This window comes from Bradyrhizobium sp. UFLA05-89 (assembly GCF_059803475.1).
Genome location: NZ_JBANBA010000017.1, coordinates 1 through 108,557 on the forward strand (window position 1 = coordinate 1; position 108,557 = coordinate 108,557).

103 protein-coding genes and 2 pseudogenes are annotated in these 108,557 nt (G+C 64.2%); 41 read left to right on the top strand and 64 right to left on the bottom strand.

All coding sequences use genetic code 11. The annotated features are described in order from the left end of the window. From SO139_RS11655 to SO139_RS11690, 8 genes and pseudogenes are all read left to right on the top strand, one after another. A pseudogene (locus tag SO139_RS11655) lies at positions 1–150 on the top strand (amidohydrolase family protein); the annotation flags it as partial. A gap of 20 nt (positions 151–170) precedes the next feature. After that, complete coding sequence (locus SO139_RS11660; RefSeq protein ID WP_449378803.1) at positions 171–1,073, top strand: NAD(P)-dependent oxidoreductase; 903 nt, start codon at positions 171–173, stop codon at positions 1,071–1,073. 15 nt (positions 1,074–1,088) lie between these two features. Beyond that, entirely contained in the window at positions 1,089–1,973 is an 885-nt protein-coding gene (locus SO139_RS11665; protein ID WP_449378804.1) for an intradiol ring-cleavage dioxygenase, read from the top strand. A gap of 65 nt (positions 1,974–2,038) precedes the next feature. Further along, on the top strand, positions 2,039–3,541 hold the full coding sequence (locus SO139_RS11670; protein ID WP_449378805.1) for a sugar ABC transporter ATP-binding protein: 1,503 nt from the start codon (positions 2,039–2,041) through the stop codon (positions 3,539–3,541). Next, the gene (locus tag SO139_RS11675; protein ID WP_449378806.1) at positions 3,534–4,484 is read left to right on the top strand and encodes an ABC transporter permease; all 951 of its coding nucleotides are present in this window, start codon (positions 3,534–3,536) and stop codon (positions 4,482–4,484) included. Before SO139_RS11670 ends, SO139_RS11675 begins: the two co-directional genes overlap by 8 nt. After that, a pseudogene (locus SO139_RS11680) lies at positions 4,481–5,457 on the top strand (ABC transporter permease). Before SO139_RS11675 ends, SO139_RS11680 begins: the two are co-directional and overlap by 4 nt. Positions 5,458–5,504: 47 nt before the next feature. Then, the gene (locus SO139_RS11685; protein ID WP_449378808.1) at positions 5,505–6,476 is read left to right on the top strand and encodes a sugar ABC transporter substrate-binding protein; all 972 of its coding nucleotides are present in this window, start codon (positions 5,505–5,507) and stop codon (positions 6,474–6,476) included. A 67-nt stretch (positions 6,477–6,543) separates the two neighbouring features. Further along, the gene (locus SO139_RS11690; RefSeq protein WP_449378809.1) at positions 6,544–6,831 is read left to right on the top strand and encodes a YciI family protein; all 288 of its coding nucleotides are present in this window, start codon (positions 6,544–6,546) and stop codon (positions 6,829–6,831) included. Between the two features lie 13 nt (positions 6,832–6,844). Here the strand turns inward: SO139_RS11690 and SO139_RS11695 are convergent, their stop codons facing one another. Next, complete coding sequence (locus SO139_RS11695; protein ID WP_449378810.1) at positions 6,845–7,264, bottom strand: nuclear transport factor 2 family protein; 420 nt, start codon at positions 7,262–7,264, stop codon at positions 6,845–6,847. A gap of 147 nt (positions 7,265–7,411) precedes the next feature. On the opposite strand from SO139_RS11695, the gene SO139_RS11700 reads away from it, so the two are divergent. Then, positions 7,412–8,653: an amidohydrolase family protein gene (locus tag SO139_RS11700; RefSeq protein WP_449378811.1), complete on the top strand. Its 1,242-nt coding sequence runs from the start codon at positions 7,412–7,414 to the stop codon at positions 8,651–8,653. Here SO139_RS11700 and SO139_RS11705 read toward each other — a convergent pair. From SO139_RS11705 to SO139_RS11740, 8 genes are all read right to left on the bottom strand, one after another. After that, positions 8,637–9,557, bottom strand: coding sequence for a DUF1932 domain-containing protein (locus tag SO139_RS11705; protein WP_449378812.1), 921 nt, complete (start codon positions 9,555–9,557; stop codon positions 8,637–8,639). The two genes, SO139_RS11700 and SO139_RS11705, sit on opposite strands and share 17 nt — an antisense overlap. After that, complete coding sequence (locus tag SO139_RS11710; protein WP_449378813.1) at positions 9,557–10,426, bottom strand: substrate-binding domain-containing protein; 870 nt, start codon at positions 10,424–10,426, stop codon at positions 9,557–9,559. Before SO139_RS11710 ends, SO139_RS11705 begins: the two co-directional genes overlap by 1 nt. Positions 10,427–10,450: 24 nt before the next feature. Then, positions 10,451–11,134, bottom strand: a complete 684-nt coding sequence (locus SO139_RS11715) for a 4-carboxy-4-hydroxy-2-oxoadipate aldolase/oxaloacetate decarboxylase (protein ID WP_449378814.1) — start codon at positions 11,132–11,134, stop codon at positions 10,451–10,453. Then, entirely contained in the window at positions 11,131–11,844 is a 714-nt protein-coding gene (locus SO139_RS11720; RefSeq protein ID WP_449378815.1) for a PIG-L deacetylase family protein, read from the bottom strand. Before SO139_RS11720 ends, SO139_RS11715 begins: the two co-directional genes overlap by 4 nt. A 68-nt stretch (positions 11,845–11,912) precedes the next feature. Next, positions 11,913–13,214: a C4-dicarboxylate transporter DctA gene (gene dctA, locus SO139_RS11725; protein WP_449378816.1), complete on the bottom strand. Its 1,302-nt coding sequence runs from the start codon at positions 13,212–13,214 to the stop codon at positions 11,913–11,915. Then, positions 13,214–14,086 (bottom strand): amidohydrolase family protein, encoded by an 873-nt coding sequence (locus SO139_RS11730; RefSeq protein WP_449378817.1) that lies wholly within the window; start codon positions 14,084–14,086, stop codon positions 13,214–13,216. The genes dctA and SO139_RS11730 overlap by 1 nt, the downstream gene beginning before the upstream one ends. A gap of 9 nt (positions 14,087–14,095) precedes the next feature. Beyond that, the gene (locus SO139_RS11735; protein WP_449378818.1) at positions 14,096–14,239 is read right to left on the bottom strand and encodes a hypothetical protein; all 144 of its coding nucleotides are present in this window, start codon (positions 14,237–14,239) and stop codon (positions 14,096–14,098) included. Positions 14,240–14,311: 72 nt separating this feature from the next. Beyond that, on the bottom strand, positions 14,312–15,022 hold the full coding sequence (locus SO139_RS11740) for a TetR/AcrR family transcriptional regulator (RefSeq protein WP_449378819.1): 711 nt from the start codon (positions 15,020–15,022) through the stop codon (positions 14,312–14,314). Positions 15,023–15,137: 115 nt separating this feature from the next. Between SO139_RS11740 and SO139_RS11745 the strand changes: the two genes are divergently transcribed. Continuing rightward, positions 15,138–16,115, top strand: a complete 978-nt coding sequence (locus SO139_RS11745; protein WP_498540075.1) for a tripartite tricarboxylate transporter substrate binding protein — start codon at positions 15,138–15,140, stop codon at positions 16,113–16,115. A 24-nt stretch (positions 16,116–16,139) separates the two neighbouring features. Here SO139_RS11745 and SO139_RS11750 read toward each other — a convergent pair whose 3' ends face one another. After that, positions 16,140–17,282: a mechanosensitive ion channel family protein gene (locus tag SO139_RS11750; protein WP_449378821.1), complete on the bottom strand. Its 1,143-nt coding sequence runs from the start codon at positions 17,280–17,282 to the stop codon at positions 16,140–16,142. A gap of 122 nt (positions 17,283–17,404) precedes the next feature. Here SO139_RS11750 and SO139_RS11755 point away from each other — a divergent pair, with 122 nt between their 5' ends. Then, complete coding sequence (locus SO139_RS11755; RefSeq protein ID WP_449378901.1) at positions 17,405–18,652, top strand: DUF763 domain-containing protein; 1,248 nt, start codon at positions 17,405–17,407, stop codon at positions 18,650–18,652. A 5-nt stretch (positions 18,653–18,657) separates the two neighbouring features. On the opposite strand, the gene SO139_RS11760 is transcribed toward SO139_RS11755, so the two are convergent. The 4 genes from SO139_RS11760 to SO139_RS11775 form a co-directional block, all read right to left on the bottom strand. Next, on the bottom strand, positions 18,658–18,888 hold the full coding sequence (locus SO139_RS11760; RefSeq protein WP_449378822.1) for a hypothetical protein: 231 nt from the start codon (positions 18,886–18,888) through the stop codon (positions 18,658–18,660). Between the two features lie 113 nt (positions 18,889–19,001). After that, the gene (locus SO139_RS11765; protein ID WP_449378823.1) at positions 19,002–20,267 is read right to left on the bottom strand and encodes a cytochrome P450; all 1,266 of its coding nucleotides are present in this window, start codon (positions 20,265–20,267) and stop codon (positions 19,002–19,004) included. Positions 20,268–20,354: 87 nt separating this feature from the next. Continuing rightward, positions 20,355–20,675 carry a hypothetical protein gene (locus tag SO139_RS11770; RefSeq protein WP_449378824.1) on the bottom strand — a complete coding sequence of 107 codons (321 nt, stop codon included), beginning with the start codon at positions 20,673–20,675 and terminating at the stop codon, positions 20,355–20,357. A gap of 108 nt (positions 20,676–20,783) precedes the next feature. Beyond that, positions 20,784–21,557, bottom strand: a complete 774-nt coding sequence (locus SO139_RS11775; protein WP_449378825.1) for a ferredoxin--NADP reductase — start codon at positions 21,555–21,557, stop codon at positions 20,784–20,786. A gap of 149 nt (positions 21,558–21,706) precedes the next feature. On the opposite strand from SO139_RS11775, the gene SO139_RS11780 reads away from it, so the two are divergent. Then, the gene (locus tag SO139_RS11780; protein WP_449378826.1) at positions 21,707–22,903 is read left to right on the top strand and encodes an amidohydrolase family protein; all 1,197 of its coding nucleotides are present in this window, start codon (positions 21,707–21,709) and stop codon (positions 22,901–22,903) included. A gap of 138 nt (positions 22,904–23,041) precedes the next feature. Here SO139_RS11780 and SO139_RS11785 read toward each other — a convergent pair whose 3' ends face one another. From SO139_RS11785 to SO139_RS11820, 8 genes are all read right to left on the bottom strand, one after another. Beyond that, complete coding sequence (locus SO139_RS11785; protein WP_449378827.1) at positions 23,042–23,497, bottom strand: MarR family winged helix-turn-helix transcriptional regulator; 456 nt, start codon at positions 23,495–23,497, stop codon at positions 23,042–23,044. 10 nt (positions 23,498–23,507) lie between these two features. Further along, positions 23,508–24,212 carry an ABC transporter ATP-binding protein gene (locus SO139_RS11790; protein WP_449378828.1) on the bottom strand — a complete coding sequence of 235 codons (705 nt, stop codon included), beginning with the start codon at positions 24,210–24,212 and terminating at the stop codon, positions 23,508–23,510. After that, positions 24,209–25,000 (bottom strand): ABC transporter ATP-binding protein, encoded by a 792-nt coding sequence (locus SO139_RS11795; RefSeq protein WP_449378829.1) that lies wholly within the window; start codon positions 24,998–25,000, stop codon positions 24,209–24,211. The genes SO139_RS11790 and SO139_RS11795 overlap by 4 nt, the downstream gene beginning before the upstream one ends. Then, the gene (locus tag SO139_RS11800) at positions 24,997–26,886 is read right to left on the bottom strand and encodes an ABC transporter permease (protein WP_449378830.1); all 1,890 of its coding nucleotides are present in this window, start codon (positions 26,884–26,886) and stop codon (positions 24,997–24,999) included. Before SO139_RS11800 ends, SO139_RS11795 begins: the two co-directional genes overlap by 4 nt. A 156-nt stretch (positions 26,887–27,042) precedes the next feature. Beyond that, positions 27,043–28,245, bottom strand: a complete 1,203-nt coding sequence (locus tag SO139_RS11805) for an ABC transporter substrate-binding protein (protein ID WP_449378831.1) — start codon at positions 28,243–28,245, stop codon at positions 27,043–27,045. A 103-nt stretch (positions 28,246–28,348) separates the two neighbouring features. Further along, entirely contained in the window at positions 28,349–28,933 is a 585-nt protein-coding gene (locus tag SO139_RS11810; RefSeq protein WP_449378832.1) for an amino acid synthesis family protein, read from the bottom strand. A 27-nt stretch (positions 28,934–28,960) separates the two neighbouring features. After that, the gene (locus SO139_RS11815) at positions 28,961–29,860 is read right to left on the bottom strand and encodes a UPF0280 family protein (protein ID WP_449378833.1); all 900 of its coding nucleotides are present in this window, start codon (positions 29,858–29,860) and stop codon (positions 28,961–28,963) included. After that, the gene (locus tag SO139_RS11820; protein ID WP_449378834.1) at positions 29,857–31,314 is read right to left on the bottom strand and encodes a 6-hydroxynicotinate reductase; all 1,458 of its coding nucleotides are present in this window, start codon (positions 31,312–31,314) and stop codon (positions 29,857–29,859) included. The genes SO139_RS11815 and SO139_RS11820 overlap by 4 nt, the downstream gene beginning before the upstream one ends. Before the next feature lie 247 nt (positions 31,315–31,561). Here SO139_RS11820 and SO139_RS11825 point away from each other — a divergent pair, with 247 nt between their 5' ends. Together SO139_RS11825 and SO139_RS11830 are read left to right on the top strand one after the other, a co-directional pair. Next, the gene (locus tag SO139_RS11825; protein WP_449378835.1) at positions 31,562–32,044 is read left to right on the top strand and encodes a (2Fe-2S)-binding protein; all 483 of its coding nucleotides are present in this window, start codon (positions 31,562–31,564) and stop codon (positions 32,042–32,044) included. Then, the gene (locus SO139_RS11830) at positions 32,044–35,568 is read left to right on the top strand and encodes a molybdopterin cofactor-binding domain-containing protein (RefSeq protein WP_498540076.1); all 3,525 of its coding nucleotides are present in this window, start codon (positions 32,044–32,046) and stop codon (positions 35,566–35,568) included. The genes SO139_RS11825 and SO139_RS11830 overlap by 1 nt, the downstream gene beginning before the upstream one ends. On the opposite strand, the gene SO139_RS11835 is transcribed toward SO139_RS11830, so the two are convergent. Beyond that, complete coding sequence (locus SO139_RS11835) at positions 35,565–36,533, bottom strand: catechol 2,3-dioxygenase (RefSeq protein ID WP_449378837.1); 969 nt, start codon at positions 36,531–36,533, stop codon at positions 35,565–35,567. The two genes, SO139_RS11830 and SO139_RS11835, sit on opposite strands and share 4 nt — an antisense overlap. Positions 36,534–36,971: 438 nt before the next feature. On the opposite strand from SO139_RS11835, the gene SO139_RS11840 reads away from it, so the two are divergent. Next, positions 36,972–38,711 carry an ATP-binding protein gene (locus tag SO139_RS11840; protein ID WP_449378838.1) on the top strand — a complete coding sequence of 580 codons (1,740 nt, stop codon included), beginning with the start codon at positions 36,972–36,974 and terminating at the stop codon, positions 38,709–38,711. Positions 38,712–38,792: 81 nt separating this feature from the next. Here the strand turns inward: SO139_RS11840 and SO139_RS11845 are convergent, their stop codons facing one another. The 6 genes from SO139_RS11845 to SO139_RS11870 are packed head-to-tail and all read right to left on the bottom strand — an operon-like array spanning position 38,793 to position 44,178. Next, positions 38,793–40,211: an MmgE/PrpD family protein gene (locus tag SO139_RS11845; RefSeq protein WP_449378839.1), complete on the bottom strand. Its 1,419-nt coding sequence runs from the start codon at positions 40,209–40,211 to the stop codon at positions 38,793–38,795. Beyond that, the gene (locus SO139_RS11850) at positions 40,208–41,125 is read right to left on the bottom strand and encodes an aminotransferase class IV (protein ID WP_449378840.1); all 918 of its coding nucleotides are present in this window, start codon (positions 41,123–41,125) and stop codon (positions 40,208–40,210) included. The genes SO139_RS11845 and SO139_RS11850 overlap by 4 nt, the downstream gene beginning before the upstream one ends. Positions 41,126–41,135: 10 nt before the next feature. Continuing rightward, on the bottom strand, positions 41,136–41,918 hold the full coding sequence (locus SO139_RS11855) for an amino acid ABC transporter ATP-binding protein (protein WP_449378841.1): 783 nt from the start codon (positions 41,916–41,918) through the stop codon (positions 41,136–41,138). Positions 41,919–41,922: 4 nt separating this feature from the next. Next, positions 41,923–42,591, bottom strand: a complete 669-nt coding sequence (locus SO139_RS11860; RefSeq protein WP_449378842.1) for an amino acid ABC transporter permease — start codon at positions 42,589–42,591, stop codon at positions 41,923–41,925. A gap of 1 nt (position 42,592) precedes the next feature. Next, positions 42,593–43,261, bottom strand: coding sequence for an amino acid ABC transporter permease (locus tag SO139_RS11865; RefSeq protein WP_449378843.1), 669 nt, complete (start codon positions 43,259–43,261; stop codon positions 42,593–42,595). Positions 43,262–43,317: 56 nt separating this feature from the next. Further along, entirely contained in the window at positions 43,318–44,178 is an 861-nt protein-coding gene (locus SO139_RS11870) for a transporter substrate-binding domain-containing protein (RefSeq protein ID WP_449378844.1), read from the bottom strand. Positions 44,179–44,544: 366 nt separating this feature from the next. On the opposite strand from SO139_RS11870, the gene SO139_RS11875 reads away from it, so the two are divergent. Genes SO139_RS11875 through SO139_RS11885 form a run of 3 tightly spaced genes read left to right on the top strand, consistent with a single transcriptional unit; the run spans position 44,545 to position 46,557 of the window. Next, entirely contained in the window at positions 44,545–45,126 is a 582-nt protein-coding gene (locus tag SO139_RS11875) for a peroxidase-related enzyme (protein ID WP_449378845.1), read from the top strand. Then, the gene (locus SO139_RS11880) at positions 45,126–45,626 is read left to right on the top strand and encodes an MgtC/SapB family protein (RefSeq protein ID WP_449378902.1); all 501 of its coding nucleotides are present in this window, start codon (positions 45,126–45,128) and stop codon (positions 45,624–45,626) included. Before SO139_RS11875 ends, SO139_RS11880 begins: the two co-directional genes overlap by 1 nt. Before the next feature lie 43 nt (positions 45,627–45,669). Further along, entirely contained in the window at positions 45,670–46,557 is an 888-nt protein-coding gene (locus tag SO139_RS11885; RefSeq protein ID WP_498540077.1) for an alpha/beta fold hydrolase, read from the top strand. Between the two features lie 24 nt (positions 46,558–46,581). Here SO139_RS11885 and SO139_RS11890 read toward each other — a convergent pair whose 3' ends face one another. Further along, on the bottom strand, positions 46,582–46,737 hold the full coding sequence (locus SO139_RS11890) for a hypothetical protein (RefSeq protein ID WP_449378847.1): 156 nt from the start codon (positions 46,735–46,737) through the stop codon (positions 46,582–46,584). Between the two features lie 414 nt (positions 46,738–47,151). On the opposite strand from SO139_RS11890, the gene SO139_RS11895 reads away from it, so the two are divergent. After that, positions 47,152–47,307 (top strand): hypothetical protein, encoded by a 156-nt coding sequence (locus tag SO139_RS11895; protein WP_449378848.1) that lies wholly within the window; start codon positions 47,152–47,154, stop codon positions 47,305–47,307. 15 nt (positions 47,308–47,322) lie between these two features. On the opposite strand, the gene SO139_RS11900 is transcribed toward SO139_RS11895, so the two are convergent. After that, positions 47,323–47,946 carry a ParB-like protein gene (locus tag SO139_RS11900; protein WP_449378849.1) on the bottom strand — a complete coding sequence of 208 codons (624 nt, stop codon included), beginning with the start codon at positions 47,944–47,946 and terminating at the stop codon, positions 47,323–47,325. A gap of 230 nt (positions 47,947–48,176) precedes the next feature. Between SO139_RS11900 and SO139_RS11905 the strand changes: the two genes are divergently transcribed. From SO139_RS11905 to SO139_RS11930, 6 genes are all read left to right on the top strand, one after another. After that, positions 48,177–48,524 (top strand): hypothetical protein, encoded by a 348-nt coding sequence (locus SO139_RS11905; protein WP_449378850.1) that lies wholly within the window; start codon positions 48,177–48,179, stop codon positions 48,522–48,524. 221 nt (positions 48,525–48,745) lie between these two features. Continuing rightward, positions 48,746–49,033 carry an acyl carrier protein gene (locus SO139_RS11910; protein WP_254094404.1) on the top strand — a complete coding sequence of 96 codons (288 nt, stop codon included), beginning with the start codon at positions 48,746–48,748 and terminating at the stop codon, positions 49,031–49,033. A 10-nt stretch (positions 49,034–49,043) separates the two neighbouring features. Beyond that, on the top strand, positions 49,044–49,514 hold the full coding sequence (locus tag SO139_RS11915; protein WP_027523670.1) for a 3-hydroxyacyl-ACP dehydratase FabZ family protein: 471 nt from the start codon (positions 49,044–49,046) through the stop codon (positions 49,512–49,514). After that, positions 49,511–50,719 carry a beta-ketoacyl-ACP synthase gene (locus SO139_RS11920; protein ID WP_449378851.1) on the top strand — a complete coding sequence of 403 codons (1,209 nt, stop codon included), beginning with the start codon at positions 49,511–49,513 and terminating at the stop codon, positions 50,717–50,719. Before SO139_RS11915 ends, SO139_RS11920 begins: the two co-directional genes overlap by 4 nt. A 48-nt stretch (positions 50,720–50,767) precedes the next feature. Then, a complete protein-coding gene (locus tag SO139_RS11925) occupies positions 50,768–52,045 on the top strand; it encodes a beta-ketoacyl-ACP synthase (protein ID WP_449378852.1) in 1,278 nt (425 codons plus the stop codon). An 8-nt stretch (positions 52,046–52,053) separates the two neighbouring features. Continuing rightward, entirely contained in the window at positions 52,054–52,986 is a 933-nt protein-coding gene (locus SO139_RS11930; RefSeq protein WP_498540078.1) for a lipid A biosynthesis lauroyl acyltransferase, read from the top strand. Between the two features lie 131 nt (positions 52,987–53,117). Here the strand turns inward: SO139_RS11930 and SO139_RS11935 are convergent, their stop codons facing one another. Continuing rightward, the gene (locus SO139_RS11935; protein ID WP_498540079.1) at positions 53,118–54,866 is read right to left on the bottom strand and encodes a winged helix-turn-helix domain-containing protein; all 1,749 of its coding nucleotides are present in this window, start codon (positions 54,864–54,866) and stop codon (positions 53,118–53,120) included. A 178-nt stretch (positions 54,867–55,044) separates the two neighbouring features. Between SO139_RS11935 and SO139_RS11940 the strand changes: the two genes are divergently transcribed. Continuing rightward, the gene (locus SO139_RS11940; RefSeq protein ID WP_498540080.1) at positions 55,045–58,740 is read left to right on the top strand and encodes an autotransporter outer membrane beta-barrel domain-containing protein; all 3,696 of its coding nucleotides are present in this window, start codon (positions 55,045–55,047) and stop codon (positions 58,738–58,740) included. 391 nt (positions 58,741–59,131) lie between these two features. Here the strand turns inward: SO139_RS11940 and SO139_RS11945 are convergent, their stop codons facing one another. The 12 genes from SO139_RS11945 to SO139_RS12000 all read right to left on the bottom strand — a co-directional run bounded on the left by SO139_RS11945 (position 59,132) and on the right by SO139_RS12000 (position 73,327). After that, positions 59,132–60,244, bottom strand: a complete 1,113-nt coding sequence (locus SO139_RS11945) for a polyamine ABC transporter substrate-binding protein (RefSeq protein ID WP_449378856.1) — start codon at positions 60,242–60,244, stop codon at positions 59,132–59,134. 7 nt (positions 60,245–60,251) lie between these two features. Further along, positions 60,252–61,433: an aminotransferase gene (locus SO139_RS11950; protein WP_449378857.1), complete on the bottom strand. Its 1,182-nt coding sequence runs from the start codon at positions 61,431–61,433 to the stop codon at positions 60,252–60,254. Positions 61,434–61,441: 8 nt separating this feature from the next. Beyond that, on the bottom strand, positions 61,442–61,768 hold the full coding sequence (locus SO139_RS11955; protein ID WP_449378858.1) for a rhodanese-like domain-containing protein: 327 nt from the start codon (positions 61,766–61,768) through the stop codon (positions 61,442–61,444). A gap of 340 nt (positions 61,769–62,108) precedes the next feature. Then, positions 62,109–64,037, bottom strand: a complete 1,929-nt coding sequence (locus SO139_RS11960) for a potassium transporter Kup (RefSeq protein ID WP_449378859.1) — start codon at positions 64,035–64,037, stop codon at positions 62,109–62,111. A gap of 143 nt (positions 64,038–64,180) precedes the next feature. After that, entirely contained in the window at positions 64,181–66,079 is a 1,899-nt protein-coding gene (locus SO139_RS11965) for a potassium transporter Kup (protein ID WP_449378860.1), read from the bottom strand. Positions 66,080–66,248: 169 nt separating this feature from the next. Then, positions 66,249–67,079 carry a flagellar motor protein MotB gene (locus tag SO139_RS11970; RefSeq protein ID WP_449378861.1) on the bottom strand — a complete coding sequence of 277 codons (831 nt, stop codon included), beginning with the start codon at positions 67,077–67,079 and terminating at the stop codon, positions 66,249–66,251. A 22-nt stretch (positions 67,080–67,101) separates the two neighbouring features. Further along, on the bottom strand, positions 67,102–67,875 hold the full coding sequence (locus SO139_RS11975; protein WP_449378862.1) for a motility protein A: 774 nt from the start codon (positions 67,873–67,875) through the stop codon (positions 67,102–67,104). Positions 67,876–68,157: 282 nt separating this feature from the next. Next, positions 68,158–68,451, bottom strand: a complete 294-nt coding sequence (locus SO139_RS11980; RefSeq protein WP_449378863.1) for a DUF1330 domain-containing protein — start codon at positions 68,449–68,451, stop codon at positions 68,158–68,160. Between the two features lie 42 nt (positions 68,452–68,493). Continuing rightward, positions 68,494–69,213: an RraA family protein gene (locus tag SO139_RS11985; RefSeq protein WP_449378864.1), complete on the bottom strand. Its 720-nt coding sequence runs from the start codon at positions 69,211–69,213 to the stop codon at positions 68,494–68,496. Positions 69,214–69,465: 252 nt separating this feature from the next. After that, positions 69,466–70,347, bottom strand: a complete 882-nt coding sequence (locus SO139_RS11990) for a CDP-alcohol phosphatidyltransferase family protein (protein WP_449378865.1) — start codon at positions 70,345–70,347, stop codon at positions 69,466–69,468. A gap of 238 nt (positions 70,348–70,585) precedes the next feature. Beyond that, the gene (locus SO139_RS11995; RefSeq protein WP_449378903.1) at positions 70,586–71,290 is read right to left on the bottom strand and encodes a phosphatidylserine decarboxylase; all 705 of its coding nucleotides are present in this window, start codon (positions 71,288–71,290) and stop codon (positions 70,586–70,588) included. Between the two features lie 78 nt (positions 71,291–71,368). Next, on the bottom strand, positions 71,369–73,327 hold the full coding sequence (locus tag SO139_RS12000; RefSeq protein WP_449378866.1) for an ABCB family ABC transporter ATP-binding protein/permease: 1,959 nt from the start codon (positions 73,325–73,327) through the stop codon (positions 71,369–71,371). A gap of 201 nt (positions 73,328–73,528) precedes the next feature. On the opposite strand from SO139_RS12000, the gene SO139_RS12005 reads away from it, so the two are divergent. Continuing rightward, positions 73,529–74,134 carry an LOG family protein gene (locus tag SO139_RS12005; protein ID WP_449378867.1) on the top strand — a complete coding sequence of 202 codons (606 nt, stop codon included), beginning with the start codon at positions 73,529–73,531 and terminating at the stop codon, positions 74,132–74,134. 7 nt (positions 74,135–74,141) lie between these two features. Here SO139_RS12005 and SO139_RS12010 read toward each other — a convergent pair whose 3' ends face one another. From SO139_RS12010 to cysS, 4 genes are all read right to left on the bottom strand, one after another. Next, positions 74,142–74,519 carry a VOC family protein gene (locus SO139_RS12010; protein WP_449378868.1) on the bottom strand — a complete coding sequence of 126 codons (378 nt, stop codon included), beginning with the start codon at positions 74,517–74,519 and terminating at the stop codon, positions 74,142–74,144. Positions 74,520–74,636: 117 nt separating this feature from the next. Beyond that, on the bottom strand, positions 74,637–76,235 hold the full coding sequence (cimA, locus tag SO139_RS12015; protein WP_449378869.1) for a citramalate synthase: 1,599 nt from the start codon (positions 76,233–76,235) through the stop codon (positions 74,637–74,639). Next, positions 76,232–76,723 carry a GNAT family N-acetyltransferase gene (locus SO139_RS12020; protein WP_449378870.1) on the bottom strand — a complete coding sequence of 164 codons (492 nt, stop codon included), beginning with the start codon at positions 76,721–76,723 and terminating at the stop codon, positions 76,232–76,234. The genes cimA and SO139_RS12020 overlap by 4 nt, the downstream gene beginning before the upstream one ends. Then, positions 76,723–78,120, bottom strand: a complete 1,398-nt coding sequence (gene cysS, locus SO139_RS12025) for a cysteine--tRNA ligase (protein ID WP_449378871.1) — start codon at positions 78,118–78,120, stop codon at positions 76,723–76,725. The genes SO139_RS12020 and cysS overlap by 1 nt, the downstream gene beginning before the upstream one ends. Before the next feature lie 291 nt (positions 78,121–78,411). On the opposite strand from cysS, the gene SO139_RS12030 reads away from it, so the two are divergent. Continuing rightward, complete coding sequence (locus SO139_RS12030) at positions 78,412–78,717, top strand: hypothetical protein (RefSeq protein ID WP_449378872.1); 306 nt, start codon at positions 78,412–78,414, stop codon at positions 78,715–78,717. 124 nt (positions 78,718–78,841) lie between these two features. Next, positions 78,842–80,029, top strand: a complete 1,188-nt coding sequence (locus SO139_RS12035) for a DUF2865 domain-containing protein (RefSeq protein ID WP_449378873.1) — start codon at positions 78,842–78,844, stop codon at positions 80,027–80,029. 254 nt (positions 80,030–80,283) lie between these two features. Here SO139_RS12035 and SO139_RS12040 read toward each other — a convergent pair whose 3' ends face one another. The 3 genes from SO139_RS12040 to SO139_RS12050 are packed head-to-tail and all read right to left on the bottom strand — an operon-like array spanning position 80,284 to position 83,813. Next, a complete protein-coding gene (locus SO139_RS12040) occupies positions 80,284–82,041 on the bottom strand; it encodes an NAD+ synthase (RefSeq protein WP_498540081.1) in 1,758 nt (585 codons plus the stop codon). 25 nt (positions 82,042–82,066) lie between these two features. Next, entirely contained in the window at positions 82,067–82,420 is a 354-nt protein-coding gene (locus SO139_RS12045; protein WP_449378875.1) for a diacylglycerol kinase, read from the bottom strand. Between the two features lie 4 nt (positions 82,421–82,424). Continuing rightward, a complete protein-coding gene (locus tag SO139_RS12050; RefSeq protein WP_449378876.1) occupies positions 82,425–83,813 on the bottom strand; it encodes a class II 3-deoxy-7-phosphoheptulonate synthase in 1,389 nt (462 codons plus the stop codon). Positions 83,814–83,996: 183 nt separating this feature from the next. On the opposite strand from SO139_RS12050, the gene SO139_RS12055 reads away from it, so the two are divergent. Further along, on the top strand, positions 83,997–84,893 hold the full coding sequence (locus SO139_RS12055) for an alpha/beta hydrolase family protein (RefSeq protein ID WP_449378904.1): 897 nt from the start codon (positions 83,997–83,999) through the stop codon (positions 84,891–84,893). 3 nt (positions 84,894–84,896) lie between these two features. Here SO139_RS12055 and SO139_RS12060 read toward each other — a convergent pair whose 3' ends face one another. Both SO139_RS12060 and SO139_RS12065 read right to left on the bottom strand, forming a co-directional pair. After that, positions 84,897–85,160, bottom strand: a complete 264-nt coding sequence (locus SO139_RS12060; protein ID WP_449378877.1) for a hypothetical protein — start codon at positions 85,158–85,160, stop codon at positions 84,897–84,899. Positions 85,161–85,350: 190 nt separating this feature from the next. Then, entirely contained in the window at positions 85,351–86,352 is a 1,002-nt protein-coding gene (locus tag SO139_RS12065) for an AraC family transcriptional regulator (RefSeq protein ID WP_449378878.1), read from the bottom strand. 399 nt (positions 86,353–86,751) lie between these two features. On the opposite strand from SO139_RS12065, the gene SO139_RS12070 reads away from it, so the two are divergent. After that, positions 86,752–87,699: a helix-turn-helix domain-containing protein gene (locus SO139_RS12070; protein ID WP_498540082.1), complete on the top strand. Its 948-nt coding sequence runs from the start codon at positions 86,752–86,754 to the stop codon at positions 87,697–87,699. 19 nt (positions 87,700–87,718) lie between these two features. Here the strand turns inward: SO139_RS12070 and SO139_RS12075 are convergent, their stop codons facing one another. From SO139_RS12075 to SO139_RS12090, 4 genes are read right to left on the bottom strand one after another with little or no spacing between them, the layout of a single operon-like run. Continuing rightward, complete coding sequence (locus tag SO139_RS12075) at positions 87,719–88,315, bottom strand: TIGR00645 family protein (RefSeq protein ID WP_449378880.1); 597 nt, start codon at positions 88,313–88,315, stop codon at positions 87,719–87,721. Positions 88,316–88,355: 40 nt separating this feature from the next. After that, entirely contained in the window at positions 88,356–89,000 is a 645-nt protein-coding gene (locus SO139_RS12080; protein WP_449378881.1) for a YjbE family putative metal transport protein, read from the bottom strand. Then, entirely contained in the window at positions 88,997–89,359 is a 363-nt protein-coding gene (locus tag SO139_RS12085) for a hypothetical protein (protein ID WP_449378882.1), read from the bottom strand. Before SO139_RS12085 ends, SO139_RS12080 begins: the two co-directional genes overlap by 4 nt. Positions 89,360–89,361: 2 nt before the next feature. Continuing rightward, on the bottom strand, positions 89,362–89,835 hold the full coding sequence (locus SO139_RS12090; protein ID WP_498540083.1) for a TerB family tellurite resistance protein: 474 nt from the start codon (positions 89,833–89,835) through the stop codon (positions 89,362–89,364). Between the two features lie 364 nt (positions 89,836–90,199). Here SO139_RS12090 and SO139_RS12095 point away from each other — a divergent pair, with 364 nt between their 5' ends. Continuing rightward, positions 90,200–90,574 carry a winged helix-turn-helix domain-containing protein gene (locus tag SO139_RS12095; RefSeq protein WP_449378884.1) on the top strand — a complete coding sequence of 125 codons (375 nt, stop codon included), beginning with the start codon at positions 90,200–90,202 and terminating at the stop codon, positions 90,572–90,574. Positions 90,575–91,156: 582 nt separating this feature from the next. Here the strand turns inward: SO139_RS12095 and SO139_RS12100 are convergent. After that, positions 91,157–93,064: an AI-2E family transporter gene (locus tag SO139_RS12100; RefSeq protein ID WP_449378885.1), complete on the bottom strand. Its 1,908-nt coding sequence runs from the start codon at positions 93,062–93,064 to the stop codon at positions 91,157–91,159. A 296-nt stretch (positions 93,065–93,360) separates the two neighbouring features. Further along, entirely contained in the window at positions 93,361–93,738 is a 378-nt protein-coding gene (locus SO139_RS12105; RefSeq protein WP_449378886.1) for a hypothetical protein, read from the bottom strand. A gap of 181 nt (positions 93,739–93,919) precedes the next feature. On the opposite strand from SO139_RS12105, the gene SO139_RS12110 reads away from it, so the two are divergent. Next, positions 93,920–95,329 (top strand): aldehyde dehydrogenase family protein, encoded by a 1,410-nt coding sequence (locus SO139_RS12110; protein WP_449378887.1) that lies wholly within the window; start codon positions 93,920–93,922, stop codon positions 95,327–95,329. A gap of 64 nt (positions 95,330–95,393) precedes the next feature. After that, positions 95,394–95,954, top strand: a complete 561-nt coding sequence (locus SO139_RS12115) for a DUF2478 domain-containing protein (protein WP_449378888.1) — start codon at positions 95,394–95,396, stop codon at positions 95,952–95,954. 21 nt (positions 95,955–95,975) lie between these two features. Here the strand turns inward: SO139_RS12115 and SO139_RS12120 are convergent, their stop codons facing one another. After that, a complete protein-coding gene (locus SO139_RS12120) occupies positions 95,976–96,704 on the bottom strand; it encodes a helix-turn-helix domain-containing protein (RefSeq protein WP_449378889.1) in 729 nt (242 codons plus the stop codon). A gap of 406 nt (positions 96,705–97,110) precedes the next feature. Between SO139_RS12120 and SO139_RS12125 the strand changes: the two genes are divergently transcribed. From SO139_RS12125 to SO139_RS12145, 5 genes are all read left to right on the top strand, one after another. Further along, positions 97,111–98,331 carry an amino acid ABC transporter substrate-binding protein gene (locus tag SO139_RS12125; protein WP_449378890.1) on the top strand — a complete coding sequence of 407 codons (1,221 nt, stop codon included), beginning with the start codon at positions 97,111–97,113 and terminating at the stop codon, positions 98,329–98,331. Between the two features lie 66 nt (positions 98,332–98,397). Continuing rightward, complete coding sequence (locus SO139_RS12130; protein WP_449378891.1) at positions 98,398–99,273, top strand: branched-chain amino acid ABC transporter permease; 876 nt, start codon at positions 98,398–98,400, stop codon at positions 99,271–99,273. Next, a complete protein-coding gene (locus tag SO139_RS12135; RefSeq protein WP_498540084.1) occupies positions 99,270–100,955 on the top strand; it encodes a branched-chain amino acid ABC transporter ATP-binding protein/permease in 1,686 nt (561 codons plus the stop codon). Before SO139_RS12130 ends, SO139_RS12135 begins: the two co-directional genes overlap by 4 nt. Next, positions 100,948–101,676, top strand: coding sequence for an ABC transporter ATP-binding protein (locus SO139_RS12140; RefSeq protein WP_449378893.1), 729 nt, complete (start codon positions 100,948–100,950; stop codon positions 101,674–101,676). Before SO139_RS12135 ends, SO139_RS12140 begins: the two co-directional genes overlap by 8 nt. A 26-nt stretch (positions 101,677–101,702) precedes the next feature. After that, a complete protein-coding gene (locus tag SO139_RS12145; protein WP_449378894.1) occupies positions 101,703–103,154 on the top strand; it encodes an aldehyde dehydrogenase in 1,452 nt (483 codons plus the stop codon). A 44-nt stretch (positions 103,155–103,198) separates the two neighbouring features. On the opposite strand, the gene SO139_RS12150 is transcribed toward SO139_RS12145, so the two are convergent. Beyond that, positions 103,199–103,753: a hypothetical protein gene (locus SO139_RS12150; RefSeq protein ID WP_449378895.1), complete on the bottom strand. Its 555-nt coding sequence runs from the start codon at positions 103,751–103,753 to the stop codon at positions 103,199–103,201. Between the two features lie 124 nt (positions 103,754–103,877). Here SO139_RS12150 and SO139_RS12155 point away from each other — a divergent pair, with 124 nt between their 5' ends. After that, positions 103,878–104,819, top strand: coding sequence for a LysR substrate-binding domain-containing protein (locus SO139_RS12155; protein WP_449378896.1), 942 nt, complete (start codon positions 103,878–103,880; stop codon positions 104,817–104,819). Positions 104,820–104,889: 70 nt separating this feature from the next. On the opposite strand, the gene gor is transcribed toward SO139_RS12155, so the two are convergent. The 3 genes from gor to rpiA are packed head-to-tail and all read right to left on the bottom strand — an operon-like array spanning position 104,890 to position 107,576. Further along, the gene (gor, locus tag SO139_RS12160) at positions 104,890–106,278 is read right to left on the bottom strand and encodes a glutathione-disulfide reductase (protein WP_498540085.1); all 1,389 of its coding nucleotides are present in this window, start codon (positions 106,276–106,278) and stop codon (positions 104,890–104,892) included. Positions 106,279–106,311: 33 nt separating this feature from the next. After that, a complete protein-coding gene (locus SO139_RS12165) occupies positions 106,312–106,860 on the bottom strand; it encodes a DUF2059 domain-containing protein (protein ID WP_449378898.1) in 549 nt (182 codons plus the stop codon). Positions 106,861–106,862: 2 nt separating this feature from the next. Continuing rightward, a complete protein-coding gene (gene rpiA / locus SO139_RS12170; RefSeq protein ID WP_449378899.1) occupies positions 106,863–107,576 on the bottom strand; it encodes a ribose-5-phosphate isomerase RpiA in 714 nt (237 codons plus the stop codon). A gap of 192 nt (positions 107,577–107,768) precedes the next feature. Between rpiA and gph the strand changes: the two genes are divergently transcribed. Then, a complete protein-coding gene (gene gph, locus SO139_RS12175; RefSeq protein ID WP_449378905.1) occupies positions 107,769–108,464 on the top strand; it encodes a phosphoglycolate phosphatase in 696 nt (231 codons plus the stop codon). Positions 108,465–108,557: the final 93 nt, after the last annotated feature.

Here is a 108,557-nt window from a genome sequence, read left to right on the forward strand (position 1 = left end):
GCCAATATCGAGGCCGTGATGATCGACGGCGTCTGGAAGAAGCGGAACAGCAGGCTTCTGGTCGACGGGCTGGAGCCGAAGAAGGAGCTGCTCGCGCAATCCGGGCGGCGGCTGGTGCAGGACATCGAACGACAGGGACGCGCCGCCTGAGGCGCCAATGGACAACAAGAATGACAGACTCTTCGAGAAACATCGCTTTCATCGGCATCGGCAAGATGGGCCTGCCGATGTCGACGCTCGTCGCCAAGGCCGGCTGTGCCGTGACCGCCTTCGACCCAAGTGCGGCTCGTATCGCTGCCGCACGTGAACAGGGCATCGCTGTTGCGGCGTCACCGACTGACGCAGTCAGCGGCCGGGCCGCTGTGATCACTTCCCTGCCCGACGATGCTGCGCTGCGCGCCGTGATGCTCGGCCCAACCGGCCTGATCGGCTCGATGGCGCCGGGAGCCGTGCTGATCGAGACCAGCACAGTCAGCGCGGAGGCCTCCGCTGAGGTTGGTGCCGCGGCACAGGCGCGCGGTGTCGCCTATCTGCGTGCACCGGTCTCGGGCAATGCCAGCATCGTCCACACGGGCGCGCTGACCTGCTTCGTCTCGGGCCCGAAGGACACTTTCGAGGCCGCAAAGCCGCTGTTCGCAACTTTCACCCGTGCGCAGTCATATCTCGGGCCCGGCGAAGAGGCGCGCTACGCAAAACTCGCTGTCAACCTGATGATTGCGGTGTCGGCCGCCATGATGGCCGAGAGCCTCGCGCTCGCGCGCAAGGGCGGAATCGCCTGGCAGGACATTCTGAAGGTGCTCGATGACAGCGCGGTTGCCTCGCCCATGGTGAAGTACAAGACCGCGCCGCTCAGGACCCGCGATTTCGAGTCGACATTCTCCTGCAAGCAGATGGCCAAGGATCTCGATCTGATCCTTGGTGCCGGCCATGCCGTCGGCGTCCCGCTGCAACTCGCAGCGCAGGTGCGCGAGACCTACGGCTCGCTGGTCGCGCAGGGCGACGGCGAGACCGACTTCATCGCGACCGTCAAGCACCTGGAACGGCTGTCCGGGCTTGGCGAGCCAAAACTCTGATCAACGGAGGCAACGTTGCGTAACTTCAACGAGAACACGATCACCGACGCCGTGCTGGAGCGGATCACGGGCGCGACCGATCCGCGCGTCAAGCAAGTGAGCGAGGCGCTGGTGCGCCACCTTCATGCCTTCGTGCGCGAGGTCCGGCCCACCCAGAAGGAATGGGAGTACGGCATCGACTTCCTCACCCGCACCGGCCACATGTGCGACGACAAGCGCCAGGAGTTCATCCTGCTGTCGGACACGCTCGGCGTCTCCATGCTGGTCGACGCCATCAACCATCCAGTGCCGGAAGGCGCGACCGAGACCACGGTGCTGGGCCCCTTCTTCGTGCAAGCCGCTCCGGAGAAGACCCGCGGCGAGAACATCTCGGGCAAGATGGAAGGTGATCCGATGCTGGTCACCGGTTCGGTCTCGGCCGTCGACGGCCGGCCGCTCGCGGGCGCCGTGGTCGATGTCTGGCACTCCGACGACGATGGCTATTACGACGTGCAGCAGCTCGACAAGATCGGCGATCTCGCGATGCGCGCGCGCTTCCACACCGACCAGAACGGCCGCTTCCATTTCTGGTCGATCAAGCCCGCCGCCTACCCGATCCCACATGACGGGCCAGTCGGCGAAATGCTGGAGGCGCAGGGCCGACATCCCTGGCGTCCCGCGCATGTGCATTTCATGATCTCCGCGCCCGGCTTCGAACAGCTCGTGACGCATGTGTTCGTCGCCGGCGACCAGTACCTCGACAGCGACGTGGTGTTCGGCGTCAAGGATAGCCTGATCCGCGAGTTCGTCCGTCATCCGGCCGGCCGTGCGCCGGATGGTCGCATGGTGGACAGCGAATATTTCCATCTCAACTATGATTTCGGCCTGAAGCAGGTTGCGAGCGGCGCAAGAGCTGCTTAAGCCGGATCACGGCTGAAAGGACCGACAAGAGTCCGGCAAGCCGAGCTTTTTGGAGAGGACGGACGATGGAGGAGGCTGACACACCGCTGCTCGAGCTGCGCGGCATCAGCAAGGAGTTTCCGGGCGTCAAGGCGCTGGACGACGTGTCCTTTGCCGTGTTTCCCGGCGAGGTCCATATGCTGCTGGGCGAGAACGGTGCCGGCAAGTCGAGCCTGATGAAGGTGCTGTGCGGAGCCTACCGAGCCGACGCCGGCGAATTCTACTACAAGGGCCAAAAGGCCGCGATCGCCTCGACCACGGATGCGCAGATGCTCGGCATCGCCGTCATCTTCCAGGAATTCTCGCTCGTCCCCCATCTCGACATCGCTCAAAACATCTTCCTCGGCCGCGAGCCGAAGGGTCGCATTCCCGGCACCATCGACCGCCGCAGGATTTTAGCCGACGCCAAGCGCGTGCTCGACACCATCGGCTTCGAGATCGACCCCTCTGTCACCGTCGACAAGCTCGGCGTCGCGCAGCAGCAGATGGTCGAAATCGCCAAGGCGATCAGCCAGAATGCGCGCATCCTGGTCATGGACGAGCCGACTGCGGCGCTGTCAGACCGCGAAACCGAGCTCCTGTTCGCGCTGATCGCACGGCTAAAGGCCGATGGGGTTGCCATCGTGTATATCTCGCACCGCATGGCCGAGGTGTTCGCGCTTGGCGACCGCATCACCATCCTGCGCGACGGCCGGCGTATCGACGGCGTCAGGCCGGCCGACGTCACGCCCGACCAGCTCGTGCGCATGATGGTCGGCCGCACCGTCGACATGACCTATCCGCGCAACTTCGCCGACAAGCCCGGCGAGGTGCTGCTCAGCGTCAAGGGCCTGACCTCACCGACCGGTATTTCCGAGATCGACATCGAGGTACGCCAGGGCGAGATCGTCGGTCTCTGCGGCCTCGTCGGCTCGGGCCGCAGCGAAGTCGCGCGCGCGATCTTCGGCGCCGATCCCGTGACCTCCGGCGAGATCATCTTTGACGGCAAGACCATCTCCGGCGAACCCGACGTCGCGGCACGCCGCGGCATCGCCCTGATCCCGGAAAGCCGGAAGAGCGAGGGCCTCGCACTGCTCCGCTCGGTCGGCGACAATCTCGTGGTCTCGGCGCTGCGAAAGTTGTTTCCAAGCGGCCTGTTCGATCAGCGTAGCGCGCAACGCACGTCCGACAACCTGATCCGGCAGCTCAGGATCGCGACGCCGAGCGCCCGCCAGACCGTCGGCCTGCTCTCTGGCGGCAACCAGCAGAAAGTCGTGATCGGCAAGTGGCTGGCTGCCGGCGCGAAGCTCTTCATTTTCGACGAGCCGACACGCGGCATCGACATCGGCGCCAAGTCCGAAATCTTTGCCCTGATCGACCGGCTGGTCGCCGAGGGCGCGGCTGCGCTGATGATCTCGTCCGAGCAGGTCGAGATCTGCCATGTCTGCGACCGCGCCTACGTGATGCGCGAGGGCCGCATCGCCGGGCATCTGGCGCGCAATGAACTGACCGAGGAGAACATCGTGCGACTGGGGATGCACCATGCATGAGGCCGCGGTCATTTCGCAACCAAATCCGCTCCAGCGCATTCCCGGCGTCGCCATCGTGCTCGTGCTCCTGGTCGCGCTGTTCGGGGCGATCGCCCCCGGCTTCCTGTCGGTCGCCAACCTCTCCAACGTGCTGGTGCAGTCGACGATCCTGACCATGCTCGCGCTGCCGATGACGCTGATCATCATGACCGAAGGCCTGGACCTCTCGATGGGCGCGGTGCTGACGCTGACCTCACTCTGCGTCGCCATCGTGTCGCTCGCGACCAAGTCGATGCTGCTGGGTCTTGGTGCCGGCGTGCTGGTCGGTGCGGCCTTCGGCACGATCAATGGCTGGCTGGTCGCGATCCTCGGAATACCGCCCTTCGTCGCGACGCTCGGCACACTCGGCATGGCGCAGGGCCTGTCGCTGATCGTCTCTGACGGCCAGAGCGTGGTCGGCATCCCGCACAGTGTGCGTGACATCTACTCATCCACGCTTCTTGGCGTGCCCTTGCCGATCGTGATGGCGCTCGCGACCTACGCGTTCTTCCATGCCCTGCTCTATCACACCCGCTTCGGCACCTACATCTTCGCGCTCGGCGGAAACCGAGAGGCGCTGAGATATGCCGGCCTCTCGCCGAACCGGCTGCTGATCGCCGTCTACGCGCTCGGCGGCACCATGGCCGGGGTCGCAGGCCTCTTGATGACCGCGCGCATGAATTCCGGCCACCCGACTGCCGGTCTCGGCCTCGAATTCGATGCGATCGCGGCGGTTGCGGTTGGCGGCACCTCCTTCGAGCGCGGCAATGGCTGGCTGCTCGGCACCGTGCTCGGCGTCATCGCCGTCGGCGTCCTGCGTAACGGCCTCAATCTGATCTCGCTGCCGTCCTCGGTGCAGGTCGCGAGCGTCGGCGTTCTCGTCATCGTCGCGCTGTTCCTGGACGGCATCAGGAACCGCGCATGACCGACATCACCAAGGAGGCCCTCTCGACGCCCCGCTCCTTCCTGTCGCAGGACGCGATCCAGGTTTCTACCGCTTGCTCGCGGCACTGCTGATCTGCGCGGTGCTCGCTGTCCTCAGTGACTCCTTCCTGAGCCTCGGAAACATCCTCAACGTGCTGCGGCAGGCAAGCCTGACCTTCTTCATTGCCTCAGGCCTGACGCTGGTGGTCCTGACCGCCGGCCTCGACCTCTCCGTTGGCGCCAATGTCGCTCTCTCAGCCTGTCTCGCCGGCACCGTGATCCATCAGACCGGCTCTCCCGTGCTGGGCGTTCTCACCGCGCTGGTGGTCGGGGGCGTCGTTGGTCTCCTTAACGGCGTCATGGTGACGGCGCTGCGCATCCCCTCCTTCATCGCCACCTACGGCATGCTCTGGGTGCTGAACGGCCTCACTTATTGGTACATGGCCGGCGACACCATTCACGGCTTCCCCGCGGGCTTCCGGCAGATCGGCAGCGGCTATCTCCTCGGCCTGCCAATCCCGCTCTACCTTCTGCTGATCTTCCTTGCGATCGGCACGCTGTTCGCGCAGCGGACCATCTGGGGCCAGGAGATCTATGCGATCGGTGCCAACCCGGTTGCTGCGCGGCTCTCCGGAATTCCGGTCGCGCGCCGGCTGCTGCTGGTCTATGCCGTCTCCGGCACCATGGCGGGGCTTGCGTCGATCATCTTCCTGTCACGGCTCAATTCGGCCGAGGCCGACATCGGCGAAAGCCTGACGCTGCCCGCGATCGCGGCCGTGCTGATCGGCGGCACCTCGCTGTTCGGCGGCATCGGCACGGTATTCGGCACCTTCGTCGGCGCGCTGATCCTGACGCTGGTGCTGAACGGCATGAATCTCTTGTCGGTCAGCGCCAACTGGCAGCCGCTCGTTACCGGCATCATCGTCATTCTCGCTGTCTGGCTCGACATGAAGACCCGTCGCCGCACGCAATGAGTTCGTCGCAACCGATCCAACAAACCAAAATGAGGGATGGAGACAATATGAAACAGAGACTGGGCTATCTTGCACTGCCGCTTCTTGCGGTCACATTCGCGGCACCGGCTTATGCCGACGGCGAAACCATCGCCGTGTTTACAAAGAACCAGACCAACCCCTATTTCCAGACGGTGCGCGTCGGTGCCGAAGTAGCGGCCAAGGCGCTGAATGCCAAGACGTTGCAATATATTCCGACCAAGCCGGACTCCATCCCCGAGCAACTCAGCCAGATCGAGGACGTCGTCGTGAAGAAGCCCAGTGCGATCGTCTTCATTCCCGTCGACTACAAGGCGATGGTGCCTGGTGTCGAGAAGATCAACGACGCCAAAATTCCGGTGGTCAACATCACCGATCGCTCCGCCGGAGGCAAGTTCGTCTCCTTCGTCGGCGCCGACGACTACAGCCTCGGGCTCGAGACCGCGCGCTATCTGCTGAAGACGCTCGGTGGCAAGGGCAACATCGTCATCATCGAGGGCGTCAAGGGCTCGCTGACCAATGTCGACCGCGTCCGCGGCTTTAACGATGCGCTGAAGGAAACCCCGGGCGCGAAACTTCTGGCCTCGCAGCCCGGCAATTATCAGCGGCTCCAGGCGCTCCAGGTGATGGAAAACCTGATGCAATCGAACTCGCAGATCGACGGGGTGCTCGCCGCCAACGACGCCATGGCGGTCGGCGCAATCGAGGCGCTGGATGGCGCCAACCGGAAAGCGCAGGTGATCGGTATCAACGGCACCAAGGAAGCCATCGATGCCATCAAGTCCGGCAAGCTGCTCGCAAGCGGCGACTATAACGGGTTTGCGCAGGGCTGTCTCGGCACCATGATGGCGATCCGCAACTTGCGCGAACAGCCCGTCGTCGCCGAGATCGTGCTGAAGCCCACCGTCATCACGAAGGACAATTTCGGGCCGTTCGACGTGCCACTCGAGCAGCGCACCTGCCCGACCTGGGAAGAGGCGCAAAAGCTCGGCACGAAATAGGCTCGCTCTGTCGAAAACCGGGACGGCCGTTCAATGCGGCCGTCCCAAAAACATCTGCGGAGACATCATGCTGTTTGCCATCCACGCCCTTGACCATGCCAACGCATTGCCGACCCGGCTCGCCAATTACGACGCGCACAAGGCGTTCCTGAGCGACACCTCGCGCTTCGGGGTCAAAATCGTGATGTCCGGCCCGCTGGTCTCCGACGACGGCGAGAAGATGATCGGCAGCCTGTTCCTGATCGAGGCGCCCGGACGGGCCGAGGTCGAGGCCTTCAACCGCGCCGATCCCTTCGCCGCGGCCGGCATCTGGGAGAAAGTCACGATCACCGGCTTTTTGCGCCGCCAGGGTTGAACGGCCGCAACCGCTACGCGTCGATGCCGCGCTGAACCAGGATACGCTCCGCGCTGTCGTTCCAGACGTCCATCTTGGTGATCTTGCCGCCCTTCACCACGAAGCGATCGACATAGCGATTGCCTTCGAAAGGTGTGCCGTCGTGCCATTCGCCGTAGAGCGTGCCGACACTGTAGACCACGGTCTCGCCCTCGCCCGGGCAGACGTCGAACCGGTCCATCTTCTTCTTGACCCAGCGATAGCGCCTGGCGTTGAAGCCAGCCGGCCCGCGCGGATGGTCGAACTCGCGCCCGCCGGTGAAGGTGATCACCGTGCCCGGAGCCAGGTAGACGGCCGCAGCCTCCGGATCGGGGATCATCGAGGCCGTGAGATAGGCCTCCACGATCTCGGCGTCGGACAAGGACTTGCTTGGGGCTTTTGCGGCAACGGACATCGCGGTTTCTCCGAAAGATGCGGAATACTACCCCCGGCTTGCTGGATTGCATGCATATATTTTGAACATTTCCCTCGCTAGACTGCTGGGACTTCGGAGGCGCCTCGCACGGCACGCTCCTGGATGCTCACGCCGTGAATGGTGCCCATGACGAGCCGAACCGCTTTCGACCTGATCTTCCGGAACGCGCTGATGCGCGGCGCCACCGCTCGAGCGGATATCGGCATCTCCCAAGGCAAGATCGCCGCGATCGAGCCGCGCCTTCAGGCCGAAGCCGTCGAGATCGACCTTGAAGGCCGGCTCGTTCTGCCCGGCTTCGTCGACACCCACATCCATCTCGACAAGGCCTGCCTGCTCGGCCGCTGCGGACATGATCATGGCAGTCTTACCGACGCCATCCGCGCCGTCTCGGCGATGAAGCGCGATTTCACGGTCGAGGACGTCTATGCGCGCGGCGCAAGAGTGCTGGACCGCGCGATCGTTCACGGCACGACGCGGATGCGCACCCATGTCGAGATCGACCCGCGGGTCGGCCTGCGCAGCTTCGAGGCCGTCAAGACGCTAAAGCGCGACTATGCCTGGGCGCTGGATCTGTCACTCTGCGTCTTTCCACAGGAGGGACTGACCAACGATCCCGGAGCTGAGGAGCTCTTGATCCAGGCGCTGCGCGACGGCGGCGATGTGATCGGCGGCTGTCCCTATACCGACACCGATCCGAAAGCGCACCTTAATCGGATCTTCGACCTCGCGCAGGAATTCGACGTCGATGTCGATCTTCACCTCGACTTCGACCTCGATCCCTCCTGGTCGCATCTCGGCGAAGTCTGCCGGCAGACCGAACAGCGCGGCTATCAGGGGCGCGTCGCGACCGGCCATGTCACGAAACTCTCCGCGCTGCCGCCGGAGCGCCTGAAACCGGTGGTCGAACGTCTGGCGAAAACGGGCGTCGCCGTCACGGTGCTGCCCGCGACCGATCTCTATCTGATGGGCCGCGACGCCACCCACAATGTGCCGCGCGGAATCACCGTGGCCCACAAGCTCGTCGCAAGCGGCGTGCTGTGCTCGGTTGCGACCAACAACGTGCTCAATCCCTTCACGCCGTTCGGCGATGCCTCGCTGCTGCGGATGGCGAATTTCTACGCCAATGTCGCGCATGCATCAGTCGGCGAGTTCGACACCTGCATTGACCTCGTCACCGAATTGCCGGCACGCCTGATGAACCTCGGCAATTACGGCATCAAGATCGGCAACCCTGCCGATCTCGTCGTGCTCGATACGCGTGACTTCCGTTTTGCGATCGCCGAGCTGCCGGATATTTTGGCGGGCTTCAAGAACGGCCGGCAGGTCTTTGAACGACGCCCGCCGGTGCTATTCAGCCCCGGCGCTTGATCCGCGCCAGGATCCGGTCCGCCTCAGTGCGCCAGTCGGCGTTGCGCGCGAACTCTTTCGTGCCCTTGGTACCGAACAGGCCTTCGTCAGCGAGATCGGCGACCCAGGCCTGTCGCTCGGCGGTGCCTTGCGCCGACCATGGCGTCAGCCCCGCCTCGCGCACGGTTTCGGCGACCTCGCGCACTTCCTCGGCGCGTCGGCGGCCGTGCTCGATCACGCGCTGGAAGAAATAGGCGCCTTGCTTCTCCCAGTTGATGCCGGGAAAGGTTTCCGCGAGCGAGGCCAGCACCGCATCTTCGACGCCATAGGCGCGCGCCGTCGTAAAGCTCTCGATGACCATGGCTTCCAGGCCCTTGATCATGATGCTGCGGCACATCTTTACCGCCGAGGAGACGCCGAGCTTGTCGCTCGCGACTTTGGCGGCAAAGCCGATCGCGTTGAGAAGTGGCTCGAGCTCGCGTGCGCCGGGGCCACCGAGCAGCAAGGGCACCTTGATGCGATAAGGGGGCACCGAGGTCATCACCGCACCCTCGACATAACGTCCGCCTGCGTCGTCGATCAGTCCGGCTGCGCGCTGCTTGGCGCCGGGCGAGGCCGAGTTGAAGTCGAGGAACCAGGTCCCCTGGTTGATCGCGCCGGCGCAGGCTTGCGCCACCGGGACTGCTTGGCTCGCGGTGACCGCGGAAACGATGAAGTCGGATTTTGCGGTGAGGTCAGCATGCGAGGCAGCTAACGTAACGCCGTGGTTCGTTGCATGATTGCGCAAGGCCGCGCCCTGCTCGGTCCGGAGCTTGAGGTCGAAAGCCGCGACCTTGATATCCTGCTGGCGCAAGTCCTCCGCGAGGATCTTGCCGACCTCGCCATAGCCGACAAGTCCTATCTGCCACCGCCTGGAATCGGACATCAGTTCATCCCTCGCGTGGTCTCGTCAAAGAGCTCCTCGACCGCAAAGCGGCGCGGGATCAGCGCCTGCTGGTACGCATAGTCGATGATCAGCTCCAGCGGCTTGCTGTTCGCTTCGACCCCGAACGGCAGGAGATCGGGCGACGCGGCCGGGCCCGCCTTCACTTTGCCGGCCTTCAGGAGATCGTACACGCCGGCGACGATATCGGGGCGCGATTTTGCCAGAGCCTCGGTCACCACCACGAGATGGTTGACCGGGACCACGCCACGCCGGGCGTACCAGGCCGCGGCCTCCGCGGCCGGATCGGGAAACAGCGGCTTGAGCCGCGGATCATTCGAGGTCTCGCCGAGCACGGCGTCGAGCTCGCCATCAAGCAGCATCTGGAGGATCTTCTTGTCCTTCGGCGCTCGTTCCGTGGTGTCGACATATTCGGCAACATGCGGATCCTCGAACGTGATCCAGCCAATCTTGTCCAGGTTCACACCGTAGTCGTTGGCCAAAATGCCCCTGATCCAGGCGCCGGTCGTTGTGGTGAACGACCGGATCCCAACGCGCTTGCCTTCCAGATCGGACGGGCCGAGCTTGCCGCGCTCAGGATTATACAGCGCGTAAGCGTGCTGGAAGCGGCCGAGCATGGTCGCTGGCAGAAGCACGAGCGACTTGCCATGGGCTTTCGCCATCAGATACGTGACGATCGCCATCTCGCAGACGTCGAACGCCTGCTCGCGCACCATCGGCTTGAACGCCGTATTGGTCGGCGTGTATTCGATGAAGTCGAGATCGAAACGGTCGGAGCGGAGCTCTCCGCTCTTCAACGCCTGCACGTGCGGATGACTGCCGAGCACGGTCCGCAGCTTGACACGATCCATCAGCCCACTCCGCTTTTCGTCTGCTTAGACGTCCTCGGGATTGTCAACATAGACGAGCCCGGCTTTCGCCAGAGCCTCGCGCATGTTGTACATGTCGAGGCCAAGCTCGCCCGAGGCGAGGCGGTTGCGCTTGCCGCCTTCGTCGGCGTTGCGCTTCCTGGCCTTCTCTGCAACCTCTGTCGCGGTCCGCTTCGGCACCACGACGACACCGTCGTCATCGGCCACCACGATATCGCCGGGCTCGACGTTCACCCCGGCGCAGACCACGGGAATGTTGACAGAGCCGAGCGTCGCCTTGACCGTTCCCTTCGCCGAGACGGCGCGCGACCACACCGGAAAGCTCATCTCGTGCAGCGCCTTTACGTCGCGGCACCCGGCGTCGATGACGAGCCCCTGTACGCCACGCGCACGAAGCGAGCTTGCGAGCAGCTCGCCGAACATGCCGTCGGTATTGTCGGTGGTGCAGCCAACCACGAGGATATCGCCCAGCCTGCATTGCTCGACCGCGACATGGATCATCCAGTTATCGCCGGGCTGCGCCAGCACGGTGACGGCGGGACCCGCGATCTGCGCGCCGGGCCAGATCGGGCGCATATAGGGCTTCATCAGGCCGACGCGGCCCATCGCCTCGTGCACGGTGGAAACGCCATAGGCCGACATGCCGGCGTGATCGGCGCGCTTGATGTTGCGAACGACGACGGGCTTCATGCCAGGACTTCCTCAACCGTCGGGAACAGACGCTGATAGGCCTCGCCATAGGTCATCGGCACGCCGGTGTTGCGGCTACCCTGGATGCCGCGGTTGAGCGCAACGCGCTCATAGTAGCCCCAGAGATGCTTCTGCGCAGCGAGGATCTGGAATGCCTCGTACTTCTCCTTCCAGACCTCGTCGATCTTCAGGATCAGGTTCGGCTTGAAATTGCACATCTCGGGCTGATGCGGCTCGAACAGGAATACCGGCGGCGCGGCATATTTGTACTGCGCGCCCGGCTTGTGGCCCATGGCTTGCGCGACCACGCGTGTCTCTTGCGCGAAATGCGCCGCATTCGGGTGGTCGAAATTATAGGGATCCTCCAGCGCATGAGTCAGCACGAAGCTCGGGTTGAGCTCGCGGTAGATATCGACCATGCGATCGAAATGGGCTTCCGTCAGCTTGAGCGGATAGTCGCCACAATCGAAGAACTCGATCTCGGCGCCGAGGAGTTTGGCAGCGCGCTCGGCCTCGTCCTTGCGGCCGGCCTTCACCGACTCGAGCGTCGCGCCCTTTTCCTTCCAGGCGAACTGACTCTCGCCACGCTCGCCGAAGGACATGCAGACGATCTTCATCCGGTAGCCCTTCTTTGCATGCAGCGCGATCGCGCCGCCCGCGCGCCAGACGAAATCGCCGGGATGCGCGGTAATCACTAGACCTGTCTTCATGGGACAAACTCCCCTTTCATCTCTTCAAAGTTTGACCTGCTCCCTGCGAAGCACAAGCAGCCAATACATCACACCCCAGCGGCCGGCACCGCCTCGCCGTCGAGCACGCGTTTCAACCGATCCGCGTCGAGCGCGCCTTCCCATCTGGCAATCGCGATGGTCGCCACCGCGTTCCCGATCAGGTTGGTCGGTGTCAGCCCCTGCGACATCAGCCGATGGATGCCGAGCACCAGCGCGACGCTCGCGACCGGAATGGTTCCGGTCGCCGACAGCGTCGCCGCCAGGACGACGAAGGCGGCGCCCGCTATTCCCGCCGCGCCCTTGGAGGTCACGAGCAGGATCAGCAGCAGCTCGATCTGCTCGGTGAGACCGAGCGGCGTGTTGGTCGCCTGCGCCAGGAAGACCGAGGCGGCGGCGAGATAGAGGCAGGTGCCGTCGAGGTTGAACGAGTAACCCGTGGGGATCACGAGCCCTACCACGCTGCGCTCGCAACCGGCGTTTTCGAGCTTCGAGAGCATCGGCGGTAATACGGTTTCCGACGACGTCGTGGCAATGCAGATCAATAACTCTTCCCAGATGTAGCGGATCAGCTTGATGAGGCTGAAGCCGCACCAGCGCGCGACGGGACCGAGCGCAACGACGATGAACACCAGGCAGGTAAGATAGAAGCCACCGAGCAGCCTGCCCAGCGAGGCCAGCGAGCCGACGCCGAACTTGCCGACCGTGAACGCGATGGCGCCGAATGCGCCGATCGGCGCCACCCACATCACGAATCCGACGATGGCAAATACCATCTTTGAAGTGACGTCGATCAGGTTGACCAGAGGTGCTCCACGCTCGCCGAGCTGCACCAGGGCAAAACCGCACAGCACGGAGATGAACAGCACCTGGAGGATGTTGCCTTCAGCAAAGGCGCCGACGAAGGTGCCAGGAAGGATGTTCATGAGGAATGGCACGAAGCCGATTGCGCCGGTCTGCTTGACGTAGGGCTCGATCGCGCTGGTGTTGATGCTGGCAGCGTCGATGTTCATGCCGGCGCCGGGCTTCAGCAGGTTAATCGCGACAAGGCCGATCACCAGCGCGATCGTGGTCATGATCTCGAAATAGATGATCGCCTTGATGGCGACGCGGCCGACCCGTGCCATGTCGGCCATGTGCGCGATGCCGTGCACGACGGTGCAGAAGATGATCGGCGCGATCAGCATGCGGATCGCCTTGATGAAGGCGTCGCCGAGCGGCTGCATTTTTACGCCGAGATCGGGATTGACGATGCCGAGCACGATGCCGGCCGCCATGGCGAGGAGAACCTGGACCCAGAGCTCCTTCCACCAGGCGCGGCCGCGCGGCTTGTCGATCGAGAGCGCCGTCATTACCCGAACTCGAACAGGCGGGCCGGGTTGCTGACCAGGATCTGCTGCTGGAACTCCGCCTCCGGCGCGAACAGCGGAATGAGGTCTACCAGGTCGCCGTCATTCGGCATCACCTTGACATTGGGATGCGGCCAATCCGTGCCCCAGATGACGCGATCGACTGCGGTTTCCACGATCCTGCGCGCGAACGGCACGGCGTCGGTGAAAGGCGGGCCAGAGGAAGAGACGCGCTCGGAGCCGCAAATCTTCACCCAGCATTTCTCGTCGCGCTGCATCAGGTCGATCAGGATCTTGAATGGAAGCTGGTCGAGCCCCTCAGCCGCCTTCACCCGTCCCATGTGATCGATGGTATAGCGCACCGGCAGCTTTGCCAGCATGTCGGCATATTCCGGCAGGTCGATCGCGTCGAAATGCAGATCGATGTGCCAGCCGAGCGGCGCGACCATCGCGATCACCCGGTCGAACACGCTCTTGTCCGGGATGCCACCGAGATGGCGGACGAAATTGAAGCGGCAGCCGCGGAAACCGCCTTCATGTAGCGCGCGCAGGCCTCGCTCGGTGATGGTGTCGTCGATATTGGCCACCGCGCGATAGGCCCCGTTGCTCTGCGCGATCGCGTCGAGCGCAACGGTGTTGTCGGCGCCGTGCACACTGGCATTGACGATCACGGCGCGCTGGACGCCGAGTTTGGCATGCAGTGCTTTGAAATCCTCCAGCGGCGCGTCGGGCGGCGTGTAGGAGCGGTCCGGCGCGTACGGATATTTCGAGCCCGGACCGAAGATGTGGCAATGCGCGTCGCAAGCGAGCGCCGGCAGCTTGAACTTCGGCGTGCGGGTGTTCGGATCGGGCGGCGGAATGGTCGGCTTGTACATCTGGTGTCTTCAGGTGAACTTGAACAGGCGCGCGGGATTGTCGACCAGCAACTTCTGCTGGATCGCGGCGTCGGGCGCATTGTCGATGAGCTTCGAAGCCCGGCCGGCCATCGAAGCGCCCGACAAGAGTTGCAAGCAGTCCCGCCTGCTCATTCCGCATCCCCAGTCAAATGCCGCCGATTGCGGACAACGCGAGCTTTTCGCTCCTCGTCCGTCGGCAGTCGTCTACGTCTTGTTGCTTGCCGCCGCGCGCCGGCGTGCCGGTGCGGCCTGGTCGAGTGCCGGCGCCTGGAACGAGGCCACGGTCGCCTGAACGAGCTGCTCGATCGCAGCGGCCGCGTCGCTGCCGTCGGCTTCGCCGCGCGACAGGCGCGAGACGCGCTCCGGCGTCACCAGTGAGTAATAGAGCGCACCAAGCAGGAAATGGCTACGCCAGACGATCTCGGTGCGCGGCACCTGCGGCAGGCTCTCGTGGATCGCGTCGATGAAGGCGTGGCTGGTGTCGTCGAAGGTCTGCGCGATGATGCGCCGGGCCACCTCGTTGCCCTCGGCCGACATCACGGCGCGCAGCCGCGTGAACCGCGCCCCGCCGCCGGCAAGATCGCTGCCCGAGGTGAAGGCCGGCACGACATAGGCGCGCACGATTGCCTCCAGCCGGTCCTGGAGATCGCGAACGCGCCTGGCCGCGGCGAGCAGTTCGGATCGGCGGAGATTCATCGGTCCGCAGTGGCGGCGATAGATCTCGAGCAGCAGGCCATCCTTGGTCTTGAAATGATAGGTGACGCTGCCGGGGTTGGCTCCGGCGGCCTGCGCGATGTCGCGCACCGACACGGCGTTGAAGCCGTTGGTTGCGAACAACTCCTCCGCCGCAGCGAGAATCGCCTCGCGCATGTTCGGCTTGCGGGCTGTCTCTTTGCTGGTGGGCTTGCGTACCATGTTATTTGTACTATCGTACAAAAGATAAGGTCTCGTCAACAAAAACCAAAGGCGGCGCCTTGGGCGGTCCGAGACGGGCGCCCGGATGGACACTCGCCCCGAGGAGCGCTGGAAAATGCTGGGTTTCAACAAGAAAATCGGTCGTCTACTGCTGGGTACGGGCCTGATGCTGGCCGCGAACGGCGCGCAGGCCGACAATTTCCCGAGCAAGCCAGTCCACATTCTGGTGCCCTATGCCGCTGGCGGCGCCGTCGACGTGCTCGCCCGCACGATCGGCCAGGCGCTCGCCAAGAGCTGGGGCCAGCAGCCAGTGATCGACAACCGTCCCGGCGCAGGCGGCATCATCGCCTCGCAAGCGCTGACGCAGGCGCCGCCCGACGGCTACACGCTGATCCTGGTCGCCAGCGGCCATCCGCTCAACCAGTTCATCTATCCGAGCGTGCCCTACGACACCTTCAAGGATTTCACCGCGATCAGCGAGGTCGCCTCGTCGCCGCTCGCCATCGTCGTCGCCAAGGACAGTCCGTACAAGAGCCTCGGCGATCTCCTGACTGCTGCGAAGAAGGAACCGGACAAGCTCTCCTATGGCATGTCCGGCAACGGCACCTCGGCGCATCTCGCCGGCGAGCTGTTGAAATACATGGCCGGCGTGAAGATCGTCTCTATTCCCTACAAGGGTGGCGCCCCGGCGCTGACCGCCGTGGTCGCCGGCGAAATCCCCCTCAGCCTCAACCCGCTCGCCGAGGCCATCGGCCAGCTCGAAGGCGGCCCGGTGCGGGCGCTCGCGGTGACGTCGGCGCAGCGGTCAAAGGCCCTGCCCGATGTTCCGACCGTCGCTGAGGCCGGAGTATCAGGCTACGACGTCTCGGTCTGGTGGGGTTTTCTTGGGCCGGCAAAAATGCCGCCGGAGATCGTGGTGAGGCTCGAAGCCGATTTGAAGACGGCACTGCAAGACCCGAGCGTGCTGTCGACGCTCGACAAGATCGGCGCAACGCCGGTCGGCTCGTCGTCGAAGGATTTCGATGCCTACATGCATGCCGAGGCGGCCAAATGGGAGCCGGTGCTCAAGGCGGCGAACATCCGGGCGCAATGAGATGACCGGCATTGCTCTGGCGATTCAGTTGTGCGCCCTCGCCCGCACCTTCTCCGGTGCGACGACGCGCCGGACGAACTCTGCATCGTCATCGCCTGAAGGCAGGAGGATCGCACGCTCGCGCGGCAGCGCATCGGGCAATTCGTCGCGAATGAAGGCCACGAGCTTCTCCCGGATCTCGCAGCGCAGGTCCCAGGACTGCGGAGCGTTCCGGGCGCTGACGAGAGCGCGGAGCTGAACGGTGCGGGCATCCGCATCAATCACCTGGAGATTGACCACGGCGCCGTCCCACAGCTTTGACTCCTTGACCGCCTCCTCCAGCCTGCGGCGGATGCGCGGCACGTCGGCCCGATAATCGACATACAAAGCGATGGCGCCGATCAGGGAAGCGGCGTCGCGCGTCCAGTTCTGGAACGGCTTTTCGATGAAGTAGGACAACGGCACCACCATCCGCCGCCAGTCCCACAGCCGCACCACGACGTAGGTCGAGGCGATGTCCTCGACCCAGCCCCATTCGTTTTCGATGATGACGGCGTCCTCGATGCGGATCGGCTGCGTGATCGCAATCTGCAAGCCTGCGATCAGATTGCTGAGCAGCGGCCGCGCCGCAAGACCGACGATGATACCGGCAGCGCCGGCCGAGGCGAACAGGCTGACGCCATATTGCTTGACGGAATCGAACGTCATCAACGCCGTAGAGATCGTGATCATGATGATGAGCGTATCGATCACCCGCTTGAACACCCGCACCTGCGTGACATGTTTGCGCGCGATAAAATTCTCGGTGACGTCGCGGAAGTTTTGCAGATAGCGCGCCGCCGTCATGTCGACGGCCCGGATCGAAATCCAGCCGATCAGCGCAATCACCGCCACGACGAAGACGTGCCTGAGATCAAGACGCGTTTCGTCACCGAGCGGCGCCCATGGCAGGACGAGCGCGACTGCAAGCAGGCAGAGCGCGAGCTGCGCCGGCCCTGCCGTCCGATCGAGGAACGGATTGACGAGAGGAAAGCGGCCCGCGAAGGCACGCCGCAAGAGCTGCACCGCGATCCGGTACAGGAACAACGCCGCCAGGATCGCACATGCAATGATGCTAAGGCCGACGAACCAGGGTGGAACCCACCCGAAGAGCTCATCGATCCTCGCGATGATCGGTTGTATTTCCATCCTGCCTCCGCACCGGCTTGCAACTCGGCGCTCAACGCCCAACCTTGCGCTTCGGTCCGCCTTCGGATGCAACGCAGCATTTCCGGTCGTGCAAGCAGGGCAGAATCCGGCTATCAATGGCCATGCCCCGACGCACCGGCAGCGCCGATCTTCCCCTTCACAACGGACGGGTTCCACCGTGGCTCGCAAGCCGCATGGCGTCGCTGGGCGCGATCGTCACACAGGTGATCGTGCATCACTACGGCCGCGACGAGTTCATGCAGCGGCTGTCGCATCCCTTCTGGTTCCAATCGTTCGGCGCCGTGATGGGAATGGACTGGCACTCTTCCGGCATCACCACTTCCGTGATCGGCGCCCTGAAACGCGGGCTCGCACCGCTCCAGAACGAGCTCGGCATCTATGTCTGCGGCGGCCGCGGCCAGCATTCACGGAAGACGCCGGATGAGCTTCTGACGCTCGGCGGTCGCATCGGCTTCGATGGCGTCCGGCTGACGCGCGCGAGCCGCCTCGTTGCGAAGGTCGACAGCGCGGCGGTGCAGGACGGCTTTGACCTTTATCTGCATGGCTTCTTCGTCACCGCCGACGGCAAATGGACGGTCGTGCAGCAAGGCATGAACGGCGAGAAGCGGCAGGCCCGCCGCTATCACTGGCATTCCGAGGCGCTGAAGAGCTTCGTCGATGCGCCGCACAGCGCGATCGACGGCCCCGTGCAAGGCGAGATCGTCAATCTCACCGACCACCGTGCCGACGTCTCGCGCTCAGCGCAGCTTGAGCTGCTCTCCGATCTCGGTCCCGATCGCATCGTGACCGAATTCGAACGTCTGAGCGGTGTCGAACCCGCACAAGCCATGTTGCCGCACCTCATCATGCCCGCGCATCACGATGTGCGTCCGAAAGACGTCTTCGCGCGTCGCCTGCACGGCACATTGGCTGCGGCCGCCGAGCGCGGTCCGGTCGATTTTCCAGAGCTGTTGCTGACACCCGGCGTCGGAGCGCGCACCGTGCGCTCGCTCGCGATGGTCGCCGAGGTCGTGCACGGCGCGCCCTATCGCTTCAAGGATCCGGCACGCTTCTCTCTCGCCCATGGCGGCAAGGACCGCCACCCCTTCCCCGTGCCGATCAAGGTCTATGACGAGACCATTCGCGTGCTCAAAGGCGCGATCGCGAACGCAAAGCTCGGGCGCGAAGAGGAAATGCAGGCGATCAAGCGTCTCGACGAGCAGGCGCGGCGACTGGAACGGAGCGCGCGGGGCCCATCGGTCGAGGCCTTCATTGCGGCCGAGCGCGCAGCTTCACCTCAGCTCGACGGCCGATCCGTGTTCGGCTGGGAGCGCGATCTCGTCGCGTCGGAGAAGCAGACTGGCTCGTGAGCCGCCTAGCCTTCGTCCTCCTCCTCCGCGAGCCGGTTGGCCGGGTGGTCCTGGTACTGCTCGGTCTGGATATATTTTCCGTCCATGCCGCGAATGTCGGAATGCTGCGCCTTGTCGCGGTTCGACAGGATCATGTTGTCGCCAATCTTGTCTTTCGAGACCTCCGTGAAAGCGCCGTTCCCCGCGCCCTTGCCATGCGTACCTGACCCAATATGCGTCTTGCCTCCGTTGGGCATGGATTGCTCCCTTGCTGTCCGCACCGGGGCCAACGCGTGCCCGGCGGCGATTGTTTCGTCGGCCGCGGCAAGATCGTCACCACGCGGTTCCGATACGCCGCCGGCTGGTGACGTCAATTTGCGAGCAATTGCTCGACGTCGGCCGGGCGGGATTTAGCGTGACGGTTCCCGCCGTCGTCGGCCACGACCGGCAGTTTCGCGATGGCGCGGATGCCCGGGCGCTTGCGCCAGTGAACTTGCGAAGTATCCACGGCGAGACCAAGCCGCGGCCAGCGCGTGAACAAGGCCTCAAGCGCACACGCCGCCTCGATCCGCGCGAGCTGGTGACCGAGACAGAAATGGATTCCCGTGCCGAACGAGATGTGCCGGTTGGGCCTGCGTTCGAGATCAAGCCGCTCGGGAGCATCATGCACCGAAGGATCCATGTTCGCTGCGGCCAGCATAACCATGACGCGATCGCCCTTTTTCAGGCGCACACCCTCGAGCTCGAGATCCCGCCGCACATAACGCGGCTTTGAGAATTGCACCGGCGAGACGAAGCGCAGGAATTCCTCGACGGCAAGGCTGGCGCGAGACCAATCCTCTTCCAGCCAATCGCGCAGGCCGGGATTTTTGAGGAGCTCATAGACCGAGCCGCTGATGAGGTGCGTGGTTGTCTCCGAGCCCGCTGCCAGCAACAGGAACACCATCGAAACCATCTCGCCCGGCGTGATGCGGCCGCCTTCCCGCTCGACCTGAACGAGCTCCGCAATCAGGCCTTCGCCACCTTGCGCGCGGGCGATCCGCAACTGCTCTTCGAGATAGGCACGCATCTTGCGAAACGCGAACAGCAACCGAAAGAAGCTGACGACGTTGGTCAGCGAGGACATCGCATTCGCCCAGGCGATGAATCGGGGTCGATCGGCCATCGGCAGCCCGAGCAGCTCGGAGATCACCGACAGCGGCAGGATTCGGGCGTAGCGCTGGACGAGATCGGCCGGGCTTCCCGCCGCGAACAGCTCGTCCGCGAGTCCGTCGGCGATGGCGCGGATGCGCGGCTCCATCGCGACGATCGCGCGGCGGCGGAAGGCTTCGTCGACGATGCTGCGCAGCCGCGTGTGATCCGGCTCGTCCATCGTCAGCATGTTGCTAGCAATGGTCGTAACGAGTTTCGGCATCCACCAGCGCAGCCCTGCGACCTTGCCGTCCTCCCTGCGCAGCGTGAACGTCGCGCCGTCCTTGAGAACCTGCGCCGTCGCATCGTGGGTGGTGGTGACCCAGACATCGCCGATGAGCGGAAAACGGGTCGCGACCACGGGCCCGCAGGCGCGCAGCTTCGCGATTCCCTTGGGCGGGTCGCGAAAGAAGGCGTCGCTGGTGAAATCGATGCGCGGTGTCATGGGTCACCGCCCCTGTTGATGGCGCCTCACCAGATGGTATGCGCAATGGCCGGCGCAAGGGCCGGAACATCGATCAAAAGATGGCGATCAGCCGCGCCCCTGCGAACGCGGCCCCGATTTGCGCTGGTTGGTGTAGGCGTCCCAATGGCTCCAGCTCCCGTTGCTGAGGCTTTGCAGGTCGGTCGCCAGCGGGCGGCGCGTACGCTTTTCGTAGTCGGCAATCGTGCGTTCGGATTGCGCTATCTTGCGCTTGAGCTCGACAATCGCCTTCTGGGTCTGGCCGTTGCGCTTGGATGATGCGACCTCGCCCATCATGAAGCGCGCGGTCTCGAGCGCTTTCAACTCGGCGCGGTTCTTCTTCACCTGAACCCGGTGCCAGGCGATGTTGCTGTCGTTGTCCGCAACCATGTAGGAACTCCGCTGATTCGGCGCTCCCATAGTATCGCCTGCAGAATCGGCGCCGCAACGGGCGCCGGGCGGCGAAAATGCGGCTTTATTGCGCGGCTGAAACCGGGCTTACCGCTCGGCAAAGGCCTTTTCGACCACGAATTGCGCCGGCTCGCCGTGGTTGCCCTCGACGAAGCCGCGCTCCGTCAGCAGCATCCGGGTGTCAGCGACCAGCGCCGGACTGCCGCAGATCATGACGCGGTCGTGGGCCGCCTCAATCGGCGGCAGGCCGATGTCGCCGAACAGCTTGCCCGAGGTGATGAGGTCGGTGATGCGGCCGCGGTTACGGAAGGGATCGCGGGTGACGGTCGGATAGTAGATCAGCTGGTTGCGGATGTAGTCGCCAAGCAGCTCATCGTTCGGCAGCTTCTCGGTGATCATCTCGCCATAGGCGAGCTCTCTCACGTGCCGGCAGCCATGCAGGAGCACCACCTTCTCGAACCGCTCATAGGTCTCGGGGTCCTTGACCACGCTCAGGAACGGCGCGAGGCCCGTGCCGGTTCCGATGAGGTAGAGGTTGCGGCCCTCTTCCAGATTGTCGATCACCAGTGTGCCGGTGGCCTTGCGGCTGACGATGATCTCGTCGCCTTCCTTCAGATGCTGCAAACGCGAGGTCAGCGGGCCGTCCGGCACCTTGATCGAGAAGAATTCGAGCGTGTCCTCGTAGTTGGCGCTGGCGACGCTATAGGCCCGGAGCAGCGGCTTCTCACCGAGCTTGAGCCCGATCATCGTGAACTCGCCGTTGCGGAAGCGGAAGGTCGGGCTGCGCGTGGTCTTGAAGCTGAACAGCGTGTCGGTCCAGTGGTGGACGCTGAGGACGCTTTCCTGGTTAAAATTGCTCATCTCATCTTCCCTTGCCGGTGCGCGGGCGACTGTCAGCTATGCGTCATTCGTATACGATTGTTCGTATACAAATGAATAATCCGGCTTGATCCTTTGGTCAAGGCTGCTCAAGATCGCGAGCGTTGCAGTTAGGAATGAGGAGCCTTTCCATGGCGCATGACGCACCCCAGGCCACCGGGCCTTCGAAGCTCGTGATCCGCAATATCGGCCTGATGCTATCGGGCGCCCTGGAGAAGCCGATCCTGGATGGCGACACCATCGTCGCCGAGAACGGCAAGATCACCGCGATCGGCCGGTTCAAGGACGTCAACACGGACGGTGCGACCACCATCGTCGACGCCAACGGCACCACGGTCGCACCGGGGCTGATCGACAGCCACGTGCACCCCGTCGCCGGCGACTGGACGCCTCGGCAGAACCAGATCAACTGGATCGACAGCTACCTGCATGGCGGCGTCACCACCATGATCTCGGCCGGCGAAGTGCACATGCCCGGCCGCCCCCGCGACGTCGTCGGCCTGAAGGCCATGGCGATCTTTGCCCAGCGCGCGTTCTGGACGCTGCGGCCGGGCGGCGTGAAGGTTCACGCAGGTGCACCCGTCATCGAATGCGAGATGGTCGAGGAGGATTTCAAGGAGATGGCCGCGGCTGGCGTCAAGCTGCTCGGCGAGGTCGGTCTTGGCGGCGTCAAGGACGGTCCCACGGCGCGCAAGATGGTCGGCTGGGCGCGCAAATACGGCATCCAGAGCACGATCCACACCGGCGGCCCCTCCATCCCCGGCTCCGGCCTGATCGACAAGGACGTGGTCCTCGAGGCCGACACCGACGTGATCGGCCACATCAATGGCGGCCACACCGCGCTGCCCGACGACCAGATCCGCTGCATCTGCGAGGGCTGCAAGCGCGGCCTCGAGCTCGTGCACAATGGCAACGAGCGCTCTGCACTATACACGCTGCGCACCGCGCGCGAGATGGGCGATTTACACCGCGTCATCCTCGGCACCGACGCGCCGGCCGGCTCCGGCGTGCAGCCACTCGGCATTTTGCGCATGGTCTCGATGTTGTCCTCGCTCGGCGAGCTGCCGGCCGAGATCGCGTTCTGCCTTGCGACCGGCAACACGGCGCGGATGCGCGAGCTCGATTGCGGCCTCATTGAAGTGGGCCGCTCGGCCGATTTCGTCATCATGGACAAGGCGCAGCATTCGCCCGGCAAGAACATCCTTGAGAGCGTGCAGCTCGGCGACCTCCCCGGCATCGGCATGACCATCATCGACGGCATCGTCCGCACCCAGCGCAGCCGCAACACCCCACCCGCAGGCAAGGTGCCGGAGGTGGTGGGGAAGTAACGCCACCTAAACGGCATCGTAGGGTGGGCAAAGGCGCAAAGCGCCGTGCCCACCACTTCTGTTTATTTCAGAAAGAACTGGTGGGCACGCTTCGCTTTGCCCACCCTACAGCACTTTGCCCACCCTATGAGACCGAATTCACCTCAACTTGTTCAGCAACCCCATCAGCAGCTCGCGCTCCTTCGCGTCGAGCGGCGCCAGTGTCTCACGCGTAATCGCGAGCGCATTCGGCGCAACCTTTTCAGCGAGCTGCTGACCGGCGCGTGTGAGGCTGACGAGCAGCCGCCGGCCGTCTTCCGGATCCTGGCTCGTCTCCGTCAGTCCGCGCGCGCTGAGCCGGTCGATCACGCCCTTGATGGTCGCGACATCCATCGCCGTGAGGCGCCCAAGCTGGTTCTGCGAGCATGGCCCGGTCTCGGCAAGCTTCGACAGCGCCGCCCACTGCGTCGGCGTCAGATTGGTGCCGATGTCGCGGGCAAAGATCGCGCTATGACGCTGCCAGACCTGGCGCAAGATGAAGCCGACCTGCTCATCGAGCACATAGGGTGGCCTGGCCTGCCTGATGCTCTTCTTGGCTGCGACGCCCCTCGCCATTCCCGCCCCTTTACAATGACAGATGTGCGTCGCGGATATCCGGGCGCGCATCGAGCTCGGCCATCGTACCACCGAAACAGATTCGGCCACGCTCGATGATATAGGCACGATCGGAGATCAGCTTTGCAAAATGCAGGTTCTGCTCGGAAACGACAATGCTGACGCCTTCCTTCTTCATGGTCAGGATTGCATCGACCATCTGCTCCACGATCTTGGGCGACAGCCCCTCTGACGGCTCGTCCAAAAGCACCAGCGACGGATTGCCCATCAGCGTGCGGGCAATGGTCAGCATCTGCTGCTCGCCGCCGCTCATGCGGCCACCCGGCCGGTTGCCCATCTCGTTCAGATTCGGGAATAGCGTGAACAGCTTTTCGCGCGTCCAGTATGGCGCGTTCGACCGTTTCGGCTGACGGCCGACCTCTAGATTCTCCTCGACCGTGAGGTCGGTGAAGATGCGGCGCTCCTCCGGCACGTAGCCGAGCCCGCTGCGCACAATCTCATGCGTCGGCCGGGCCGAGACGTCCTTGCCTTCGAACATGATGCGACCCGAGCGCTGCGCGACTAGGCCGACGATGGAGCGGAACGTCGTTGATTTGCCGGCGCCGTTTCGGCCCAGCAGCGCAACCACCTCACCGTCGCCGACCTCGAGGGCGATGTCGAACAGGATATGCGCCGGACCGTAATGGCTGTTGAGCCCCTCGACCGTGAGCTTCATGTTGAGGCCCCCTCGCGATGACGGGCATCGTAGACGAGGCCCTCGCCGAGATAGACTGCCTGCACCTGCGGGTTGCCTCGCACCTCCGTCGGCGATCCTTCGGCAATCAGTGTGCCGCGGTTGAGCACGATGATGCGGTCGGCATGCTCGAAGACGACATCCATGTCGTGCTCGGTAAACAGCACGCCAATGGATTCCTCCCGCGCGATGCGCGCGGTGAGCCGCATCAGGTCGGTGCGCTCGCGTGGCGCCATGCCGGCGGTCGGCTCGTCCATCAGCAGGAGCTTTGGCTGATTGGCGAGCGCAATCGCAAGCTCGAGCCGCTTGAGGTCGCCATAGGCGAGCTCGCCGCAGGGACGATCCGCATAGCCGCCCATGCCGACGAGCTCCAGGAGGCGCACGGCCTCGTCGCGGTCGAAGCGCGGTGCCGAGCCCCAGAGATTGAGCAATTGCTTTTCGTGCGAGATCAGCGCGACCTGCACGTTCTCGCGCACTGTCATGGTGGCGAAGGTCGCCGTGATCTGGAAGGTGCGGCCGACCCCGAGCCGCCAGACCTCGCGCGGCTTCTTGCCCGTCGTATCCTCGCCGAGCAGGCGGATGCGCCCGGCGTCCGGCGTGTTCTGGCCGTTGAGCATGTCAAAGCAGGTGCTCTTGCCCGCGCCGTTGGGACCGATCAGTGCCAGGATCTCGCCGGCACGCAGCTCGAACGAGACGCCGCGCACTGCGTGAATGCCGCCATAGGACTTGGTCAGGCCTTCGACCGCGAGAAGTGTGGGTGCGACGCTCATTCGGTGGACCCGATCGGTTTGGCGAGCATTGTCGAGCCCGGCGGCGAGGATCCCTTGCGCCGCTGCGCAAGCATTTCCAGCATGCCGACAATCCCTTTCGGGAAGACGACCACGATCAGCACGATGAAAGCGCCGAGCACGAGCTTTGACAGGTCGGTCTGGCTGACGAGCCAGATGTTGAGCGCCTTGTAGACGATCGCGCCGATCACTGCGCCCGACACCGTCTCGACGCCGCCGAGCAGCACCATGACGAGCGCATCGACCGACAGCGAGATGCCGAGATTATCCGGGAAGACGCTGCCCTTCAGGTATGCAAACAGCGCACCACCGATGCCGGCCGTGGTTCCCGCAATGACGAAGGCCGTCCACTGCATGCGCTTGACGTTGATGCCGATCGCCTCGCTGCGCAATGCGGAGTCCCGCGTGGCCCTAAGTGCGTAGCCGAACGGTGAGAACACCGCGATGCGTAGTGCGATCGTCACCAGCGCGGCAACGCCGAGCGCCAGCCAGTAGAAATGCGACGGGCTCGCCGCCCATTTTTCCGGCCAGACGCCCAGAATGCCGTTGTCGCCGCCGGTGACGCTGACCCACTGGAACGCGATCGACCATACGATCTGCGCGAAGGCGAGCGTCAGCATCGCGAAATAGACGCCGGAGAGCTGCACGGCGAAGAAGCCGAACACGGCGGCACCGAGGCAGCCGAGCAGCGGCCCTAGCAGCAGGCAGACGATCATCGGCAGGCCCGCCATCTTGGCGAGGAACGCGACGCCATAGGCGCCGAGGCCGAAATACGCCGCGTGCCCAAAGGACGCGAGACCGCCGACCGCCATCAGAAAATGCAAGCTGACGGCGAAGATCACGAAGATCGCGATCTCCGAGCCGACTGTCAGCGCATAATTGCCGGCGAACAGCGGCAGTGCTGCCGCGACGACGAGTGCGGCAACCGTAGCCAGCCGCTCGTTCGACGTCAGTGGCCGCCAGGGATTGACCGTGAGACCCGGCGTGCGGCGCGCGGGCGCCTCAGGCCTGCCGAACAGGCCCCAGGGACGTACGATCAGCACCACCGCCATCACCAGGAAGACCAGGATGATGGAAATCTTCGGGAAGATCAGGATACCGAAGGCGTTGAGCTCGGACACCAGCACCGCCGCGACAAAGGCGCCCACGATGCTGCCGAGACCGCCGATCACGACGACGACGAAGACCTCGACGATGATGCGCAGATCCATGGCGTGATGCACGGCGTCGCGCGGGATTTGCAGCGCGCCGCCAAGCGCTGCGAGGAAGACGCCGACCGCGAACACCGACGTGAACAGCCATTTCTGATTGACGCCGAGCGCCGCGACCATGTCGCGGTCCTGCGTCGCCGCGCGCACCAGAACGCCCCACCGGGTGCGCTGGAACAACAGCCAAAGGATGCCGAGCACGACCGGGCCAAGCACGATCAGGAACAGGTCGTAACTCGGGATGTTCTGGCCAAAGAAATCGACCGCGCCCTTGAAGCCCGGCGCGCGGCGGCCGAGCAGATCGTCGGGGCCCCAGATGAGGACGACGAGATCCTCGACCATCAGCGTCAGGCCGAAGGTCGCGAGCAACTGGAACAGCTCGGGCGCGTGATAGATACGCCGGAGCAGCACCATCTCGACGAGGACACCGATCAGCGCCACCGCGAGCGCGGCGATCACGATACCGCCCCAGAAGCCGAACGCGCCAGAGAGGCGATCCGTCAGCGTGAAGGCGATGTAGGCACCGACCATGTAGAACGCGCCGTGCGCAAAGTTCACGATCCGCGTCACGCCGAAGATGATCGACAGGCCCGAGGCCACCAGGAACAGCGACGCTGCGCTGGCGAGTCCAGTCAGAAACTGTACGACGTAAAAGGCCATCGGCGGTCCGGGTTGGGTTTCAGTGCGCTCCCCGCGCAGGGAGCGATAACTTCGTAGGGTGGGTTAGCGAAGCGTAACCCACCACTTTCCTCGCCGCGGGATAGACCGTGGTGGGTTACGCCTTCGGCTAACCCACCCTACGGCAGCGGCAAAACTTCAATCCTTTGGCCGCAGTTTCTCGACTTCGGCATCACTCGGCAGATAGTCCGCGCCTTTCTTGTAGGACGAATCCACCATCACGCCCTTGCCATCCTTCAGCGCGGTCTTGCCGACGAAGGCACCAAGCGTCGACTGGTGATCGATCTGGCGGAAGGTGATCTCTCCAAAGGGCGAGCCCACAGAGAGACCTTCCGCCGCCGCGATCAGCTTCTCCGGATCGGTCGAACCGGCCTTCGCCAGGATCGCCGCCGCCGACTTGATGGTCTGGTAGCCAACGATCGAGCCGAGGCGCGGATAGTCGTTGTATTTGGCCTGGTAGGCCTTGAGGAACGCGTCGTGCTCGGGCGTTTTGATCGAGTACCAGGGATAGCCGGTAACGATCCAGCCCTCGGGCGTCTCGTCCTTGAGTGGATCGAGATATTCCGGCTCACCGGTCAGGAAGGAGACGACATCACGTCCCTTGAACAGGCCGCGCGTATTGCCTTCGCGCACGAGCTTCACGAGATCGGCGCCGAAGGTGACGTTGAGGATCGCCTCCGGATTGGCTTGGGCAACCGCCTGCACCACCGGGCCCGCATCGATCTTGCCCTGCGGCGGCCACTGCTCGTCGACCCACTGGATGTCGGGACGCTTCTCCGACATCAGCTTCTTGAACACCGCAACCGCGGACTGGCCATATTCGTAGTTCGGCGCGATCGTCGCCCAGCGTTTTGCCGGCAGCTTTGCCGCTGCTTCCACCAGCATCGCCGCCTGCATGTAGTTGGAGGGACGCAGGCGGAACGTATACTTGTTGCCCTTCGACCAGGTGACGGCATCCGTCAGCGGCTCGGCGGCGAGGAAGAACACCTTTTTCTGGTTGGCGAAATCGCTCACGGCAAGGCCGATGTTCGACAGGAACGTGCCCGCGAGCATCGCAACGCCCTCGCTCGAGACGAGCTCGTTGGCCGCGGTCTGCGCGTCGGCCGGCTTGCCGCCGTCATCCTTGGAGATCACGACGAGCTTCTTGCCGTTGATGCCGCCGGCCGCGTTGATCTCCTCGACGGCGAGCTGCCAGCCCTTGCGATAGGGCTCGGTGAATGCCGGCAACAGCGAGTAGCTGTTGATCTCGCCGATCTTGATCTCCTGCGCCGTCACCGAGCCGGCCATGCCGCCGACCAGAAGCGCAAACGCCGCGCCGACAAAACAGTTTCTTGCTCGCATCCCAACCTCCAGTTTTTTGAAGACTCAATTTCTTGAGCATGATCTTGTCGGAAAACCGGTCCCCACTTTGCGCAAACGCGGCCCTCCGGATACGGATCATGCTCTAACGCAGGCCGTCTTCGCCCTTGATCTCCGCAACCGTCAACCCGCCAACCCGCGGCAGCGGGCGGCCGCTGTCGGTGACAGCCACCGCGACCATGATCTCGTTGGCGCGCGGCGCGTCGTTGATCTGCACTTCCATGCCGTCGAAATGACTGCGCACGAAGGCCGCGTCCTTGTGGCCTAATGGAATGTCGAGCGTCGTGCCCGGACCGCTGCGCTTCTTCGACGACGGAATCAGTGCCGCGCCCTTGCTCAGGACCTTACGCACTGGCGCGCCCATCTTCGGATGCAGGATCGCGGCAGCATGCTCCAGCTCGCCGTTCTCGCCGACGGCGGCGGCCTTGCCGTAACTCTGCACCTTCGAGCCTTCGATCCCGAGCGCCGCCACCGCGCGCCTTGACAAGAGATCGCCGAGCTCCTCGCCGATCGCGATCAGCGGTGAAAGATCTTCGACGTATTTCCCGGCGAACGGATTCTCAATGACTGCGATCGCCGCGGCGCGCCGGGTCGGCGGCGAGACGGACCGTCCCATCTCCATCTGCGTCTCTTCGACGACGGTGACGATCTTGCGGATGATCGCGCTCATGTCAGCTTCCTTGGCTCGCTTCCCTGATCAGGCATGGACCGCGTTCTCCAATAAAGACGGGCGCGATCGTCGCCGCTCAATATCCTTGGTCCCGATGACAAGCATATCACCACATAGCCTGAGCACGGCACCCTCGATCAGTCCACGATCGAACAATTGCCGTGCACATTCTGCGCCAGATTCGAGAGCCTCGCGAATTTCTATCTGCGACAATGCGCCGACGTCGCGACTGACGAGACGCGCGCCGAGGTCGCTGTCGGGCTGGATCTCGTTCGCCGGACGGCGCTTGACCGCCGGATGCCCGGGCAGATCGACGGCATTGGCGATGACGGTTGCTGCCGCATCGGCTTGAGAGGCCGTCGCTGTCAGCACCGTCACCGCGTCGGCAATACCGAGCGAGAAACTGCGCCCATGGCGCCCGCTGGTCGCCACGCCACGGATCGGATCGTCCGCCCCAATCGTGATCGCCTGCATCACGCCGGCGCGGTCGGGGCGGTCCATCAGGCCGATGGCAAAATGCTCGCCTTCGCCGAGATGCAGCGCGATGTCGCCACCATTGTTGACATAGGCTTGGTCGAGCTGCGCCGCGCCAAGCATAGCACCGAGAACTTCTTCCGCCACACTGCCAGCGACTGCGGCCATCGGCGTGATGAAGCAATCGCCTGCGTAGGGAGCAACGGCGGCGTACATGCGCCGCGCGACGACACCTTTCAGGACGCATTGCACCGGCTGCGCCGCTTTGCGTAATTCCGTCAGCTCGGCACAGAGCTCGTCGAGCAGCCCGGTGAAGCGCCGTGCTGCCGCCTCGTAGGCCGCGCGAACCTGATGCTCGGCTCCCCTCGCCTCCACGATCAGATCAATCGGACCATCCTGCAAATGCAGCCGCCGGCCATCAGACAGCAACGCAATTTGCGGAAGCCTCCTCATGCGCGCCGTCCCGGGATCGGGTTCTGCCACGGCACCTGGCGAATATCATCACTCTCCCGGACCTCGGACAGCGGTCGCACATGATCCATGTGGCCCCCGAGCGCGGCATAGTCGGACAGCCTCATCGTGAACTCGATCGGCGCGACAAGAGCCGGCGTCGGCACATAGCCGAACGCACCGGCCGGCATCTGCGTCACATCGACCATGTAGGTGATGCCGCCGCCGGGCCAGACATAAACCGGCGCACCGCCGCTGGTGACGCGCGTCAGAGCATCCTTCACCGAGCGTGTCAGACGCACCGGATTATCGGTAACGCCGGCGCGCAAGGAACCCCCGGCGCCCGCCATGAACAGTACGGTGCACAAGGCCGGCTCACAATTTTCCTGGATGCGCTCGACCGAGAATCGCAGGTCCGCCGGCATCTCGGTCTCGACCGGCTTCAAGGCACCGTCGAGCACATAGTAGGACGCGTGCTCGCCGGTGGTGGAGACCATCAGCATGGTCAGGCCGGGTTTCGCTTCCTTGGCGTCGAAAGGACCGAGGATCGACAGCGGATCGGAGATGTTGGTGCCGCCCCAGCCCGTGCCGGGATCGGCGACCTGGAAATAGCGACCTGGCGTCGAGCGCCGCCCCTTCATCTTGATGCCGGTGTCGGCAATATCGAGCAGCTTGCCGGCCTGATGCTCGCTGAGCACCCCGGTGATGTGATCGTCGACCACGACGACCTCGTCGACCTTGCCGTGCCACTGCTTTGCGAACATGCCGATCGTCGCCGAGCCGCAGCCGACGCGCATGCGCTCTTCCTTCACGCCGTTGACGATCGGCGGCTCTCCCGCCTGCACCACCACCGTCGCGCCACCGTCAATCGTGAACTCAACCGGCTTGCAGTTGGAGAGATCCATCAGCGTGTCGCAGGTGACGCGGCCTTCCTTCTTGGAGCCGCCGGTCAGATGATGCACGCCGCCGAGCGACAGCATCTGCGAGCCGTATTCGCTGGTCGTGACGTGGCCGACCGCCTCGCCCTGCACGCGCACCACCGCGCTTTCCGGGCCGAGGTAGCGGTCGGTGTCGATTTTCACCTTGACGCCGCAATACGAGAAGATGCCTTCGGTCACGACGGTGACCATGTCGACGCCATCGACTTCCGATGAGACGATGAACGGCGCCGGCTTGTAGTCGGGATAGGTCGTGCCCGCACCGATCGCAGTGACGAAGGTCGAGGGTTCATGGACGATCTTGCCGTCCCAATCCTCTGACCGGCTAAACGGCACCAGCTTGCCGCCGTGCGACACCGTGCGCTCGAGGATGATATGTGGATCGACGCGGACGAGCTTGCCGTCGTGGTTGGCGTAGCGGTCGCAGGCACCCGCCGCGCCCGGCTTGATGTAGCACATCACCGGACAGGCATCGCAGCGGATCTTGTCGGAAGCCGCGCTCGTCGCTTCAGTCACCATGTCAAAGCCAACTGATCCAGGGCTTATCATTCGTATACGAACGATGTTGCGCGCGATGCCGGAAGCTGTCAAGCGGCGCCACCGGCAAAACCATGCGGCTGCCGAATAAAACCTCATCTGCCTGCCTGCCCTGTCCACAAAGCGGGCAACCGCGCTGCACTGCGGCATGCGGCGCTTGCACGTTTGTGTACAAACGGTATCGTCGGGCTTCGCAGTTTGACATGCGCGCGCCGCACCGGGACCAGAGATGACGCAGACACTGATCCGCCTCACCGTGAACGGCCGGATCCATAATGTCGCCGCCGCGCCGGAGACGCCGCTCCTGTATGTGCTGCGCAACGACCTCGCGCTCAACGGTCCCAAATATGGTTGCGGCCTCGGCGAATGCGGCACCTGCACTGTCCTGATCGACGACGCCGCGGCGCGTTCCTGCGTCATTCCGATCGGCGGCTGTGTGGGGCGCGACATCGTGACGCTTGAAGGGCTCGGCACGCGCGACAATCCCGACGCCGTGCAGCAGGCCTTCATCGACGAGCAGGCCGCGCAATGCGGCTACTGCCTCAACGGCATGATCATGACCACCAAGGCGCTGCTTGCGATCAATCCACAACCCACCGCGCAGGAGGCGATGGCCGCGCTGCGCTACAATCTCTGCCGCTGCGGCACGCATGTCGAAATCCTCCGCGCCGTGATGCGCGCATCAGGTCAGCTTGCCGAGGCCGGTGATTGATGGCCTCCCCCGTTTCGAATGAAACTGAGCGGCGCTCCGGATCGCTGGTCGTCGCCCGCGCGCTCGCCGACGGCACGTCCGAGACCTTTGTCCGGATCACCGCCGATGGTTCGGTCAGCGCCTATAACGGCCATGTCGATCTCGGCACCGGCATCCGCACAGCGCTCGGCCAGATCGTTGCCGAAGAGCTCGACGTGTCGTTTGCGCGCGTCGTCGTGGTGCTCGGCGATACCGCTGTCGTGCCGAACCAGGGCGCGACGATTGCCAGCGAAACCATTCAGATCACCGCCGTTCCCCTGCGCAAGGCCGCCGCGCAAGCGCGACATTTTCTGATCGCGCGCGCCGCCGAACGGCTGGAGCTTTCGGCTGGGGATCTCAGCATTGAGGACGGGCTGGTTCGCGGCCACAACCGCAGCATCAGCTTTGGAGAGCTGATCGGCGATGAGGTGATCCGTCTCGAGCTTGCCGATGATGTCGCCGTGAAACCCGTCGGCGACTACGCTATCGTCGGCCAGTCCGTGCCGCGCGTCGACCTGCCGGCGAAGGCGACCGGCGAGATGACCTTCGTGCACGACGTCCGTGTGCCCGGCATGTTGCACGGCCGCGTGGTGCGGCCGCCCTATGCCGGCGTCGATGCCGGGCCGTTCGTCGGAACCAGCCTGATCGCGGTGGACGAGTCCTCGGTGCGCGATATTCCCGGCCTCGTCGGCGTCGTGCGCCTCGGCGACTTCGTCGGCGTCGTCGCCGAGCGCGAGGAGAATGCGATTCTGGCCGCAAATCGGCTGAAGGTGAGCTGGAAGCCGACACCCGCGCTACCCGATCTCGCCGACCTCGAGACCGCCCTGCGCGCCAACCCGTCGACGCCGCGCACGCTGATCGACAAGGGCGACGTGAACGCGGCCATCGCCGCTGCCGCCAAGCCAATGCGGCGGACTTACGTCTGGCCCTACCAGATGCACGCGTCGATCGGGCCTTCCTGCGCCGTTGCCGATTTTCAGGAGGGGCGCATCCGGGTCTGGTCCGGAACGCAAAACCCGCACATCCTGCGCACCGACCTTGCCTTGCTGATCGAGCGGCCCGAGACCGAGATCGAGGTGATCCGGCTGGAGGCCGCCGGATGCTACGGCCGCAACTGCGCCGATGACGTCACGGCGGACGCACTGCTGCTCTCGCGCGCAGTCGGTCGGCCCGTGCGCGTGCAGTTGACGCGGGAACAGGAACACGCCTGGGAGCCCAAGGGCACCGCGCAGCTCGTCGACGTCAATGGCGGGTTGGACGCCGACGGCGGCGTCGCCGGTTACGATCTCGCCACGCGCTATCCTTCGAACGCCGCGCCGACGCTTGCGCTGCTTCTCACAGGCCGGATATCGCCCGAGCCCGACGTGCTGCAGATGGGCGACCGCACCGCGATCCCGCCCTACGACTACGAACACATGCGTGTCGTCGCGCACGACATGCCCCCAATCGTGCGCGCCTCCTGGTTGCGCGGCGTCTCGGCGCTGCCGAACAGCTTTGCGCATGAATCCTATATTGACGAGCTCGCGACCGAAGCCGGTATCGATCCGATCGAATATCGCCTGCGCTACCTGAAGGACCAGCGCGCGGTCGATCTCGTCAATGCGGTCGCCGAGCGCGCGGGCTGGACACCACGACCGGTGCGCCAGGACAAGGACGGCGATGTCGTGCATGGGCGCGGCTTTGCTTATGCGCTCTACGTGCACAGCAAGTTCCCCGGCTACGGCGCGGCGTGGTCGGCCTGGATCGCCGATGTCGCGGTCAACAAGACGACCGGCGATGTCAGCGTCACCCGCGTCGTCGCCGGCCAGGATTCCGGATTGATGATCAATCCGGACGGCGTGCGCCACCAGATCCAGGGCAACGTGATCCAGTCGACCAGCCGCGCGCTGATGGAGGAGGTCTCCTTCGAGCGCGGCGCGGTGGCGGCGCGCGAATGGGGCGCCTACCCGATCATCCCCTTCCCCGACGTGCCCAAGATCGACGTGCTAATGTTGCCGCGTCAGGACCAGCCGCCACTCGGCGTCGGCGAATCCGCCTCGGTGCCGAGTGCGGCAGCGATCGCCAATGCGATCTTCGATGCCACAGGCGTGCGCTTCCGCGAGCCGCCATTCACGCCGGAGCGCATCCTCAAAGGCTTGCGTGGCGACACGTCGCCTGAGCCTCAGGCGTTACCTGCGCCGGCAGCCGCCCCGACCGGCTCCTGGACAAACCCGTTCGCGAAGCGCACCGGCATCTTCGCGAGCGTGGCCGCGCTCTGCACGGCCGCCATCGGTATCGGCGCCGCCATGCTACCGGGCCGCGCCATCGCGCCGATCGCGCGGCCCGATGCATCCGTCTATTCGGCTGCGACGATCGCGCGCGGCGCAGAGCTCGCCGCGCTCGGCAATTGCGCGGAGTGTCACACGACCGCGGGCGGCGCGCTGAACGCCGGCGGGCGCGCGCTGGAAACGCGGTTTGGCACCATCTACAGCACCAACATCACGCCGGACGCCGCGACCGGTATCGGCGCCTGGTCCTACCCGGCCTTCGAGCGCGCGATGCGCGAGGGACTGCATCGCGACGGCCGACAGCTCTATCCCGCATTCCCCTACACGCATTTTGCGAAGACAAGCGACGCAGACATGCAGGCGCTGTACGCGCACCTGATGGCGCAGCCCGCGGTGCGGGCGACCACACCGAACAACGCGCTCTCTTTCCCGTTCAATCTTCGGCCGTTGCTGGCTGGCTGGAATGCGTTGTTCCATCGAACCACCACGCTCAAGCCCGACCCGATCAAGTCCGAGCAGTGGAATCGCGGCGCCTATCTCGTCGAAGGCCTCGGCCATTGCAGCGCCTGCCATTCGCCGCGCAATGCGCTCGGTGCCGAGCAGCAGAGCGCCTATCTCGCCGGCGGCTTTGCCGAGGGCTGGGAGGCGCCGGCGCTGACGTCGCTCTCGCTGGCACCGATTCCCTGGAGCGAGGACGAGCTTTACGCCTATTTGCGCACCGGCCATTCGCGTTTCCACGGCGTGGCGGCCGGGCCGATGGCGCCCATCGTGCGGGATCTCGCCGCCCTGCCCGATCAGGACATCCGCGCAATGGCGATCTATCTCGGCTCGTTCAACGACACCGCGATCGACCGGCAGGCGCAGGACGCGCTTGCCGCCAAGCTCGAGAACGCGACGCAAGTCACCGTCGCCGCCTCGACCGGCGCGCGGCTCTATCAGGGCGCGTGCGCCGTCTGCCACGAGGTCGGCGGTCTGCCGCTGTTCGGCAGCCGGCCGTCACTGTCGCTCAACAGCAATCTCCACAGCGCGAAACCGGACAATCTCGTGCAGGTGATCCTGCACGGCATCATCGAGCCAGCGTCCAGCGACCTCGGCTATATGCCCGCGTTCAAGCACAGCATGAGCGACGCGCAGGTCGAGGAGCTCGTTGCGTTCCTGCGCAAGCAATTTGCGCCGGACAAGCCGGCGTGGACTGGCATCCGCGAGACGATTACGCGCGTGAAGGCCTCTGCGAACTAGCCGTGCTTCTTCGTCTCCACCGGCGGCGTGCCGTGGGTGTGGAAGGACTCGATCGTCTTCAGTCCCCAGGCCTGACCTTTCTTGCGCTCCTCTTCCGTCCACACGATCGGCTTCCAGTCGGGTGCGAGGATTAGCCGTGCGCCGGCGTTGGCGACTTCGACGCGGTTGCCGCCGGGTTCGTAGACGTAGAGAAAGAAGGTCTGCTGGATCGCATGCTTGTGCGGGCCGGTCTCGATGTAGACGCCGTTCTCCAGGAAGATGTCGGCAGCGCGAAGGATCTCCTCGCGGCTGTCGAGCGCGTAGGTGACATGGTGGAAGCGGCCGGGCACGCCGGAATGGTCGAGCGAATAGGCGAAATCGTAGCTCTTGTTCGACATCGTCAGCCACATCGCGGCTTCCCGGCCGTCGTTGAGCACGATCTGCTCGGTGAGGCGGCAGCCGAGATAGTTCTCGAAGAACTCGCGGTTGGCCTTGATATCGGCCGCGAGGCAGTTGAGATGGTCGAGGCGGCGCACGTTGGCACCGCGCGCGGGAAAACGCTGCGCCTGGTTCTTCAGAGCGGGCTTCAGCTCGGGCGGAGCCTGATACCACTCGGTCTCGTAGTAGAGCTCGACGATATGGCCGTCAGGATCGCGGCAGCGGAAGGTCGGCCCCTGCCCCATGTCGCCGTCGATCCAGCCGATGTCGAAGCCGGACCCCTTGAGCGCTGCGACGCGCCGCTCCAGCGCCTGCTGACTGCGTGCGCGCAGCGCCATGTGGCCCATGCCCGAGGTTTTCGACGCCGTGAGTTTTAGCGAATAGCGCTCATAGTCATCCCAACCGCGCAAGTAAACGGACTCACCCTTCTGCCCGCTGACCGTCATGCCCATGACGTCGACGAAGAATTTCAGACTCTCGTCCGGCTTCGGCGTCAACAGCTCCATGTGGCCGAGATGGGCGAGATCGAGGATCGGTTCTGGCTGCATCATTTCCTCCATGGCATGACGGGTGATCGGCTTCACGGATCCCGGAATTTCGACGCGCGCTCGCGGGCGCAACGGCGGACCCTGTATGCGCCCAGGCCGGCCCTGGATCATTTGTACTAATGTACAAATGATTAGGTCTCGTCAACAAATAGAAATCCCCTCGTCCCGCACCGGGCTGCGCCGGTCCGCGTCGCTTTCGGATCCCGACCACGCCGGGTGGTTTTCCGAATGGTAAATTTCTCCTTACGCGCCGACGGCCGGCCGGCCCAGAAAACGGCATTGTCCTACCGATTTTCGCGGCAAGTAGGCACTTCGAACAAATCTCCCAACCGAATTGTCACAGATTTAACAAAGCGGCGGCGCCTCGCATTTAACCGTTTGTGCAGTGACCGCCGCGCATAGTTGGAACAAATCCTCGTTGTTGCCAGGTTCATCATCGTGACATCTTTTGGACGCGTGATTTCGGTACGCGGATCGCTTGCGCGGGTCGGGCTTTTGGCGGAAAGCCGGATGCCGATCTCGGAAGTGCGTGCCACTGTCGGCCGCTTCGTCAGCATCCGCTGCGCCAGCTCGGTCATCGTGGCCATGATCACCGAGGTTTCCTGCGAGAACCTCTCGACCGGGGACACTTACATTGCCATCGCCTCCGTCGACCTGCTCGGCGAGATCCTCAATGCCAGCGACAAGGCCAAGTTCCAGCGCGGCGTCACCAACTATCCGACCATCGGCGATGCGGTCGACCTGATCACCAGCCAGGAGCTGCGCACGATCTATGCGCCGACGGGCGCGGACCAGATCAATGTCGGTTTCCTGCAACAGGACCGTTCCGTCGTCGCTTATGTCGACGTCGAGGAAATGCTTTCCAAGCATTTTGCGGTGCTCGGCTCGACCGGCGTCGGCAAATCGACCGGCGTGTCGCTGCTGCTCAACGAAATCCTGAAAGCGCGCCCGAACCTGCGCGTCTTCCTGCTCGACGTCCACAACGAATATGGTCGCTGCTTCGGCGACCGTTCCCTGGTGCTCAACCCGCGGAACCTGAAGCTGCCGTTCTGGCTGTTCAATTTCGAGGAAATCGTCGACGTGCTGTTCGGCGGCCGGCCTGGCGTGCCCGAAGAGCTCGACATCCTCGCCGAAGTCATCCCGATCGCCAAGGGTGTCTACACGCAGTATCAGAACTCCGACCGCCTCGGCCTCAAGCGCATCGATCCCAAGCAGGTCGGCTTCACCGTCGACACGCCGGTGCCCTACCGGCTGGTCGATCTGATCTCGCTGATCGACGAGCGCATGGGCAAGCTCGAAAACCGCTCCTCGCGCATCATCTATCACAAGCTGATCTCGCGCATCGAGGCGGTGCGCAACGATCCGCGCTACGCCTTCATGTTCGACAATGCCAATGTCGGCGGTGACACCATGGCGGAGGTGATCAGCCACCTATTCCGTCTGCCGGCCAACGGCAAGCCGATGACGGTGATGCAGCTTGCCGGCTTTCCAGTCGAGGTGATCGACTCCGTCGTCTCGGTGCTCTGCCGCATGGCCTTCGATTTCGGCCTGTGGAGCGACGGCGTCTCGCCGCTGCTGTTCGTCTGCGAAGAGGCGCACCGCTATGCGTCCGCCGATCGCAACGTCGGTTTCGGGCCGACCCGCAAGGCGGTGTCGCGCATCGCCAAGGAAGGCCGCAAATACGGCGTCTATCTCGGTCTCATCACCCAACGTCCAGCCGAACTCGACGCCACCATCATCTCTCAGTGCAACACGCTGTTCACGATGCGCCTGGCCAACGACCGCGACCAGGCGCTGCTCCGCGCCGCGGTGTCGGATGCGGCCGCGAACCTGCTCTCTTTCGTGCCTTCGCTCGGCACCCGTGAGGTCCTGGCGTTCGGCGAAGGCGTGGCACTGCCGACGCGACTGCGCTTCAAGGAGGTGCCGCCGCATCAATTGCCGCGCGGCGAAGCGACCATCAGCAGCGTTCCCTCGGTCACGGCCGGACACGACATGCATTTCGTCAGCGCTGTGCTCGAGCGCTGGCGCGGGGCCACCTCTCAGCGCGACGTGCCTAACGATCCCGTGTTCTCGGCGCCGCCTGCGAAGACGCTCTCCAGCATCGACGCCCCGATGCTCCAGCCGTCGATGGGGCTCGACCCCGACCGCTTCTCCCTGCTGAAGAAGCCGCTGCGGTAAGCTGGACTCCGCAACCCGTCTCGGCCGAACTTGCCGGATGCCGGCACGGCGCTGCGTCTTTTCGTGGCGACGATATGCGTTTCACGGTGTCGCAGGGAGAACTGCCAGCCGAAGCACGTCCGTGACATCGGATACGGCTTCCAATATGTCGACACGGGACCAAATCTCCTCGGCAGCGTTTTGTCCAATGACGGGCGTCGCATTGTCCATGAACTTGCTCCGGATGACCTCCTCGGAGGCCGGCCGTTCGACACTGCCGAGCGCGAATTCAATGAGGGGCGACGCATATGACTTCCCCTCGCTCGTGACCGTGACGCGGCCAGCCGGCCGGCGCCGCTCGCCGCTCATCAAGTCATTGATCGCCGGATCGACTTCCGCGCGAACTCGCCCGGCCAGTTCAAGCAGATCGGTTCGCTCCAAGGTCTCGCGGGCATACCAGTTGGAAGCGGGATGAATCCCAAGAAGCAGAGCCGCGAAGGCGTAAGGGAAGCTGAACTGCGCATCCACCATCGTCGCCGGTGCAGGATCCATGAAATCCCGACAAAGACCAATCGATGTATGAATGACAACATGGTCGATATCGCTGGGGCCGAGCGAGTTGTCCCTGATCAGTTGCTCCAAGGCTTCCATGGCGGTGTGCATCCACCGGCACACCGGATAGGTCTTGAAGGTACTGCCGAGGATAGCCCATTCGTGGGCCAGGCCGGCCGTGAGCGCCTCCTCCTCGAAGCAATCAGAGCCCAGCATCCGCCATAGCCCGGTCGGGCCGTCCAGCACGCTTTTCGATCCGACGATGCCGCATCCATGCATTTGCACGGCACGGACGCCCGCCTCCGCCGCGGGCGCATTGAAGTCCTTGAGCGAAATCAGCGGGCGCTCAGCGAAGTTGTACTTCCGCAGACTCGGCACATTGGAAAGCGTGGCGGCGAGCCCCACGGCGTTGTTCATTTCGTCAGCGTCAAGCTGCGAGAGCTTGCCGAATGCGATGCAGGCGGACACCGTCTGGTGCTGGCAGACGCCGTAGACTTCGCGAAAGCGCTCGATCGTCGGCTGAATTGAACGGATGAGCCGATTGTTGATCTCGTAAGCGGCGACGACCGCCGTGAGAAACTCGCTGCCGCTGACACGGTTCACGAACGATCCGCTCGTGGCGGCGGCAATGATCGTGGCGCCGGGGTGCCCCATGCCCTTTCCGGCAATTTCATAGCCGTCATCGTAATCAAGAGCATTCATGCATGCTGAGTTGCCAAAGGCGGCAGCGGCCGGGCCCAATTGCATACCCGCCCCGAAGACAGGTACGCTCCCGTGGGCGTGTTCCAGCCGGAGGTATTGCAGGAGCTGTCGCGCAAGCGACGTTCCCGCGCCCGCGAGGCCGCAGCCGAGGGTGTCGAGGACATGAAGTTTGGCCTTCTTGCGAACCTCGGCGGGTATGTCTTCGATCCGAAGCTGCGCCGCAAACCGGCAAACCTGCGCTGTCAGAGTTGACGCCGCCTCGTTCATTTCGAGGCGCCGTAGAATCGTTCCTCGTAGGCACGTGCGAGGGCAAGCGTCACGGGACCCGGCAGCCCATCGCCGATCCGACGTCCATCCACCGAACGCACCGGCGTCACGCCGCCGAACGTGCCGGTCACGAACGCCTCATCAGCCCCGTAGACCTCTGCCAGGGTGAAGTCCAGCTCACGACACTCGAGACCGAGGCCGGCACAGCTCTCGATGATCTTGGCCCTCGTGATTCCCTTGAAGCAAAAGCGTCCCGTGGATGTTTCGACCCGGCCATCGCGGACAATGAAGAAGTTGGTGGAGTTGCAGCTCGACACGAAGCCCGACGGATCCAGCATCAGCGCCTCGTGGGCACCGCAGCTGATGGCCTGAAGCAGGGCCTGAATCAGATTCAGGCGGCTGTGCGAGTTCAGCCGCAGGTCGAAGACATCCGGACTGCTGCATCGGAAAGTGGAGGTTGCGATCTTCATTCCGGAAGCCTTGATTTCCGGATCCGGCAGCTTGTACTCGGCCGTGATCGCGACGGTCGCCTTGCCGAGAGCGTTCCTCGGGTCCTGGTGGACGGTTCTCTTTTCCCCACGCGTGACCATCAGGCGGAGATGCGCTCCATCCTCCATTCCATTGGCGGATACAGTCTCCTCCAGAGCGGCTCGCATCTGGGCGACGGTCATGCCGATGTCGATCGCGATCGTCTGGGCCCCCTGGTAGAGCCGCTTCAGATGCTCGTCCACCAGGACGAGGTTGCCGCGACTGAGGCGAATGCCTTCCCAGACACCGTCTCCCAGGCCAAAGCCGGCATCGAAAATCGAGACCAAGGCCTCTGATCTGGGAACCAGCCTGCCGTTGAGCCAGATCAACACGTGCGCGTTGCGTGGGTCTTCCACTGGCGTCTGAGCGCCCTTGCTCTCGATCATCGGACCATGCCTAGAAGCTGAATTCGGTGAAGCGGTTGAGGAAGGCTTTGGTGCGTTCTTTCTGGGGTGTCTTGAGCACCTGCTCGGGCGCCCCTTCCTCGTGGATGCGCCCCTCATGAAGGAAGAGTACGCGCGTCGCGAAATGATAGGCAAAGCCAAGCTCGTGCGTGACGAGCAGCATCGTGCGGCCTTCCTTGGAGAGACCAAGGATGACTTGCAGCACCTCGCCGACCAACTCCGGATCGAGCGAAGACGTGGGTTCGTCAAAAAGCAGTATCTCGGGATCCATCGCGAGCGCTCGCGCGATGGCGACGCGCTGCTGCTGCCCACCCGAGAGCCGAGCCGGAAACTGGTCGGCCTTTTCGGCAAGCCCCACCCTGGCGAGGTAGTGGCGCGCTCTGGCGGCCGCCTCCGATTTGGATTTACCGAGCACCGAGAGGGGCCCCTCCATCACGTTTTCAAGCGCGGATTTGTGCGGGAACAGGTTGAACTGCTGGAAGATCATTCCGATCCGGGTGCGCAGCCGACACAGTTCGGCTTCGCTATAGCGGATTGCGCCTGATCCGTTCTTGCCGGTCGCTTGTCCGATTGCCTTGCCGTCGAGCCAGATGCGGCCATCAGAAGGCGTCTCCATGAAATTGATACAGCGGAGGAAGGTGCTCTTACCGGACCCGCTCGAGCCAAGAATGGCGATGCGTTCGCCGGGCTTCACCGCCAGGTCGATGCCGCGCAGCACGTGATTATCACCGAAGCTCTTGTTGAGGTTCTCGACCCGCAGAATGTCGTTGTCCATAGGATCAGGCTCCCCTGGCATTCAGCCGGCGCTCGAGCAGGTATGCTGCAAGCGTGCCGGGATAGATCAGGACGAAGTAGATGATCGCCACGACCGTAAAAGTTTCGAGCGGCAGGAATGTCTGCGTGCTCAGGGACCGGGCCTGATACATCAGCTCATTGACCGTGATGACGGAGGCGATCGAGGTCATCTTGGCGAGCTCGACACCACGGTTTGTGAATGCGGGAATCATCCGCCGCAGCGCCTGCGGGAGAATGATCCGCTGCATGACTTTCCAATACGGCATGCCGAGGGCACGTCCCGCTTCCCATTGTCCTCGGAAAATCGATTGCAGGCCGCCACGATAGATCTCTGCACAATAGGCGGACGTGTTCAGGCAGAGTCCCAGGCTTGCGGCGACGAACGGTGTGGTCTGGAGGCCCGTCAGCACCGGAAACGCGTAGTAGAACCATACCAGTTGGACCAGGACGGGCGTGTTCCGGAACACCTCGATGTAGAGCGAGGCCGGCCAATTGATCCATTTGCGCTGAGAGCTTCTGGCGATTCCGAGGAATAGTCCGACGATCAGTGAGAACGTGAAGGCTATTGCCCAGAGTGCGAAGGTCAGGCCGATGCCGCGCAACAGCAGGTCGGTGTTGGCGAAGATTTCGGCGAACTGGAATTCGTAGCTCATGTCAGTCGCCGTTTCCGTGCAGGCGGGCTTCGACCCGACGCATGACGAGGCTTGCGGCCAGGAGAACGGTAAAGAAGATGGCCGCCACCGCCGTATAGGTTTCTAGCGGCCGGAAACTCTGGGAGGCGACCGTCATCGCCCGGTAGAGCAGCTCTCCGTAAGCGACCGTCGCTGCAAGCGCCGTCGTCTTGACCAACTCGAAGGACCGCTCCATCAGAGGCGGCACCATCCTGCGCATGGCCTGGGGCAGGATGATCCGCCACATGAGCTGAGTGTAGTTCATGCCAAGGGCGCGCGCAGCTTCCCACTGGCCCTTTTCGATTGAAACGATGCCGCCCCGGAAAACCTCGGCGAAAAACGCACCTGATTGGACTGACAGCGCCAGCAGGGCTGCCGAAAAGGGGCTGAGGCTTACGCCGGTGACGATGGGCAAGCCGTAAAAATACCAGAAGAAATGAACGAGCGGAGGTGTGTTCCTGTAGAACTCGATGATCGCCGTGGCCGCAAGCGACAGCGCCCGGGACTTCGCCAGGCGCATGAGTCCGAGAACGAGGCCGATCGCCATGCCGAGAACAATGGCGCATGCTGACAGCCAGAGAGTATTCAGCAGGCCACCGAGAAGGAAGCCTGCGTTGTTCCAGACGGGGCTGAAGTCCCAGGTATATCGCACGACAGCTACTTCCGCACTTGCGGCCAGCGGGAAAACGCAGTGTTACGACAGGACTATCATTTCCATAGTTCGCGAACGATCGCGGGAGCTTTCGAAACGTCGATGCTCCGGAACTTCAGGTAGTCCTCGTAGATCCGCTGGGTCTCACCGGTCGCATAGTAGTAGGCGAGCGACAGCCCGAGCCAGTCGCGCCAGGTCTTGTCGGTATCGCGACGAACACCCGCGCTCGTGCTCGAGGCGCGAATGGGCTCAGGCAGGACGACTGTGCCCTTCTTGACGCGCGCCTGAAGCATCACAAGCGCGGGATGAAAGAGCGAAATCGCATCGACGCGACCGGCCTGGAAGGCAGCCGCAGTTTCATCGCCCGACGGGAAGCGCTCGATCTGCGCGTTGGGAAGTCTCGTCGTGATATCACGATCGGGCGAGGTGCCGAGGACGACGCCTATCCTGACCTCCGGCTTGTTGAATTCGGCCCATGACTTCGCCGTGAGGCCGTCGCGGACCAACAGGCCCTGCGCATACCAGAACATCGGCTCGACCGGGAAGTCGATGGCCAGTGCCCGTTGTGGCGTGGCGTCGAGCACGAACATGACGTCGAATTGCCCTGCTTGAAGGCCGGCAACCGCGTTTCCCCATGTAGTCTCGACCGGAACGGGCTTCACGCCGAGATCGCGCGCAAGAGCGACGCCAACGCCCCAGCCGATCCCGTACCATTCATTCGACCGCGCATCCTTGTAGAACCACGGTTCGCCTTGCGCGACGCCTATCTTGAGTTCTCCGCTGTCGCGAATGCGCTGAAGAGTGTTGGTCGACGACTGCGCCTGCGCGCCCGTGCCTGATGCGGCGACGGTGACTGCCGCGACGCCCACGGCGCCCAGGCTCAAAAGGTTGCGGCGGGATGTAGAAGGCTGGGTCATGCGCTTTCCCTCTTCTGGATCGATTGAATTGCGGATTTTGGGGAGGCCCTTGCCAGGCGCCGGCATCCCTCCGAGAGGCATGACCGTGGGCTCGTAGAATTCGGTGTGTAATACGATTTCACCCGATAATACCAGAAGAACTTCTTCTTCCTCGTGTGTGATGAGCTTGCCGAAATCTCTGACTTCGCTAGCCTTGATCATCGCCTTCAGCGGAATCATTTTTTCCCCGATGAGATCGGTGCAGAGCATCTGATAGTCGTAATTCTTCGTTCTGAGGACTTTCCTTGCCCGTCGGGGATAGTCCGGACGTTGAGCACGGCACCCGCCTCGACTATGGTTGCGACCCCAATCCGGAAAACCATGCCGATGACCAAACCCTCCGAAAATCGTTTCCCCACTCCGGCCCTCGACGCGCTGCCGGAGGACATCCGCACGCGCCTCCTTGCCGTGCAGGAGAAAAGCGGCTTCGTGCCGAACGTGTTCCTGACGCTGGCCTACCGGCCCGACGAGTTTCGCGCCTTCTTCGCCTATCACGACGCGCTGATGGAGAAAGACTCCGACCTCACCAAGGCCGAGCGCGAGATGATCGTGGTTGCAACCTCGGCGGCCAACCAGTGCCAGTATTGCGTGATCGCGCACGGCGCGATCCTGCGCATCCGCGCCAAGAATCCGCTCATCGCCGACCAGGTCGCGGTGAACTACCACAAGGCCGACATCACGCCGCGGCAGAAAGCGATGCTCGATTTCGCAATGAAGGTCTCGGCCGACGCACAGCGGATTTCGGAGGAGGATTTCGCCGCGCTTGGCCCCCACGGTTTCAGCGACGACGACATCTGGGACATCGCTGCGATCGCAGCGTTTTTCGCGATGTCGAACCGGCTCGCGAACTTCACGGGCATGCGACCGAACGACGAGTTTTACCTGATGGGGCGCCTGCCGAAACAATGATCGCGCCGCTCGACTGGCCCGAGATCATGCTGCGGCTTGGCACCGCCACGCTCGCAGGCTGCGCCATCGGCTTGAACCGCGATCTGCAGGGCAAGCCGATCGGGTTGAAGACGCTCGGCATCGTCGGTCTGTCGACTGCGACTGTCGTGTTGCTCGCGGTCCAGTTCGCCGAGCCCGGGAAGATCTCAGACGCGACCAGTCGCGTCATCCAGGGCATCCTCACCGGCATCGGCTTTCTCGGCGCCGGCGTCATCGTCCACGAAAGTGAGCATTTTCGCGTGCGCGGCCTCACCAGCGCCGCCTGCACTTTCCTCGCGGCCTGCCTCGGGATTGCCTGCGGCGCCGGAGAGTGGCTGATCATCGGCACGGCGTTCGCCCTGGCCTTCCTGATCCTCACGGTGGGCAACCGCACCGAGCGCTGGCTGCACCGCGCGCTCGGCGGCGAGAAGGAGCCGCATGATGTCGAGACAACGGCGAGACGAGACACGCGGGAGCGCTAGTCCCTGCGCATCACTCTACCAATCAAACATTTGCAGCACGCCCATGCAAGCAACCGGTGTTCTGGACTCAATCGAGCTCGCTCGCAGACGTCATCGTTTTTTGGACCTGCAATTTATGCACTATGTCACGTCTGGTCGTGCCAGGCTCGCAACGGAGATCGTGGGCAGCGGCACTCCCATCATCTTTCTTCATGCCAACGTGTGCGACCGGCGCATGTGGCGCGACCAGTTAATTGGGCTAGGCGCCACGCATAAGGCGATTGGCTATGACCGGCGCGGGTTCGGCGAAACTCACGCCGAGCTGGAGGACTTCTCCGCCCTCGCAGACCTCGTGGCAGTGCTGGATGCTACCGCAGACGGCAAGCGCGCAGTCCTCGTCGGTTGCTCCCTCGGGGGACGCATCGCGCTTGATGCCTCCCTCCGGCACCCATCGCGTGTTGGCGCCCTCGTTCTGATCGCGCCCAATGTCGCAGGCGCACCTGATCCGATCTATCCTCCCGAAATCGATGAGCTGATGACGCAATCAAAGGGGATTGAGGCATCAGGCGATCTGGACCGGTTGAACGCGATGAAGGCGCGTCTCTTGTTGGACGGACCATTGGCCCCGGAAGGCCGCGTAGCGGGCCCCGCTCGCGACCTGTTCCTTGACATGAACGGCATCGCGCTCCGCGCCTCGCCATTCGGATCGGACATCGACATTCAACCCTTCTTCCATCGCCTCAATGACGTCGCCGTGCCGACCCTTGTGATTTGGGGCGATCTCGACTTTCCCCATGTTCAGGAACGCTGTCGTCACGTGGCAGCGACGGTACCCGGCGCGGAAGGTCGTCAGATGCCGGGTGTCGCACATCTGCCCAGCCTCGAGCGCCCGGCGGAAATCACAGCCCTCATTGCCGAATTTGCCGCCCGATGTATGGGGGCCGCCGCGTAGATGCGCGCGTCTCGCGCGACGGAGTCAGTGCTTCGCCATCAACTCGTTCGCTGGGGCAAAGCGTTCGGCGAACGTCGCTGCCTTGGCTTCGCGAGCTACGGCAAGCGAAGCCGAGATGAAACTATGAAACCCTACTGCGGCGACCGCGAGCAAGGCGGCGGCGAAGACCAGACGGCGCATTCCTTCCTCCTTCTTGGGCTCGATCCCCGAAGCATGGAACGGCTTTGTTTCAGGATCTTTTCGTGCGGCAGGAAAACGATTTCGCTCAAGAGACCGTGATGAGGTCCTGCAAGGAACGCTCCGGCAAACAACGGAATACTTTGGTTTAGCCCGCTCATCCCTTCTTATGCCCTCCGCATCGGCTCGTACAATTGAGCGACGGCGACAGTTTCTTATGCTCCAGACTAGTCCAAAACGACGCATGCACCGCGCGAACTCCACTCTCGGATAGCGCGACCAACAATAGTCACCGTCGTTTTACGTTGGGCGCGAGTCGTGTTGGGAATTTTGCGCTCGGGATCACGATCGTGAATGGCAAGGCTGCCGCTGACAAGCAGCCTTTGCCGGAATGCAAAGTTGTCGAGGAACACTCAAATGAACGTCTTCGTTCAGAAGCTTAATGGCCTGTGGCACCTGATCGTCGGGTCGTGCCAGATCCGCACCCCTTTCCTGGAGACGCAGGATCGGGAGCTGGTCGTGACATACGCCCGGCGCGTCTATCCGGGCGCCAAGGTCTTCCAGCGCGACTGACGTGAGCGTCGCGCCCTAGTCATCCCCCGCCGGTCCGCACCAGCCGGGCAGATAGATCGCGTCCTTGATCTTTGCGGCAGCCATCGCCTTCTCCAGCGCCTTGTCGAAATTGGCATCGACCGCCTTGCGTGACAGCTTGCGGCGCAAATAGTCGGCCCACAGGAATTCGGAGAACGGCGTAGTATCCTTGGCGAAGCCACCCATGCGGCGGAGTTCGCCAGCGAGGCTGCGGAACGGATCGTCCTTGAGATCGGCGACCGATTTCGGCAGGTCCTTGAAATGCCGCCGCTCGCCCTTGGCATCGTAAGGGTAGACCCAGCGCTTGTTGTCCATCACGCCCCAGAAGGCCTCGCGCTCGACCATCCTGAGGTCGCCGACGACGGTGACCAGCACGTCCTTGACGCCCTCGTCATGTAGCGCGCGGGCAAGGTGATGATGGTCGATGACGTAGTAGCGCTGGTCCGGCCCGTAGACCACTGGGATCATGTGCCTGCCCAGCGCGTCCGCCTGCTTCTCCTTGTCCTGCTCGCGCCAGCGCTTGCGCTTCTCCTTGACCTCGCGCATGCCGACCGTCATCTGCGTCGGCCTCAGCGACAGGATCTGCACCGGGTGCACTCTTGGCTCGCGCGTGTTGGTCATGATGAAAGACCCTCAAAGGTTGCTGGAAACGTCCTGGACGTCCGTACGATTATGCCATGACGGCCGGGACGGCAAATTAGGTTCCAAGAGACACAGGAAACGGCCTCGGAGAAATAATTCCGAAATCGCCAATGCACCTCAGCGTTGTGAAGATTTTCTGCAACGCTTCGCAGCCCTGTGCTATCTAAATTTCGCTGCTTTGAAAGCTGATCCGCGACTGATCCTTTGGCATGAAAACCCAGCGGCCCATAACCTCGGACGGCGAGCACCGGGTGCTCCAGTTCAGGCCGCGCAGCCAGCTTCAGGCCGCGCCCCGGCCGGGGAACGGTACCGTTCAGCCGTTGCGCGCCCAGCCCGCGCCGGAACCGCTCGACCTCTCGCGTTATGAGCAGCCCCGCGACGAGCCGGACGACTTTCGCCACCGCATGCTCGCCAACATCGCAGCCCTCGCCTTCACCATCGCGCTGACCGCGATCGGGATCTGGCTCGCGGTCAGCATTGCCGACCTGCGCCGGACCCAGGATTGCGTCCTGATGGGCCGGCGCGACTGCGTGAAGATCACGACGCCGCATATCTAGGCAGCCGGCCCCGAGAGGCCCGGTTCGCGGGGCTTCGACCGGCATCCCCAGCCCTGTTCTTAGGCCCCGCCCGGCTCCATTGAACTCAGAGCTGCCCTCCGATATACGGGCACTCGACCCGGCCAGAGGGCGTTTGAGGGCATCACTCGGGGCGCGATGCCCGCCCACCGTGCCTCTCTGGAAAATCTGAAAAATAGCTACAATATATCAAAGGCTTAGTGATGTCCTCTACATTCGATCAGGTCGCCACGATCATCGCTGAAACCTGCGACATCCCGCGCGACACGATCACGCCGGATAGCCACGCCATCGACGATCTGGGCATCGACAGCCTCGATTTCCTGGACATCGCGTTCGCGATCGACAAGCAGTTCGGCATCAAGCTGCCGCTGGAGAAGTGGACCCAGGAGGTCAACGACGGCAAGGCGACCACCGAGCAGTATTTCGTGCTGAAGAACCTGTGCGCGCGCATCGACGAGCTGGTGGCGGCCAAGGGCGCGAGCACCTGATCGCGCGACCATGCAACTCGAATACTTCCACATGATCGATCGCATCGTCGACCTCAACGTCGACGAGAAGCGGATCGTCGTCGAGGCGCTCGTTCCGAAGGAAAGCACCATCTTCGAGGGACACTTTCCGGGCTATCCCCTGATGCCCGGCGTGCTCCTGATCGAATCGATGGCGCAGGCCTCGGGCTGGCTGCAGCTCGGCGTGTTGAAGTTCGAGCGCATGCCGATCCTCGCCGCCGTCAAGGAGGCCAAGGTCCGCGGCTCGGTCTTCCCCGGCGATCTCATGAGCATCGAGGCAACCCTTGCCCATGAGGGCTCGGGCTATGCCATGACCGAGGCCAAGATCAGGGTCGGCGGCAAGCTGCGCGCGAATTCGACGCTCACCTTCACGCAGATTCCCTTCCCCAATGCGGATATGCGCAGCTACATGGACGCGTTCGCCAAGCGCATCGGCTTTCCGCAACAGGCCGTATCGCCATGACTGACACCCCTGCTACGAAGCCCGGCCAGACGGAAGTCTGGATCACCGGTATTGGGCTCGCCACTTCGCTCGGCGAAGGGCTGGACGCCAACTGGGTCGCGCTCGGCGAGCGGCGTATCAACGTGGACGAGAAGGGATTTGCCCCTTTCATCGTGCATCCCCTGATGCCGGTCAGTTTCGACAGTCAGATCCCGAAGAAGGGCGACCAGCGCCAGATGGAAGCCTGGCAGCGCATCGGCACCTATGCCGCGGGCCTGGCGCTCGACTCCGCCGGGATCAAAGGCAACAAGGACATTCTGTCCAAGATCGACATGGTGGTCGCGGCCGGCGGCGGCGAGCGCGATCTCAACGTCGATACCGGCGTGCTCACGGCCGAGGCCAAGGGCGCCAATGCGCCAGGCTTCCTCAACGAGCGGCTGATGAGCGATCTGCGGCCGACGCTGTTTTTGGCCCAGCTCTCCAACCTGCTCGCCGGCAACATCGCCATCGTGCACGGTCTCGGCGGCACCTCGCGCACGTTCATGGGCGAAGAGGTGGCAGGCGCGGATGCCACGCGCATCGCGCTGGCACGGATCGCCTCGGGCGAGAGCGACATTGCGCTGGTCGGCGGCTCGCATAATGGCGAGCGCAAGGACCTGATGGTCCTCTACGAGTTCGGCGACTTCAACCTGAAGGACAAGTTCGCTCCGGTCTGGGCGCGCAAGGACCACGCCGGCTTCGCGCTCGGCTCGGCCGGAGCGTTCCTGGTGCTGGAATCGAAGGCCCATGCGGAAGCGCGCGGCGCAAAACCGTTCGCGAAGCTGACGAGCGTGGTGGCTGATCTGGCCAGGCGCAAGCAGCCGGGCGAGTTGACCGCGACGCTTCAGAAGCTGTGGTCGAAGCTGCCCAGGCGCGAGGGCAAGGGCGCGATCATCACGGGGGCAACCGGCGCGGAGCCGGCGACCGCCGAGGAGCGCACCTTCCTCGAGAGCCATGCGGATTTCCCGGTTCGCGCCACCGGTACCATGTTCGGCCACACCATGGAGACGCAGTTCCCGCTCGGAATTGCGCTCGCCGCACTGTCGCTCTCGCGCGGAGCCCTGTTCCCGCCGAACGATTCGACCGGTCTCGAGATTGAAATGCAGTCGGCTCCGACCCAGATTGTGGTGGTGGGAGCCGGACACTGGCGCGGCGAAGGCATGGCGCTGGTGGAAGCGGTCAGCTAACACGCGTTCGGCTGGTTGTTTGGGACGATTGAGACGAGCGGGGGAATCATGACAGCACCACGCGACAAATTCGGACGGCCCGTCGTCGTCGTCACCGGCATGGGCATCATGACTTCGCTCGGCGCCGGCAAGGCCGACAACTGGTCTAAGCTCGTTTCCGGGCAATCCGGCATCCGCACCATCACGCGCTTTCCCACCGACGGGCTGAAGACGACGATGGCCGGCACGGTCGATTTCGTCAGCGTCGATCCGTTCTCCTCCACCGGCCTCTCCGAACGGATGGCCGAGATGGTGACGGAGGAAGCGCTGGATCAGGCCGGCATCGGCGCCAAGGGCGACTTCCCGGGCCCCCTCTTCCTCGCGGTCGCGCCGGTCGAGGTGGAATGGCCGCAACGCCGCGAGCTCGGCCGCGCCGTCGGCAAGCCCGACTTCACCTACGATGATCTCCTGCGCATCTCCGGCGGCGGCAAGTACAACGCCTATCATCACCGCTTCATGTTCGGCTCGGTGGCGGCCTATCTCGCCGAGACCTTCGGCACCAAGGGCTCGCCGATCTCGCTGTCGACCGCCTGCGCGTCGGGGGCGACCTCGATCCAGCTCGGCGTCGAGGCGATCCGCCGCGGCGAGACCGATGCTGCGCTGTGCGTCGCGACCGACGGCACCGTGAATCCGGAGGCGCTGGTGCGCTTCTCGCTGCTCTCCGCGCTCTCGACACAGAACGAACCGCCGCAGGCCGCCTCGCGGCCGTTCTCGAAGAATCGCGACGGCTTCGTGATGGCCGAAGGCGCAGGCGCCCTCGTGCTGGAAAGCTATGAGGCGGCGACCGCGCGCGGTGCAAAGATTCTCGGCGTGATCGCCGGCTGCGGCGAACTCACCGATTCCTTCCATCGCACCCGCTCTTCGCCCGACGGCAAGCCGATCATCGGCTGCATGAACAAGACGCTGGCCGATGCCGGCATGACGCCGGACCAGATCGACCACATCAACGCCCACGGCACCGCGACGCCGGAAAACGACAAAATGGAATTCAACACGACCTCGGCCGTGTTCGGCGAGCTCGCGCAGAAGATTCCGGTCACCTCCAACAAGTCGATGGTCGGCCACACCATCTCGGCCGCAGGCGCCGTGGAGGCGATCTTCTCGCTGCTCACGCTCGAGCATCAGCGGATTCCGCCGACCATCAACTACGACAATCCGGATCCCACGATCCTGTTCGACGTCGTCGGCAACGCCGCGCGCGATGCCCGCGTCACCGCCGTAATGTCGAACTCGTTCGGCTTCGGCGGCCAGAACGCCTCGCTGATCCTGACCCGCGAACCGGCCTGATCGGACGCATGGCGCTGCTGACTGCGAGCACGAAGGCCCGCGCGCGGGAGGCTGCGAAATCGATCAGCGGGAGCCTGATCGGCGCCGCGACCGTCGGCATGCTGCGCACAACGCGCTATTTCGATCCGCTCAAGACCTCGAATTTCTTTTCCCGCGTCACCCGCCTGATCGGCCCTCGCCTGCGCGAGCACAAGATCGCGCGTGCCAATCTGTCGGCAGCTTTCCCCGAGAAATCGCCCGAGGAGATTGAAAAAATCCTGATAGGCGTGTGGGACAGTCTCGGTCGCTACGGCGCCGAGTTCGCCCATATCGATCGTGTCTGGGACTATGATCGCGCCCACCCGGAGAACAGCCGCATCGAGCTGCCGCCGCGGACAATCGAGCTGTTCGACCAAATCAGGGATGATGGCAAGCCGGCGTTGATCTTCACCTCACATCTTGCCATGTGGGAACTACCGGCGCTCGCCGCCGTCGCGCACGGGCTCGATGCCGCCATCCTCTATCGCCGCCCCAACATCGCCTCCGCCGACCGCATCATCCAGGAGATGCGCCAGGTCAACATGGGCACGCTGATCCCTGCGGGGCGCGACGCGCCGTTCCGGCTCGGCGAAGCGCTCAGGAACGGGCAGCACGTCGCGATGCTGGTCGATCAATATCTGACCGGCGGCGTCGAGGTTACCTTCTTCGGCCGCAAGACCCGCGCCAATCCGATGCTGGCGCGGCTGCTCCGCCAGGTCGAATGCCCCATCCACGGCGTGCGCATCATCCGCCTTCCCGGCTATCGCTTCCGTGCCGAGCTGACCGAGGAGATCACGCCGGTGCGCGACGCCGAGGGCAAGATCGACGTCCAGGGCACGACGCAGGCGATCACCAACGTGGTAGAAGGCTGGGTGCGCGAATATCCGGAGCAGTGGCTGTGGCTGCACCGGAGATGGCGGTAGGCAGCACAGCTCTCTCCGTCATGGCCGGGCTCGTCCCGGCCATCCACGCGCCTCCAAACACGGGATCAAAGACGTGGATGCCCGGGACAAGCCCGGGCATGACGACCAAGCACGCGGCTGCACAACCGCCCTCACTGCTCCGGCAACCCTGCCTCGACCACGGCCTGCACGACGCGTCCCCAGGCTGCTATATTCACCGGACTTGCGTTCTTCATCGGCGGCGAGACGTTGAGCCGGGTCGTGCCGGGCCGCAGCCTCAATCCCTCCGCGACCGCCGCCCTCGCCTCCTTGAGGCGGCCCATTCTCTGGTAGGCGGCGGCGAGCAGAAAGTGCGAGCGGCCGGTCCCCGGCGTAATCGCGATCGAGCGTTGCAGCCATGGCAACGCCTCCTCGTCGCGCCCCATCAAGACATTCGCCAGGCCCACGCCGAGCAGCCAGGTCCAGCGCGAGGCCGGCGGCGTGTCGTAACGATCGGCTTGCTGGAATGTCGCGAGCGCATCGTCGAAGCGGCCGAGATAGATCTGGCCCAATCCGATCAGATAGAGCGCAGACCCGTTCCACGGATCGAAGCTCAGTGCCTTGGCGCAGGTGACGAGGCTTTCCACGAAATGGTTGGTGGCGCTGAGGAAGCGGCAGTAGGCCTCGAGCACCGGAATTGAATTCGGCTTCGACCGCAATGCGCGCTCGAGCGTCGCATTGGCTTTTGCCTCGACTGCAACCGCCTCCTCCGGGCTGAACCAGACCATCTGGATGCCGCGCATCTGCAGCGAAGCGAGCGCTACGGCGAGATCGGCGTTATCGGGGTCGTCGATGAGCGCCTTCTGCAACATCGCCTGCGCCGCGTCAAAGCGCTCGCGCGTCGTCTGGTTGATCGAGGCAAGCGCCTGCTCGACGGCGACCTTGTCGCCGCCTGCGGACGATTTGCGGCTCGCGGATGACGATACACTCGGCTCCAGAATTTCATTCAAGCGGCGCGCAAGCACATAACCGACGCCCGCGGCGAGCCGCGACTGCGCAAGCTGCGCGTCCGACTCGTCCGCGGCGACCGAAGCCGCAACGACCGACTGAACCTCGCCAGTCGCTGTCTTGATCATCCGCGCCCGCAGCGTCCAGGATTGATCGCTATGCTGCAACTCGCCGCGGATTTCGTAGTCGGGTGATGCGGCCCGCGCACTGGTGCTTTCGACGCCCGCGAGCGCCGGCGATCGCGGCGCAACCACGCTGATGTTCTGGATCTTCGCAAAGCCGTCCGTGAGGCGCCCGGTGACCTCCTCCGCCATCCCGGCGCCGCGCGAATCGTTGCTGGCGTCAACGATCGGCATCACGGCGATGCGCGGCGCCGTTCGCCTGAACAGCAGGTCCGGCTTCAACACCGGCGCGGCGACCGCGAGCCCCATGACGATCACACCGAGCCCGGCCAAAGCTGCGACCATGGCCCGCCGGCTCAAACCGGAGATGGAGCGCTGCGTGCTCACCTGTAGCGGGGCACCTTCAGCCGGCGCTGCAGGCCCGGCCGCCTCGGCCTGGGCGAGCGGAAGCGCCTCGGCGTCCGCCATAACCTCGGCCTCGGCCTCAACCTCTGCCGTGAGCAGATAGCCGCCGCCTGAGGCGAGCTTGATCAGCTGCCGCCGCTCGTCGCCGAGCGCGGTGCGAAGCTCGCGGATGCATTGGAACAGGTTGTCCTCGCCGACATGGACGTTCGGCCAGACCGCCTCCATCAGCTCCTGCTTGCTGAGCACCCGGCCGCCGCTGGTTGCGAATAGCCGCAGCATCTCGAAGGTCTTGGGCCGGAGCTTGATGGCAACCCCATCGGTCCCGCGCAGCTCAGCGCGCGGCCGGTCCAGCTCGAAGCCGGCGAAACGAAGCACGTCATCCCCCAAGGCGTCTCTCCAGACCGCTCATATAGCGGAAGTCTGTCGAAAATGCCCGAAAAGCGGGTCTGAAACGGAAATATCAGAAACTTTCAGAAACTTGCCGGCCGCTTATCAGGACACCACCCCCAGCCAATGAGAAGAGTCTTGTCGGAGACGGACTCGCTGACGCGTGATGGGGGACGAGTTGAGGAAAGATTGTTTCAAAGCGACCCGCCGGCTGCGGGCCGTACTGCTGACGTCGTCGGCGCTGGCCCTGGCCTGGATGCTGCCGGCCGCGCCCGCCCTTGCACAGGATGCGACCTGGCTCGCCTCTCCCGGCAGCAACGATTATGGCACCGGCTCGAACTGGGACGGCGGCGTCGTGCCGGGGGGCACGGCCTCCTTCGGCACCTCAAACACCACCAGCCTGGTGATCTCGAGTGCCTCGGTCGGCGGCTGGACCTTCAATGCGGGCGCCTCGAGCTACACCTTCGACGTCAGCGGTCAGTTGAGCTTCGGGGGGGCCGGCATCACCGTCAACGGCGGCAGCGCCACCATCACCAACAACGGCGGCTTGATATTCTACGGCACGAGCACGGCCGGCAGCGCCGCCATCACCAACAACACCCGTGGCCAGCTCATCTTCAACGACTCGAGCACGGCCGCAAACGCCAGCATCACCGGCGGCGACTACACCGCCGTTGGCTTCTACAATTCGAGCACGGCTGGCAGCGCCAACATCAACCTCAACGGCTATGCCGGCTCGTTGAGTTTCCACGGCACCAGCACGGCCGGCAGCGCCACCATCACCCTCGCCAGCACCGACAGCGCGTTTTTCTACGACACCAGCACCGCTGGCAGCGCGACGATCAACAACGGCGGGCAGTTCACCTTCTACGGTTCGAGCACTGCCGGTAATGCTGGCATCACCAACAACGGCATAATCAGCTTCAATCAAACCAGCACGGCGGGAAGCGCCGGCATCACCAACAACTTCGTCTTGGCCTTCAGCGCCTCGAGTACCGCAGCAAGCGCAACCATTACCAATAATTTCGCGATGTTTTTCAGTGGCGCCAGCACGGCGGGCAGCGCGACCATCAACAACGCATATAATCTATCCTTCGATGGCACCAGCACGGCCGGCAATGCCGTCATCACCAACAACGGCAACGGGCCCTTCAGTTCCGTCGGAAACACTTCTTTCACGGACAACGCGACCGCGGGCAATGCGCAGTTGATCAACAACGACCCGAACGCCGTGTTCGATTTCTCCGGCAGCTCCGGCCCGAACGGCGACCACAAGCTCAGCGCCGGCTCGATCGCCGGCAACGGCATCTTCTACCTCGGCGCCAACGCGCTGACGGTCGGCGGAAACAATCTGTCGACCACCGTCAGCGGCGCGATCGTGGACGGCGGTAACTACGGCGGCGGCGGTGCCTCTCTGGTGAAGATCGGCACCGGCACGCTGACGCTAACGGGCGCCAACACCTATACCGGCGGCACCACCTTTGCCGGCGGAACGGTCAGCGTCGCCTCGGACGCCAATCTCGGCGACCTCGCGGGCGGCCTGACCTTCAACGGCGGCACCCTCCAAATATCAGGCACGACATTCAGCACCACCGCACGCAGCATCAATCTGGGCGCCGGCGGCGGCACATTCGACACTGCGGACGCAACCAACAATTTCGTTCTGAGCCAGGATCTCAGCGGCGGCGCCCTGACCAAGTCCGGCGCCGGCACGCTGACCCTGACCGGCGCGGAAACTTTTTCCGGCGCCACGGTTTCCGCCGGCACGCTGGCATTCAGCGCCAATGCCACGGCCGGCAATGCGGCCATCACCAACAACGCCCAGCTAACCTTCGAAACCAACGCGACGGCCGGCAACGCCACCATCACCAACAACAATCAGTTGGCATTCTACGGCAACTCCACGGCCGGCAACGCGATCATCATCAATAGCGGCAATGTGCTGTTCGACGGCGATTCGACGCCCGACAACGCGCAGCTCATCAACACCGCGTCCACCGCCGTGTTCGACTTCTTCACCCCCGGCCCGGGCAGCGACGGCAAACTCACAGCCGCCTCCATCGCCGGCAACGGCCGCTTCGACCTCAATAGCGTTGAACTGACGGTCGGCAGCAACAATCTGTCGACCACCGTCACCGGCGTGCTCACCGGCGACGGGAGCCTCACCGGGACATCGTTGGTCAAGGTCGGCACCGGTACACTGACGCTCTCGGGTATCAACACCTACACCGGCGCGACAATTGTCGATGCGGGCGCCCTCGTCGTGAACGGATCGATTGCGGCGTCGAGCAGCGTTACCGTCGGCAGCGGCGCGACCCTGGGCGGCGGCGGCACCGTTGGCACGACAACCGTCAACGCCGGCGGCACGCTCGCGGCCGGCAACGGCACCGCCAACTCGTCGCTGACCGTGGCGGGCAGCCTCGCGCTGCAATCCGGCGCCTTCTACATGGTGCAGATCAATCCGACGACGTCGAGCTACGCCAACGTCTCGGGTACGGCGACGCTGGGCGGATCGACGCTCCAAGCGGTCTATGCCAATGGCAGCTACGTCGCCAAGCAGTACACGATCCTGACCGCCGGCAGCATCGACGGCACGTTCGGTTCAGTCGTCCAAACCAACCTGCCGTCGAACTTCCACACCGAGCTGAGCTATGACGGCACCCACGCCTATCTCAACCTGATCCTGACCTTCGTTGCGCCGCCGGGCAGCGGCCTTTCCGGCAACCAGCAGAAGGTCGGCAACGCCATCATCAGCGCGTTCAACGCCAATGGCGGCATCTCGCTGGTCTATAGCGGGCTGACGGCGCCCGGCCTGACGCAGGCCTCGGGCGAGACCGCGGCGGGTTCGCAAGGAACCACGTTCCAGGCGATGGGCCAGTTCATGGGCCTGCTCACCGATCCCTCCGGCTCGGCGCGCGACACCGTCGGCTCCGCTCCGCCGGCCTACGCCGACAGCGCGCCGGCAGGTGCAGCACGCGACGCCTTTGCGATGTTTGCCAAGGCGCCCTCCGCGACGACCTTCGAGCAGCGCTGGAGCGTGTGGGCTTCCGGCTTCGCCGGATCACAGACGACGGATGGCAACACCGCACAGGGATCGAACAGCGCAACCAGCCGCCTGTTCGGCACCGCCGCCGGCGCCGAACATTGGTTCTCGCCGCAGACGATGGCCGGCTTCGCGCTCGCCGGCGGCGGCACCAACTTCTCCGTGAAAGGCGGCGGCACGGGCCGCTCCGACCTGTTCCAGGCCGGCGCATACGTCCGCCACAACAACGGTCCGAGCTACATCTCGGCTGCCCTCGCCTATGGCTGGCAGGACGTCACCACCGATCGCACCGTGACACTCGCCAGTGTCGATCATCTGCGCGCCGAGTTCAACGCCAATGCGTGGAGCGGCCGTCTCGAAGGCGGCTATCGCTTTGTCGCACCGTGGATCGGTGGCATCGGCCTCACGCCCTATGCCGCGGGCCAGTTCACGACGTTCAATCTGCCGGCCTATGCCGAGACGGTCGTCTCGGGCAGCAATGCCTTCGCACTGGCCTATGCCGCCAAGAGCGTCACCGATACGCGCAGCGAGCTCGGCCTGCGCACCGACAAATCCTTCGCCATGGGTAACGGCATCCTCATCTTGCGCGGCCGCGCCGCCTGGGCCCACGACTTCAATCCGGATCACTCCGTCGCGGCGACATTCCAGGCGCTCCCCGGCGCAAGCTTCGTCGTCAACGGCGCACGGGCTGCGAGCGACTCCGCCCTCACCACCGCCTCCGCCGAAATGAAATGGCTGAACGGCTGGTCGGCGGCAGCAAGCTTCGAGGGCGAGTTCTCCAACGTGACGCGCTCCTACGCCGGCAAGGGAACGGTGCGTTATGCGTGGTAGGCAGCGTCGCTGCCTGGTCTCTCGATGGTCATTCCGGAGTGGGCGCGAGGTGCTTCAGGTTTTGCGCCTGCGGGTCAATTAAACCAGACTTCATAGCGATTTAGCTACCGCCACCGCCGGTAACCCGAAGGTAGCGGTTCTACTTTGCATGGGGTTGTTTTCCAGAGTTTCGGTTGCCGGTTTGATATCAGGCATGACGGCCGCCCCTCTACCTTCCGGTTCCGGGCGGAGCCAGCCTGCCCGCTCCCCATCCTGAGGAGCCGCGCTTGCGCGGCGTCTCGAAGGATGAAGGCCCCGCTGGCGGCCTCGCCCTTCGAGACGCTTGCTACGCAAGCTCCTCAGGGTGAGGATCGAGGTTTTCGGATTGCTTGGCTCGCCGAACGCGGCATGACTACCGCCCCGTCTTCACCTTGGTCCAGAGCCGGTTGATGATCCGCTGCGTGGCGGGATCACGGGCGGTGATGACGAACAGCTTTGCGAGCGTCGCATCGTCCGGATAGATGTTCCTGTCATTCAGGATCTTCGGGTCGACCAGCTTCTGGCTGGCGAGATTGCCGTTGGCGTAGGACAGGAAGTCCGAATTCTTGGCGGCGACATCCGGACGGTAGAGATAGTTGATCAGCTCGTAGGCTTCCGCGACGTTCTTGGCGTCCGCAGGGATCGCGAGATTGTCGAAGAACATCTGCGCGCCCTCCCGAGGGATCGTGTAGCCGATCTCGACGCCGCTCTTGGCCTCGGCCGCACGGGCACGGGCCTGCATGATGTCGCCGGACCAGCCGACCACGAAGCAGATCTCGCCGGTGGCGAGCGCGCTTAGATATTCGGACGAGTGAAACTTGCGCACGGAGGGGCGGACCTTCGCCACGACGTCGGCGGCCTTCTCCAGGTCCGCCTGCTTGGTGGAGTTCGGATCGAGCCCGAGATAGTTCAGCGCCGCCGGAAAGATGTCGTCGGCGGAGTCGAGCATGTGCACGCCGCAGTCTTTGAGTTTCGCAAGGTTCTCCGGCTTGAAGACGATGTCCCAGCTATCGATCTTGGCGTCGGGCCCGAGGATCTCCCTCACCTTCTTGACGTTGTAGCCGATGCCCGTCGTGCCCCACATGTAGTTCGCGGCAAAGACGTTGCCGGGATCGTAGGTCGCAAGGTGCTGGTTCACCATCGGCCAGGCGTTGGCAAGGTTCGGCAGCTTCGACTTGTCGAGCTTCTGGAAGATGTTCGCCTTGATCTGGCGCTGCAGGAAATACGCCGTGGGCACCACGACATCGTAGCCGGACTTGCCAGCCATCAGGCGCGTCTCAAGCGTCTCGTTGGCATCGAAGGTGTCGTAGACCACCTTGATGCCGGTGTCCTTGGTGAAGGCCTCCAAGACATCCGGCGCCATGTAGTTGGACCAGTTGTAGAAGTTGACGACGCGCTCCTCGGCCCCTGCGGGAGCGCAAAGCAACGTCAGCGCCGCGGCGATCGCGAAACCAAGGCCAAAGCCGGAACGGCCGACGTTCGTCATCTCAGGTCTACCTCTTGCGCCCGCGCACCGCGTCCGACAGCCGCTCGAGTGCGGTGTCGAGCGTCTGGTCCTTCTTGGCAAAGCAGAAGCGCACCACCGAGGTCACCGGGTCCTGCTCGTAGAACGCCGACACCGGGATCGCCGCGACCTTGTAGTCTTTCACGATCCGCCAGCAGAACTCGGTGTCGCTCTCGTTGAGGCCGAGCGGCGACAGGTCGACGGTGAGGAAATACGTGCCTTGCGACTTCAGCACGGGGAAGCCGAGGCTCTCCAGGCCCTTGGTCAGACGGTCCCTGCTCCGCGCCAGATCCTTGCGCATCGAGACGAAATATTCGTCCGGCTTGCCGAGGCCATAGGCGACCGCGGCCTGCAGGTTCGGCGCGGTGGTGAAGGTCAGGAACTGGTGCACCTTGGCCGCGACCCGCAAGAGCGGCGGTGCGGCGCAGACGAAGCCGACCTTCCAGCCGGTGAGCGAAAAGATCTTGCCGGCCGAGCCGACCTTGATGGTGCGCTCGCGCATGCCGGGAATGGTGATCAGCGGGATGTGCTTGTGCTCGTCGAAGGTGACGTGCTCCCAGACCTCGTCGCAGATCGCGATCACATCGAACTCCTGGCAGTAGCGTGCCAGCAGCTCGATGTCCTCGCGCGGAAAGACGACGGCGGACGGATTCAAGGGGTTGTTGAACAGGACCGCCTTGGTCTTTGGATTGAACACGCTTTTCAGCATGTCCTCATTCAGCCGCCAATGCGGCGGCTCGAGGCGCACCAGGCGCGGAATGCCGCCGGCCTGGCGGATGATCGGCAGATAGGAATCATAGACCGGCTGGAAGCAGATCACTTCGTCGCCAGGCCGCACCACCGCGAGGATCGCCGAGGTCAGCGCCTCGGTGCCGCCGGAGGTCACCATCACCTCGCTCATCGGATCGAGCTTCAGCCCATGCCAGTGGCCGTAATGCGTCGCGATCGCCTGGCGCAACTCGGGGATGCCCATCATCGACGGGTACTGATTGTAGCCGTTCACAGAGGCATCGGCCGCGGCGCGGCGGATGTCCTCAGGGCCGGGATCGTCGGGAAAGCCCTGGCCGAGATTGATGGCGGCATTGTCGCGCGCGGCCTGCGACATCGCCTCGAAGATGGTGACGGGCAGGTCGGCGAAGACCTTGTTCAGGGAAGAGCTCTTGGACGTCATCGCCTGGATCAGCCACCGACCTTGGTCGGGAGTCCTGCGGCCTTCCAGCCGAGTATGCCGCCCGCAAGATGCCTGTCGTAGGCAAGGCCCGCCGTTTGCGCGGCGAGCGACGCCGTCACCGAGCGCTTGCCGGAGCGGCAGGCGAACACGACGTCCTTGCCCTGCGGATCAGGAATCGCTTTTGGATCGAAGGTCGAGAGCGGCACGACGACGCCGTAGGGATAGGCCTCCGCGGCAACCTCGTTGGGCTCACGGACATCGACGAGCAGATAACGGCCTTCCGCAACACCCTTGGAGACCTCGTCCGGGGTCAGGTCCTGTACTTGATGTGCCACATCATCCTCCAACGTCGCGAGCAGCTTGCCGGGGCGATCCCGGCGGGCGGCAACCTCGCCTCTCGGGCACCGAAAATCAAGCGCTACAAAGGCTTGAGCTGCCTTGCGCAAGTTAAAGCTAAATCGCAGGGCGTTGAAGCGCGGCTTTCAGGGTGCCCGAAGATCCTGCTTTACCTCTCACCACTCATTCTGTGTCATTCCCCTCGAAAGGCGCGAAAGCAGGGAATCCAGTACGCCGCGACCTCTCCGTATCTCTCGCCGTCTCTGGAATACTGGATCGCCCGGTCCCGGCAAGCCGGGCGATGACAGCGGTGGACACGGACGGAGCGCCATCTCGGCGCTAGATCGTCACCTGCGTTCCGACCTCGACCACCCGACCGCTCGGGATCTGGAAATAGTCGGTGGCATCGTTCGCCGAGCGGCTCAGCGAGATGAACAGGCGGTCCTGCCAGCGCGGCATGCCGGAATGAGCGGCGGGCTTCAGCGCCCTGCGCGACAGGAAGAACGAGGTCGACATGATATCGAACTGCCAGCCGAGCTTGCGGGCAATCGCCAGCGCCTTCGGCACGTTGGGCGATTCCATGAAGCCGAACTTCAGCGTCACCTTGGAGAAGGTCGGGCTGATCTGCTCCAGCTTGACGCGCTCGGACGGATCGATGCGCGGGGTCTGCGCGGTCTCGATGGTAAGAATGACATTCTTCTCATGCAGCACTTTGTAGTGCTTCAGACTATGCATGAGCGCGGTCGGGGCGCTTAGCGGATCGGACGTGAGGAACACGGCCGTTCCGGGCACCCGCTGCGGCGGCCGCTTCTCCAGCATCGCCACGAGGTCGGCGAGCGGGAACTCGAGCTTGCGCGACTTCTCGAACAGCAGCCGGCTGCCGCGCCGCCACGTGTACATCAGGAGGATCATGAGAGCGCCGAGCGCCAGCGGCACCCAGCCTCCCTCGAACACCTTGAGCAGGTTCGCCGCCAGGAAGGTCAAGTCGAGGCACAGGAACGGTGCGATGAGCGCGGCGGCGGCAAGCGGCGACCACCTCCAGGCCTTCCAGATCACGACAAAGCCCATCAATCCGGTGACCACCATCGTACCGGTGACGGCGATGCCGTAGGCCGACGCCAGCGCGCTGGACGAACGGAACAAGAGCACCATCAGGATCACGGCGACCAGCAGCAGTTGGTTGATGCGCGGGATGAAGATCTGCCCGGAATGGGCCTCAGATGTATGGCGAATTTCAAATCGCGGCAGCAGCCCGAGCTGGATCGCCTGGCGCGTCAGAGAGTAGGCGCCGGTGATGACGGCCTGGCTCGCGATCACGGTCGCCATTGTGGCAAGCACGACCATGCTGCCGCGGAGCCACCCTTGCGGAAACAACTGGAAGAACGGGCTCACGATCGCGCCGGGATCATCCAGCACGAGAGCGCCCTGCCCCAAATAATTCAGCGCCAGCGACGGCAGCACGATGAACAGCCAGGCGGTCTGGATCGGCCGCTTGCCGAAATGGCCGAGATCAGCATAGAGCGCCTCGGCGCCGGTGACCGCCAGGAACACCGCGCCCAACGTGACGAAGCCGATGATGCCGTGGTGGAGCATGAAGGACACCGCGTAGAGCGGGTTCAGCGCGAACAGCACCTGCGGCTGCCGGAGGATTGGACCAATCGCCGCCACGGCGATGACCGCAAACCAAACGCACATCACCGGACCGAAGAATGCCGCGACGCGCGCCGTGCCGCGCGATTGCACGGCGAACAGGCAAAGCAGGATCACCACGGTCAGCGGAACGATGTAAGGCTCGAACGTCAGCGTGACGTCCTTCATGCCTTCGATGGCCGACAGCACGGAGACCGCCGGTGTGATCACCGCGTCGCCGTAGAACAGCGCGCCGGAGATGATGCCGAGCAGGACGATGGTCGCCCCGCCGGTGCCGACCGCACGCTGGGCCAGCGCCATCAACGCGAGCGTGCCGCCCTCGCCGTTGTTGTCAGCGCGGAGCAGGATCACGACGTATTTCAGCGTCACCACGACGACGAGCGCCCACAGGATCAGCGAGACCACCCCCAGCACGGCCGCGATCGTCGGCGCGCCCTCCGCCCCGGATGCCGCCGTCACCGCCTCGCGGAACGCGTAGAGCGGGCTGGTGCCGATATCGCCATAGACGACGCCGATGCTGCCGAGCGTCAGGGCGCCGAAACCTGCCGTGGTGTGGGCTTCGCCATGCCCATTGGCCGCCACCGTTTCCGGGGCGGGAACTGCGACTTCACTGGTCATGGGAGAGACTGTTGGCCTCTAGAAATGCTTCACTGCACAATGGCGGAAGAGAGCGCGCGGCTTATAGTCCTGCGCTACCGGCATAGCCTAGCGCGATTTTGGGGCTTTGCCATGCAAAAATTGCATAAGTCCGCCAATTTCGCTCAGATAGTGACTTGGGTACCGACTTCAACCACCCGTCCAGTCGGAATCTGGAAGTAATCGGTGGCGTCGTTGGCGGACCGGCTGAGCGCGATGAACATGTGGTCCTGCCACAGCGGCATCCCCGATTGCGCCGAGGCCTTCAGCGACCGGCGCGACACGAAGAACGACGTCGACATGATGTCGAACTGCCAGCCCTGCTTACGCGCAATCGCCAACGCCTTGGGCACGTTCGGCTGTTCCATGAAGCCAAAGCGTAGTCGCACCTTGGAGAACTTGTCGCTGATCTTCTCCATCCGGAACCGCTCCGAAAGGTCGACCCGCGGGGTGTGCGCGGTCTCGATCGTCAGGATCACGTTGTGCTCGTGCAGCACCTTGTTGTGCTTGAGATTGTGCAGCAGCGCGGTCGGCACGAAGGCGGGATCGCTGGTGAGGAACACCGCGGTGCCCTTGACGATGTGTGGCGGCCGCTTCTCCAGGCTCCGGATCAGGTCGTCCAGCGGTACCTCGATGCGGCGGGTTTTCTGAAGCAGAATTCCCGTTCCCCGCCGCCACGTCCAAATCGTTGCGGCCATGCAGGCGCCGAACAACAGCGGCACCCAGGCGCCTTCCAGCAGCTTGAGCAGATTGGCGCCAAAGAAGGTCATGTCGACCACGACGAAGGGGAGGATCACCGCTGCCGCAGTTGCGGCGCGCCAGTTCCAGAGCTTCCAGATCACGACGAAGCCCATGATGCCGTCGGCCACCATGGTGGTGGAGACCGCGATGCCGTAGGCCGAGGCGAGCCCGCCCGGGGTGCGGAACAACAGCACCAGCAGCATCACACCGATCAGCAGCAACCGGTTCACGCGCGGCAGATAGATCTGTCCCGCGTGAGACTCGGAGGTGTAGCGGACCGCAAAGCGCGGCAAGAGGCCTAGCTGTACCGCCTGATAGACCAGCGAATAGGCGCCGGTGATCACGGCCTGGCTCGCGATCACGGTCGCCGCGGTCGCAAGTCCGACCAGCGGCAGCACCAGATGCTCGGGCACCATGCGATAGAAGGAATGTTCGATCGCGCTGGGATCCGACAGCACCAGTGCGCCCTGTCCGAAATAGTTGATCAGGAGCGCGGGCAGCACGAAGAATAGCCAGGCCCACTGGATCGGCTTGCGGCCGAAATGGCCGAGATCGGCGTAGAGCGCCTCGCCACCGGTGACCGCGAGAAATACCGCGCCGAGGGTCACAAGCCCGATCGTGCCGTGCGTCAGCAGGAATTGCAGCGCGTAATAGGGATTGATCGCCGCCAGCACCGACGGATCGTCGGCGATGTGAACGATGCCCATCACCGCGAGGCAGGTGAACCATACCACCATCACCGGCCCGAAGGCGGAAGCGACCAGCGCGGTGCCCTTGCTCTGGACTGCAAACAGCACCACGAGGATGAAGACGGTGAGCGGCACGACGTAGTGCTCGAACGCAGGCGTCGCGAGCTTCAGACCATCGACCGCCGACAACACCGAGATCGCCGGCGTGATCATGGAATCGCCGATGAACATGGAGGCGCCGACGACGCCGAGCGCGAGCAGGAACCAGCTTCGCCGCCCGAGCGCGCGCTGGCCGAGCGCCATCAGCGAAAGCGTGCCGCCCTCGCCGTTGTTGTCGGCGCGCAGCAACAGCAGGACATATTTGGCGGTAACGACAATCAGGAGCGCCCACAGGATCAGCGAGAGCACGCCGAGCACGATGACCCGCGAGACCGGCTCGCCATGGGCCGCCCCCCTGACCGCCTCGTGAAATGCGTAGAGCGGTGAGGTGCCGATATCGCCGAAGACAACGCCGATACTTCCGAGCGTCAGGGCCCAAAAGCCTGACGTGGCCGTCGCCTCCTGGCCGTCGGTCGTGGTGATGCTCGCCGTCATGAGGGTGGAAAACGCTTTTTCCCTGGAATTGATCCGGCGCCTTTTGACGCTTCCTGCGCGCCTGTCAATCGCCCCAGCATAGCAGGCGCCCGTGCGGATGCTGTGACGGAGCAGCCACGTTCATCGCCGCGCGACCACATGCCTCAGGTAAAATCGTAGCGCAAGGGATTTAGGGCTTCAGATTCGGGGGCAGTGGCGGATCTTCGCGCATCAGTGTGATGGTCACGCGGCGATTGGCGGCCAGGGACGGATCGTCAGGAAACAGCGGCTGGGTGTCTGCCTTGCCGGAGACGGCGAAGATGTGCGAGGGCGGCAGCCCTTCACGCTCGAGGATCTGGCGCACCGCATTGGCACGATCAGCCGAGAGGTCGAAGGCGCCGTAGTCGCTGCGGCTCGGCACGAAGCCCGCAGCGGTGTGGCCGACGATGGAAACGCGCAGCGGCGTCGCCTTGAGCGGCACCGCCAGCTTCTCGATCAGGCGGCGGGTGCGGTCATAGGGCACCTTGGAGCCGTCCGCAAACATCGAGCGGCCGTCCTGGTCGACGATCTCGAGATTGAGGCCCTGCTTGGTCTCCTCGAACATGATGTGCTTGGACATCTCGGTGAGCTCGGGCAGGTCCTGAAGCGCCTGGCGGAGCGAGGCCGCGGCAAGCGCGAAGTCACGATCGACCTTGATCTTCGCGCCCGAAGTGCGGTCGCGATCCTGCTGATCCGGGGTCGGCGTGTTGGACGCGTCCTCGGGCTGGATGTGGTCGACGTTCTTCAGCTTGGGGCGCGTGGGCAGGCCGTCGGATTCGATGATGCCGGCATAGCGCGCCTCGCTCTGGATGCCGAAGGCGTCGCGCATGGAGCCTGCGACGATCTTGAGCTTGTTGGCGTCCTGGGTGGAGAACGCGACGAGCATCACGAAGAAGCTCATCATCAGGCCCATCAGGTCGGCGAAAGTCACGAACCAGCCGTGACCGCCTCCATGTGCATCGCCGCGCTTCTTCTTGGCCATGTCCTAAACCCGGCGTGGCTGATCAGGCCGGCACCGGCTCGCCCTCGGCGTGGCGATGCTTCTCCGGCAGGTAAGCCAGCAGCATTTCGCGCACCAGGGTCGGGCTCTTGGAGTCGCGGATCATCAGGATGCCATCGATGATCAGCGTGCGGTTGGTTTCCTCGTCGAGCAGCTTGCCGTGCAGCTTGTCGGCGATCGGCAGACAGAACAGGTTCGCCACCAGCGCGCCGTAGAGCGTCGCAAGCAGCGCGGTCGCCATGAACGGGCCGAGCTTGGAGGGGTCGGTCATGTTGGCGAACATCTGCACCATGCCGATCAGGGTGCCGATCATGCCGAAGGCCGGGGCGCAGTCGCCGATGGCGCGGTAGATCTTGCTGCCCTCGTCGAGATGCATGAGGAAGTTGTCGCGATCGCGCTCGAGATTGTCGCGGATGAAGTCGAGGTCGTAGCCGTCGGCGACGTAGCGGATGCCCTTGGCGAGGAACGGCTCGTCGGTCTCGACCTTTTCCAGGCCCACCGGGCCCTGCTTGCGAGCGATCTCGGCGATGCGGGCCAGCTCGTCGACGAGATCGTGGGCCGACAGCCGGCTCATGGTGAAGGCGAACTTGGCGCCGAGCGGCAGGCCATGCATCAGCGCACTGAGCGGAAAGCGGATCATGGTCGCGGAGACCGAGCCGCCGAAGATGATGATCATCGCATGTTCGGAGATGAACATGTGGAGATCGCCACCCATGATCATCATCACCGAGATGACGATGAGGCCGGCCACGAGCCCAACGCCCGTCATGATATCCATGGGAGACTCCAACCCGCACGCCACACACCGGCCGTCCTGGCCGGCGGCGCGGCCCAACCCCGAACCGCGTGGCAGGAACCCTAAAGAGCTGCCATTAAAGACGCGTAAAGGTTAAGTGTGGCCTGCCTCGATCCGGCTACATCGCGGGGCTCATCGCGCGGGCGAATTGCCGCGCCACGATAGCGATCTCAACACTCTGCTAACCATAATCGGCCGGTTGAGCCGACAGGCTGGTCAGTTCCAGGCTGAGCGCAGTCCCGTCTTCGCGTGTTCACAGGAGATCTAGTCTACCTGCCCCTCGACAATGACGAGGTTTGTGACCGCGCTTCCTTGTCGAAGTCCAATGATCTTCTGATACGCTGGCGATCTGTACCAGCCCTCAGCAGCCTCTCGCGACGGGAATTCGATAATCACCAGACGCGGGTGCGGCCATTCCCCTTCCACCAGTTGGAGATTGCCGCCCCGCACGACGAATTTACCTCCGAAAGCCTTTAGCGTTTCTGCAACGGCCCGTCGATATTCGGCGAACATGGCCTCGTCTTTGAGAGTCTCGGTCGCGATAACGAACGCTTTCATGATCGCCTCTTCGCCCGATACCCCAAATTTCGATCCACACTGCTAATGGATCTCCGCCGACCGCTGCAACGCGGCCTTCAGCTTCTCCAGCGAGAAGTCAGGGCTGCGCGCGATCTCGAGGATCGGGGTCTCGCGGCGGCCACAGAGCTCGGCGGCCTCGGGGAGTTTTGCGGCGACGTCGAGCGGGATCACGATTGCGCCGTGTCTGTCGGCGTGGATCAGGTCATCCGACTTCACGGTCATGCCGGCGACCCTCACCTCGCCGCCGAAGCTTTCGGCATGCACCCAAGCATGCGACGGGCCGATCGAGCCGGCGAGCGCCTGGAAGCTAGGTGCCCATTGCGGGATGTCGCGGATCGAGCCGTCGGTGACGACACCGAGGCAGCCGAGCGCCTTGTGCACGTTGCTCTGCACCTCGCCCCAGAACGCCCCGTAGCCGACGTCGGGGCCGTCGATGTCCTGGATCACGGAGATGCGCGGCCCGTGGCCGGTGCCGACATATTCGTAGTATTCGATGCGGCGCTTGGCCTGCTCTTCTGCAGGAAGCGAGGATTTCAGCACCGAGCGGATCGCGACCGTGCGCGCGTAGCCGACCATCGGCGGCAGATCGGGAAATGGGCAGACCAGCGGCTTGGTGGTGAAGCCGATGAGCCGCCGCTCGGGCGCCACGATCTCCATGGCGTTGCAGATCGTCGGCGTGTCGTAGCGGCCAAGCGCTGCGAGGACGGATGCAGGCAGCGGCCCGGTTGCGGATGTCGTCACGGCGTTCTCTCCCCTTTTGGCCGCGGCTGTTCGCAAGCGCCGCAGACCCAAGGCGATATAGCCGAGATCGGACGTTAACCCAACGGGCGCGCCTTCATGGCAGATATCCGTGCCTGCGGCTCAGAGCATGATCCGGACCCGAAGGGCCGCGTTAGCGCAAAGTGTGAAGCGGTGTTCCCTCGCGACAAACGCGGAACGCGTTTGCGCGGAGATATGCTCAAACAACAACCTAAAGCGTGATCAGATCGCGCTTCAGTGCAGACGCCCGGGCCGGTCGTCGTGCGGGGGGTCCGGCAGGTTCGGCGACAGAGCCGGCGCAGGTCCGGGCGGCGTGACGCCGACCGGCGCCGGTGACGCAGCGGCGAATGCGCGCGCCTGCCTCTGATAGGACCTCCAGCCCAACGGCAGGGCGAGGAGATAAAGCACCGAGCCGGCCAGCAGGATGTACCAGGGATAGCTGATCAGGAGCGCGATGAAGAAGACCACGCCGACGAACACCGGCAGCACCAACTCCGGCGGCACGCGCATGCGCACCGTCTTGCCGGAGAACACCGGCAACCGCGACACCATCAGGAAGGCGATCAACAGCGTGTAGCCGGCCGTCACTGGCGCGGGCCAGCGCCCGAGATCCAGGAACGCCGCGTAGATCGGCAGCAGCACCGTGATCGCACCGGCGGGCGCCGGGATGCCCGTAAAATAGTTCGACGCAAACGGCGGCTTGTTGGGATCGTCCATGGTGGCGTTGAAGCGCGCGAGCCGCAAGCCACCGGAAATCGCGAACACCATGGCCGCGATCCAGCCCGCATTGCGCAGCTCATGCAGCTGCCAGAAATACAGCATCAGGCCGGGCGCCACGCCGAAATTGACGAAGTCGGCGAGGCTGTCGAGCTCGGCGCCGAATTTCGACTGGCCCTTGATCAGCCGCGCAATGCGGCCGTCGATGCCGTCGAGCGCCGCAGCGAACACGATCGCATAGACGGCAAGGGTCATCCGCCCTTCGATCGAGAGCCGGATCGAGGTCAATCCGGCGCAGATCGCCAGGAGCGTGATGACGTTAGGCACCAGCATCCGCACCGGGATCGGGCGGAAGCGCCGGCGGCGCACGTCAGGGTTCTTGAAGTCGTAGGGCGTCATGGCTTTGACCTCGCTTCCCCGGGATATAGCAAGCCGCCCCGCCCCCCGCCAATGCGCTCGCGGGACCTTTCGCCGATGTAATAGTTAATCCTGCTACGCAATGAGCACTCTCGCCCTCATCCTGAGGAGCCCGCCAAAGGCGGGCGTCTCGAAGGATGACCACGGGTTGAATCCGGGCCTTCATGGTTCGAGACGCGCTTCGCGCTCCTCACCATGAGGGTCTAGCCACGCAGCAAGTTTAACTGGCGCGGTAGGACCGGCCGGTGTCGTCAGCGACGATATCGGCCAAAACCGTCTCGCCAGCGATCGCGGTCTGACCTTCGGAGACCAGCGCCCTTGTGCCGAGCGGCAGATAGACGTCGAGCCGCGAGCCGAAGCGGATCAGGCCGAACCGCTCGCCGGCGCCGATCGACTGGCCCTCCTTGACGAAGCAGACGATGCGCTTGGCGATGAGGCCCGCGATCTGGACGACGCCGATCCGCCCCTGCGCCGAGGAGATCACCAGCGAGTTGCGCTCATTGTCCTCGCTCGCCTTGTCGAGCTCGGCATTGATGAACAGACCGGGCCGGTAGGCGATGCGGTCGATCCGGCCCGCTATCGGGGCGCGATTCACGTGGCAGTTGAATACGCTCATGAAGATCGAGACCCGCGGCAGCGGCCGATCGCCGAGCCCGAGCTCGGCCGGCGGCAGCGCCATCGTGATCATCGAGACCCGCCCGTCGGCCGGCGAGACCACGAGCCCCTCGCGCACCGGCGTCACCCTGACAGGATCGCGGAAGAACAGCGCGCACCACACCGTGAGCAGCGTGCCGATCCACCCCAGGGGCGACCAGAGCCAGAACAGGAAGAGGCTCGCCAGCGCGAAGATGCCGATGAAGGGATAGCCCTCCTTGTGGATCGGCGGGATCTGCCGTTGGATCGAATCGAGAATGGACATCGCTATCTGCCGCCTGGGGTTGATGGCGCGCGGTCACCTCGCGCGCGGGAGAGGTTTAGGCCAGAGTTGGGACCGTAGACAAGGTCACTCGGCGGCCGCCGGCGTCGTGAGGACGTCATCGACCGGCGGCGGCTCGCGGTTCGGCGCCTCGCTGGACTCGGCGATCTTGGCGAGCTTTTCGCGCGCGGCCTCCGCCTCGCGCTGCCTGTTCCACATGCCGGCATAGAGCCCGCCGAACGCCAGCAGGCTGGCATGCGTCCCCCGCTCCGCGATGCGGCCCTGGTCGAGCACGATGATCTCGTCGGCGCCGACGATGGTCGAAAGCCGGTGCGCGATCACTAGCGAGGTGCGATTCTTCGAGACGCGGTCGAGCGCGCCCTGGATCTCGTGCTCGGTGTGGCTGTCGAGCGCCGAGGTCGCCTCGTCCAGCACCAGGATCGGCGGCGCCTTCAGCACGGTGCGCGCGATCGCCACGCGCTGTTTCTCGCCGCCGGAAAGCTTCAGGCCGCGCTCGCCGACCTGGGTCTCATAGCCCTTCGGCGCCATGCGGATGAAATTGTCGATCTGCGCCAGGCGTGCCGCCTGCTCGACGTCCGCATCGCTCGCGTCCCAGCGGCCGTAGCGGATGTTGTAGCGGATGGTGTCGTTGAACAGCACGGTGTCCTGCGGCACCATGCCGATGGAGGCGCGCAGCGAGCCCTGCGTGACGTCGCGGATGTCCTGCCCGTCGATCAGGATCCTACCGCCGGAGACGTCGTAGAGGCGAAACAGCAGCCGAGAGATCGTCGATTTGCCGGCCCCAGATGGCCCGACGATGGCGACGGTCTTGCCGGCCGGCACCTCGAAGCTGATGCCTTTGAGGATCGGCCGCGCCGTCTCATAGGCAAAGCGCACGTCCTCGAAGCGCACCGAGCCTGCGGACACCACCAGTGGCTTGGCGTCCGGAGCGTCCTTGATCTCGGCCTCGCGCGACAGCACGTTGAACATCTTTTCAATGTCGATGATCGCCTGCTTGATTTCGCGATAGACCATGCCCATGAAGTTCAGGGGCTGGTAGAGCTGGATCATCATGGCGTTGACCAGCACGAAATCGCCGACCGTGTTGCGCCCGCTTCGTACGCCGATCGCGCACATCAGCATGGTCGCGGTGAGCCCGAGCGTGAAGATCACGGCCTGGCCGGTGTTGAGCACCGCGAGCGAGGTATAGGTCTTGACGCTCGCCTCCTCGTAGCGCTCGACCGAACGGTCGTAGCGCTGCGCCTCGCGCGCCTCGGCGCCGAAATATTTCACGGTCTCGTAGTTGAGCAGTGAGTCGATCGCCTTGGTGTTCGCCTCGGTGTCGGAATCGTTCATCTTGCGGCGGATGCCGATCCGCCACTCGGTGGCGATGTAGGTGTAGTACATGTAGATCACGACGGTGATCAGGGTCGCGACCACGTAGCGCCAGTCGAACTGCCAGAACAGCACGGCCATCAGCAGCGACACCTCGACAATCGTCGGGATGAGCTGGAGGATCACCATGCGCACGATGACCTCGATGCCCTCGCGGCCGCGCTCCAGCACGCGCGTCAGCCCACCGGTCTTGCGCTCGAGGTGAAAGCGCAGCGACAATTCGTGCATGTGGATGAAGGTGATGGTGGCGAGCTTGCGCACCGCGTGCATGGCGACGCGGGCGAAGATGCCGTCGCGCCACTGCGTCAGCACCGCCATCAGGATACGGGTTGCGCCGTAGCTCGCGGTGAGGACCAGCGGCGAAGCGATCACCCAGAGATGCCAGTTGGAGGCTTCCACGGGCGCCGTGTTCGCGCCGGTCAGCGCGTCGGTCGCCCACTTGAAGGTGAACGGTACCGATAGCGTGATGAGCTTGGCGATGAGCAGCAGCACCATCGACCAGACCACGCGCATCTTCAGGTCGAAGCGGTCGCTCGGCCAGATATAGGGCCACAGATGCGCCAGCGTTCCGGCTAGGGTCGCCCGCTCCGCGGAGTTGCGGGCGGCATCAGGGACATCGCCGCCTGCGGGGGACGAATGAGGGTGAGCCATAGACAGCCTTGGAAGACCCGCCGGATGCGAGCCCGTTTGCGATTAACCGGTTTCGCCTGTCATATAGAGGCTTCGAGCCGGCTGCGCACCCCGCCGGACGGCTATTCTCGATTGTTTGTCGTGATTTACCGGTAGATTTCCGGGAGTTGCGAATCACCGATTGGACTTGACGCCCCTACGCTGCAATGCATCATGGGTTCAATGAGCACTATCAAAACCGTCTGTGTCTATTGCGGCTCCGGCCCAGGAACCAATCCCCGTTTCATCGAAGGCGCCAAGGCGCTCGGCAAGGCGCTCGCCGAGAACAACGTCCGCCTCGTCTATGGCGGCGGCTCGGTCGGCATGATGGGCGCAGTCGCGACCTCCGTGCTCGACCACGGCGGCACCGTCACCGGCATCATCCCTGACTTCCTGCGGATGCGCGAGAACGCGCTGACCCGCGTGCAGGAGATGGTCGTCACGCCCGACATGCACGAGCGCAAGCGGCTGATGTTCGAGCGCTCCGATGCCTTCGTGGCGATGCCGGGAGGCGTCGGCACACTCGAAGAGCTGGTCGAGCAACTCACCTGGAAGCAGCTCGGCCGTCACGCCAAGCCTGTGCTGCTCGCCAATATCGACAATTTCTGGGAGCCGCTGTTCTCGCTCTTGTCGCACATGCGCCAGACGGAATTCATCCGCGCCGGTCTCAACATCGACATCCTCAAGGCTGATCGCGTCGAGGATATCATGCCGATGCTGAAGACCGCCGCGGCGCAAGTCGCCGAGGCGGAGAAGAACCTCGCGCCCGAGGTTGCTCGGAAGCTCTAGCCTCTATTCATTCGCTCGGAAACGTCACCGCCTCGATGCGGTTGCCGTCAGGATCGGCAACGAAGGCCGCGTAGTAGCGCACGCGGTCGTGCGCGCGGAGGCCCGGCGCGCCGTCGGAGGCACCGCCCGCCGCAAGAGCTGCGGCATGAAAGGCGTCGACATCAGTAGTCGTCTTCGCCCGCAGGCAGATGTGGACGCCGCTCCCCGGTGCTACGGGCGACATGCCGGCGCGATAGTTGATCCAGAATTCCGGATAGGCCTTGCCGAAGCCGACGGTCCCCGGCCGCGTCACCAGGCGCGTGAGCCCGAGTGTGCCAAGCGTGGCCTCGTAGAATTTTGCGGAGCGACCGAGATCGCTGACGCCGACGGAGATGTGGTCGATCATGTCTGCGTTCCCCCTCATCTCCGCTGTCATCGCCCGGCTTGGCCGGGCGATCCAGTATTCCGCGACGCCCGAGAGCTACTGACCCCGCTTTCGCGGGGTATGACAACCGTTGCGGATCTACGCCGGCGCGCCCGACTTCACGAGCTTGTAGATCACCGAATCCATCAGCGCCTGGAACGAGGCATCGATGATGTTGGGCGATACGCCGACCGTGGTCCAGCTGTCACCGTTCTCGTCCTCGCTCTCGATCAGAACGCGCGTGACCGCGCCGGTACCGCCATTGAGGATACGCACGCGGTAGTCGATCAGCTTCAGGCCCTCGATGTACTTCTGGTACTTGCCGAGGTCCTTGCGCAAGGCGACGTCGAGTGCGTTGACGGGGCCGTTGCCTTCCGCCGCCGAGATCAGGTGCTCGCCGGCGACGTCGACCTTCACCACGGCGAGCGCAACGGTGACGCGCTCGCCGAGCGCGTTGTAGCGTTGCTCGACATTGACGTCGAACTGCTCGACCTCGAAATAATGCGGCACCTTGCCGAGCGTGCGCCGCGCCAGCAGCTCGAACGACGCGTTGGCGGATTCATAAGCGTAGCCTTGCGCCTCGCGCTCCTTCAGCTCCTCGACCAGCCGCGTCAGTTTCGGGTCGCTTTTCTCATAAGCGATGCCGGCGCGGTCGAGCTCGGCGATGACGTTGGAGCGGCCCGCCTGATCGGACACCAGCACCTTGCGATGGTTGCCGACGGCTTCCGGCGCCACATGCTCATAAGTCTGCGGATCCTTCAGCACGGCGGAGGCGTGGATGCCGGTCTTGGTGACGAAGGCGCTCTCGCCGACGTAAGCCGCGTGCCGGTTCGGCGCGCGGTTGAGCATGTCGTCGAGCGTGCGCGAGACCTTGACGAGGCTCGCAAGCTTCTCACCCGTCACGCTGATCTCGAAGACGTCGGAGAATTCTTCTTTCAGCTTCAGCGTCGGGATCAGCGAACAGAGGTTGGCGTTGCCGCAGCGCTCGCCAAGCCCGTTGAGCGTACCCTGGATCTGCCGCGCGCCGGCACGTACCGCCGCGAGCGAGTTCGCCACCGCCTGCTCGGTGTCGTTATGGGCGTGGATGCCGACGTGATCACCTGGGATGTGCTTGATGACCTCCGTGACGATCGTCTCGACCTCATGCGGCATGGTACCGCCATTGGTGTCGCACAAGACCACCCAGCGCGCGCCGGCCTCATAGGCTGCCTTCGCGCAGGCGAGCGCGAAGTCCGCGTCCTCCTTGTAACCGTCGAAGAAATGCTCGCAATCGAGCATCACCTCGCGGCCGGCCTTCTTCGCGGCGCTGACGCTGTCGCGGATCGAGGCGAGGTTTTCCTCCTTCGTGGTCTCGAGCGCGACGCGCACCTGGTAGGCGGAGGATTTTGCGACGAAGCAGATCGCATCGGCCTTCGCCTCCAGCAGCGCTGCAACGCCGGGATCGTTGGAGACCGACCGCCCCGCCCGCCGCGTCATACCGAACGCGGTGAAGCGAGCGTGCGAGAACTTCGGCTTCTCGGCGAAGAATTCCGTATCTTGCGGATTGGCGCCGGGATAGCCGCCCTCGACATAGTCGATGCCGAGCTCGTCCAGCATCTGCGCGATGACCTGCTTGTCGGCCAGCGTGAAGTCGACGCCATTGGTTTGCGCGCCATCGCGCAGCGTGGTGTCGAACAGATACAGGCGCTCCTTGCTCATTGGGTCGCTCCGAGCGTCTTCTTCATGGTGGTGTTGGCGAGCCATTCGTCGTTGATGGTGATGCTGTTGCGCTGCTGGGCGGTGTAGCCGTGCTTGGCGAAGAAGCCCTGCGCGGTGTCGCTGGCATCGACCGTCAGGCTCGTGGCGCCACGGCCGCCGGCAAGCTTCTCCAGCGCATCAACCAGCAGGGTCGCGATGCCCTGCCCGCTGACAGCCGGATGCACATAGAGCATGCGGATGTGATCGCTACCGCGCAGGGAGGCAAAACCGACGGGCGAGCCGTCCAGCGTTGCGACCAGCGTCAGATCGGAGGCAAGCTGGCGGCCGAACTCGTCGTCCTCCGCCGCCGCCATCCAGGCTTCCTGCTGCGCCTCGCTGTAGTCGTCGCCGGTCAGCTCCTCGATGGCAGATGCGAAGATCGCGGCAAGGACCGGGACGTCGGCGGGCAGGAATGGCCGCAGCGCGGGCTTGGGGAGAGCTCGGGCCATCACGCGAGCTCCCAGGTCGTTACCGGCTTGCCGTCGGCATCCTTGCCGTCCTTGAGCACGACGCCCTTGGCAGCGAGCTCGTCACGGATGCGGTCGGATTCCTTGAAGTCTTTCCGCGCACGCGCTGCCGTGCGCTCCGAGATCAAGCGGTCGATCTCGCTCGCATCGACGCCACTTGCCTGCCGCTTCCGTCCCTCCCACTGCGCCGCGCTTTCGGAGAGGAAGCCGAGCAACCGCAGTGACGCCGCCAAGCCGGCGGCATCGGACGTGTTGCGCAGACCATGCAGCGCCGCGATCGTCTGGGGCGTATTGAGGTCGTCCAGCAACGGCTCGATCACCGCCGCAGCCGGCTTGCCTGGTGGAACGTCCGCTGCGACACGATACCAGTCGTCGAGCGTCTTGCCGCTCTCCTCCAGCGACTTCAAGGTCCAGTCGATCGGCGAACGATAATGCGTCTTCAGCATGTTCAGACGCAGCACCTCACCCGGCCAATCTGCGAGCAGGTCGCGGATGGTGATGAAATTGCCGAGGCTCTTCGACATCTTCTCGCTCTCGACCTGGAGGAAGCCGTTGTGCATCCAGTAGTTCGCCATGCGCGACTGATGGAAGGCGCAGCAGGTCTGCGCGACCTCGTTCTCGTGATGCGGAAACACGAGATCGATGCCGCCGCCGTGAATGTCGAAATGCGTTCCGAGGTGCTTCCAGGCCATGGCCGAGCACTCGATGTGCCAGCCCGGACGCCCCTCTGCCTTGATGCCGGCCGGCGATGGCCAAGACGGCTCGCCGGGCTTGGACGGCTTCCACAGCACGAAATCGGTATTGCCTCTCTTGTAGGGCGCGACATCGACACGGGCACCGGCGACCATCTCGTCCAGCGAGCGATTGGACAGCGCACCATAGCGAGGCAGCTCGGAATTGGCCGCGTTCATCGCCTGCGGCGAGAACAGCACGTGGTCCTCGGCAACATAGGCAAAGCCGCCGGCGACGAGCTTCTCGATGATCTCGCGCATCTCGCCGACATGCTCGGTCGCGCGCGGCTCGACACTCGGGCGTAGTGCGCCGAGCGCATCGACGTCGGCGTGAAACTGCCGGCCCGTCTCCTCGGTGACCTTTCGGATCGCCTCGTTGAGCGGAAGCCCCGGAAAATCCCGCGCGGCGCGATCGTTGATCTTGTCGTCGACGTCGGTGATGTTGCGGACATATTTGACGTGCGCCTCGCCATAGAGATGACGGAGCAACCGAAACAGCACGTCGAACACGATCACCGGCCGCGCATTGCCGATATGGGCGAAGTCATAGACGGTCGGTCCGCAGACATACATGCGGACGTCCCGAGGGTTCAGCGGCACGAATGTGCGCTTTTCCTTCGTCAGCGTATCGTAAAGGCGCAATTCCATAGGGATACCCAAAGGCTGTTGGCCGGGCGTCCAGTGCTCTCAATGTGTTTTGAGAAAAGACGGCTCCAGCCAGCGAATCGCTAGCTCGTAATCTCGCGGCAAATGATGCAAATGGCGAGGAGACCGTTCATGCGGAACATATGGGCCACAAGCGGGCCTGCCGTCAAGTGAGCCGCGAAAAAGCCGCTTTCCCTGCCCAAAGCGGCCGCGTCCCGCCATCAGGGTTAATCATCCTTAACCTTTTGAGTTTATTCATGTGGTGGCGGTTCCTTCCAAGCCACGGTGCATTTCATGCGATCCTTTTCGGCACTCCTTTGCTGTGCCTTCATCGTTGCCGCCTCGAGCGCCTCGGCGGAGACCCGCGTCTTCATCATCGCCAATCAGGCGGACGGCTACGGCGTCGACCAGTGCCTGGCCAAGGGCGACCAATGCGGTGCGCACGTCGCGCGCTCCTATTGTCAGTCCCGCGACTTTGCCCAGGCCTCGTCCTATCGCCGGGTCGATCCCGACGAAATTACCGGCTCCGTCCCCAAATCCGGCGCAAACTGCTCCCATGGCCATTGCGACGAATATGTCGCAATCACCTGCCAGCGCTGAATTCGCTCGGAACTGGCTGACTTTAGGCCCGATCTTCGCGCCCGAAACGACGTGACGATGCCCCGAGAAGCGGGTATTGGAGGGCCGCATCGGCCCCCATGTTTGGGGCCGTGACATCGCTAGAATGGCGGATATGCCGGAATTTCTCTCTCTCTTTCGCTCCCGTTCGATCCTTGCCGGCGCCGCGCTGATCAGCGCGCTCGCCTTCGGCACTGACGCCCTCGCACAAGCAGGCCCCCCTGGGCCGCCGCCAGCGCAAGCCGCGCCTGGGGCGAACCCGATCTGCTCGCGGCTGGAAGGCCAGCTTGTCGCGCTCGACCGCGGCGGAAGCGGCGATCCCGCCAAGGACGATCAGATCCGCCGTTACCAGGATTCGGCAACCCGCCAGCAGGCCGAGCTCGACCGCGTCACCGCGCAAGCCAAGCGCATGGGCTGCGACAGTTCCGGCTTCTTCTCGCTGTTCAACAACCAGTCGGCGCAATGCGGTCCGGTCAACACCCAGATCCAGCAGATGCGGGCCAACCTCGACCAGATCACCTCCAACCTCGAGCGGCTGCGTGCAGGTGGTCCAGGCAGCTACAGCCCCGACCGCGACAACCAGCGCCGCTCGGTGCTGGTCTCGCTCGCGCAGAACAATTGCGGCCCGCAATATGCCAACGCTGCGCAGTCGCAAGGCCCCGGCAATTTCCTCAGCAACCTGTTCGGCGGCGGCAACAATCCCAATAATCCTCCGCCCGGCGCGCCGCCCGCGGATCTCGGCCCGCAATCCGGCACGTATCGGACGGTGTGCGTCCGCACCTGCGACGGCGCCTACTTCCCGGTTTCGTTTGCCACCGTGCCCGCGCGTTTCCCCGATGACGAGAAGACCTGCAAGGCACTGTGCCCGGCGGCCGACGCGGCGCTCTACGCCTATCGCAATCCCGGCGAGGACATGAACGCGGCGGTCTCGGTCAACGGCCAGCCCTACACCGCACTTCCGAACGCCTTCAAATTCCGCAGCGAGTTCAACCCATCCTGCTCGTGCAAGGCCGCGGGCCAGAGCTGGGCGGATGCGCTGAAATCGGCCGACGACAAGGCGGCGGTCCAGCAGCAGGGTGACATCATCGTTACCGAGGAAAGCGCCAAGAAGATGCAGCAGCGGCAGCTCACCAAGGGTGCGCCGACGAGCGGCAAGAAGGGCGCGACGCCACCGTCGGAGCCGACAGCGACTGCACCGGCCGCAACACCGCCTGCGGACACCACGACCACGACGAACGAGAACAAGCCGATCCGCTCGGTCGGACCGACCTTCCTGCCGCAGCAGCAGAAGTAAGGCTGCTTCGCAGCCTCCTATTCCGCCGTCATGCCCTCGCGAAGGCGGGGCATCCAGTACTCCGCGGCGCGAGCCGTTTCCGACGACATGCGCCCCGGAGTGCTGAATCATCCGCCTGCCGCCTACGCTAAAGCTTCGGCGCGCCTGGACCTCAGCCTCGGCGAAGCCTTGGCGTAGCCGGGTCGCGGATGATGACAGCGTCACGGCTGGCGAGGCCGCCTGGCTTACGACACCGGTCTCCAAACTCGCTAACTCTACCCCTCGAACGCGTCGATCGAGGCGCGGCTGCCGCGCGAGACCAGCGTTTCGTCCGGCGCAGGCAAGGGCTCGCCCTTGTCGCGGAATCGGTTGGTGATGGGATAGCGGCGGTCGCGACCAAAATTCTTGCGCGTCACCTTCACGCCCGGCGCGGCCTGACGGCGTTTGTATTCGGCGATGTTGAGGAGGTGGTCGATCCGCGTCACCACCGCACGGTCGAAGCCTGCGGCGATGATCTCCTCCAGCGGGTCCTCGCGCTCGACCAGGCGCTCGAGCACCGCGTCGAGCAGATCGTAGGCCGGCAGCGAATCCTGATCTAGCTGATTCTCGCGCAGTTCCGCCGTCGGCGGGCGTGTGATGATGTCGGGCGGAATGACCTCGCCGGAGGGGCCAAGCGCGCCATCCGGTTTCCACGCATTGCGCAGGGCCGCCAGCCGAAACACCTGCGTCTTGTAGATGTCCTTGATCGGGTTGAAGCCGCCGTTCATGTCGCCATAGAGCGTAGCGTAGCCGACCGACATCTCCGACTTGTTGCCGGTGGTCACCACCATCAGCCCGGTCTTGTTGGAAATCGCCATCAGCAGCATGCCGCGGGTGCGCGCCTGGAGATTTTCCTCGGTGATATCGGGCGGCAGATTTTTGAAGATGTCGGAGAGGATGGTCTCAAAACCGTTCACCGCCTCTGCGATCGGCAGCACCTCGTAGCGGATCCCGAGATGACCTGCGAGCTCGCCGGCATCCGCGATCGAGCTTGGCGCCGTGAAGCGGTACGGCAGCATCACGCCATGCACCTGATCGGCACCGAGCGCATCGACGGCGATCGCCGCGCACAAGGCTGAATCGATGCCGCCGGACATGCCGAGCAGCACGCCGGGAAAAGCGTTCTTGCCGACATAGTCGCGCAAGCCGAGCACGCAGGCCGCATAATCGGCCCGGTCACCTTCGGGCAGTTGCGCAATCGGACCAGTGCAGCGCCAATCGTCGCCGGCCTTGGTGAAGTGCAGCGTGGTGACGCTCTCCTCGAATGCCGGCAGTTGCGCGGCAAGCGAGAGGTCGCCGTTCAGCGCGAACGAAGCGCCGTCGAACACCAACTCGTCCCGCCCGCAGACCTGGTTGAGATAGACCAGCGGCAGGCCGCTTTCGGTCACGCGCGCGACCGCTACCGACAAGCGCACGTCGCCCTTGTCGCGGGCGTAAGGCGAGCCGTTCGGCACGAGGATGATTTCGGCGCCGGTCTCGGCCAGCGTCTCGACGACGTTCTCGTAGTCCTCGGATTCCTCCAGCCAGATGTCCTCGCAGATCGGCACGCCGATCCGCACGCCGCGCACGGTCATTGGGCCGGCTGCAGGCCCGCGCGCAAACAGCCGCTTCTCGTCGAACACACCGTAGTTCGGCAGGTTGGCCTTGAAACGCAGGCTGGCGATGCGGCCGCCATCGAGCAGCGCGCAGGCATTGTAGAGCTTGCCGTCCTCGACCCAGGGCGTGCCGACCAGCATGGCGGGACCGCCATCGGCGGTCTCGCGCGCGAGGCTTTCGATCGCGGCGCGGCAGGCGGACTGGAAGGCAGGTTTCAGCACGAGGTCTTCGGGCGGATAGCCGGCGATGAACAATTCCGGAAACAGCACGAGATCGGCGCCGGCGCTTGCGGCTTGCGCGCGTGCCGCGCGCGCCTTCGCGGCATTGCCGTCGATATCGCCCACCGTCGGATTGAGCTGGGCGAGCGTGACCGCGAATTCGTTGAGACGTTCGGTCATGATCGCCTGTTGTCCAATCCTGTGGCTAGACGAAACCCAATCGCTCGACGAGCGCAAAGATCCAGAAGGCGCCGGCCATCAGCAGCGCCACGCCGACGGCAGCCGAGCCCATGTCCTTGACCCGCCCGATCTGCTTGTCGTGGTCCATGGTGAGACGGTCGGCGAGCTTCTCGATCGCAGTGTTCAGCAGTTCGACCACGAGCACGAATGCGACAGCACACACCAGTTCGACCGCGCGCATCGCGGTCACGGCGATGAACCAGGCCAGCGGAAGCGACAGCAGGAGCGCAAAGATCTCCTCACGGACGGCCTGCTCCGAGCGAAACGCAAAGGCCAGACCGTTACGGGAGTTGATCGTGGCCTTCCAAATCCGCAGCAAGGTCTTAGAGCCCCGCTGCGAACGGCATCGGCTTGGCCTTGCCGACGCGTTCCTGCTTGAGGAGCTCCGCGACCAGGAAAGCCATGTCGATCGATTGCTCGGCGTTGAGGCGGGGATCGCAGACCGTATGGTAGCGGTCGTTGAGGTCCTCGTCCGTGATCGCGCGCGCGCCGCCGAGGCATTCAGTGACGTCCTTGCCGGTCATCTCCAGATGCACACCGCCGGCATGCGTTCCTTCCGCCGCGTGGATCGCGAAGAACGACTTCACCTCCGAGAGGATGCGGTCGAATGGCCGGGTCTTGTAGCCCGTGGTGGAGGTGATGGTATTGCCGTGCATGGGATCGCAGGACCAGACCACCACACGCCCCTCGCGCTGCACCGCGCGGATCATGTTCGGCAGATGCTCGCCGACCTTGTCGGAGCCGAAGCGGCCGATCAGGGTCAGCCGTCCGGGCTCGTTGTCGGGGTTGAGCACGTCGATCAGCTTGAGCAGCTCGTCGGCCTTCAGCGACGGGCCGCACTTCAGCCCGATCGGATTCTTGATGCCGCGGAAATATTCGACATGGCCATGGTCGAGCTGACGGGTGCGGTCGCCGATCCAGATCATGTGGCCTGACGTGGCGTACCAGTCGCCGGTGGTGGAATCGACGCGGGTCATCGCCTGCTCGTAGCCGAGCAGCAGCGCCTCGTGGCTGGTGTAGAAATCGGTCGCGCGCAGCTCGGGATGGCTCTCGAGATCGAGGCCGCAGGCGCGCATGAAGTTGAGCGCGTCCGAGATGCGGTCGGCCAGCTCCTTGTAGCGGCGGGACTGTGGAGAATCCTTCAGGAAGCCGAGCATCCACTGGTGCACGCTGCCGAGATTGGCGAAGCCGCCGGTCGCGAACGCGCGGAGCAGGTTCAGCGTCGCCGCCGACTGGCGGTAGGCCATCAGCTGCCGCTGCGGATCCGGCACACGCGCTTCCCTGGTGAACGCGATGTCGTTGACGATATCGCCGCGATAGCTCGGCAGCTCGATACCTTCAACCTTCTCTGTCGGCGAGGAGCGCGGTTTTGCGAACTGGCCGGCGACGCGACCGACCTTCACCACGGGGACGGCGCCCGCATAGGTGAGCACGACCGCCATCTGGAGCAGCACGCGGAAGAAGTCGCGGATGTTGTTGGCGCCGTGCTCGGCAAAGCTCTCGGCGCAGTCACCGCCCTGGAGCAGGAAGGCCTCGCCGGCCGCGACGCGGGCCAGCGCCTTCTTCAGGTTGCGCGCTTCGCCGGCGAACACCAGCGGCGGAAAGCTCGCAAGCTGCGCCTCGACATCGGCCAACGCCTTCGCATCGGGATAGTCGGGGACCTGCAGCACGGGCTTGCTGCGCCAGCTCTCGGGTGTCCACCGCTCGGACATCGCAAATCCTCTTTCTCAAAGCAAAAACTGCAACCTGATCTGTGGGTTGCGCGAGCCGCCTTATACACAGGCTAGCATCGCCTCGCCAGTTGTAAATCCATTTACGCATGCAAGCCCTTGCGGGCAAAGCCGAATTCACATTTGCTGGGGACTGCGGGAGAAACTTTGGGGCGTACGCTGCTCATGGACGCGGCACTCGACGACGTCTTTATCGACGACATCACTTTCCCGGCCGTCGACGGGTATTCGCTAGGCGGCACCCTGTTCCTGCCGCGTGGCGCCAGGCGTCACGCCGTCCTGATCAATTCTGCCACCGGTGTCCCGCGAAAGATCTATCGCGGCTTTGCCTCCTACCTCGCCCATCGCGGCTGTGCGGTCCTGACCTACGACTATCGCGGCATCGGCGACTCCCGCCTGCCGGCGCTGGTCGGCCACAACCAGCCGAAATCGCTGGTCGGCTTCAAGGCCTCGATGTCCGACTGGGCCGCGCTCGACGTCACCGCCGCCGTCGCCTGGATGCGCGAGCGCTATCACACACTGCCCCTCAACTATGTCGGCCATTCCTTCGGCGGCCAGGCGCTCGGGCTGATCGCGAACAACGGCGAGATTTCCCGGGCGCTGTTCGTGGCGTCGCAAGCCGCAACGTGGAAACTGATCCCGCCACCGGAAAACTACCGCGTGTTCGCGTTCATGAATTTCATCGGCGTGCCCGTGGCTCATCTGCTCGGCTACGCGCCGGGCTGGCTCGGCATCGGCGAAGATTTACCCAAGGGCGTGTTCCTGCAAGGCACCAAATGGGTGAGCAGCCCGCGCCACCTCTTTGATTCCAGGTTGCCGGCGCTGGCAAACTTCGCAAGCTACAAGGGCGCGCTGCGCGCCCTCACCTTTTCAGACGATCCCTGGGCGACGCGGTCCGCAGTCGAGCTGCTCTGCGCCGGCTTCACCGCGATCAAGCCGGAGGTGGTCACGGTCAAGCCGTCCGACATTGGCGTCAAGACAATCGGCCATTTCGGCTTCTTCCGCCCCGCCCACCGCGACGCGCTCTGGCGCGGCATGGCCGAATGGATCCAGGGGGAGTGACGGCTAGCGAATGACGGTCGTCAGCGACGAGTAGCGCTTGTTCAGCTTTGCTTCGGTCGGCGAGAACTGCGCGAAGGCGTCGCTAACGCGGACCGCCGGCGGCGTGTCGCTCGCGAAGCGAAACTCTTTCGGCCGCGGCGCATAGAAGTCGCGGCTGTAATAGGCATCGTCGAAACGCGTCTCGCTGATGCCGAACAATGCGTCGCAGACGAACAGGAGTGCGCACACTCCCGCAACCGCAGCGACGATCTCCTTGAAAACAGACATGTTGAGGCCCCACCCTTTTCCGGGAGGATGCAGGTGGGTTCCAAAGGCCGGGTTTAAGACTGCGCGGCATTTGTCGGGAGAGTTGCTCGCGGGTCGGCGAATTGCAGACAATTTGAACGAATGCGTTAGCGTCGGCGCAACGCGCGGCACGCCTCCTCGCTGGTCCCCTGAGAGCAAGAAGACGTTTTCGCTAGACTGCGTCGCCTCTCACGCGCCGCAACGTCTCCGACGGCAGCTCACCGAACCTGTCGCGATATTTTCCGGCAAAATGTCCGAGATCGCTGAACCCGGCATCGAGCGCCGCCGTCGTCACTGACCCCTGACCATCATCAACGAGCAGCCGCTCGCGCGCGCGTTCAAGCCGGCATGTCAGTATCCAGTCGCGCGGCGAATAGCCGAGATAGCGCTGAAAATTCTCCTGCAGCGAGCGCAGGCTGACGCCGAGCCCGGCCGCGAGCTTCGAAATCTCGATCGGCTGGTCAGCATGCGCCTTGATGTAATCGCGCGCGCGGCGGACGATGGCCGGGCTGCGGTCGATATGGCTCACGGAGAGCGCCTGCGCGACGCGTGGAAACATTGCGGCCGTCACCAGATTGACCAGCATCTCCTCGGTCGCAGCCGCCGCCAGCGGCCCCATGCCGATAGCGTTCAGGCTGGTCATCTCGGCCATCGCTGCGTTCAAGTGCCGGGCGAGCGCAGCGGCGACCGGCGCGCCGAGATCGAGACCTTCGCTCAACTCGGACAACAGCACGTCCGCATCCTGCGTGCGGCCGGTCAGCCGCTCGGCGCGTTCGACCGCGACGTTCCCAGGCACATAGAACACCAGCACGGAGGCGTCCGTGACCTCGAGCTTCGACCGCTCGAATGGCCGGCCGATGCTGGCCTGGCGCATCGGGTGATAGTCCTGCAGATTGTCGCCGCGACCGCGGCGGAAGCCGCCCGTGACGGGGATCGAGACGTGCAGGGAATCGTCAGTGCTGCGCTCGACGCTCAAGCCGGCCAGATCGACCCGCATCAGTTGCGCCGCGCCGAAATGGATCGCCTTGAAATCGATCGTTACGCGCCGCGTCTGCCCGAGCCGCTCGACGCGGGCATCGCCGCCGTACATCGCGTGGGCGAGCTCGTTCGCTGCATCCAGCGTCAGTGTCTTCGAAAATCCCCGTGCGGACAGGTCGTCCAGTCGATTGGGCATGACGACATCCCAAGCCCTCGGTTTGACGCGAAACCGAGGCTCATCCCGCGCAAAATACCAAACCGCCGCGCATTCGCCATATCGGCTTAAGTTCCAGGCGGTTATCTATGGTTCATGGGACGGCATTGCCGGAAGGTATTTTAATGCCGCCCCTGTGAGGAAACGCCTCGAACCGCAGCTGCCCTCAGCGGCTGCCTCAAACACCAAAAAGACTGCTCAGTCGTTCGCCCCTGCACGGTCGAGCGCATTGAACCATCCATGAAGCGCTTGCCGCGTCACGCGCTTTGCTCAATCCGGCGCGCGGGAGTTCCATCGCCTTCATCCGCGCGCCGGTCCCATCCGATGCCCGAGACAAGGAGGACCACGGCTCTTGGACGACGCTCGAGTTGAGAAACGAAGATGCCCGTCAGTTGGCTGAAGCCGTCGCGAAACCTGATCATCGAGCACTTCACCGATTTCGATCAGTTCCGTCCCACCGAGGTGCTCGGCGGCGGCACCAGCATTCCGCTCGAACCGCGACACTTCTCGGTGTTCCGCGCCAGCCTGCCACTCCCAGACAGCCTCATGGTCATGCAGCGCTCCTTCGCGCGTCATCTGGAGGCGGACATCGGCATCGATCGCGGCGTCGGCCTCATCGTACCGCTCGCCGCGCATTCCGTCGTAAATGGCCGCGAGATCGACAACTCCATGATTGGCCTCGTGCGCGGCAAGGTCCCGATGCGCGCCATCGAGCGCTACGCCAACACCTATCTGATGCTGCGCTTCAACTCCGACATGCGCCATCGCGGTTGGGCCGATTTCAACGCCGGGCTCGAGTTCTACCGGCTTGCCGACGAGCCGAGGCAGTGCTTGCGGGCTGCGATCCTCGACATGTTCTGCCTGGCGTCGGGCTGCAACGATCCCGGACAATTCGAGGCCATCAACCGTCCGATCCAGGAAACGCTGCTGGGCGCGCTCGACGCCGCGTTCGTTGCCGACGCCGCGTCGCGCGCGCGCCCCGGATCGTTCGACAGGCATCGCCGGCTGATCGCGCAGCTCGACGAGCAGGTCATGCTGCTCGGGAGCGTACCGCTCTACAGCGACGATCTCGCAACCGCCCTGAATGTCTCCGTGCGGACGCTCCAGGCCGCCGCACAAACCGTCCACGGCATGAGCCTGCATCATTATCTGCGGGCGAAGCGGCTATGGACCGTCCGCAAGCAGCTCGTGAGCGGAAGCACAGGTCTCACCGTCAAGGCCGCAGCGCTGGCCAATGGCTTCTGGCACATGGGCGATTTCGCCAAAAGCTACAAGTCGGCCTTCGACGAGACGCCCTCGGAGACGCTGGCGCGGGCGCGCCACATCTGAGCAAGGCGAAAGCGCGGGCTCAATGGCCGACAGCCTTCGCGTGATCGGCCGCCCTGCGATGTGCGGCCTCGCTCAGGCGATCGACCCAGGCGATCCCGATCGCGGAGACGATGAAGGTGATGTGGATGATGACTTGCCACATCACGCCGCTCTCGGTGAAATTGCTGCGCGCGGTGCCGAGATTGCCCGCCTCGATGAAGGTCCTGAGCAGCGAGATCGAGGAGATGCCGACGATCGCCATCGCAAGTTTGATCTTGAGCACGCTGGCGTTGACGTGGCTCAGCCATTCCGGCTCGTCAGGGTGGCCGCGCAGGTTGAGACGCGAGACGAAAGTCTCGTAACCGCCGACGATTACCATCACGAGCAGATTGGAGATCATGACGACGTCGATCAGCCCGAGCACGGTCAGCATGATCTGCTGCTCGTTGACGTCGAACCAGTGCGCGGCGAGATGCCAGAGCTCCTTGAGGAACAGCAGGACATAGACGGCCTGCGCGACGATGAGGCCGACATAGAGCGGCAATTGCAGCCAGCGCGAGCCGAAGATCAGGCGCGGGACCAGGCCGAGCTGCGGGGACGCAGCGCGGCTCGAAGGTGCTTGGGATTCAGACGTCATGGATCACTCCGGAATGCGGACGAAGTCAGAAAGGCTGGGATCAGAGGCTGGCGATGACGGGCGCGAGCTCAAGCGAGCCGCGCCAGATCATCTCGAAGGCGACATAGACGATGATGGCGAGACCGACATAGGCGATCCAGCGCTGCTTCTGGAGCACGCGGCCGAGCAGATCGGCGGCAACGCCCATCAGCGCGACCGACAGCAACAGGCCGAAGGCCAGGATGAACGGATGCTCGCGTGCGGCGCCCGCGACAGCCAGCACGTTATCGAGCGACATCGAGACGTCGGCGGCGACGATCTGGATCGCGGCCTGCCGAAACGTCTTGCGCGGCGCCGGCGCGCCGGCCGAACTGCCTGCTCCGGCGTGGCCGAAGACCAGTTCGCCATGGCCTGCAGCCTGCTGGCGCAATTCGCGCCACATCTTCCAGCAGACCCACAGCAGCAGCACACCGCCGGCCAGCAGCAGGCCGAGCACCTGGAGAAGCTGCGTTGCAACGCCGGCGAAGACGATGCGCAGCACGGTCGCAGCCGCGATGCCGACGATGATGGCGCGGCGGCGCTGGCCGGCGGGCAGGCCCGCCGCGGCAAGCCCGATGACAACGGCATTGTCGCCGGCGAGCACGAGGTCGATCAGCACGACTTGAAACAGTGCCGTCAGCGCGTCGGGGGTGATGAATTCGCTCATGTCCGATCATTCGGACGCGAGGCGGCATCGAGCCAGTGCGGCTTGCGGCGCTCGATCCAGTCCAGGACCTTCGAGCGCTGCGCGCGGAGGCCAGGCACGTCCTCGGCAAGCAGTGCGAGGCCCAGCGGCAGCATCCAGATGCCGAGCACCGGCAGGAACGACAGCACGCCGCCGGCGACGAGCAGCGCGCCGGCAGGCATCCTCACCCAGCGGCTTGAAGGTCGCAGCAGATAGGTGACGGTGCCGGCCACGCGCGGCGGCAGGCGACTGATGAGCGCGTCAAGGCGCGGATCGCCACCGGCCGCCTCGCCGGTGGCGCGCTGGCGCGATCTTGCGTGATCGTCGATGCCTGCGCTCATGCTCACGCTCCGCATGCGGGGCGGCCCTCGCTGCGCGCTGCGACCGGGGCGACCGGCTTCGATCGCGGCAGCACCAGCGTGAGCAGGCGGAGCAGCTTGATCGCCTGCACCTCATGAGGATGCACATCCTCGTCCGCCGCGGCGACGCGCTCGGAGATGTCGACCAGATGCGCGGCCAGCGGCAGGTCCGAGACCGGGCGCAGCGTGTCGATGACGACATTGGCAAAATCTGGCTGCTCGAGCCGCTCGGCAAGCTCGTCGAACATCGCGGCCAGCCGTGCTTCGGAGATGTGCGGGGCGAGCCCGCGCTCCCGGATGAAGCGCGTCACCTCCTCGCGCTCGACTGCAGCGACACGGCGGTCGGCGACGGCCACCAGCGCGCCAGCAATCACGAGCGCGGCGGCTGCCTGCTCGTGCAGACTGGACGGTTCGGTGATCTCGCCCCGGATGGGGCTCAAAGGTTCTGCGTCAGGCATCATAGCTCCTCAAGCTTACGGTTGTGACCGCACGCGGGAAGCGACGAGGATGGCTGGTCGATGAGAGCAGGTGCGCTGGGCCCAACGATCGTCCAATCCAAGCGCATTCGCGCGCGGGACAGGTCATCCGACATCACGAGGTTGGCCGAGGGGATCGGCGGCCTCGTCAGAGGGGCCCGGATTCTGTTGAAGCGAGAGATAAAGTTCGTCCCTGCCAAATCAAGCCGGCCGAGCTGCGACCAGCAGCCGCGGGAACGCAACGTGCCGTTCATAAAATCGCCATCAAGGGATATCCCGCCCGTTTACCTTGTTCGGTGGCCTGCCCGGTGGCAATCTCGCAAACTGAGACCGAAGAGAGCCAGTCATGTCGCGCGCAGGCGCAAAATCGCTTCCCCAATTGAGCGTCCGGATCGATCTGGATGCCGAGGACCGGATCGGGCCCGGCAAGATCCAGCTCCTTGAGAACATAAGGGAGCACGGCTCGATCTCGGCCGCGGGCCGTGCCATGGACATGTCCTACAAGCGCGCCTGGGATCTCGTCGATGAGATCAACCGCATCTGCGGACACGCCGCGGTCGAGCCCCAGACCGGCGGCAAGAACGGCGGCGGCGCGATGCTGACCCCGTTCGGCGCCGCGCTCGTCGCGCGCTACCGCAAGATCGAGCGCGACGCAGCGCGCGCCGTGCGCAAGGAGCTGATGGCGCTGAAGACGGACATCAAGCGCTCACGGAAGGCGTGAGCGGTCCGAACGGCTTTGGAGGTGCACTCAGGAAGGCTTAGATGTCCGCTTCTGCCGGAAATGCGGGCGGCCTAGCCACCCCGTCTCACACTGTCGAGAAATTGTTCGCGTTCGCCAGGCGCGTAACCCTGGGAAGCTCCCGGATACGGTCCATCGTAATCATTGTACGGCGCCGCCCGGTAGTGGATCGGCGGCGCATCTGGCGCGTAGGCAAAGCCCGAAGCGGGATCCGAGGCGATCGTGCCCTGATCGGGACGAGCAATAGCGTGCCGCTGGTGCGCGCGATGTACCGTAGCCGCGCTCGCAGAACCACACAGGATGATCAAAAGGCTCAAGGCCAAGATAGAACGCATCGCTTTTTCTCCAAACGACCGCCATGGCTGCTTAGGTAAGGCTCGCGTCGCACCGTCCCAACAAATAGCGACTTCACGAATAGTCACATCGGCGGCATCAAGGGTGCTGGGCCTCTCGCGGCATGGCCATCCTACGACGACTACGGCCGCTGCCTCGTCGAAGTACGGACGCGGGGGGCATAGTGGGATTGCTTACACTGAGCCCTTCCCCTGCTGGGGCGGACTTGAATTAGGTAGCAGTAATATCTTTGCCAACGGCCATAAGACCGTCCTGCTTGACGGCCCCTTGAGCTATTGCTTCCAACGTGACGCCAAATGACCCTGCACAAACCGTCGCGCCGACTGCACCCACCGTCGGCGCGGCTGCACCGGTTCCAAACAGGGCGAGCAGAATGCGGGCGTCGGCGTTCTTCTTGTTGAGCCTGCGAACGACATCTTGAATCTTGGCGGTGGACGGCTGGCCGACGTAGCAGAGGCAAGCAAGCGAGGTGTCCGCCATATCGAGCGAAAAGAATTTCGCCGTTGATAGCGCGTCCGCCTCTTCCGCCATCGCCTCGATACCACGGTGCCGCAGCAAATAGGACAACACCAGCGCCGTCGCTTCGTCGAGCTTTCCGGAGCCTGGAATGCAGAGCACCGAACGCGGCGATCTGTTTTCCTCCTCAATCAACTTGCGTTGCGTCCTTGCTTGCTCGATCGCGATCGCGGCACCGGGGCTCGAGCTCATGTCCTGAGCCGGCGAGTCCAAATCGTGGTGCGCTTCCAGGTCGGCCACCAGTTCGTCGACTGTTGAAGCAATACGATTTAACCGTTCTTCGTCGAGATGGCCTAATCGGCGGTCGGCTTCTGCGAGCCTCAATCCCTCAAGCAGGATCGTGTCACAGTATTCCTCAAGCGACGCCCGTTTGAGGAACTCATGCGCTTGTTCCGCCGCTTCAAGGGGATCCCCCGCCAGCATCCGTTGATAGGCCAGCTGAGGCGGGCTCAGAGGAGGTCGGTCGCCCAACATGATCTCGAGGAATTTGAGCCGCTCGACATGTCGTCCCGCGACAACGAGACAGATCGTCAGAGGCGTCGCCATGACCAGTCCGACTGGGCCCCAAAGCCACGTCCAGAATGACGCAGACAGGATGATTGCGACAGGAGACAGGCCGGAACTATGGCCATAGATCAATGGTTCGAGGACCTGTCCTGCGAGCAGTTCCAGGATCACAAACAATAGAGCTGTCAGCACCAACATTTGCCAGCCCGAACCAACGGCAGCAGCGAGAATGAGCGGAAAAATGGCTGAGATCAGCGCACCAATGTAGGGAACGAACCGCAGGATCATCGCTAACAGGCCCCACAACGGAGCGGAGGGCACGCCAATCAATTCGAGACCTAAGCCGATTGCCAGACCGAACACTGCGTTGAAGATAATCTGGGTCAGGAAGAGTTTGCTCAGGCGCTTGCCCGCGTCATCAAGGGCTGCCGTCGTGCGCTGAATGTCGCCCGAGCCGGCAAGACGGACCAGGCGATTCCTCAGATCCTCGCGTTGCAGCAGGATGAAGGTCACGAAAATGACGACGATTCCCGTCGTCGTGAGCGGCGAAAGCAAAGGCTCGATAATTTTGGCGAGCGTTGTGAGAGCACCTGGGTCGGGCTGCTTGACTTCAACGGGTATCGGAAGCGTTCTGTCTGTTGCTTGTCTCGCGAGCCCATTGTCCGGCCTGCCAGTGGTCGCATCACCACGTTGCAACTCTGTCCCCAGTTCCTTGAGAACGGTGGAGGCCTGTTCCAACGTTCCGGAACCACCCATCAACCCGCGAAGGCTCTCGATCTTGTCACTCAGAGTTTGCTGATATCCGGGCAGCCTGGCGGCCAGGCGCGTTGCCTGCGAGACCATAAGCCCGCCTAAACTGAATATGATCGCAAATCCGAAGAAGACGACTATGAGTACAGAAGCCGTGCGCGGAACTCGCCATGAATATAGACGGATGACGAAGGGCGCGAGAACGAAGCTCAAGAGAACGGCCAGAGCGACCGGAACGAAAACTTCCCGGCCAAAATAGAGCGCAGCAATAATCAGTGCTGCAACGGCCATATTTGTCAGCGCACTTCCCCGCCGCTGCGTTATTTGCTTGGGCTTCTCCTGCAACTGCGTGGCCCTCGCTCTTAGCCGAGCGACGGTCGCTGCGGCTTCGATGAAACCTCACGAACCCAAACCCAGTGCCGCTCCAGCTGGAGTTGGGTTCTGCAATGCGAATGGACGATTGCCGGTCGTGCGCTACCCTTTTGGCGCCCCATAATTCTACGCCTCTTTTCCACCTCGGGTAAGAACAAAGTAAGAGGGTGCCCGCCATCTCAGCGAATCCCTGCTGCTCGGCTCACGCGTGAGCACGTCGATCTCGACGGATTGATGGATCTGCGGCGCAGGGTCTATGCGCACACGGCCTAGTTCGGCCGCACCGTCATCTCCGGTGCCGGCTGGACCAGCGCCTCGCTCAGGAGGCTCTGCTCCGCCTTCGGAATCGAGAAGCGAACCTTGAAGCCATCTTCCGTTTCCAGCGTGATGATGCGCTGGGTCACGTCCGTCGATTGCTCGACCACCCAGGACGCCAGCGGATAGGCGTAGCGCAGGCTCTGGTCGCCATAGCGGGCTTTCAGCGCGGCTTCGAGCAGGCCCGGCAGCGTCATGATCAGGGCGCCGACCTGATTGAGGGAGACGTGAACCGCGCCCGAATTTCCCGATGCATCCTCAAAACGCAGCGAGATGGCGCCCCCATCGGCGGCGACCTCGCAGGTCGTGAGCGACTTGACGCTAATTTCCATCACAGGCTCCGAGGCACTTGTCGTTATATTCGACACGATATATCGTTGCTCTACCCGACGTCTAGCCCGGTTTTGATCGCTTTTCCCAATCGGGTGATTGGCGAAAACTCGGCCATCGTGATATATAATGGGATATAGCGAGGCCGATAACGGCCCGTTTTGACAGGGAGCGAACAAGCCAATGAGCGACTACAATCTTCTCATCGACGGCAAGATGGTGCCCGGCGACCTGACCATGCCCGTGCTCAATCCCGCGACCGAGGACGTGCTGGCGCAGTGCCCGCGCGCCTCGAAGAGCCAGCTCGACGCCGCCGTGGCCGCGGCGAAAGCCGCCTTCCCGGCCTGGGCTGCGACGCCGATCGAGGAGCGACGCAAGCTCGTGATCAAGATGGCCGACGTGATCGAGGCCAATTCCGGTGAGCTCGCGCGCCTGCTCACCTCCGAACAGGGCAAGCCGCTCACGGATGCCACCGGCGAAGTCCTCGGAATGGCAGCCTTCTTCCGCTATCTCGGCTCGCTCGAACTGTCGATGCGGGTGATCGAGAATTCCGGCGACCGCAAGGTCGAAGCGTATCGCCGGCCGCTCGGCGTTGTCGGCGCTATCATTCCCTGGAACTATCCGCTGCTGATCCTCAGCTTCAAGCTGCCGTCAGCGCTGCTCGCCGGCAATACGCTGGTGGTCAAGCCCGCGCCGACCACGCCGCTCGCAACGCTGCGCTTTGCCGAGCTCGTCAAGGACGTACTGCCGAAAGGTGTGCTCAACATCATCACCGACGCCAACGATCTCGGCGGCGAGATGACCAAGCATCCAGACATCCGCAAGATCTCCTTCACCGGCTCCTCGGCGACCGGCCAGAAGGTGATGGCAAGCGCAGCGCAGACGCTCAAGCGTATTACGCTCGAACTCGGCGGCAACGATGCCGGCATCGTGCTCGACGACGTCGATCCGAAGAAGGTCGCGCCGGGAATCTTCGAAGGTGCATTCCAGAATTCCGGTCAGGTTTGCCTTGCGATCAAGCGACTGTACGTTCACGAGTCCGTCTATGACGAGCTCTGCAACGAGCTGGTCGCGATCGCCAAGAGCACCGTGGTCGATGACGGATCGAAGCAAGGCACCAAGCTCGGGCCGCTGCAGAACAAGATGCAGTACGAGAAGGTAAAGGCGTTCCTCGAGGACGCGCGCAAGAACGGCAACGTCATTGCCGGCGGCGCGGCGATGGACCGTCCCGGCTATTTCATCGAGCCGACCATCGTGCGCGACATCCAGGAGGGCTCGAAACTGGTCGACGAGGAGCAATTCGGCCCCGTGCTGCCGGTGATCAAATATTCCGACAAGGATGACGTGATCCGTCGCGCCAATGCCACGACCTACGGTCTCGGCGCCTCGGTATGGTCGTCCGATGTCAAGCGCGCCCACGAGGTCGCGAGCCAGCTCGAGTCCGGCACGGTGTGGATCAACAAGCATCTCGACATGGCCCCGCACATCCCGTTCGGCGGCGCCAAGCAATCGGGCATCGGCACCGAGTTCGCCGAGGAAGGCCTCGCCGAGTTCACCCAGCTTCAGATCATCAACGGGCCGCCTGCGGCCTGACCAACACGCGGGGTCGCGGCGCACGCCGCGGCCCCGCTCATTCTCGGGAAAGCGGAGGCGGACGATGTTCGATGCACAATGCGATCTTGCCGCCCTGGTCTATGCGCCAAATCAGGATCCCGACACCATCTTGCGCGGCTTCGCGGCCGACCTGAATGCACGCGGCATCCGCGTCGTAGGCATGGTGCAAGCAGGCCATTGCGCCGACGCCAGCCTGTCGGCGCTGATTCTCCACAGCGGCGAGAAACTACTCCTGGCGCAGGACCTCGATCCCGCCGCGAGCGGTTGCCGGCTCGATCTCGCGCGGCTCCAGAATGCCGGCGAACGGATCGCCGAGGCGTTGGAGAATGGCGCCGACCTCGTGATCATCAACCGCTTCGGCAAACGGGAGCGCAATGGCAAGGGGCTGGCCTATCTGATCGAGCAGGCGCTCGATGCCGATATCCCCGTGGTGATCGCGGTGGCGCGCGATCACTTCGCCGACTGGATCAAGTTCGCCGGAGGGATGAGCGTCAAGCTCAGCTGCGACCACCAGGCGCTCGATGCGTGGTGGCGAGCCGTCTCGGCGCGTGGTGCGGACCTGATCCCCGATCAGCATCTCACGGTTTGCGAAGTTCTGAAGTAAACGATCTGCGCCTTGCCGTCCTCACGGCCAGTCGGCGAAATTCAGCGTCGGCTTCGACCGTCCCATCGCGCCACGGGCGCCGGCGCGCCGCCGCCAGGTACCGGGGGCTTCGCCGGCGTGCTTGCTGAAGAAGCGGCTGAAATAGGCCGTGTCCTTGAAACCGAGCGCGAACGCGATCTGTTTCACGGTCGCGGCGCTCGCTTCCAATCGTGTGGCCGCTTCCCTGACGACACGCTGCTGGATCAGGGCGCTCGGTGACCGTTTCAGCTCCCGGCTGCACAGGGCATGCAGGCGGTCCGGCGTCACGCCGAGCAGGCTGGCGTAATCGGCGACCCGGAGTTGCTGATGGTATCGCTCCTCGAGCAGACTGCGGAAGCGGCTCAGGATCTCCGCGCTGCTGCCTTCCTCTTCCAGATCACTGTCGCTGGCAAAAAGACGCCAGAAGCGCAATGCAATCAGCGTCAGTTCGGCGGACATGATCGACGCGGCGCCGCTACGCGCCGGTGTCGCGATCTCGGTCGCAATCGCGGCAATCGAGCGCGACACGGTGGTGACGAGGCCGGGATCGACCGGAAGCGCCATGATCCCGTCGGCGCGATCGAGAGCCAGATAGGCCGCCTCGGCCGACGGCGGAAGGTAGCGATGCCACGCGCCCGATTTCAGACGGAGCAGCTCTGCGGTCGTGCCCGCCGCCACGTCCAGATAGTTGGCGCATCCCGCCGGCAGCCAGGCGATGGCGGGGCCGGGCAATGCGATTCTCTCACCCTCGCGACGGAGGTCCGCGACGCCACCGCCGTGCAAACAGAGCAGGTGAATGAAGGGCCGCGCCGCCCTGGAATCGAGCGACCAGCGCCGCGGCTCATAGTGCGACACGATGACCTCGGCGCCGATCGCAGCTGGTCCACTGGGCGGGGCGACAATGGGAACGCGCACGGCGTCCGCGACAGCTCGACGCACTTGGCCGGCGTGACCAGAAACGTGCAATCTTTCGCCGGATCTGTCCATTGAAGGACAAAAGCCGAAGGTGCTTGCTGGGTCAAGTCCCGGCCACGGCACCTCCAGAAGCTGCCGAGCAGAAAATCCGGGATGGAGAGGAAACGACGCACATTCATCCCTGCGAGCGATCGCATGGGAGAAACATGGAGGGAGACTCGACATGTTCTTAACGAACCGTCGAACGATGCTGCGCATCACCAGCCTGACCGCGATGGCCGCAGCGCTCTGGACCTTGACGTCCGCCGCCGAGGCGCAAGACAAAATCCGCATCGGCTACGCGATTTCCAAGACCGGCCCCTATGCCGGCGGCGCGAGCATCACCACGCTGCCCAACTACGAATTGTGGGTGAAGGACGTGAACGCGGCCGGCGGCATCAAGCTTGGCGACAAGCGACTGCCCGTCGAGGTCGTCGAATACGACGATCGCTCGAGCTCGGAGGAAGCGGTGAAGGCGATCGAGCGCCTCGCCAATCAGGACAAGGTCGACTTCATTCTGCCGCCCTGGGGAACGGGCCTCAATCTCGCGGTCGGCCCGACCCTGAACAGGCTCGGTTACCCTCACCTCGCCGTCACCTCGGTCACCGACAAGGCGCCGGAGCTCGCCAAGCGCTGGTCGAACGCGACCTTCTGGCTCGGCACGTCCGCGCAGATCTCGGAGGCGCTTGCCGAATTGCTGGGCAAGCTGAAGAGTGAAGGCAAGATCGGCGGGAATGTCGCGATGGTCAGCGTCGCTGATCAGTTCGGCATCGAGCTTGCCGCCGCCGGCCGGGAGGCCTTCAAGAAGCACGGCTTCACGCTCGCTTACGACAAGACCTATCCGCTGGGGTCGCAAGATCTCCAGCCACTGCTCAATGACGCGATCGCGGCCAAGCCCGATGCGTTCATCGCCTTCAGCTATCCTCCCGATACCATCGCGCTGACCGAGCAGGCGCAACTGCTGAAGTTCAACCCAAAGATCTTCTATGTTGGCGTCGGCACCGCCTTTCCGCTTTACAAGGGCAAGTTTGCCGCCAACAGCGACGGCGTGATGGGGATCGGCGGCTGGAACGCGGACTCGCCACAACTGAAGGACTATCTCGCGCGCCACAAGACGGCCACTGGAAAGGAGCCGGATCGCTGGGCCAGCCCGATTACCTATGCAAGCCTCCAAGTGCTCCAGCAGGCGATCGAAAAGCTCGGCAAGGTGGATCGGGCCGCGGTCGCGGCGGAAATCCGCTCCGGCACGTTCGACACCATCATCGGTAAGGTCAAGCTGAAGGATGGACTGCTTCAGGAAGTCTGGAGCGTCGGTCAGTGGCAGAACGGCGAATTCTACGGGCTTGCACCAACCTCGCTGCCGGGCGCGCGCGCACCCGTGGTGCCGAAGCCGCAGTGGCAGTGACGCCAACCCGGCAGGCAGGTCTCGCCGTGAGACCCGCCCGCCGGAGCGCCAACAGGACACCACTTCATGCTGCTGTTCGATATCGTCCTGCCCGGCCTTGTGCTTGGGGGCATGTATGCCCTCATCGCACTGGGCCTGACGCTGCAATACGGTGTGGCGCGCGTCATGAATCTCTCCTATGGCGAGTCGCTCATCGCGGCCGCGTTCGGTGCGCTGTCTCTCTACACCGGTCTCGGATTGAGCCCGCTGGCGGCGCTGCTGCTCGCCGTGCCCTGCGCGATGGCGTTGAACTGGCTGCTCTACCGCTTCCTGCTCGAAAAGCTGATGCGACGCGGCAAGGACAGAGGCGCGCAGGAGGTCGATAGCATCCTTGTGACGTTCGGCGTGCTGTTCGCCATCCAGGGCATCATGCTCGTCGCATTCGGCGGCCAGTATTACAGCTACAGCTATCTCTCCATTCCGGTCGTCGTGCTCGGCACGACGCTTGCCGTCAACAGGCTCGTCGCGCTGCTGTTTGCCGCCGTGATTGGCATCGCCGTCTATCTGGCGCTGACGCGCACACGCGTCGGCACCGCCGTACGCGCCATCGCAGTCGACGGCAACGCAGCGCGGCTGGTCGGCATCGACGTGCCGGCGCTGTCGGGCCTTGCCTTTGCCTTCGGTGGCGGCCTGGTGGCGGTCGGCGGCGTGCTGGTCAGCATGTTCCTCACCTTCAATGCCTCGATGGGCGTGGTCTTCACCATGAAGGCGCTCGTCGTCGTAATCATGGGTGGCGTCGGCAACGTGATGGGCGCGCTCGTGGCTGGGCTGATGCTCGGCGTCGTCGAAACCGCAGTCGCACGTCTGCTCGACCCCGGCCTGACGCTTGCCGCCACCTATGCGCTGTTTCTCGCGGTTCTGCTCATCCGACCGACCGGCCTGTTCGGAAGGGCCACCTCGTGATCGCAAGCCCCACCAAAACGCTGGCATGGTGCGCAGGCATCGCTCTCGCCACGGCCATCGTCGTCTACCCGCTCTACGCCAACGGCTACTATCTCGCGCTCGGCATCAGCATCCTCTATTTCACGATCCTTGCGACCGCCTGGGCGATGTTCTCAGGCCCGACCAGATACATCTCGCTTGCGACCGTCGCTTTCTTCGGCATCGGCGCCTACACCGCGGCGGTGCTGGGCGAGACCTGGCCCTGGCCGGCCGTGTTGCTGGCGGCGGCAGCGCTCGGCGCGCTCGTTGCCGCCATCACCGGTCTCTCCACGCTGCGATTGTCCGGCATCTACTTCGTGATCTTTTCCTTCGGACTCGCGGAGCTCATCCGGCAGCTCGTGATCTGGTACGAAGTCAACGTACATAGATCGGTCGGCCGCTACCTCTTCAGCGCCGTGACCCAGGACGTTCTCTACTGGCAGCTTCTCGGCCTCGCCGCCATCGTCTTCCTGACCGGTTTTTTTCTCGGCCGCTCCCGCTACGGCCTTGCGCTGCGCGCGATCGGTGCCGACGAAACCGCCGCCAGTCATTCCGGGATCGACGCCACCCGCATCAAGCTCGCGGTGTTTATGCTGAGCGCCGTCTTCATGTCGGTAACCGGCGCAGTGATGGCGCCGCGCTGGACCTATATCGATCCGTCGATCGCCTTCAATCCGATGATCTCGTTCCAGGTCGTCATCATGGCGCTCTTGGGCGGCGCCGGCTCGCTATTTGGCCCAGTGCTTGGTGTCATTCCCCTCGTCCTTCTGTTCGAAGTCCTCACGGCGACGCTGCCGAACCACTTCAGCATCGTGCTCGGCGCGATCTTCGTGATCATCGTCCTGCTGCTGCCGAAGGGTGTGATCGGGCTGATCGAGCCGCGGCGGCGAAATGAACTGGCGGACAGTGCCATACCTGCGGGAGGCAGCGAGCAAAGCGGACCGCTGCTTCTGGTCGACGGCGTCGGCAAGTCGTTCGGCGGCCTGCGCGCGGTCGATCGGGTCAGCTTCGAGGTCGCACGCGGACAGATCATCGGGATCATCGGTCCCAACGGCTCGGGCAAGACGACTCTCCTGAACATGCTCTCCGGCGCGCTGGTGCCGTCGTCGGGCGCGATCCGGTTCAACGGCGCTGATATCGGCGGGCTTCGACCGCACCGGATCGCCCGGCTCGGGCTTGCCCGCACCTTCCAGCTCGTGCGCGTGATGTCGGACCTGACCGTCGCAGAGAACGTTGCCGCCGCAGCCTATTTCAGCGGAGGATCGGCAGCACCGAACCGCGGCGGGGAAACCAGCGGCGAGCTGCTCGATCTCGTCGGCCTCGGCACCATGCTTGATACCCCCGCCGGCGAGCTGACCTATATCGACCAGAAGCGCCTGGAGCTTGCGCGCGCGCTCGCGCTTGCGCCGCAACTTGTGCTGCTCGACGAATGGCTCGCCGGCCTCAATCCGAACGAGCTCGAGACCGGGATCGCCTTGATCGCCAGGCTGCGCGACCGCGGCATGACCATCATCATGGTCGAGCATGTCATGGATGCGATCCGCGCGCTGTGCGGGCATTGCATCGTGATGAATGCGGGCAGCGTGATCGCGCACGGTGTCCCTGACACGGTCTTGTCCGACCCGACGGTCGTGGCCGCCTATCTGGGAGACGCTGATGCTTGAAGTCGCCGCGCTCTCCCACTTCTACGGCAAGCATCAGGCACTCGCCGACGTGACGCTCGATATTGCCCGCGGTGAGATCGTCGCGATCCTTGGCGCAAACGGCGCGGGCAAGTCGACGCTCCTCAAGAGCATCGCCGGCCTCATCGATCCCGCTCCCGGCGCAAGCATACGCTTCGACGGCGCGGACCTCATCGCGCTTCCGGTCCATCTGATCGTCGAACGCGGGATCGCGCTCGTGCCGGAAGGGCGCGGCGTGTTCGGCGACCTGACGGTTGCAGAGAACCTCCAGCTCGGCGCCTACCCCGCCCGCGCCCGCGCCGGAGAAGCGGAAAGGCTCGCGAAGATCCTGGCACTGTTTCCCCGCCTGACCGAGCGGATGGCGCAGACGGTACGGACCATGAGCGGCGGCGAGCAGCAGATGGTCGCGATCGGGCGCGCCCTGATGTCCAATCCACTTCTCCTGCTGCTCGACGAGCCATCGCTCGGCCTCTCGCCCTTGCTCAGCCGCGAGGTGTTTCGCGCGCTGGCGCAGATCCGCGACAGCGGCGTCAGCGTGCTGCTCGTGGAGCAGAACGCGCGCGCCAGTCTCGACATCGCCGACCGCGTCTATCTGATCGAACAGGGCCGCAACGCAGGCTCCGGAGTGGCCGGCGAGATGAAGAACAACCCCGACGTCCAGCGTGCCTATCTCGGCAAGGGGCGCGCACCTGCAACTGCCTAATCCCCCAGCAACCCATGGAGAGCCCCATGAACGCAATCGACCTTCTCATCGGCGGCAAAGATCAGTCGGCCAGCGACCAGCGGACATTCCAACGTCTCAATCCGATCAGCGGCGAGATCGCAACCATCGTGGCGGCGGCCTCGGTCGACGATGCGATGCGCGCCGCCGATGCGGCTGCAGCCGCGTTCCCCGCGTGGTCGCAGCTCGGGCCCTCCGAACGCCGCAAGCGCCTTAGCGCCGCGGCCGACATCCTCGCGCGACGTGCCCCCGAGTTCACCGCGCTGATGGTCGCCGAGACCGGCGCCACCGCAGGCTGGGCCGGCTTCAACGTGCATCTGGCGGAGGGCATGCTGCGCGAAGCCGCCGCGATGACGACGCAGATCTCCGGCGAGATCATCCCGACAGACAAGCCCGACAATCTGGCGATGGCCCATCGGCAACCGGTCGGCGTCGTGCTCGGGATCGCACCGTGGAACGCACCCGTGATTCTCGGCGTCCGCTCGGTTGCCATGCCGCTCGCCTGCGGCAACTCCGTGGTGATGAAGGCCTCGGAAATGAGCCCCGGCGTGCACCGGCTGATCGGAAGCTGTCTGGCCGAGGCGGGCCTCGGCGATGGCGTCGTCAACGTGGTGACCAATGCGCCGGAGGACGCGCAGGCCGTGGTCGAAGCCCTGATTGCGCACCCGGCGGTGCGGCGCGTGAACTTCACCGGTTCGACCCGGGTCGGCCGTCTGATCGCGCTCGCCTGCGCCAAGCATCTGAAGCGCGTGCTGCTCGAGCTCGGCGGCAAGGCCCCGCTCGTCATCCTCGACGATGCCGACCTTGATGCGGCGGTAAACGCAGCTGCGTTCGGGGCATTCATGAACCAGGGCCAGATCTGCATGTCGACCGAACGCATCGTCGTCGACGACAAGGTGGCCGACGCCTTCGTCGCCAAATTTGCAGCGAAGGCGAAGGGCCTGCCCTACGGCGATCCGCGCAAGGGCAATGTCGTTCTGGGCTCACTGGTGAGCCAAGCCGCCTGCGACCGCGTCGGCGGCCTGATCGACGATGCCCTCGCCAAGGGCGCTGCGATCGCGGCGGGCGGCCGCGGCAACGGCGCCATCATGCCCGCGACGATCGTGGATCACGTCACGCCGGCGATGCGCATCTATGGCGAGGAAAGCTTCGGCCCCGTCGTCACGGTCGTCCGGGTCAGCGGCATCGACGAGGCCGTGCGCATCGCCAACGACACGGAGTATGGGTTGTCCTCCGCGGTATTCGGCCGCGACATCGCACGCGCGCTCGACGTTGCCAAGCGCATCGAGGCCGGCATCTGCCACGTCAATGCACCGACCGTGCACGACGAGCCGCAGATGCCGTTCGGCGGCACCAAGGCCTCGGGCTATGGCCGTTTCGGCGGCAAGGCCGCGATCGACGAGTTCACGGAGTTGCGCTGGATCACGGTGCAGACCGGGCCGCGGCATTATCCGTTCTGAGATCGGCCGAGCCGGCGCGCCAAACGCCAATGGCGCGCCGCAAGCTACTCGTCCCTGAGCGCGGCGAGCACCTGTTCGCCGAGCTCGGTCAGGCGGTAGGTCACCAGCGGACGGCTCGACGGCGGCTTGCGCGCGAGTTCGACGACGTAGCCGCGCACCATCAACGCTTCGAAGCTTCCATAATAGCCATGCATGCTGATCTCGCTCTGCCGCTGCGCCCTGAACTCGCGTAGCGCGCGGATCTCGTTGCCCGACAACAGCGACCTGCGGACGCGCTGTACCAGCCTCGCCTTCTGCTGGAGCCAAGTCTCATCGGGCAACACGCGCGACGGCTCGACCATCTCGTCGCAGGGCTCAGTCTCCGGGACCGCTTCCGCTGGCTCCATTGCCCCTGTGCCGACCGATTGCTTGACGAGATCGAGCGCCGCGATCGGCCACCGGCGGCTCCTATCCACCATGACCGGCGGCGGCACGACATTGTCGCGCACCAGTTGTTCGAAACGGCCGGCGGTGACGCCGACATAGGCAGCCGCGCGGCGCCGATCGATCAAACCATGCGGCTCCGCCGCCTCCAGCGCGCACGCGCTCTTCCCGTCCACCGCCCAGTCCCCCTCTTCGCCCGCCCCTGGCGGCCGCGGCGGAAACTAGGCCTAAGGGCTGCTCTCGAAAAGAAGAGAATTTCGTACGCCTTGCTGCCGAATCGGCAACGGCTATAGTCGAGCGATGCGATTTCATGCCCCCGCCCTCTATTACTTTCACGCCGTGCGCCGGACCGGCTCGATCCGGGCTGCCGCGCGGACCCTCAACGTCGCCTCGTCGGCGGTCAGCCGACAGGTCCTCAAGCTTGAAGAGGAGATCGGCGCGCCCCTGTTCGAGCGGACGGCGCGCGGCCTGACGCTGACCACGGTCGGCGAGATGCTGGCGCGGCACGTCATGACCGTGCTCCAGGACCACGACCGCTTCCGCTCCGACGTCCAATCGCTGTCCGGCACCTGGCGTGGCTCGGTGAGCATCGCCTGCATCGAGTCGCTCGCGGAATCGCTTCTGCCCGACCTGATCGCCTCGCATCGCAGCCGCGCCCGCCGCGTTACCTTCACCACGCAGGTGATGGGATCAGCCGACGTGCTGGACGCACTGAGCCGCGGCGAAGCCGACATCGGCATCGCCATGGCGCTGCGTCATCCCCAGGATCTGCGCCAGGTCGCGCTGAAGCGCTTCCGGCTAGGGGCGATCGTCGCGGCTGATCATCCACTGGCGCGGCGCCGGACCGTGACGTTGGCGCAATGCCTCGCCTTTCCGATCATCCACGCGCTTCCGGAGCTGTCGATCTATCACCTGTTGCAACCGCTCATCGCGCAGCTTGCCGAGACGCCCGAGCCCGCCGTGCAGGCCAATTCGATCGACCTGATGCGCGAATTGGCGGCACGCGGCGTCGGCGTTGCGATCCAGACCCAGATCGGCGTCGGTCGCCTCGCGAAGAGCGGACAGCTCAAATTCCTGCCGCTGGACAACGCCGGCAGTCCGGTGTGGTCCGACCTCGGCGTCTATGTCCGCGCCGAACGGGTGCTGCCCGCCTATACGGAGTCGCTTCTCCAGGAACTGGTGCGCGAACTCGGCGATCGCGAACGGCAGGAGAATGCCGATCACGGCAAGGTCGGCGCGTAACCGCACACGGCCCATTTGCGCCGAAAGACCCTCTGGATGAGGAGAGGATAAAGAGTCCGCTGCCCTCGAATTACTCTGCCGCTTGCCGCACGTGGCGCGCGGTTGGCGTGCGCATGGTGACGAGCTCTTCGGCCGCTGTCGGGTGCAGCGCGATGGTCGCGTCGAAATCGGCCTTGGTCGCCTTCATCTTCACGGCGATCGCGACCGCCTGGATGATCTCAGCCGCGGCATCGCCGACGATGTGGCAGCCGAGCACGCGGTCGGAGCTGCCGTCGACGATGAGCTTCATCAGCACGCGGGTGTCGCGGCCGGACATCGTAGCCTTGATCGGGCGGAATGTCGCCTTGTAGATGTCGACGTGGCTGAATTGCGCGCGCGCTTCGGTCTCGGTGAGGCCGACAGTGCCGACCTCCGGCTGCGAGAACACGGCGGTCGGGATGTTGGCGTGGTCGACCCGCACCTCGCGCTTGCCGAACACGGTGTCGGCAAAGGCGTGGCCCTCGCGGATCGCGACCGGCGTCAAATTGTGGCGATGGGTGACGTCTCCGATGGCGTAGATGCTGTCGACCGAGCTCTTCGAGAAACCGTCGACCGCGATACCGCCGTTCTTCGGATTGATGGCAACGCCAGCCTTCTCGAGGCCCAGATTGGCGACGGCGGGATGGCGGCCGATCGCAAACATCACCTGGTCGGAGGCAACGCTCGAGCCGTTCGACAGATGGGTGGTGAACTCGTCACCGTGACGATCGACCTTGCTCACCGTGCAGCCGGTGAGGATGGTGATGCCCTGCTTCTCCATCTCGCTGCGGACATGGGCGCGGACGTCGTCGTCGAAACCGCGCAAGATGTTGTCGCCGCGATAGATCACGGTGACGTCTGAGCCGTAGCCGGCGAAAATGCCGGCGAATTCCAGCGCGATATAGCCGCCGCCCTGGATCACGATCCGCTTCGGCAGCTTCTTGAGATGAAACGCCTCGTTGGAGGAGATGACATGCTCGATGCCGGGGATCGCCGCGCCATGGTTGGGCGCGCCGCCGGTGGCAATCAGGATGTATCTTGCCGTGATCGTCTTGTCGTTCTCGAGCAGGCGGATGGTGTGGGCATCCTCGATCACCGCGCGGCTCTTGACGATGCGCGCGCCCGACTTCTCGACATTCGTGGTGTAGGCCGCCTCGAGCCGCGCGATCTCCTTGTCCTTGTTGGCAATCAGCGTCGGCCAGTCGAAGCTTGCGGACGGGATCGTCCAGCCAAAGCCCGCGGCATCCTCGATCTCGTGGCGGACATGCGATCCGATCACGAACAGCTTTTTCGGCACACAGCCGCGGATCACGCAGGTACCGCCCATGCGGTACTCTTCCGCGATCATCACGCGTGCCCCGTGACCGGCCGCGATGCGAGCGGCGCGCACGCCGCCCGAACCACCACCGATGACAAAGAGGTCGACGTCGAATTCAGCCATTGTCCACTCCGACCTCCTTGCCTCTCGTCCTCGTCAGATGTCCTTGCCGCGCTTCTTCATCTCGGCGCGGAACGCGCCCGCGACGACCTCGGAGAAATTCTGCGCCCACGAATTCGTGAAGGCCATGCCCTGTTCGATCGCGCGCGGCTCGGCAGTAATCAGCTTCTGCCCCAGCGGAGACTTGTAGAACGTCACGAGATCCTTGAGCTCCTGCTCGGTGAACTGAGCAGCATAGGCCTGCGCCATGCCTTCGCCGATCTCCTTCTCGCGGCCCGTGAGCTGCTGCACCACGATCGGCGCCAGCTCGTTGAGGTCCTTCTGGTAGTTGAGGTTCTGCCCGATCAGCGCGCCCTTGACCTTCTCCACCATGCCGGGAACGGCGTTGGCATACAGCGCGTTCGCGTTCTTCATGGTCAGGATTTCCTTGGCGGCCGCGATCGCCGCGGGCGAGGCCTTGGGCGCTGCCGCCTGCTGTGCCGCCGCCGGGACGACGCCAAAAGCGAGTCCCAAGCCCGCCAGTCCCAAGCCTGCCAGTCCCAAGGCGAGTCCGGCCACGGGCAGCATCTTCAAAACGCTCTTCATTCCTAGTCTCCTTTCGGCTTTCGCCGTTCAATCACGCGGATTCCCTCGCCGCCCGCCAGAACGGCAGAGCCGGCCAAGCCGATGAACAGTCCATGCTCCACCACGCCGGGGATCGCGCTCAGCGCGACCGCGAGCCGTGCCGGATCCTCGATCCGTCCAAGATGGGCATCGAGGATCCAGTGGCCACCATCGGTGACGAAAACGTGGCCGTCCTTGGCCTTGCGGAGCGCCATTTGCCCGGAAACGCCGGATTGCGCAAACGCCTTCTCGATCGCCCGCCGTGTCGCGCCGAGCCCGAACGGAATGACCTCCACCGGTAGTGGGAAACGGCCGAGCGTCGGGACCCATTTGCTGTCGTCGGCGATCACGATCATGCGGTCTGAGGCGGCGGCGACGATCTTTTCGCGGAGCAGCGCGCCACCGCCGCCCTTGATCAGGTTGAGCTCGGGATCCACTTCGTCAGCACCGTCGACGGTGATGTCGAGATGGTCGATCTCGTCCAGCGTGGTCAGCGGCACGCCGCAACGGACCGCGTCGGCGCGCGTGGCTTCCGAAGTCGGCACGCCAATCACCTTGAGGCCGGCGCGCACGCGCTCGCCGAGCAGCTCGACGAAATGCTTGGCCGTCGATCCGGTGCCGAGACCGAGCTGCATGCCGTCGCGCACCTCCTCGAGGGCGCGTGCAGCCGCCTGTCGCTTCAACTGGTCCATGTCCACGTTCGGGCCTGCCCTTTGTGTGTGTCTTGAATGCCTCACTTGAGATCTCATTTGGGAGACCGCCGAAATAAGTCGCATTCGGCGGCCTATCTAGCCCCGTTTTGGCCCGGAGAACAGGCCTGCGGAAGGAAGTTATAAGCTGATCTTATGGCGGCTCCGCTTGCAGAAGCTTCACCTTGCCGGTAGCGCATGATCATGACCGCTCACACCATCGTCTTCGATCTCGACGGCACGCTAGTGGACACGGCGCCCGACCTGATCAGCGCGCTGAACCACGTGCTCGAGCGCGAGGGCCTGCCGCCGGTGCCGATGCAATCGGCCCGCAACATGATCGGCGCCGGCGCGCGCAAGCTGATCGAGCGGGGCCTGGAGGCCGAAGGCCGGATCGTCGGCGTCGCGGACATCAACCGATTGACGGCGGATTTCATCGCCTATTACGCCGACCATATCGCCGATGAATCGCGCCCGTTCGAGGGGCTGGAGGCCGCCCTCGATCACCTCGCGGAGCGTGGCCACAGGCTCGCGGTCTGCACCAACAAGCTTGAATGGCTCTCCAGGCGGCTGCTCGACGCGCTGGGCCTGAGCCAGCGCTTTGCCGCCATCTGCGGCGCCGACACCTTTGGGGTACAGAAGCCCGACCCGACCATCCTGCGCGAGACCGTTGCCCGCTCCGGCGGACAGCTCGCCGCCAGCATCATGGTCGGGGATGCCGGAACCGACGTGGGGGTCGCGCGGCGCGCCGGGGTTCCCGTCATCGGCGTAAGCTTCGGCTATACCGACGTGCCGATCGAGGAACTCAAGCCAGACCGCCTGATCCACCATATGCGCGACCTGCCGGCAGCGGCGACGAGTCTGATGGGGTGCCTGAAAATCGAGGCAAGCGCCTGATATCGCTACGAAACCCGCCGCATTAACCATCTACTAACTACGCGCCCTCGGCGCGTTGCGTGGGTAAACCGACGCACCTAAGGTCCGCCTGGG

Coding starts and splice junctions, on each gene's coding strand:
- SO139_RS11740 (WP_449378819.1), bottom strand. CDS start 15,022: ATGGTACGCAAGCCCACCAGCAAAGAGACAGCCCGCAAGCCGAACATG.
- SO139_RS12110 (WP_449378887.1), top strand. CDS start 93,920: ATGAGCGACTACAATCTTCTCATCGACGGCAAGATGGTGCCCGGCGAC.
- SO139_RS12000 (WP_449378866.1), bottom strand. CDS start 73,327: ATGGCTCACCCTCATTCGTCCCCCGCAGGCGGCGATGTCCCTGATGCC.
- SO139_RS12080 (WP_449378881.1), bottom strand. CDS start 89,000: ATGAGCGAATTCATCACCCCCGACGCGCTGACGGCACTGTTTCAAGTC.
- SO139_RS12035 (WP_449378873.1), top strand. CDS start 78,842: ATGGCGGATATGCCGGAATTTCTCTCTCTCTTTCGCTCCCGTTCGATC.
- SO139_RS12055 (WP_449378904.1), top strand. CDS start 83,997: ATGGACGCGGCACTCGACGACGTCTTTATCGACGACATCACTTTCCCG.
- SO139_RS11930 (WP_498540078.1), top strand. CDS start 52,054: ATGGCGCTGCTGACTGCGAGCACGAAGGCCCGCGCGCGGGAGGCTGCG.
- SO139_RS11745 (WP_498540075.1), top strand. CDS start 15,138: ATGCTGGGTTTCAACAAGAAAATCGGTCGTCTACTGCTGGGTACGGGC.
- dctA (WP_449378816.1), bottom strand. CDS start 13,214: ATGACGGCGCTCTCGATCGACAAGCCGCGCGGCCGCGCCTGGTGGAAG.
- SO139_RS12095 (WP_449378884.1), top strand. CDS start 90,200: ATGTCGCGCGCAGGCGCAAAATCGCTTCCCCAATTGAGCGTCCGGATC.
- SO139_RS11950 (WP_449378857.1), bottom strand. CDS start 61,433: ATGACGTCCAAGAGCTCTTCCCTGAACAAGGTCTTCGCCGACCTGCCC.
- SO139_RS11755 (WP_449378901.1), top strand. CDS start 17,405: ATGCCCCGACGCACCGGCAGCGCCGATCTTCCCCTTCACAACGGACGG.
- SO139_RS11710 (WP_449378813.1), bottom strand. CDS start 10,426: ATGGATCGTGTCAAGCTGCGGACCGTGCTCGGCAGTCATCCGCACGTG.
- SO139_RS12125 (WP_449378890.1), top strand. CDS start 97,111: ATGTTCTTAACGAACCGTCGAACGATGCTGCGCATCACCAGCCTGACC.
- SO139_RS11850 (WP_449378840.1), bottom strand. CDS start 41,125: ATGATCGAGAGCAAGGGCGCTCAGACGCCAGTGGAAGACCCACGCAAC.
- SO139_RS11660 (WP_449378803.1), top strand. CDS start 171: ATGACAGACTCTTCGAGAAACATCGCTTTCATCGGCATCGGCAAGATG.
- SO139_RS11715 (WP_449378814.1), bottom strand. CDS start 11,134: ATGAAGCCCGTCGTCGTTCGCAACATCAAGCGCGCCGATCACGCCGGC.
- SO139_RS11700 (WP_449378811.1), top strand. CDS start 7,412: ATGACGAGCCGAACCGCTTTCGACCTGATCTTCCGGAACGCGCTGATG.
- SO139_RS11870 (WP_449378844.1), bottom strand. CDS start 44,178: ATGACCCAGCCTTCTACATCCCGCCGCAACCTTTTGAGCCTGGGCGCC.
- SO139_RS11690 (WP_449378809.1), top strand. CDS start 6,544: ATGCTGTTTGCCATCCACGCCCTTGACCATGCCAACGCATTGCCGACC.
- SO139_RS12090 (WP_498540083.1), bottom strand. CDS start 89,835: ATGCCTGACGCAGAACCTTTGAGCCCCATCCGGGGCGAGATCACCGAA.
- SO139_RS11920 (WP_449378851.1), top strand. CDS start 49,511: ATGACTGACACCCCTGCTACGAAGCCCGGCCAGACGGAAGTCTGGATC.
- SO139_RS11885 (WP_498540077.1), top strand. CDS start 45,670: ATGCAAGCAACCGGTGTTCTGGACTCAATCGAGCTCGCTCGCAGACGT.
- SO139_RS12155 (WP_449378896.1), top strand. CDS start 103,878: ATGCGATTTCATGCCCCCGCCCTCTATTACTTTCACGCCGTGCGCCGG.
- SO139_RS11835 (WP_449378837.1), bottom strand. CDS start 36,533: ATGCAGCCAGAACCGATCCTCGATCTCGCCCATCTCGGCCACATGGAG.
- SO139_RS12065 (WP_449378878.1), bottom strand. CDS start 86,352: ATGCCCAATCGACTGGACGACCTGTCCGCACGGGGATTTTCGAAGACA.
- SO139_RS12075 (WP_449378880.1), bottom strand. CDS start 88,315: ATGACGTCTGAATCCCAAGCACCTTCGAGCCGCGCTGCGTCCCCGCAG.
- SO139_RS11890 (WP_449378847.1), bottom strand. CDS start 46,737: ATGCGCCGTCTGGTCTTCGCCGCCGCCTTGCTCGCGGTCGCCGCAGTA.
- SO139_RS11795 (WP_449378829.1), bottom strand. CDS start 25,000: ATGAGCGTCGCACCCACACTTCTCGCGGTCGAAGGCCTGACCAAGTCC.
- SO139_RS11915 (WP_027523670.1), top strand. CDS start 49,044: ATGCAACTCGAATACTTCCACATGATCGATCGCATCGTCGACCTCAAC.
- SO139_RS11815 (WP_449378833.1), bottom strand. CDS start 29,860: ATGAGGAGGCTTCCGCAAATTGCGTTGCTGTCTGATGGCCGGCGGCTG.
- cimA (WP_449378869.1), bottom strand. CDS start 76,235: ATGAGCAAGGAGCGCCTGTATCTGTTCGACACCACGCTGCGCGATGGC.
- SO139_RS12145 (WP_449378894.1), top strand. CDS start 101,703: ATGAACGCAATCGACCTTCTCATCGGCGGCAAAGATCAGTCGGCCAGC.
- SO139_RS11780 (WP_449378826.1), top strand. CDS start 21,707: ATGGCGCATGACGCACCCCAGGCCACCGGGCCTTCGAAGCTCGTGATC.
- SO139_RS11785 (WP_449378827.1), bottom strand. CDS start 23,497: ATGGCGAGGGGCGTCGCAGCCAAGAAGAGCATCAGGCAGGCCAGGCCA.
- SO139_RS11760 (WP_449378822.1), bottom strand. CDS start 18,888: ATGCCCAACGGAGGCAAGACGCATATTGGGTCAGGTACGCATGGCAAG.
- SO139_RS11765 (WP_449378823.1), bottom strand. CDS start 20,267: ATGACACCGCGCATCGATTTCACCAGCGACGCCTTCTTTCGCGACCCG.
- SO139_RS12115 (WP_449378888.1), top strand. CDS start 95,394: ATGTTCGATGCACAATGCGATCTTGCCGCCCTGGTCTATGCGCCAAAT.
- SO139_RS11970 (WP_449378861.1), bottom strand. CDS start 67,079: ATGGCCAAGAAGAAGCGCGGCGATGCACATGGAGGCGGTCACGGCTGG.
- SO139_RS11670 (WP_449378805.1), top strand. CDS start 2,039: ATGGAGGAGGCTGACACACCGCTGCTCGAGCTGCGCGGCATCAGCAAG.
- SO139_RS12040 (WP_498540081.1), bottom strand. CDS start 82,041: ATGACCGAACGTCTCAACGAATTCGCGGTCACGCTCGCCCAGCTCAAT.
- SO139_RS11980 (WP_449378863.1), bottom strand. CDS start 68,451: ATGAAAGCGTTCGTTATCGCGACCGAGACTCTCAAAGACGAGGCCATG.
- SO139_RS11975 (WP_449378862.1), bottom strand. CDS start 67,875: ATGGATATCATGACGGGCGTTGGGCTCGTGGCCGGCCTCATCGTCATC.
- SO139_RS11685 (WP_449378808.1), top strand. CDS start 5,505: ATGAAACAGAGACTGGGCTATCTTGCACTGCCGCTTCTTGCGGTCACA.
- SO139_RS12030 (WP_449378872.1), top strand. CDS start 78,412: ATGCGATCCTTTTCGGCACTCCTTTGCTGTGCCTTCATCGTTGCCGCC.
- SO139_RS12105 (WP_449378886.1), bottom strand. CDS start 93,738: ATGGAAATTAGCGTCAAGTCGCTCACGACCTGCGAGGTCGCCGCCGAT.
- SO139_RS11770 (WP_449378824.1), bottom strand. CDS start 20,675: ATGGTTGCGGACAACGACAGCAACATCGCCTGGCACCGGGTTCAGGTG.
- SO139_RS11825 (WP_449378835.1), top strand. CDS start 31,562: ATGACGCAGACACTGATCCGCCTCACCGTGAACGGCCGGATCCATAAT.
- SO139_RS11895 (WP_449378848.1), top strand. CDS start 47,152: ATGAACGTCTTCGTTCAGAAGCTTAATGGCCTGTGGCACCTGATCGTC.
- SO139_RS12060 (WP_449378877.1), bottom strand. CDS start 85,160: ATGTCTGTTTTCAAGGAGATCGTCGCTGCGGTTGCGGGAGTGTGCGCA.
- SO139_RS11830 (WP_498540076.1), top strand. CDS start 32,044: ATGGCCTCCCCCGTTTCGAATGAAACTGAGCGGCGCTCCGGATCGCTG.
- SO139_RS11675 (WP_449378806.1), top strand. CDS start 3,534: ATGCATGAGGCCGCGGTCATTTCGCAACCAAATCCGCTCCAGCGCATT.
- SO139_RS11965 (WP_449378860.1), bottom strand. CDS start 66,079: ATGACGGCGAGCATCACCACGACCGACGGCCAGGAGGCGACGGCCACG.
- SO139_RS12165 (WP_449378898.1), bottom strand. CDS start 106,860: ATGAAGAGCGTTTTGAAGATGCTGCCCGTGGCCGGACTCGCCTTGGGA.
- SO139_RS11855 (WP_449378841.1), bottom strand. CDS start 41,918: ATGGACAACGACATTCTGCGGGTCGAGAACCTCAACAAGAGCTTCGGT.
- SO139_RS11925 (WP_449378852.1), top strand. CDS start 50,768: ATGACAGCACCACGCGACAAATTCGGACGGCCCGTCGTCGTCGTCACC.
- SO139_RS11730 (WP_449378817.1), bottom strand. CDS start 14,086: ATGTACAAGCCGACCATTCCGCCGCCCGATCCGAACACCCGCACGCCG.
- SO139_RS11805 (WP_449378831.1), bottom strand. CDS start 28,245: ATGCGAGCAAGAAACTGTTTTGTCGGCGCGGCGTTTGCGCTTCTGGTC.
- SO139_RS11845 (WP_449378839.1), bottom strand. CDS start 40,211: ATGAACGAGGCGGCGTCAACTCTGACAGCGCAGGTTTGCCGGTTTGCG.
- SO139_RS11750 (WP_449378821.1), bottom strand. CDS start 17,282: ATGGAAATACAACCGATCATCGCGAGGATCGATGAGCTCTTCGGGTGG.
- SO139_RS11720 (WP_449378815.1), bottom strand. CDS start 11,844: ATGAAGACAGGTCTAGTGATTACCGCGCATCCCGGCGATTTCGTCTGG.
- SO139_RS11990 (WP_449378865.1), bottom strand. CDS start 70,347: ATGACGCCCTACGACTTCAAGAACCCTGACGTGCGCCGCCGGCGCTTC.
- SO139_RS11910 (WP_254094404.1), top strand. CDS start 48,746: ATGTCCTCTACATTCGATCAGGTCGCCACGATCATCGCTGAAACCTGC.
- SO139_RS11810 (WP_449378832.1), bottom strand. CDS start 28,933: ATGAGCGCGATCATCCGCAAGATCGTCACCGTCGTCGAAGAGACGCAG.
- SO139_RS11945 (WP_449378856.1), bottom strand. CDS start 60,244: ATGACGAACGTCGGCCGTTCCGGCTTTGGCCTTGGTTTCGCGATCGCC.
- SO139_RS11820 (WP_449378834.1), bottom strand. CDS start 31,314: ATGGTGACTGAAGCGACGAGCGCGGCTTCCGACAAGATCCGCTGCGAT.
- SO139_RS12130 (WP_449378891.1), top strand. CDS start 98,398: ATGCTGCTGTTCGATATCGTCCTGCCCGGCCTTGTGCTTGGGGGCATG.
- SO139_RS11800 (WP_449378830.1), bottom strand. CDS start 26,886: ATGGCCTTTTACGTCGTACAGTTTCTGACTGGACTCGCCAGCGCAGCG.
- SO139_RS11900 (WP_449378849.1), bottom strand. CDS start 47,946: ATGACCAACACGCGCGAGCCAAGAGTGCACCCGGTGCAGATCCTGTCG.
- SO139_RS11705 (WP_449378812.1), bottom strand. CDS start 9,557: ATGTCCGATTCCAGGCGGTGGCAGATAGGACTTGTCGGCTATGGCGAG.
- SO139_RS12070 (WP_498540082.1), top strand. CDS start 86,752: ATGCCCGTCAGTTGGCTGAAGCCGTCGCGAAACCTGATCATCGAGCAC.
- SO139_RS11875 (WP_449378845.1), top strand. CDS start 44,545: ATGACCAAACCCTCCGAAAATCGTTTCCCCACTCCGGCCCTCGACGCG.
- SO139_RS11775 (WP_449378825.1), bottom strand. CDS start 21,557: ATGAGCAATTTTAACCAGGAAAGCGTCCTCAGCGTCCACCACTGGACC.
- gor (WP_498540085.1), bottom strand. CDS start 106,278: ATGGCTGAATTCGACGTCGACCTCTTTGTCATCGGTGGTGGTTCGGGC.
- SO139_RS11905 (WP_449378850.1), top strand. CDS start 48,177: ATGAAAACCCAGCGGCCCATAACCTCGGACGGCGAGCACCGGGTGCTC.
- cysS (WP_449378871.1), bottom strand. CDS start 78,120: ATGGAATTGCGCCTTTACGATACGCTGACGAAGGAAAAGCGCACATTC.
- SO139_RS11960 (WP_449378859.1), bottom strand. CDS start 64,037: ATGACCAGTGAAGTCGCAGTTCCCGCCCCGGAAACGGTGGCGGCCAAT.
- SO139_RS12140 (WP_449378893.1), top strand. CDS start 100,948: ATGCTTGAAGTCGCCGCGCTCTCCCACTTCTACGGCAAGCATCAGGCA.
- SO139_RS11860 (WP_449378842.1), bottom strand. CDS start 42,591: ATGAGCTACGAATTCCAGTTCGCCGAAATCTTCGCCAACACCGACCTG.
- SO139_RS11790 (WP_449378828.1), bottom strand. CDS start 24,212: ATGAAGCTCACGGTCGAGGGGCTCAACAGCCATTACGGTCCGGCGCAT.
- SO139_RS12020 (WP_449378870.1), bottom strand. CDS start 76,723: ATGGCCCGAGCTCTCCCCAAGCCCGCGCTGCGGCCATTCCTGCCCGCC.
- SO139_RS12010 (WP_449378868.1), bottom strand. CDS start 74,519: ATGATCGACCACATCTCCGTCGGCGTCAGCGATCTCGGTCGCTCCGCA.
- SO139_RS12005 (WP_449378867.1), top strand. CDS start 73,529: ATGAGCACTATCAAAACCGTCTGTGTCTATTGCGGCTCCGGCCCAGGA.
- SO139_RS11735 (WP_449378818.1), bottom strand. CDS start 14,239: ATGAGCAGGCGGGACTGCTTGCAACTCTTGTCGGGCGCTTCGATGGCC.
- SO139_RS11695 (WP_449378810.1), bottom strand. CDS start 7,264: ATGTCCGTTGCCGCAAAAGCCCCAAGCAAGTCCTTGTCCGACGCCGAG.
- SO139_RS12050 (WP_449378876.1), bottom strand. CDS start 83,813: ATGTCCGAGCGGTGGACACCCGAGAGCTGGCGCAGCAAGCCCGTGCTG.
- SO139_RS12085 (WP_449378882.1), bottom strand. CDS start 89,359: ATGAGCGCAGGCATCGACGATCACGCAAGATCGCGCCAGCGCGCCACC.